Origin of the sequence: Micromonospora costi (assembly GCF_003626655.1) — a bacterium.
GTDB classification, from domain to species: Bacteria; Actinomycetota; Actinomycetes; order Mycobacteriales; family Micromonosporaceae; genus Micromonospora; species Micromonospora costi.
Genome location: NZ_RBAN01000003.1, coordinates 283483 through 397257, shown reverse-complemented (window position 1 = coordinate 397257; position 113775 = coordinate 283483). Strand labels below are relative to the sequence as shown.

Annotated in this window: 105 protein-coding genes, 2 tRNA genes and 2 pseudogenes (2 of these 109 cut by a window edge); 64 read left to right on the top strand and 45 right to left on the bottom strand. The window is 74.0% G+C overall.

Annotated elements, in window-relative coordinates; translation table 11 throughout:
- The 3 genes in view from D7193_RS18350 to D7193_RS18340 are tightly spaced (at most 39 nt apart) and all read left to right on the top strand, a layout consistent with a single transcriptional unit that may run on beyond the window.
- Nucleotides 1-597: the 3' portion of a prephenate dehydrogenase gene (locus D7193_RS18350; protein ID WP_120780746.1), read on the top strand. The gene continues 429 nt to the left of window position 1, outside the view; only the last 597 of its 1026 coding nucleotides appear in the window; its start codon lies off the left edge, out of view; its stop codon occupies nt 595-597.
- Between the two features lie 39 nt (nt 598-636).
- A complete protein-coding gene (locus D7193_RS18345; RefSeq protein WP_120780745.1) occupies nt 637-1275 on the top strand; it encodes an SIMPL domain-containing protein in 639 nt (212 codons plus the stop codon).
- Nucleotides 1275-1922: a nucleoside/nucleotide kinase family protein gene (locus D7193_RS18340; protein ID WP_120780744.1), complete on the top strand. Its 648-nt coding sequence runs from the start codon at nt 1275-1277 to the stop codon at nt 1920-1922. Before D7193_RS18345 ends, D7193_RS18340 begins: the two co-directional genes overlap by 1 nt.
- Here D7193_RS18340 and D7193_RS18335 read toward each other — a convergent pair.
- The 3 genes from D7193_RS18335 to dapD form a co-directional block, all read right to left on the bottom strand.
- Nucleotides 1899-4517 (bottom strand): hypothetical protein, encoded by a 2619-nt coding sequence (locus tag D7193_RS18335; RefSeq protein WP_241563178.1) that lies wholly within the window; start codon nt 4515-4517, stop codon nt 1899-1901. The genes D7193_RS18340 and D7193_RS18335 overlap by 24 nt on opposite strands.
- A 114-nt stretch (nt 4518-4631) precedes the next feature.
- Nucleotides 4632-5189, bottom strand: coding sequence for a sugar O-acetyltransferase (locus D7193_RS18330; RefSeq protein WP_120780742.1), 558 nt, complete (start codon nt 5187-5189; stop codon nt 4632-4634).
- Between the two features lie 105 nt (nt 5190-5294).
- Nucleotides 5295-6254: a 2,3,4,5-tetrahydropyridine-2,6-dicarboxylate N-succinyltransferase gene (gene dapD, locus D7193_RS18325; RefSeq protein WP_120780741.1), complete on the bottom strand. Its 960-nt coding sequence runs from the start codon at nt 6252-6254 to the stop codon at nt 5295-5297.
- 80 nt (nt 6255-6334) lie between these two features.
- Between dapD and dapE the strand changes: the two genes are divergently transcribed.
- Complete coding sequence (gene dapE / locus D7193_RS18320) at nt 6335-7408, top strand: succinyl-diaminopimelate desuccinylase (protein WP_120780740.1); 1074 nt, start codon at nt 6335-6337, stop codon at nt 7406-7408.
- Nucleotides 7409-7504: 96 nt separating this feature from the next.
- Here the strand turns inward: dapE and D7193_RS33730 are convergent, their stop codons facing one another.
- A complete protein-coding gene (locus D7193_RS33730; RefSeq protein ID WP_174242663.1) occupies nt 7505-7669 on the bottom strand; it encodes a hypothetical protein in 165 nt (54 codons plus the stop codon).
- 155 nt (nt 7670-7824) lie between these two features.
- Between D7193_RS33730 and D7193_RS18315 the strand changes: the two are divergent.
- The 7 genes and pseudogenes from D7193_RS18315 to D7193_RS18285 all read left to right on the top strand — a co-directional run.
- Nucleotides 7825-8655, top strand: a pseudogene (locus D7193_RS18315) (LOG family protein); the annotation flags it as partial.
- 135 nt (nt 8656-8790) lie between these two features.
- The gene (locus D7193_RS18310) at nt 8791-9336 is read left to right on the top strand and encodes an LOG family protein (protein ID WP_120780739.1); all 546 of its coding nucleotides are present in this window, start codon (nt 8791-8793) and stop codon (nt 9334-9336) included.
- A gap of 150 nt (nt 9337-9486) precedes the next feature.
- Nucleotides 9487-13128: an ATP-dependent helicase gene (locus D7193_RS18305; RefSeq protein WP_120780738.1), complete on the top strand. Its 3642-nt coding sequence runs from the start codon at nt 9487-9489 to the stop codon at nt 13126-13128.
- 59 nt (nt 13129-13187) lie between these two features.
- Nucleotides 13188-16589, top strand: coding sequence for an ATP-dependent helicase (locus tag D7193_RS18300; protein ID WP_120780737.1), 3402 nt, complete (start codon nt 13188-13190; stop codon nt 16587-16589).
- Nucleotides 16590-16794: 205 nt separating this feature from the next.
- The gene (gene cspE, locus D7193_RS18295) at nt 16795-16998 is read left to right on the top strand and encodes a transcription antiterminator/RNA stability regulator CspE (RefSeq protein WP_076466503.1); all 204 of its coding nucleotides are present in this window, start codon (nt 16795-16797) and stop codon (nt 16996-16998) included.
- Nucleotides 16999-17189: 191 nt separating this feature from the next.
- A complete protein-coding gene (locus D7193_RS18290; RefSeq protein WP_120780736.1) occupies nt 17190-18524 on the top strand; it encodes a DEAD/DEAH box helicase in 1335 nt (444 codons plus the stop codon).
- A gap of 130 nt (nt 18525-18654) precedes the next feature.
- Entirely contained in the window at nt 18655-18858 is a 204-nt protein-coding gene (locus D7193_RS18285) for a hypothetical protein (protein ID WP_120781358.1), read from the top strand.
- Nucleotides 18859-18980: 122 nt separating this feature from the next.
- Here the strand turns inward: D7193_RS18285 and D7193_RS18280 are convergent, their stop codons facing one another.
- Genes D7193_RS18280 through D7193_RS18270 form a run of 3 tightly spaced genes read right to left on the bottom strand, consistent with a single transcriptional unit; the run spans nt 18981 to nt 21689 of the window.
- Nucleotides 18981-19865, bottom strand: a complete 885-nt coding sequence (locus D7193_RS18280; RefSeq protein ID WP_120780735.1) for an ABC transporter permease — start codon at nt 19863-19865, stop codon at nt 18981-18983.
- Nucleotides 19855-20634, bottom strand: a complete 780-nt coding sequence (locus D7193_RS18275; RefSeq protein WP_120780734.1) for an ABC transporter ATP-binding protein — start codon at nt 20632-20634, stop codon at nt 19855-19857. Before D7193_RS18275 ends, D7193_RS18280 begins: the two co-directional genes overlap by 11 nt.
- A complete protein-coding gene (locus tag D7193_RS18270) occupies nt 20631-21689 on the bottom strand; it encodes an ABC transporter substrate-binding protein (RefSeq protein ID WP_120780733.1) in 1059 nt (352 codons plus the stop codon). Before D7193_RS18270 ends, D7193_RS18275 begins: the two co-directional genes overlap by 4 nt.
- 266 nt (nt 21690-21955) lie before the next feature.
- Between D7193_RS18270 and D7193_RS18260 the strand changes: the two genes are divergently transcribed.
- From D7193_RS18260 to nudC, 3 genes are all read left to right on the top strand, one after another.
- Entirely contained in the window at nt 21956-23266 is a 1311-nt protein-coding gene (locus tag D7193_RS18260) for a M16 family metallopeptidase (RefSeq protein WP_120780732.1), read from the top strand.
- Nucleotides 23263-24594: a M16 family metallopeptidase gene (locus D7193_RS18255; protein ID WP_120780731.1), complete on the top strand. Its 1332-nt coding sequence runs from the start codon at nt 23263-23265 to the stop codon at nt 24592-24594. Before D7193_RS18260 ends, D7193_RS18255 begins: the two co-directional genes overlap by 4 nt.
- A gap of 76 nt (nt 24595-24670) precedes the next feature.
- Complete coding sequence (nudC, locus tag D7193_RS18250; RefSeq protein ID WP_120780730.1) at nt 24671-25630, top strand: NAD(+) diphosphatase; 960 nt, start codon at nt 24671-24673, stop codon at nt 25628-25630.
- 124 nt (nt 25631-25754) lie between these two features.
- On the opposite strand, the gene D7193_RS18245 is transcribed toward nudC, so the two are convergent.
- From D7193_RS18245 to D7193_RS18235, 3 genes are all read right to left on the bottom strand, one after another.
- Entirely contained in the window at nt 25755-26024 is a 270-nt protein-coding gene (locus D7193_RS18245) for a hypothetical protein (protein WP_120780729.1), read from the bottom strand.
- Nucleotides 26025-26237: 213 nt separating this feature from the next.
- Nucleotides 26238-26477: a DUF397 domain-containing protein gene (locus D7193_RS18240; protein ID WP_120780728.1), complete on the bottom strand. Its 240-nt coding sequence runs from the start codon at nt 26475-26477 to the stop codon at nt 26238-26240.
- Nucleotides 26478-26550: 73 nt separating this feature from the next.
- Nucleotides 26551-27531, bottom strand: a complete 981-nt coding sequence (locus D7193_RS18235; protein WP_120780727.1) for a helix-turn-helix domain-containing protein — start codon at nt 27529-27531, stop codon at nt 26551-26553.
- A 226-nt stretch (nt 27532-27757) separates the two neighbouring features.
- Between D7193_RS18235 and D7193_RS18230 the strand changes: the two genes are divergently transcribed.
- Nucleotides 27758-29029: an MFS transporter gene (locus D7193_RS18230; protein ID WP_120780726.1), complete on the top strand. Its 1272-nt coding sequence runs from the start codon at nt 27758-27760 to the stop codon at nt 29027-29029.
- 79 nt (nt 29030-29108) lie between these two features.
- Here D7193_RS18230 and D7193_RS18225 read toward each other — a convergent pair whose 3' ends face one another.
- Complete coding sequence (locus D7193_RS18225; RefSeq protein WP_120780725.1) at nt 29109-29354, bottom strand: mycoredoxin; 246 nt, start codon at nt 29352-29354, stop codon at nt 29109-29111.
- 92 nt (nt 29355-29446) lie between these two features.
- Here D7193_RS18225 and D7193_RS18220 point away from each other — a divergent pair, with 92 nt between their 5' ends.
- The 3 genes from D7193_RS18220 to D7193_RS18210 all read left to right on the top strand — a co-directional run bounded on the left by D7193_RS18220 (nt 29447) and on the right by D7193_RS18210 (nt 32485).
- Complete coding sequence (locus D7193_RS18220) at nt 29447-31609, top strand: ATP-dependent DNA helicase UvrD2 (RefSeq protein WP_120780724.1); 2163 nt, start codon at nt 29447-29449, stop codon at nt 31607-31609.
- A 123-nt stretch (nt 31610-31732) separates the two neighbouring features.
- Nucleotides 31733-31987, top strand: coding sequence for a hypothetical protein (locus tag D7193_RS18215; RefSeq protein WP_120780723.1), 255 nt, complete (start codon nt 31733-31735; stop codon nt 31985-31987).
- A 132-nt stretch (nt 31988-32119) separates the two neighbouring features.
- Nucleotides 32120-32485: a WhiB family transcriptional regulator gene (locus D7193_RS18210; RefSeq protein WP_120780722.1), complete on the top strand. Its 366-nt coding sequence runs from the start codon at nt 32120-32122 to the stop codon at nt 32483-32485.
- Between the two features lie 355 nt (nt 32486-32840).
- Here D7193_RS18210 and D7193_RS18200 read toward each other — a convergent pair whose 3' ends face one another.
- From D7193_RS18200 to D7193_RS33725, 3 genes are all read right to left on the bottom strand, one after another.
- On the bottom strand, nt 32841-34187 hold the full coding sequence (locus D7193_RS18200) for an ABC1 kinase family protein (protein WP_120780721.1): 1347 nt from the start codon (nt 34185-34187) through the stop codon (nt 32841-32843).
- A gap of 479 nt (nt 34188-34666) precedes the next feature.
- Nucleotides 34667-35719, bottom strand: coding sequence for a ThiF family adenylyltransferase (locus D7193_RS18195; protein ID WP_120780720.1), 1053 nt, complete (start codon nt 35717-35719; stop codon nt 34667-34669).
- Nucleotides 35720-35922: 203 nt separating this feature from the next.
- Nucleotides 35923-36090 (bottom strand): DUF5679 domain-containing protein, encoded by a 168-nt coding sequence (locus tag D7193_RS33725; protein ID WP_007072829.1) that lies wholly within the window; start codon nt 36088-36090, stop codon nt 35923-35925.
- Nucleotides 36091-36613: 523 nt separating this feature from the next.
- On the opposite strand from D7193_RS33725, the gene D7193_RS18190 reads away from it, so the two are divergent.
- Together D7193_RS18190 and D7193_RS18185 are read left to right on the top strand one after the other, a co-directional pair.
- Nucleotides 36614-37147, top strand: a complete 534-nt coding sequence (locus D7193_RS18190) for a M48 metallopeptidase family protein (protein ID WP_120780719.1) — start codon at nt 36614-36616, stop codon at nt 37145-37147.
- A 209-nt stretch (nt 37148-37356) separates the two neighbouring features.
- Nucleotides 37357-37962, top strand: a complete 606-nt coding sequence (locus D7193_RS18185) for a hypothetical protein (RefSeq protein ID WP_120780718.1) — start codon at nt 37357-37359, stop codon at nt 37960-37962.
- A 356-nt stretch (nt 37963-38318) separates the two neighbouring features.
- Here the strand turns inward: D7193_RS18185 and D7193_RS18180 are convergent, their stop codons facing one another.
- Nucleotides 38319-39617, bottom strand: coding sequence for a zinc-dependent metalloprotease (locus tag D7193_RS18180; RefSeq protein WP_174242662.1), 1299 nt, complete (start codon nt 39615-39617; stop codon nt 38319-38321).
- Between the two features lie 112 nt (nt 39618-39729).
- Between D7193_RS18180 and D7193_RS18175 the strand changes: the two genes are divergently transcribed.
- The 11 genes from D7193_RS18175 (at nt 39730) to D7193_RS18125 (ending at nt 53344) form a co-directional block, all read left to right on the top strand.
- The gene (locus D7193_RS18175; RefSeq protein WP_120780716.1) at nt 39730-40743 is read left to right on the top strand and encodes a YlbL family protein; all 1014 of its coding nucleotides are present in this window, start codon (nt 39730-39732) and stop codon (nt 40741-40743) included.
- A gap of 156 nt (nt 40744-40899) precedes the next feature.
- Nucleotides 40900-43938, top strand: a complete 3039-nt coding sequence (locus D7193_RS18170) for a UPF0182 family membrane protein (protein WP_120781356.1) — start codon at nt 40900-40902, stop codon at nt 43936-43938.
- A 141-nt stretch (nt 43939-44079) separates the two neighbouring features.
- Nucleotides 44080-44589, top strand: a complete 510-nt coding sequence (locus D7193_RS18165; RefSeq protein ID WP_120780715.1) for a SigE family RNA polymerase sigma factor — start codon at nt 44080-44082, stop codon at nt 44587-44589.
- Nucleotides 44579-45490, top strand: a complete 912-nt coding sequence (locus D7193_RS18160) for a hypothetical protein (protein ID WP_120780714.1) — start codon at nt 44579-44581, stop codon at nt 45488-45490. The genes D7193_RS18165 and D7193_RS18160 overlap by 11 nt, the downstream gene beginning before the upstream one ends.
- 141 nt (nt 45491-45631) lie before the next feature.
- A tRNA-Met gene (locus D7193_RS18155) sits at nt 45632-45705 on the top strand.
- Nucleotides 45706-45874: 169 nt separating this feature from the next.
- Entirely contained in the window at nt 45875-47038 is a 1164-nt protein-coding gene (locus tag D7193_RS18150; protein WP_120780713.1) for an ROK family transcriptional regulator, read from the top strand.
- A 65-nt stretch (nt 47039-47103) separates the two neighbouring features.
- Complete coding sequence (locus D7193_RS18145) at nt 47104-48972, top strand: alpha-galactosidase D (protein ID WP_206611927.1); 1869 nt, start codon at nt 47104-47106, stop codon at nt 48970-48972.
- A 74-nt stretch (nt 48973-49046) separates the two neighbouring features.
- Nucleotides 49047-51461: a glycosyl hydrolase family 95 catalytic domain-containing protein gene (locus D7193_RS18140; protein WP_120780712.1), complete on the top strand. Its 2415-nt coding sequence runs from the start codon at nt 49047-49049 to the stop codon at nt 51459-51461.
- The gene (locus tag D7193_RS18135) at nt 51461-52768 is read left to right on the top strand and encodes an SGNH/GDSL hydrolase family protein (RefSeq protein ID WP_120780711.1); all 1308 of its coding nucleotides are present in this window, start codon (nt 51461-51463) and stop codon (nt 52766-52768) included. The genes D7193_RS18140 and D7193_RS18135 overlap by 1 nt, the downstream gene beginning before the upstream one ends.
- A gap of 130 nt (nt 52769-52898) precedes the next feature.
- Nucleotides 52899-52972: transfer RNA gene (locus D7193_RS18130), tRNA-Met, on the top strand.
- Nucleotides 52973-53089: 117 nt separating this feature from the next.
- On the top strand, nt 53090-53344 hold the full coding sequence (locus D7193_RS18125; RefSeq protein WP_120780710.1) for a hypothetical protein: 255 nt from the start codon (nt 53090-53092) through the stop codon (nt 53342-53344).
- Between the two features lie 47 nt (nt 53345-53391).
- Here the strand turns inward: D7193_RS18125 and D7193_RS18120 are convergent, their stop codons facing one another.
- A complete protein-coding gene (locus D7193_RS18120; RefSeq protein ID WP_241563176.1) occupies nt 53392-54720 on the bottom strand; it encodes an ABC transporter substrate-binding protein in 1329 nt (442 codons plus the stop codon).
- 203 nt (nt 54721-54923) lie between these two features.
- Between D7193_RS18120 and D7193_RS18115 the strand changes: the two genes are divergently transcribed.
- Nucleotides 54924-55757 (top strand): phosphoribosylaminoimidazolesuccinocarboxamide synthase, encoded by an 834-nt coding sequence (locus D7193_RS18115; protein WP_120780708.1) that lies wholly within the window; start codon nt 54924-54926, stop codon nt 55755-55757.
- A gap of 36 nt (nt 55758-55793) precedes the next feature.
- Here the strand turns inward: D7193_RS18115 and D7193_RS18110 are convergent, their stop codons facing one another.
- On the bottom strand, nt 55794-56516 hold the full coding sequence (locus D7193_RS18110; RefSeq protein WP_120780707.1) for an acetate uptake transporter family protein: 723 nt from the start codon (nt 56514-56516) through the stop codon (nt 55794-55796).
- Nucleotides 56517-56635: 119 nt separating this feature from the next.
- Nucleotides 56636-58120 carry a glycerol kinase GlpK gene (gene glpK, locus D7193_RS18105; protein ID WP_120780706.1) on the bottom strand — a complete coding sequence of 495 codons (1485 nt, stop codon included), beginning with the start codon at nt 58118-58120 and terminating at the stop codon, nt 56636-56638.
- Between the two features lie 108 nt (nt 58121-58228).
- Here glpK and D7193_RS18100 point away from each other — a divergent pair, with 108 nt between their 5' ends.
- The gene (locus D7193_RS18100; protein ID WP_120780705.1) at nt 58229-59167 is read left to right on the top strand and encodes a ribose-phosphate diphosphokinase; all 939 of its coding nucleotides are present in this window, start codon (nt 58229-58231) and stop codon (nt 59165-59167) included.
- Between the two features lie 57 nt (nt 59168-59224).
- On the opposite strand, the gene D7193_RS18095 is transcribed toward D7193_RS18100, so the two are convergent.
- Nucleotides 59225-59686: an ATP-binding protein gene (locus D7193_RS18095; protein WP_120780704.1), complete on the bottom strand. Its 462-nt coding sequence runs from the start codon at nt 59684-59686 to the stop codon at nt 59225-59227.
- A 118-nt stretch (nt 59687-59804) separates the two neighbouring features.
- On the opposite strand from D7193_RS18095, the gene macS reads away from it, so the two are divergent.
- Together macS and D7193_RS18085 are read left to right on the top strand one after the other, a co-directional pair.
- Nucleotides 59805-60932 (top strand): MacS family sensor histidine kinase, encoded by a 1128-nt coding sequence (gene macS, locus D7193_RS18090; RefSeq protein WP_120780703.1) that lies wholly within the window; start codon nt 59805-59807, stop codon nt 60930-60932.
- 50 nt (nt 60933-60982) lie between these two features.
- Nucleotides 60983-61738, top strand: a complete 756-nt coding sequence (locus tag D7193_RS18085; protein ID WP_120781354.1) for a response regulator — start codon at nt 60983-60985, stop codon at nt 61736-61738.
- Nucleotides 61739-61799: 61 nt separating this feature from the next.
- On the opposite strand, the gene D7193_RS18080 is transcribed toward D7193_RS18085, so the two are convergent.
- The 3 genes from D7193_RS18080 to D7193_RS18070 form a co-directional block, all read right to left on the bottom strand.
- A complete protein-coding gene (locus tag D7193_RS18080) occupies nt 61800-62372 on the bottom strand; it encodes a DUF5709 domain-containing protein (protein WP_120780702.1) in 573 nt (190 codons plus the stop codon).
- A gap of 132 nt (nt 62373-62504) precedes the next feature.
- Complete coding sequence (locus D7193_RS18075) at nt 62505-63248, bottom strand: ATP-binding protein (RefSeq protein WP_241563174.1); 744 nt, start codon at nt 63246-63248, stop codon at nt 62505-62507.
- A gap of 56 nt (nt 63249-63304) precedes the next feature.
- On the bottom strand, nt 63305-64306 hold the full coding sequence (locus D7193_RS18070) for an SDR family oxidoreductase (RefSeq protein WP_120780700.1): 1002 nt from the start codon (nt 64304-64306) through the stop codon (nt 63305-63307).
- A gap of 229 nt (nt 64307-64535) precedes the next feature.
- On the opposite strand from D7193_RS18070, the gene D7193_RS18065 reads away from it, so the two are divergent.
- Nucleotides 64536-65735, top strand: a complete 1200-nt coding sequence (locus D7193_RS18065; RefSeq protein ID WP_120780699.1) for a glycosyltransferase — start codon at nt 64536-64538, stop codon at nt 65733-65735.
- Here D7193_RS18065 and D7193_RS18060 read toward each other — a convergent pair.
- The 4 genes and pseudogenes from D7193_RS18060 to aroA form a co-directional block, all read right to left on the bottom strand.
- A pseudogene (locus D7193_RS18060) lies at nt 65693-66668 on the bottom strand (hypothetical protein). The gene D7193_RS18065 and the pseudogene D7193_RS18060 sit on opposite strands and share 43 nt — an antisense overlap.
- A gap of 60 nt (nt 66669-66728) precedes the next feature.
- A complete protein-coding gene (gene hisN / locus D7193_RS18055; RefSeq protein ID WP_120780697.1) occupies nt 66729-67547 on the bottom strand; it encodes a histidinol-phosphatase in 819 nt (272 codons plus the stop codon).
- A 28-nt stretch (nt 67548-67575) separates the two neighbouring features.
- On the bottom strand, nt 67576-68541 hold the full coding sequence (rsgA, locus tag D7193_RS18050) for a ribosome small subunit-dependent GTPase A (RefSeq protein WP_241563172.1): 966 nt from the start codon (nt 68539-68541) through the stop codon (nt 67576-67578).
- Between the two features lie 141 nt (nt 68542-68682).
- Entirely contained in the window at nt 68683-69984 is a 1302-nt protein-coding gene (aroA, locus tag D7193_RS18045) for a 3-phosphoshikimate 1-carboxyvinyltransferase (protein ID WP_120780695.1), read from the bottom strand.
- Between the two features lie 102 nt (nt 69985-70086).
- Between aroA and D7193_RS18040 the strand changes: the two genes are divergently transcribed.
- The 5 genes from D7193_RS18040 to rsrA all read left to right on the top strand — a co-directional run bounded on the left by D7193_RS18040 (nt 70087) and on the right by rsrA (nt 73448).
- Nucleotides 70087-70794: an SOS response-associated peptidase gene (locus D7193_RS18040; RefSeq protein ID WP_120780694.1), complete on the top strand. Its 708-nt coding sequence runs from the start codon at nt 70087-70089 to the stop codon at nt 70792-70794.
- Between the two features lie 198 nt (nt 70795-70992).
- Complete coding sequence (locus D7193_RS18035; RefSeq protein ID WP_120780693.1) at nt 70993-71385, top strand: WhiB family transcriptional regulator; 393 nt, start codon at nt 70993-70995, stop codon at nt 71383-71385.
- Between the two features lie 51 nt (nt 71386-71436).
- Entirely contained in the window at nt 71437-72051 is a 615-nt protein-coding gene (locus D7193_RS18030) for an alpha/beta hydrolase family protein (protein ID WP_120780692.1), read from the top strand.
- A 295-nt stretch (nt 72052-72346) separates the two neighbouring features.
- Nucleotides 72347-73159, top strand: coding sequence for a sigma-70 family RNA polymerase sigma factor (locus D7193_RS18025; RefSeq protein WP_120780691.1), 813 nt, complete (start codon nt 72347-72349; stop codon nt 73157-73159).
- Nucleotide 73160: 1 nt separating this feature from the next.
- Nucleotides 73161-73448, top strand: coding sequence for a mycothiol system anti-sigma-R factor (gene rsrA / locus D7193_RS18020; protein WP_120780690.1), 288 nt, complete (start codon nt 73161-73163; stop codon nt 73446-73448).
- Between the two features lie 124 nt (nt 73449-73572).
- On the opposite strand, the gene D7193_RS34885 is transcribed toward rsrA, so the two are convergent.
- A complete protein-coding gene (locus tag D7193_RS34885; protein ID WP_369814844.1) occupies nt 73573-73647 on the bottom strand; it encodes a 50S ribosomal protein bL37 in 75 nt (24 codons plus the stop codon).
- 275 nt (nt 73648-73922) lie between these two features.
- Between D7193_RS34885 and D7193_RS18010 the strand changes: the two genes are divergently transcribed.
- Nucleotides 73923-74138, top strand: a complete 216-nt coding sequence (locus tag D7193_RS18010) for a biotin/lipoyl-binding carrier protein (protein ID WP_091447276.1) — start codon at nt 73923-73925, stop codon at nt 74136-74138.
- On the top strand, nt 74135-74644 hold the full coding sequence (locus D7193_RS18005) for a GNAT family N-acetyltransferase (RefSeq protein WP_120780688.1): 510 nt from the start codon (nt 74135-74137) through the stop codon (nt 74642-74644). The genes D7193_RS18010 and D7193_RS18005 overlap by 4 nt, the downstream gene beginning before the upstream one ends.
- Nucleotides 74645-74747: 103 nt before the next feature.
- Here the strand turns inward: D7193_RS18005 and D7193_RS18000 are convergent, their stop codons facing one another.
- The gene (locus D7193_RS18000) at nt 74748-75335 is read right to left on the bottom strand and encodes a TetR/AcrR family transcriptional regulator (RefSeq protein WP_120781353.1); all 588 of its coding nucleotides are present in this window, start codon (nt 75333-75335) and stop codon (nt 74748-74750) included.
- A 114-nt stretch (nt 75336-75449) separates the two neighbouring features.
- Here D7193_RS18000 and D7193_RS17995 point away from each other — a divergent pair, with 114 nt between their 5' ends.
- A complete protein-coding gene (locus tag D7193_RS17995) occupies nt 75450-77039 on the top strand; it encodes an MDR family MFS transporter (RefSeq protein ID WP_120780687.1) in 1590 nt (529 codons plus the stop codon).
- Nucleotides 77040-77206: 167 nt separating this feature from the next.
- Here D7193_RS17995 and D7193_RS17990 read toward each other — a convergent pair whose 3' ends face one another.
- Nucleotides 77207-79015, bottom strand: a complete 1809-nt coding sequence (locus D7193_RS17990; protein ID WP_120780686.1) for a tetratricopeptide repeat protein — start codon at nt 79013-79015, stop codon at nt 77207-77209.
- Nucleotides 79016-79207: 192 nt separating this feature from the next.
- Here D7193_RS17990 and D7193_RS17985 point away from each other — a divergent pair, with 192 nt between their 5' ends.
- Both D7193_RS17985 and D7193_RS17980 read left to right on the top strand, forming a co-directional pair.
- The gene (locus D7193_RS17985) at nt 79208-80239 is read left to right on the top strand and encodes an SIS domain-containing protein (RefSeq protein WP_120780685.1); all 1032 of its coding nucleotides are present in this window, start codon (nt 79208-79210) and stop codon (nt 80237-80239) included.
- Between the two features lie 25 nt (nt 80240-80264).
- Nucleotides 80265-81842 carry a sensor histidine kinase gene (locus tag D7193_RS17980; RefSeq protein WP_120780684.1) on the top strand — a complete coding sequence of 526 codons (1578 nt, stop codon included), beginning with the start codon at nt 80265-80267 and terminating at the stop codon, nt 81840-81842.
- Between the two features lie 54 nt (nt 81843-81896).
- Here D7193_RS17980 and D7193_RS17975 read toward each other — a convergent pair whose 3' ends face one another.
- Nucleotides 81897-83315 (bottom strand): glycosyltransferase family 39 protein, encoded by a 1419-nt coding sequence (locus D7193_RS17975; protein ID WP_377455971.1) that lies wholly within the window; start codon nt 83313-83315, stop codon nt 81897-81899.
- Nucleotides 83316-83628: 313 nt separating this feature from the next.
- Between D7193_RS17975 and D7193_RS17970 the strand changes: the two genes are divergently transcribed.
- Genes D7193_RS17970 through D7193_RS17960 form a run of 4 tightly spaced genes read left to right on the top strand, consistent with a single transcriptional unit; the run spans nt 83629 to nt 87126 of the window.
- Complete coding sequence (locus tag D7193_RS17970; protein WP_120780682.1) at nt 83629-85341, top strand: nitrite/sulfite reductase; 1713 nt, start codon at nt 83629-83631, stop codon at nt 85339-85341.
- Nucleotides 85338-85499: a hypothetical protein gene (locus tag D7193_RS33720; RefSeq protein WP_174242660.1), complete on the top strand. Its 162-nt coding sequence runs from the start codon at nt 85338-85340 to the stop codon at nt 85497-85499. The genes D7193_RS17970 and D7193_RS33720 overlap by 4 nt, the downstream gene beginning before the upstream one ends.
- A complete protein-coding gene (locus D7193_RS17965) occupies nt 85496-86290 on the top strand; it encodes a phosphoadenylyl-sulfate reductase (RefSeq protein WP_120780681.1) in 795 nt (264 codons plus the stop codon). Before D7193_RS33720 ends, D7193_RS17965 begins: the two co-directional genes overlap by 4 nt.
- Nucleotides 86272-87126: a sirohydrochlorin chelatase gene (locus D7193_RS17960; protein WP_377455968.1), complete on the top strand. Its 855-nt coding sequence runs from the start codon at nt 86272-86274 to the stop codon at nt 87124-87126. The genes D7193_RS17965 and D7193_RS17960 overlap by 19 nt, the downstream gene beginning before the upstream one ends.
- A 155-nt stretch (nt 87127-87281) precedes the next feature.
- On the opposite strand, the gene D7193_RS17955 is transcribed toward D7193_RS17960, so the two are convergent.
- Together D7193_RS17955 and D7193_RS17950 are read right to left on the bottom strand one after the other, a co-directional pair.
- Nucleotides 87282-87539: a WhiB family transcriptional regulator gene (locus D7193_RS17955; RefSeq protein WP_076472094.1), complete on the bottom strand. Its 258-nt coding sequence runs from the start codon at nt 87537-87539 to the stop codon at nt 87282-87284.
- 443 nt (nt 87540-87982) lie between these two features.
- Nucleotides 87983-88933, bottom strand: a complete 951-nt coding sequence (locus D7193_RS17950) for a diacylglycerol/lipid kinase family protein (protein ID WP_120780680.1) — start codon at nt 88931-88933, stop codon at nt 87983-87985.
- A gap of 43 nt (nt 88934-88976) precedes the next feature.
- Here D7193_RS17950 and D7193_RS17945 point away from each other — a divergent pair, with 43 nt between their 5' ends.
- On the top strand, nt 88977-89369 hold the full coding sequence (locus D7193_RS17945) for a hypothetical protein (protein ID WP_120780679.1): 393 nt from the start codon (nt 88977-88979) through the stop codon (nt 89367-89369).
- Between the two features lie 62 nt (nt 89370-89431).
- Here the strand turns inward: D7193_RS17945 and D7193_RS17940 are convergent, their stop codons facing one another.
- The 3 genes from D7193_RS17940 to sodN form a co-directional block, all read right to left on the bottom strand.
- Complete coding sequence (locus D7193_RS17940) at nt 89432-89839, bottom strand: ATP-binding protein (RefSeq protein WP_120780678.1); 408 nt, start codon at nt 89837-89839, stop codon at nt 89432-89434.
- 32 nt (nt 89840-89871) lie between these two features.
- Complete coding sequence (locus tag D7193_RS17935) at nt 89872-90324, bottom strand: GNAT family N-acetyltransferase (RefSeq protein WP_120781351.1); 453 nt, start codon at nt 90322-90324, stop codon at nt 89872-89874.
- Between the two features lie 65 nt (nt 90325-90389).
- Nucleotides 90390-90794, bottom strand: a complete 405-nt coding sequence (sodN, locus tag D7193_RS17930; RefSeq protein WP_120780677.1) for a superoxide dismutase, Ni — start codon at nt 90792-90794, stop codon at nt 90390-90392.
- Nucleotides 90795-90876: 82 nt separating this feature from the next.
- Between sodN and D7193_RS17925 the strand changes: the two genes are divergently transcribed.
- The 3 genes from D7193_RS17925 to D7193_RS17915 all read left to right on the top strand — a co-directional run bounded on the left by D7193_RS17925 (nt 90877) and on the right by D7193_RS17915 (nt 93582).
- Nucleotides 90877-91227, top strand: a complete 351-nt coding sequence (locus tag D7193_RS17925) for a S24/S26 family peptidase (RefSeq protein ID WP_120780676.1) — start codon at nt 90877-90879, stop codon at nt 91225-91227.
- A 143-nt stretch (nt 91228-91370) separates the two neighbouring features.
- Nucleotides 91371-92549, top strand: coding sequence for an NAD(P)-dependent malic enzyme (locus D7193_RS17920; RefSeq protein ID WP_120780675.1), 1179 nt, complete (start codon nt 91371-91373; stop codon nt 92547-92549).
- Between the two features lie 70 nt (nt 92550-92619).
- Nucleotides 92620-93582: a zinc-binding dehydrogenase gene (locus tag D7193_RS17915; RefSeq protein WP_174242659.1), complete on the top strand. Its 963-nt coding sequence runs from the start codon at nt 92620-92622 to the stop codon at nt 93580-93582.
- Nucleotides 93583-93609: 27 nt separating this feature from the next.
- Here D7193_RS17915 and D7193_RS17910 read toward each other — a convergent pair whose 3' ends face one another.
- The 3 genes from D7193_RS17910 to D7193_RS17895 form a co-directional block, all read right to left on the bottom strand.
- Nucleotides 93610-94578, bottom strand: coding sequence for an alpha/beta hydrolase family protein (locus D7193_RS17910; protein WP_120780673.1), 969 nt, complete (start codon nt 94576-94578; stop codon nt 93610-93612).
- Between the two features lie 179 nt (nt 94579-94757).
- Nucleotides 94758-95390 (bottom strand): nucleotidyltransferase domain-containing protein, encoded by a 633-nt coding sequence (locus D7193_RS17905; RefSeq protein ID WP_241563168.1) that lies wholly within the window; start codon nt 95388-95390, stop codon nt 94758-94760.
- A gap of 212 nt (nt 95391-95602) precedes the next feature.
- Nucleotides 95603-96484: an alpha/beta hydrolase family protein gene (locus D7193_RS17895; protein WP_174242658.1), complete on the bottom strand. Its 882-nt coding sequence runs from the start codon at nt 96482-96484 to the stop codon at nt 95603-95605.
- 157 nt (nt 96485-96641) lie between these two features.
- Between D7193_RS17895 and D7193_RS33715 the strand changes: the two genes are divergently transcribed.
- Together D7193_RS33715 and D7193_RS17885 are read left to right on the top strand one after the other, a co-directional pair.
- On the top strand, nt 96642-96815 hold the full coding sequence (locus tag D7193_RS33715) for a hypothetical protein (RefSeq protein ID WP_174242657.1): 174 nt from the start codon (nt 96642-96644) through the stop codon (nt 96813-96815).
- On the top strand, nt 96808-97404 hold the full coding sequence (locus tag D7193_RS17885) for a hypothetical protein (protein WP_120780670.1): 597 nt from the start codon (nt 96808-96810) through the stop codon (nt 97402-97404). The genes D7193_RS33715 and D7193_RS17885 overlap by 8 nt, the downstream gene beginning before the upstream one ends.
- Nucleotides 97405-97503: 99 nt before the next feature.
- Here D7193_RS17885 and D7193_RS17880 read toward each other — a convergent pair whose 3' ends face one another.
- The 4 genes from D7193_RS17880 to D7193_RS17865 all read right to left on the bottom strand — a co-directional run bounded on the left by D7193_RS17880 (nt 97504) and on the right by D7193_RS17865 (nt 104903).
- Entirely contained in the window at nt 97504-98622 is a 1119-nt protein-coding gene (locus D7193_RS17880) for an acetate/propionate family kinase (RefSeq protein WP_120780669.1), read from the bottom strand.
- On the bottom strand, nt 98619-100697 hold the full coding sequence (gene pta / locus D7193_RS17875) for a phosphate acetyltransferase (RefSeq protein WP_120780668.1): 2079 nt from the start codon (nt 100695-100697) through the stop codon (nt 98619-98621). Before pta ends, D7193_RS17880 begins: the two co-directional genes overlap by 4 nt.
- Before the next feature lie 171 nt (nt 100698-100868).
- Nucleotides 100869-101048 carry a DUF6104 family protein gene (locus D7193_RS17870; protein WP_120780667.1) on the bottom strand — a complete coding sequence of 60 codons (180 nt, stop codon included), beginning with the start codon at nt 101046-101048 and terminating at the stop codon, nt 100869-100871.
- Nucleotides 101049-101162: 114 nt separating this feature from the next.
- The gene (locus D7193_RS17865) at nt 101163-104903 is read right to left on the bottom strand and encodes a multifunctional oxoglutarate decarboxylase/oxoglutarate dehydrogenase thiamine pyrophosphate-binding subunit/dihydrolipoyllysine-residue succinyltransferase subunit (protein ID WP_120780666.1); all 3741 of its coding nucleotides are present in this window, start codon (nt 104901-104903) and stop codon (nt 101163-101165) included.
- A gap of 255 nt (nt 104904-105158) precedes the next feature.
- Between D7193_RS17865 and D7193_RS17860 the strand changes: the two genes are divergently transcribed.
- Together D7193_RS17860 and D7193_RS17855 are read left to right on the top strand one after the other, a co-directional pair.
- Nucleotides 105159-105509 carry a hypothetical protein gene (locus D7193_RS17860; RefSeq protein WP_147434419.1) on the top strand — a complete coding sequence of 117 codons (351 nt, stop codon included), beginning with the start codon at nt 105159-105161 and terminating at the stop codon, nt 105507-105509.
- Nucleotides 105506-105913 (top strand): hypothetical protein, encoded by a 408-nt coding sequence (locus tag D7193_RS17855; RefSeq protein ID WP_120780664.1) that lies wholly within the window; start codon nt 105506-105508, stop codon nt 105911-105913. Before D7193_RS17860 ends, D7193_RS17855 begins: the two co-directional genes overlap by 4 nt.
- 167 nt (nt 105914-106080) lie before the next feature.
- On the opposite strand, the gene D7193_RS17850 is transcribed toward D7193_RS17855, so the two are convergent.
- From D7193_RS17850 to D7193_RS17840, 3 genes are all read right to left on the bottom strand, one after another.
- Nucleotides 106081-106905, bottom strand: a complete 825-nt coding sequence (locus tag D7193_RS17850) for an ABC transporter permease subunit (RefSeq protein ID WP_120780663.1) — start codon at nt 106903-106905, stop codon at nt 106081-106083.
- Nucleotides 106902-107837: an ABC transporter ATP-binding protein gene (locus D7193_RS17845; protein ID WP_120780662.1), complete on the bottom strand. Its 936-nt coding sequence runs from the start codon at nt 107835-107837 to the stop codon at nt 106902-106904. The genes D7193_RS17850 and D7193_RS17845 overlap by 4 nt, the downstream gene beginning before the upstream one ends.
- 182 nt (nt 107838-108019) lie before the next feature.
- Complete coding sequence (locus tag D7193_RS17840; protein ID WP_120780661.1) at nt 108020-108691, bottom strand: hypothetical protein; 672 nt, start codon at nt 108689-108691, stop codon at nt 108020-108022.
- A gap of 162 nt (nt 108692-108853) precedes the next feature.
- On the opposite strand from D7193_RS17840, the gene D7193_RS17835 reads away from it, so the two are divergent.
- The 6 genes from D7193_RS17835 to D7193_RS17810 all read left to right on the top strand — a co-directional run.
- Entirely contained in the window at nt 108854-109624 is a 771-nt protein-coding gene (locus D7193_RS17835) for a GNAT family N-acetyltransferase (RefSeq protein WP_120780660.1), read from the top strand.
- Nucleotides 109621-110601: a lysophospholipid acyltransferase family protein gene (locus D7193_RS17830; RefSeq protein ID WP_120780659.1), complete on the top strand. Its 981-nt coding sequence runs from the start codon at nt 109621-109623 to the stop codon at nt 110599-110601. Before D7193_RS17835 ends, D7193_RS17830 begins: the two co-directional genes overlap by 4 nt.
- A 92-nt stretch (nt 110602-110693) precedes the next feature.
- Nucleotides 110694-111509 (top strand): DUF4097 family beta strand repeat-containing protein, encoded by an 816-nt coding sequence (locus D7193_RS17825; RefSeq protein ID WP_120780658.1) that lies wholly within the window; start codon nt 110694-110696, stop codon nt 111507-111509.
- Nucleotides 111506-112138: a PadR family transcriptional regulator gene (locus D7193_RS17820; RefSeq protein ID WP_120780657.1), complete on the top strand. Its 633-nt coding sequence runs from the start codon at nt 111506-111508 to the stop codon at nt 112136-112138. The genes D7193_RS17825 and D7193_RS17820 overlap by 4 nt, the downstream gene beginning before the upstream one ends.
- A 113-nt stretch (nt 112139-112251) precedes the next feature.
- Complete coding sequence (locus D7193_RS17815; protein WP_120780656.1) at nt 112252-112953, top strand: response regulator transcription factor; 702 nt, start codon at nt 112252-112254, stop codon at nt 112951-112953.
- On the top strand, nt 112950-113775 hold the 5' portion of the coding sequence (locus D7193_RS17810; RefSeq protein ID WP_120780655.1) for a sensor histidine kinase. 731 nt of this gene lie beyond the right edge of the window; the window shows 826 of its 1557 coding nt (coding positions 1-826); the start codon lies at nt 112950-112952; its stop codon lies off the right edge, out of view. The genes D7193_RS17815 and D7193_RS17810 overlap by 4 nt, the downstream gene beginning before the upstream one ends.

The following is a 113775-nucleotide window of genomic DNA, read 5'->3' as shown; positions in this document are numbered from 1 at the left end:
TGGGTGCTCTGCCCGGCTCCCGAGGGGATCGGGCCCTTCCGTACGCTGGCCGGCCTCGTGGTGGACGTCTTCTCGGCCCGGGTGGTGCCCATGTCCCCGGCCGTGCACGACTCGGTGGTGGCCCTGTCGTCCCACATCCCGCACCTGCTGGCGGGCAGCCTCGCCGGCGCGGTGGCCGGGACGGAGATCCGCGACGCCGTGCTCGGCCTGGCCGCCGGCAGCTTCCGGGACGGCACGCGGGTGGCCGGCACACCGGCGAAGCGGACCGCCGACATGCTCTTCGACAACCGGGACCAGGTGGTCCGGCAGTTGGGCCGGGTCAGCGCGTTCCTCGACGGGTTGGCCGACGCGCTGCGCCGGGACGACCTGCCCGCCCTGGTCGAGCGCTACCGGCAGGCGCAGGGGCTGCGCGACTCCCTGCTGGCCCGGGAGCTGGAGGCGTGCCGGAAGGAGTTCCCGGTCGGCGGCGACCACGCCGCCGAGGTGGCGTACCTGCTGGAGCTGGGGGCGGCCGGCGGGTTCCTGACCGGGTGCCGGACCGAGGGCGACGTGGTGACGTACACCGGGCACCGGCCGATCGGCACCGGGGCGGGATGAGCGCGGGCGCGGGTGACCGGCCGCGACTAGGGTGAGGGCATGGCGGACGGGCCGGTCGTGACGGTACGCGGCGAGGCGTACCGGGAGGTGCCTCCCGAGTTGGCCCGGTTCACGGTCACCGTGACGGCCCGCGACCGGGATCGCGAGACCACCCTCACGAAGCTGGCCGAACGCGCGGCCGCGGTCCGAGTCCTGCTCGACGGCACCGGGTCGGCCGTCGACCGGCGGGAGACCGGCGACCTTCGGGTACGGCCCGAGACCCGGCGCGCCACCGAGCGGGTGGTGGCCTGGCACGGCGCCGTCACGACGACGGTCACCGTCAGCGATTTCACGGCCCTCGGCGAGCTGATGCTGCGGTTGGCCGACCAGGACCAGGTCGAGGTGGCGGGGCCCTGGTGGTCACTGCGGCCGGACAGCCCCGCGTACCGGGAGGCACGGCACGCGGCGATCACCGACGCGCTCGACCGTGCCCGGGAGTACGCCGAGGCGCTGGGCGCCCGCGTGACCGCGCTGCTGGAACTCGCCGACACCGGCAGCGAGCGGCCCATGATGGCGCGGATGGCGTACGCGGGCGGCCCGGAGGGCGGCACGCCGGAGCTGGACCTCGACCCGCAGCCGCAGCCGGTGCACGCGGCCGTGCAGGCGCGGTTCGCGATCAGCGAGCCGGTCCTCGGCTGATGGGCGCGGCACGGGTGCTCTCCGTCGAGGAGCTGGTGGAACGGGCCCGGGCGTTGGCCGCGGCCGGGCCGCGCCAGCTGCTCGGCATCGCCGGCGCCCCGGGTGCGGGGAAGTCGACGCTCGCCGAGCGGATCGTCGCCGAGGTCGGGCCGGCCGCCCGGCTGGTGCCGATGGACGGTTTCCACCTCGCCCAGGCCGAGCTGCACCGGCTGGGGCGCGCCGAACGCAAGGGCGCGGCCGACACGTTCGACGCCAACGGCTTCGTCTCCCTGCTGCGCCGCCTCCACCGGCTGGAGCCGACGTCCGTCTACGCTCCGCTGTTCCGTCGGGACCTGGAGGAGCCGATCGCCGGCGCCATCGAGGTCCCGCCGGAGGTGAGCCTGGTGGTGACCGAGGGCAACTACCTGCTGCTGCCGTTGACCCCGTGGGACGAGGTGCGGTCGCTGCTGCACGAGGCGTGGTTCCTCGACCTGGACGCCGAGCTGCGGCTGCGCCGGCTCACCGAGCGGCACGTGGCGTACGGCCGCTCGCCGGCGGAGGCGCGGGCCTGGGCGACGGGCACCGACGAGCGCAACGCGGCGCTCGTGGCCGACACCGCCGGCCGGGCCGACCTGGTGGTACGGCTAACCGACCCCCTGCCGGGGTGACGGCACCCCGCGCCGCAGCAGCCGCGCGACGCGCGCCCGTTCCCGCTGGAACTCCGCCGCGTCCGGATAGCCGCTGTGGTTGCGGATCGGCGGGTCCGCCACCTCGCCGCCGCTGGGGTGCAGCGCCTCCGGATCCTGGACGGCCAGGTCGCGCTCGCCCGCGTTGACCGGCCAGCCGAGCGGGTCGGTGTCCCGCCAGAAGTTGGTCCACCCGGTCCAGCCCGGCGGGGTGGTGAGCGCCTCGGCCAGCGCGGGCAGCCGGTCCGGCCCGAAGTACGCCGGGAAGACCCGCCCGTAGAGCCGGGTGAGCTGGCAGCCGTACGAGAAGTACCAGATCCGCCACCGCCACCGGGCCGGCAGCTGGAGGATGACCGCCGCGCAGATCACCGTGCCCTGGCTGTGTCCGGACAGGATAATGCCGTCCATCCGGCGGGAGTCGTGCTCGGTGAGGGCGAGCAGCCCGGCGATGCGGGTCTGCAGCTCGGGCACCGCCCGCTCGGCGTAGCTGGGCGGGGCGAGCGGGTGGGCGGCGCGCGGCCAGAACGTCCCCACGTCCCAGATCACCCCGACGGTGCGCCGCACCGTGTCGTTGCGGTAGACCAGCGCGCCGATCGCGGCCACCAGCGCCGGCAGCCAGCCGAGCATCGAGTCCCCGACGTCGGTGACGACCTTCACGACCGCGGCGGCGTCGGTGGGATCCACGGGGTGTGGCCGGGTGTGCGAGAGCGCGGCGGCGCAGCCGACGGCGACCAGCACGGTGCCGACGACCGCGTAGCCGCCGACCAGCCGGATCGCGTACTCGCCGACGAGCCGGTGCAGGGCCTGGAAGACGCTCACGTCGCGGCAGCGGCGCAGGTCGTGCAGGGACAGGTCGTGCTCGGGCGGCACCAGGTCGGCGTACGCCTCCCGGCGCAGCCGCTGGAAGAGCACGCCGGCCCAGGCGAGGACGACGGCGAGCGCGAGGAGCGCCACCGCGAAGGCGAGACCCGTCCACAGCACCGGGATCGGGGGGATGACGGTGGAGCGCCCGCTCGGCGTGGCTCCGTTGTTGAGGCGGTCGGACACCCAGTAGAGCAGGCCGGCGCTGTTCGCGATGCAGAGCACCCAGCCGGCGCCGGCGATGACGGCGGGGCCGCGGCCACCCCAGGCCACGTCGGTGTGCGGTGGCAGTGGCTGGACGTCGGCGGCGGTGGGCGTCCGGGGCAGTGCCAGCCCCACGGCGGCGACGGCGACGGCCGGTACCGCGAGCATCCACAGCTCCAGCGGCTCGGGCGCGTCCGGCAGCGGCGGCAGCCAACCGTCGACCCAGCAGACGCCGACCACCAGCAGCAACGCGGCGGCCGCCGGCGCGACGAGCGCCCGGCGACCGGACCGGGCCACCGCCCCGATGGCGATCAGCAAGAGCAGCTGGCCCAGGCCCAGCCAGGCGACGATCCAGTCGTACCCGGGCAGCGACCGGTCGGCGAGGCAGCCGGGCACGCCGGGCTCGTGGGTGCAGCCGACCGGCGGGCGCAGCTGCGCGAGCGGGACCCCGGCGGGCCCGTCGGGCAGCAGCAGGACGACGACGGTGCCCGCCACGGCGGCCGTGGCGAGCGCCGCGACCGTCGCGCTCCACCGGCCGAGCGGTGCGGGGCCGACCCGCCGGGTCAGGTACGGCCGGCTCAGCGCCACCACGGCGATCAGCAGCACCGCCCCGCACGCGGCGACGGTGGGCCAGGCGACCACGGCCCGTACGCCCCGGGGTGGGTCCATGGCCAGGACCGTGCCGAGCGGCACGGCCGCGGCGACGACCGCGCCGGTGCCCAGGTGCAGGACGGCGGACCGGCGCAGCTGCCCCTCGCCGCACCAGAACGTGGGGTCCTGCAGCGGGTTCGTCGGGTCCGGGGGCGGTGGCTCGGGTTCCGGAGGCGCCAGCGGGGGTTGGTGGACCGGGGGCGTCGGGGCGGGAGCCGCGGGGGCACGCCGGCGGGGGAAGAGCGCGGTGCCCGGGCCGGTGGGGATCTCGGCCTCGTACTGGTAGGTGCGCCACGTGACCAGGCCGAGCACCGCGAGCAGGCCCAGCGGGGCGAGCAGGCCCACGGCGAGGGCGCGTGCCCCCTCGCTCCACCAGCCGTGGCTCAGGAACTCCCACGGGCCGGGGATCCGGCCGAGGCAGGCGTCGTCGACGCACTGCCAGCCCACCAGGTCCACGCCGACTCCGGTCACGGTGACGACCATGGTGCAGGTGAGGCTCAGGCAGAACAGCCGGATCAGCCAGGCGGTGACACCGGACCGGCTGGCCCACCGCTCCCGGTCGGGGTCCGCCGGTATCCCGGGCCGGGCGTGCAGGGCGACGTTGGCGAGGGTGAACGGCAGCAGCAGCGTCCACAGGGCGCGTTCCACGTCCCGCGCGGTCCGCGCGCCGGACGTCAGCTGCCCCCAGCTGTACGCCTCGACGACGAGCGGGTCGTCCGCGCCGCTCCCCGGGGCGCGGTAGAAGCCGGTGACCGTCCCCCCGGCGACCCGTCGCGGCTGCGGCGGTTCGCCGTCGGGAGGCATTCCGAGGGTCTGCGCCGGGGGTGTGTTCGACACCCCGTGCACGCGAAGCTCGAGCACGCGACCGCTCATACCGCCTCCCGGTGAAGCTGTCACTACCCACAGTGCCGGGTGATGGACCGCTCCGCCATCGGTCGAAAGAGCCGTTCGTGCAGGTGAGAGGCTTGATCGCGTTTACTGCACGGGGCGTACCGGCCGGGCCGGGTTGCCGAGAGCGACGACGCCGGGCGGTAGGTCGCGGGTCACCACGGCGCCCGCGCCGACGACCGTGTCCGCTCCGACGGTCACCCCCGCCAGGACGATGGCGCCGCCGCCCAGCCAGACGTTGTCGCCGATGGTGATCGGCTTGGCCGCCTCCCACTTGGCGCGGCGGGGCTCAGGCTCCACGGGATGGGTGGGGGTGAGCAACTGGACGTTCGGCCCGACCTGGACGTCGGCACCCAGGGTGATCGGCGCGACGTCCAGGAAGACCGCGTTGAAGTTCACGAAGGACCGTGGCCCGATCCGGATCCGCGACCCGTAGTCGCAGTAGAACGGTGGGCGGACCCAGGTCTCCTCGCCCACCTCGCCGAGCAGGTCGCGCAGCGCCGCGAGACGGGCCTGCGGGTCGCCCGCCGGGCTGGTGTTGAAGCGTTCCATGAGGCGGACGGCCCGGTCCAGCTCGGCGACGATCTCCGGGTCGTCGGCCTGGTACAGATCGCCGGCGAGCAGGCGTTCCTTCATGGAGGTCACCGGCCGATCATCCCGAGCCCCGGCACGACCCGCCACCGACTCGGGTCTTCAACACGCGAACGGGACTCCGGGCCCGCGGTCGGCCGCGGACCCGGAGGGGACGGATCAGTCGTTGGCGTGCAGCGCGGCGTTCAGCTCGATGCCCCGGCCGGTGCGCGGCTTCGCCTCCAGCGCGCCGGTCACCGAGTTGCGCCAGAAGAGCAGGCCGTCCACGCCGGAGAGCTCCCGCGCCTTGACGACACGGCCGTCCGGAAGTGTGATCTTCGACGCCGCGGTGATGTAGCAGCCGGCCTCGACCACGCAGTCGTCGCCTAGCGAGATGCCGACGCCGGCGTTCGCCCCGACCAGGCTCCGCTCGCCGATGCGGATCTTCTCGGTGCCGCCGCCGGAGAGCGTCCCCATGATCGAGGCGCCGCCGCCGATGTCGGACCCGTCGCCGACCAGCACACCCTGCACGATCCGTCCCTCGACCATCGAGGTGCCGAGCGTGCCGGCGTTGAAGTTCACGAAGCCCTCGTGCATCACGGTGGTGCCGGAGGCCAGGTGGGCGCCGAGGCGCACCCGGTCGGCGTCGGCGATGCGTACGCCCGAGGGCACCACGTAGTCGGTCATCCGGGGGAACTTGTCGACCCCGTACACGGAGAGGTGCCGGCCGGCCGCGCGCTCGATGACCCGCAGCTCGTCCACCCGCTCCGGCGGGCACGGTCCCGCCGAGGTCCAGGCCACGTTCGCCAGCTTGCCGAAGATGCCGTCGAGGTTCAGCTCGCCCGGCCGCACCAGGCGGTGGGAGAGCAGGTGCAGCCGGAGGTACGCGTCCGGAGCGTCCTTGATCGGGTCGTCCAGCGAGCCGATCACGGTGACCACCTCGACGCTCCGCACGCCGGGCAACGCCCTCTCGCCGACCGCCGCGGGCGGCAGGTCGAGCACGTCCGCCTTCTCCTCGCCGGGCACCAGCGGGAGCTCGCCGAGCCCCAGCTTCCCGGTCGGGTACCAGGTGTCGAGCACCTGGTCGTCGCCGGTGACGGTGGCCAGGCCGATGCCCCAGGCCGATCGTGCGGACGTCACTGCTTCACCTCTCGTTCGCCGGTCGGGAGGGCGGAAGCTCGCTCCGCGCCCCCACCGGGTCTGACGGTACCGTGCGAACCATGGAGAACCCGTTGACCCCCGAGGTCCTCGCCGATCCGGTGGCGCTGACCCGCGCCCTCGTCGACATAGAGTCCGTCTCCCTGAACGAGAAGGCGATCGCCGACTGCGTGGAGGAGGTGCTGCGGGGTGTGCCGCACCTGGCGACGTTCCGCCACGGCAACACCGTGATGGCGCGTACCGACCTCGGCCGGGCGCAGCGGGTGGTGCTCGCCGGGCACCTGGACACCGTGCCGCTGAACAACAACTTCCCGTCCACGCTGCGGGGCGACCTGATGTACGGCTGCGGCACGTCGGACATGAAGTCGGGTGTCGCGTACGCGCTGCACCTCGCGGTGACGCTGCCCGACCCCCGCTACGACGTCACGTACTTCTTCTACGAGGCGGAGGAGATCGAGTCGAAGTACAACGGGCTGCGGCTGGTCGGCGAGGCGCACCCGGAGTGGCTGGAGGCGGACTTCGCGGTGCTGCTGGAGCCGACGTACGGCATCGTCGAGGCCGGTTGCCAGGGGACGATGCGCGCGATCGTCACCACGCACGGCGAGCGGGCCCACGCGGCCCGGTCCTGGCACGGGGTGAACGCCATCCACGGTGCCGGGGAGGTGCTGCGCCGGCTGGGCGCGTACGAGGCGCGCCGGGTGACCATCGACGGCTGCGACTACCGGGAGGGCCTGAACGCCGTCCGGATCACCGGTGGCGTCGCCGGCAACGTCATCCCTGACCGCTGCGAGATCGAGGTCAACTACCGGTACGCCCCGGACCGCGACCCGGCGGCGGCCGAGGAGCACCTGCGTGAGGTCTTCGCCGGCTTCGACCTGGCGGTGACCGACGCGGCGGCCGGTGCGGCGCCCGGCCTTGACAACCCGCCGGCGCAGGAGTTCCTGGCCGCGGTCGGCGCCGCGCCGATCGGCAAGCTGGGCTGGACGGACGTGGCCCGGTTCGCGGCCATGGGGATCCCGGCTCTGAACTTCGGCCCGGGTGACCCGAACCTGGCCCACCACAAGGACGAGCACGTCGAGATCAGCAAGATCCGTGACGGGGCCGCGACCCTGCACCGGTGGCTCGCGCCGGCCTGAGGCGGAGACGCGAGCAAGAGGTATGCGTCGGCCGGGACGGGCCCGGTGACGCACACCTCTTGATCGGCGCTCGCTGCTCGATGCGCGGCCGGCGGGTCAGACCGCGGCGGTGTCGGCGGCCGGCCGGACGTCGGCGGGATCGCCGGTCGGCTCGCCGCCGGCCGGCTCCAGCTGACGGGCGCGGCGGCGCTCGGCCACCACGTCACGGATCCGTCGCTGCATCTGGCGACGGATCCGGATCATCTCGCTGTTGGTGATCACGCTGGCTCCTCCCCCGAAGGCGCGCGCCGGGGCATACCCGGTATGTGAATAGTAAGACGTACGGGCGACCGATTTCGTTGCCCAAGATCTCGAACTATTTCTCCGCGTTCTCGCCGCCCGCACCCGACCGGTGCGGCTCCACTACGGTTGCTTGCATGAGCCAGAGCAACGGGCGGGAGACCAGCCGGTCGCCGCGGCAGGAGCGGCACCGGGGCGCGGTCACCCTGCGACGGGACGCGATCCCGAACACCACCGCCGACCAACGGCTGCTGGACTCGCGTGGCCGTGGCGACTGGAAGACGAAGGACGCCTGGCGGGCGCTGCGGATCCTCTCCGAGTTCGTCGAGGGCTTCGACACGCTCGCCGACCTCCCGCCCGCCGTCAGCGTCTTCGGTTCCGCCCGCAGCGGCCCCGACAGCCCGGAGTGCCGGATGGCCGAGGACCTGGGCGGCGCCCTGGCCCGCGCCGGCTACGCCGTCATCACCGGTGGCGGGCCCGGCGTCATGGAGGCCGCCAACCGGGGCGCCAGCGAGGCCGGCGGTCTCTCCGTGGGGCTCGGCATCGAACTCCCCTTCGAGCAGGGCATCAACGACTGGGTCGACCTGGCCATCGACTTCCGCTACTTCTTCGCCCGAAAGACGATGTTCGTCAAGTACGCCCAGGCGTTCGTGGTGCTGCCGGGCGGGTTCGGCACCATGGACGAGCTCTTCGAGGCGCTCACCCTGGTGCAGACCGGCAAGGTCACCCGTTTCCCCGTGGTGCTCATGGGTGTCGACTACTGGCGTGGGCTGCTCGACTGGCTGCGCGACACCATGGCGGCCGGCGGGAAGATCGGGCCGGTCGACCTGGAGCTGATCTGCCTCACCGACGACGTCGACGCCGCCGTCCGGCACATCATCGAGGCCGAGGCGGCGCTCTCCGCCGAGCAGGACGCCGTCCGCGAGGAGGCGGTGGCGCGTACGGCCGCCGACCAGCGGGACGCCGCCGCGCAGCACGCGGCGGCCGAGGGGCGGGGCCCCGCACCGGGGGATCGCGCCGGGGCGGCCGCCGTCCCGAACGGAGTCGCCCCGGCCGACGTGGCCGAGCGGATCGACGCCGGCGAGGGCGGGGAGGGCTGAACGATGGCCGCCATCTGCGTCTTCTGCGCCTCCTCCCGTACGCTCGACCGCCGCTGGCTGTCCCTCGCGGCCGACACCGGCGCGGAGATCGCCCGGCGCGGGCACACCCTGGTGAGCGGCGGCGGCTGCGTGGGGATGATGGGCGCGCTCGCCGACGGCGCCCGGGCGGCCGGCGGGCCGACGGTCGGGGTGATCCCGCAGGCGCTGGTCGACCTGGAGGTCGCCGACCTGAAGTCGGACGAGCTGCTCATCACCGACTCCATGGCCAGCCGCAAGACGCTCATGATCGAGAAGTCCGACGCGTTCCTCACCCTGCCGGGCGGGCTGGGCACGCTCGACGAGCTGTTCGAGGTCTGGACGACCGCCACCCTCGCCCTGCACGGCAAGCCGATGGTGCTCGTGGACGCCGACGGGTTCTACCGCCCGCTGCTCGACTGGCTGGCCGCGCTCACCGACCAGCAGTTCCTCAAGCCGGCCGGTCTCGGCCTGCTCACCGTCGTCGACTCCGTACCCGCCGCCCTGAACGTCCTGGAGTCCCACCTGGCTTGACCCCCACCGGCCCCCCCGTTCGCGGTTGATCATGAAGTTATTGCCCTCGGCATCGGCGTGTCGCGGCAACAACTTCATGATCAACGGAGTAGAGGCGAGTAGAGGCGAGGGGTGGGGCGGGGTGTCGGAGGGGCGTGGTGGGATGAGGTGATGCAGGCGTACCGGTTGGTGCGTCGGCCCGCGGGGCCGACCCAGGGGCTCGGTCGGCCCGCGGGGCCGACCCAGGAGCTCGGTCGGCCCGCGGGGCCGACCCAGGAGCTCGGTCGGCCCGCGGGGCCGACCCAGGAGCTCGGTCGGCCCGACGGGGCGACCGAGGGGGACGCGCTGCCCGCGGGAGCAACCCAGGGGGACGCTCGGGCCTCCGGGGGGTGGCGGGCCGATCCGGTGCAGGCCGAGGTTATCGGGCACACCGACGGGCCGATGCTGGTCGTCGGCGGGCCCGGCACCGGCAAGACCAGCACCCTGGTCGAGGCGGTCGCCGCGCGGGTGGCCGAGGGCGTCGACCCGGAACGCATCCTGGTGCTCACGTTCGGCCGCCGGGGCGCCACCACGCTGCGTCACCGGATCGAGGCCCGGGTGGCCCGCGACGGCCACCGGGTGCTCCGCGAGCCGCTGGTGCGCACCTTCCCGGCGTACGCGTTCGGGCTGCTCCGCCGGGCCGCCGCCGAGCGGGGCGAGCCGTCTCCCCGGCTGCTCACCGGGCCCGAGCAGGATCTGATCATCCGTGAGCTGCTCGACGTGGTCGGCGAGGAGCCGGAGGACGACCCGGTCGGCTGGCCGGACGACCTGCGCCCCGCGCTGCGCACCCGGGCCTTCGCCGCCCAGCTGCGCGACCTGCTCATGCGCGCCGCCGAGCGGGGGGTGGGGCCCGTCGAGCTGGCGCGGCTCGGCGAGAGGCTCGGCCGCGCCGACTGGCCGGCCGCCGCGCGCTTCCTGCGGGAGTACGTGGCGGTGCTCGCGCTGCGGGACGTGAGCAACCGGGGCTCGATCGCGTACGACCCGGCCGAGCTGGTGCGTGCCGCCACCGGGCTGCTCCGCGACGACGACGAGCTGCTCGCCGCCGAGCGGCGCCGGCTGGCCCACGTCTACGTCGACGAGCTGGCCGACACCGACCCGGCCCAGCTCGACCTGCTCGACGTGGTGGCCGGCGGGGGCAAACCGTTGGTGGCGTTCGCCGATCCGGATTCGTCCACGTACGCGTTCCGCGGCGCAGACCCGGCCGCCGTCACGACGTTCCCGCACCGGTTCCGCACGGCCTCCGGCGCCCCGGCCGCCCAGGTGCTGCTCACCACCTCCTACCGGGCCGGCCCGCATCTGCTGGCCGCGACGGGGCGGCTGGCCGCGCGGCTGCGGGGCCCGGCGGCGCACCGCCGGCTGCGCCCGCTGCCCGACGCGCCGGCCGGCACGGCGGAGGTGCACACCTTCCGGTCGGCGACCAGCGAGGCGGCCTGGCTCGCGCACACGCTGCGGGCCGCGCACCTGCTGGACGGGGTGCCCTGGTCGCGGATGGCGGTGCTGCTCCGGTCGACCGCCTTGCACCTGCCGCCCCTGCAACGGGCGCTGCACGCGGCCGGGGTGCCCACCGTCGTGCACGGCGAGGACCTGCCGCTGCACCTGCAACCGGCGGTCGCGCCGCTGCTCCTGCTGCTGCGCTGCGCCCTCGATCCGGTGCGGCTCGACGAGGAGGCGGCCGTCGCGCTGCTGCACTCGCCGCTGGGCGGCGCCGACCCGCTGGCCGAGCGGCGGCTGCGGCAGGGCCTGCGGGCGCTCGCGCTGGCCGGCGGCGACCGCCGCCCGTCGGGCGAACTGCTCGTGGAGGCGTTGGGCGATCCGGCCGAGCTGGCCGGCATCGACCGGCGCTGGGCCGAGCCGGCGCAGACCGTGGCGGGGCTGCTGGCCACCGTGCGGGAGGCGGCGGCCCGCCCGGGTGCCACGGCGGAGGACGTGCTCTGGGCGGTGTGGCAGGCCAGCGGGCTGGCCGAGCGGTGGGCAGGCGCGATCAGCCGGGGCCGGCCGGCAGCCGGCGAGGGGGACCTGGCCCGGCGGCGCCGGGCGGAGGCCGCCGATCGCGATCTGGACGCGGTGATGGTGCTCTTCGACGCGGCGGCCCGGTTCACCGACCGGCTGCCCGGTGCCCGCACCGAGGTCTTCCTCGACCACGTTCTCGGGCAGGACCTGCCGGCCGACACGCTCGCACCGACCGCCGACCGCGGTGAGGCGGTCCGGCTGCTCACCGCGCACGCCGCGAAGGGCCTGGAGTGGGACCTGGTGGCGGTGGCCGGGGTGCAGGAGGGCGTCTGGCCGGACCTGCGGCTGCGGGGCAGCCTGCTCGGCTCCGAACGGCTCGTCGACGTGCTCGCCGGGCGTGCCGTCGGCGCGGGCGGTGTGGCCACCGTCGTCGGCCAGACCTCGGCCCTGCTCGACGAGGAGCGGCGGCTGTTCTACGTGGCCGTGACCCGGGCGCGCCGCCGGCTGCTGGTCAGCGCGGTCGCCTCGGCGGCGGTCGGCGGCGACGACCACGAGGAGCAGCCCAGCCGCTTCCTGCACGAGCTGGGTCCCACCGACCCGCCGGCCCCGCCCGGCGGCGCGGCGCCACCGGGCCCGCGCCCCACCCCCGACGGCGGCCCCGCCGGCGGCGGCGCAACCGATCCCGACGTGGCCGGCGCCGCGGGCGGCCCCGAGGCGAGCACCGACGGGGACCGGTCCGACACGGACGGTGCCGCGGACCGGCCCGCGGCGCGCACCGACGCGGGCGCGCCCGAGCCGCGCGACGCGCTGCCGGTCACCCGGCCGCCCCGCGCGCTCACCCTGCCGGCGCTCGTCGCCGAACTGCGTACCGCCGTGGTCGACCCGGCGGCGTCGTACGCCCGGCGGCGCGCCGCGGCCGCCGAGCTGGCCCGGCTGGCCGCCGCCGGAGTGCCCGGGGCGCATCCCGACGACTGGTGGGGGCTTCGCGGGCTCTCCGACGACCGGCCCCTCGTCGACGAGGGCGAGCCGGTCCGGGTGACCCCGTCGGCCATGGAGAGCGCGTTGCGGTGCAGCCTGCGCTGGCTGCTGGAACGGCACGGCGGCAGCGCGCCGGCCAGCACTGCCCAGGGGGTGGGCAACCTGGTGCACGCCGCCGCGATGCTCGCCGAGGACGCGAGCGCCGACCGGGGGGCCCTGCTCGACTACGTGGCCGCCCGGTTCGACGCGATCGAGCTGGCGGCCCGGTGGATGGTGGGCCCGGAGCGGGACCGCGCCGAGGCGATGGTCGACAAGCTGCTGCGCTGGCTCGCCAGCAACCCGCGCCGACTGCTCGCCATCGAGCACGAGTTCGCCGTCCGCCTGGACGACCCGCGCCGGCCCGTCGAGCTGACCGGCCGGGTGGACCGGCTGGAGGTCGACGCCGAGGGGCGGCTCGTGGTGGTCGACCTGAAGACCGGCAAGTCGACGGCGGTGACGGGCAGCGACCTGGCCGAGCATCCGCAGCTGGGCGCGTACCAGGCGGCGGTGGAGGCGGGCGCGTTCGCCGACTTCGGCGAGGAGTCCGGCGGGGCGGCCCTGGTGCAGCTCGGCACCACGGCCAAGGACGCGAAGGAGCAGAGCCAGCCGCCGGCCGGGGAGGGGCCGGAGGCCGGTTGGGCGACCGCGCTGGTGCGGCGTACCGCCGATACGATGGCCGCCGCCACCTTCGCGGCCGTCGCCAACTCGAAGTGCCGGGTCTGCCCGGTGCGTACGAGCTGCCCGGTCTCCGGTCAGGGCCGTCAGGTGGTCGAGCCGCCGGCCGCCCGCCGCCCCGAGCAGGCGTAGCCGGCGACGGTGCGAGGAGTGAGCGTGCCAGTCCCGCAGTCGCGTACGAGGACGAGACCGTGACCCAACCCGCCCTGTTCGACGCCGCGACGCCGGCGCCCCGGGTGGCCGACGCCGGGCCCCGGTACACGCCGGTCGAGCTGGCCCGGTTGCTGCGGCTCCCGGCACCCACCCGGGAGCAGGCCGCCATCATCGCGGCGCCGGTGGAGCCGCTGCTGGTGGTCGCCGGCGCCGGGTCCGGCAAGACCGAGACCATGGCCGCGCGGGTGGTCTGGTTGGTGGCCAACTCGTACGTCCGCCCCGAGCAGGTGCTCGGGCTCACGTTCACCCGCAAGGCGGCCGGTGAGCTGGCGCACCGGGTCCGTACGCGCCTGGACCAGCTGATCCGCCGGCTGGGCCGCCGGGGGCGTGACCCGCTGGACGACCCGCTCGCCGGTGAGCCCACCATCGCCACCTACCACTCGTACGCGGGCCGGATCGTCACCGAGCACGGCCTGCGGGCCGGCTACGAGCCGTCCACCCGGCTGCTCACCGAGGCGTCCCGCTGGCAGCTCGTCGACCTGCTGGTGCGCAACTACGACGGCGACATGTCCGAGGTGGACCGGATGCCGAGCACCATCACCGACGCGGTGCTGGCGCTCGCCGGCGAGCTGGACGAGCACCTCGTCGAGCCGGACGACCTGGCGGCCTGGACCGGCCGGTTCTTCGCCGAGGTGCAGACGCACCCGGGTCGCGTCTACGCGGACGTGCGGAAGGCGCTCCAGCTCCAGCGGGCGCGGTTGAAGCTGCTGCCGCTGGTACGGGCGTACGCCCGGCGCAAGGAGGACTTCGAAGCGATGGACTTCGCCGACCAGCTCGCCCGGGCGGCCCGGGTGGCCCGGGACCACCCGGGGGTCGGCGCGATCGAGCGGGACCGGTTCCGCGTGGTGCTGCTCGACGAGTACCAGGACACGAGCCACGCCCAGGTGGTGCTGCTCACGGCGCTCTTCGGCAACGGGCACCCGGTGACCGCGGTCGGCGACCCGTGCCAGTCGATCTACGGGTGGCGGGGCGCCTCGGCGGGCACGCTGGACCGGTTTCCCGCCGAGTTCACCGGCCCCGGCGGCGCGCCGGCCCCCGCGCTGGGCCTGACCACCAGCTGGCGCAACCGCCCGGAGATCCTCGCGGTGGCGAACGCGCTGGCCACGCCGCTGCGGGCGGCGGGCGCGCGGGTGCCGGAGCTGCGTGCCGCGCTGAGCGTGCGCGACCCGATCCCGCACTGCAGCCCCCGTGGGGCGGCCGCCGGCACCGTCCACTGCGCCCTGCTCGAGACGTACGCCGACGAGGCGGCCTGGATCGCCGACAGCGTGCTGAACGCGTGGCGCGGCGCCGCCCGGATGCCCGACGCCCTACCCGAGCACATCCCGGTGGCGCAGCGGCCGACGACGGCCGTGCTGGTGCGGGTACGCAGCCAGATCCCCGCGATCGAGTCGGCCCTGCGCGAGCGGGGGCTCCCGGTCGAGGTGGTCGGCCTGGGCGGTCTGCTGGACACCCCGGAGGTGCGGGACGTCGTCTGCACGCTGCGGGTGCTGGCCGACCCGACCGACGGCGCGGCGCTGCTGCGGCTGCTCACCGGTGCCCGCTGGCGGATCGGGCCGCGCGACCTGGTGGCGTTGCACCGCCGGGCCCGGGCCATCGCCGCCGGCCGTCGGCAGCTCGCCGGGGACGGCACACCGGAGATCGTCCCCGACCAGCTGGACGAGGCGACGCTCGTCGAGGCGCTCGCCGACCTCGGGCCGGCGCAGGCGTACTCGGCCGAGGGGTACGCGCGGCTGCGCGCGTACGGCCGGGAGCTGGCACTGCTGCGCTACCGGCTGGACCAGTCGCTTCCCGACCTGATCGCGGACATCGAGCGGACCATCGGCCTGGACGTGGAGGTGGCGGTCCGGGCCGGCCGGGACGGCGCCGGTGACGCGGGCCTCGCCCGTGGCCACCTGGACGCGCTCGGCGACGTCGCGGCCCGCTTCACCGGGGAGACTCCCGGTGCGACGCTCTCGGCGTTCCTGGCCTTCCTCGCCGCCGCGGAGGATGAGGAGCGCGGCCTCACCCCTGGCGAGGTCGAGGTGGTCGAGGGCGCTGTGCAGGTGCTCACGGCGCACGCGGCGAAGGGTCTGGAGTGGGACGTGGTGGCGGTCGCCGGCCTGAGCCGCGGCGTCTGGCCCGGCCCGGTGCGCAACTCCGACCACTGGCTGGGCGGCCTGGGCGTGCTGCCGTTCCCGCTGCGGGGCGACGCCGACGGGCTGCCGCGGCTCGACCTCGACGAGGTGACCGACCAGCGCGGGGTGGCGCGGGCGCTGGCCGACTTCACCGACGCCTGGCGGGCGCACGACGAGCGGGAGGAGCGGCGGCTCGCGTACGTGGCGGTGACCCGTCCGCGCCGGCTGCTGCTGTGTTCCGGGTACTGGTGGGGGGAGGGGACCAAGCGTCCCCGCGGGCCGTCGGTGTTCCTCCGGGAGGTGCAGGACGCCTGCCTGGACGGCGGGCCGGGGCACCTGGTCGACGCCTGGGCGGCGGAGCCGGCGCCCGACGCGGTCAACCCGACCACCGAGGTGGTCGTCCGGGCGGAGTGGCCGGCCGATCCGCTGGGCGCGCGCCGGCCGGCGCTGGCCGAGGCCGCCGCGCTGGTGCGGCGGTTCCTGTCCGACGGCCCCGACCCGGCGCTGCCGGACGCGGACGCGGTGGGGCGGGACCCGGTCGCGGACGACCCCGAGGTGGCACGCTGGCGGCAGGAGGCCGACCTGCTGCTGGCCGAGCGGGCCGAGCTGACCCGGGCCGCCGGCGCGGTGGAGGTGGCGCTGCCCGATCACCTCACGGTCACCCAGTTGGTGGCGCTGCGCCGCGACCCGGCCGCGCTGGCCCGGACGCTGCGACGCCCGATGCCCACCGAACCCAACCCGTACGCCCGGCGGGGCACCGCCTTCCACACCTGGCTGGAACAGCGGTTCGGCGCCGACCGGCTGCTCGACCTGGACGAGCTGCCGGGCGCCGCGGACGCCGACGCCGCTCCGGACGAGGCCCTCGTCGAACTCCAGGAACGCTTCCTGTCCAGCGAGTGGGCGACCCGGGTGCCGGTCGAGGTGGAGGTGCCGTTCGCCACGATGATCGGCGGGGTGGTGGTCCGGGGCCGCATGGACGCGGTCTTCGCCCGCCCCGGTGGGCGGTTCGACGTGGTGGACTGGAAGACCGGCGGGCAGCCCGCCGGGGCCGCGGCCGAGGCGGCTGCCGTGCAGCTGGCCGTCTACCGGTTGGCCTGGGCCGAGCTGGCCGGCGTGCCGGTCGACCGGGTCGGCGCGGCGTTCCACTACGTCCGCGACGGCGTCACCGTCCGGCCGGTGGACCTGCTCGACGTGGCCGGGTTGACCGCGTTGATCGCCGCGATCCCCGAAAACTCGGAACAGCGCGCCGATCCGGCCGAGTCGTGATAGGTTTGTCGGCGTTGCAGTTTTGGTTCCCAGAGACTTCGTGTGCGCCTGGCGGATTGTGGCCCCAGGCGCTCTTTGTTGTGTCCGGAGTTCTCCGGGCGGGGCGACCAGAAGCGACAGGCGAGCCATGCAGTTCCGCGTGGAGCGCTCCTCTATCGGGCCCGCAACAGGTGCGGGTCCGACGTTCCGTCAAGGAGACGAACAGATGGCAATTGGCACCGTCAAGTGGTTCAACGCTGACAAGGGCTTCGGCTTCATCACCCCCGACGACGGCGGCGCCGACGTCTTCGCCCACTTCTCGGCCATCCAGAGCTCCGGCTACCGGAGCCTGGACGAGAACCAGCGCGTCGAGTTCGAGGTGACCCAGGGCCAGAAGGGCCCGCAGGCCGCCAACATCCGCCCGCTCTGATCTTCGGGCGACACCGCATCACCCACCGCGCCCTTCCGGGCCGGTGACGGGGGCCGGCCGGCCGCGCCATGCGCCGGTCCGGCCCCCGTACCCCATTCGGTCCGTGCTTGTGACCACCGGCGGCCCCGCCGCACCGGTGACGCGCCTCCGGCGCCTTCCTCGACACGTGCCGCCTCGAGGAAGGCTCGTCCTTGACCACCGTGGTTCCGTCCTTCGCCGATTCCGGCCTGTCTCCCCGCCTGCTCGCCGCGCTGTCGGCGCAGGGCATCACCGAACCGTTCCCCATCCAGTCCGTGACCCTGCCGGACTCGCTCGCCGGGCGGGACGTGCTCGGCCGGGGCCGCACCGGCTCCGGCAAGACACTCGCCTTCGGGCTTCCACTGCTGCACCGCACCGCCGGTCACCGCGCCCGTCCGGGCCGTCCGCTGGCGCTCGTACTGGTGCCGACCCGCGAACTGGCCCAGCAGGTCACCGCCGCGCTCGCCCCGTACGCCCAGGCGGTCGGGCTGCGGTGCGCCACCGTGGTCGGCGGCCTGTCCTTGCAACGTCAGGCGGACACCCTGCGCGCCGGCGCCGAGGTGCTGGTGGCCACCCCGGGCCGTCTCCAGGACCTGGTGAACCGTGGTGACGCCCGCCTCGACCAGGTCCGGACGACCGTCCTCGACGAGGCGGACCAGATGGCCGACATGGGCTTCCTGCCCCAGGTCACCAGGCTGCTGGAGCAGGTCGCGCCGGACGGGCAGCGGCTGCTCTTCTCCGCCACCCTGGACGGCGGCGTGGACCGGCTCGTCCGCCGCTTCCTGACCGACCCGGTGACCCACTCGGTCGACCCGGGCACGGCCACGGTCACCGCGATGACGCACCACGTGCTGCTCGTCGACGCGGCGGCGAAGCCGGGCGCGGTGACCAGGATCGCCGCCCGTGAGGGCCGCACCATCCTGTTCCTGGGCACCAAGCACCGGGCCGACCGCCTGGCCCGCCAACTGCTCGCCAGCGGCGTACGGGCGGCCGCGCTGCACGGGGGCCGGTCGCAGCCCCAGCGCACCCGGATCCTGGAGCAGTTCCGCACCGGGCAGGTGACCGCGCTGGTCGCCACGAACGTCGCGGCTCGGGGCATCCACGTCGACGGGCTGGACCTGGTGGTCAACGTGGACCCGCCCACCGAGGCCAAGGACTACCTGCACCGCGGCGGTCGTACGGCCCGGGCCGGGGAGGCCGGCAAGGTCGTCACCCTGGTCCTGCCGGAGCAGCGCCGGGACGTGAACCGGCTGATGGCCACGGCCGGCATCCGGCCCGAGTCGGTCGAGGTACGCGCCGACGACGTGGCGCTCGTACGGGTGACGGGCGCGCGGAAGCCATCCGGCGTGCCGGTCACCATCGCACCACAGCCGGCGGCCGTGGCGGGACGCCCCAGCCCCGCTCGGGGTGCGGTCGGCACGTCCGACGGGAGCGGGCGGGAGGGGAACCGGGGTGCGCACCGCACGTCGGGCCGGTCGCGCCGCCCGCGCCGGCCGCGCCACGCCTGACGGCGGTACGCCCTGAGTCGGTAATCAGCGGCGCGTGCGTCGGCTGGCCGACTGCGCCGGGCCGCCGCCCTGGTCGAAGCTCCCCTCGGGGACGGTGCCGGGCGGAGGGCCCGGCCCGGAAGGGGTGACCATGGTGGGCGACGCGGGTTCGGGCACCGCGACGCGTGAGCTGCTCCTGGTGCTCGCGGTCGCGGTCGCCGGGCTGCTGCTCGCCGGGGTCGCGGCCTTCACGCCCTGGCACGCCACCGCCGCCGGAGTCGCTCCGGCCGGTGTGGTGGACCTGCGCGTCCCGGGTGGTCCGGGTTCCGCTCCGGGCGTCCTGCCGGCCGGCTGACCGGTCGCCGGGCCGCCGACGCCGGTGTCCATGAGGGGTGGACCCGGCCCGGGGCGGCGCGCGGTGTGATCGGGCCGGCGGGGCACCGACCCGATCACGCCACGCATGTGCTGCCGAGCCGCTCACTGACCGCCCTGGTCCAGCACGCCCCACCGGCGTCGGATCGCCCTGTCGGCGGCCCCGAACGCGGCGTCGACCAGGAGACCGACCACCAGGATCACGATCATGATGGCCATCAGCCGTTCCGCGTCGGAGAAGTCGCGGGCGTACGTGAGCTGCGCGCCGATCGACGTACGCGCCGCGATGACGACGAGCAGCTCGCCGGCCATCAGGCTCCGCCAGGCGAAGGCCCAGCCCTGCTTGAGGCCGGCGACGATGGCCGGCAGCGCGGCCGGGGCGATGACGTACCGGTAGAGGTTCACTCCCCGCGCGCCGAGGTTGCGGCCCGCCCTCAGCAGCAGCGGCGGTACGTAGTCCACCCCGTGGATGACCCCGTTCGCGATGGACGGCGCGGCGCCGAGCACCACCACGAAGAAGATCGCCTGCTCGCTGAGCTGGAACAGCAGGATCGCGAGGGGGAACCAGGCGATCGAAGGCATGGTCTGCAGGGCGGTGATCATCGAACCGATCGCGGCGCGCAGCACCCGCGACCGGGCCACCGCGAGGCCGAGCAGCAGCCCGACCGCGACGGCCGCGGCGAAGCCGACGACCGCGCGGCGCGCGGTCGTCGCGAGGCCGTCCCAGAGGGCGGCGCTGGTGACGTACCGGCCGAGGTCGGCGAGGACCGGGCCCGGCCCGGGGAGCGCCCAGGGGTCCTTCCACCCGGTCCAGACCACGACCTGCCAGAGGGCCAGGGCGAGGGCGAGCGCGGCGAGCTTCGGCCACGTGCCGGCCCACAGTCGCGCGCCCCGCGAGGCCTCCTTCTCCCGCCCGGCGATCTCCAGCGCGTCCAGCCCGGAGATCTCCGCGTCGGTCCGCGTGGCCGGTGCGAGCGTGTCACTGGCCATGGCGGCCCACCTCCGTACGGAGCCGGTCGGTGACCTCGGCGGCGACCGCGGCCACCTCGGGGGCGTCGAGCCGGCGGGGTCGGGGCACGTCGACCCGGGTCGAGTAGATGATGCGGCCGGGTCGGCTGGAGAGCAGGACGATCCGGTCGGCGAGCCGGGCCGCCTCCCGGACGTTGTGCGTCACGAAGAGGACGGTGAGTTTCCGTTCCGTCCAGATCCGTTCCAGCTCGTCGTGCAGGATGTCGCGGGTCATGGCGTCGAGCGCGCCGAACGGCTCGTCCATGAGCAGCACGGGGGTGTCGAGGGCGAGGGTGCGGGCGAGCGCCACCCGCTGCCGCATCCCGCCGGACAGCTCGTGCGGGCGCTTGCGGCCGAAGTCGGCGAGGTGCACCGTACGCAGCAGCTCGGCGACCCGCTCCCGGCGCTGCGCCCGCGGCAGCCCGCGCAGCTTGAGCGGCGTCTCGACGTTGGCCTCGACGGTCAGCCACGGGAAGAGCGCGGGTTCCTGGAACATCAGCCCGGGCGAGGCGTCCCCGGCCAGGGTGATCCGCCCACCACTGGGCCGGTCCAGGCCGGCGACCAGGTTGAGCAGGGTGCTCTTGCCGCAGCCGGACGCACCGACCAGGCAGACGAACTCGCCCGGCGCCACGTCGAGGGAGACCCCGTCCAGGGCGAGGACGGCGTTCGTCCCGCGCCCGTACACCTTGGTCACGCCGGCCAGCGCGACCGCCTTGGTCGCGCTGGCCGGCGTCGTCGTGGTCGACGTCATGGCTGGACGACCTCGGGCTTGCCCTGCGCCCGGAGCGCCTCGTTGAGGTACGACAGGTCGTACAGGCCGTCGAGGTCCACCGGGTCGGTCAGCCCGACCTCGACGGCGTGGTCGAGCCCCGCCTTGAGCGAGGTGGGGATCGGGTCGTTGGTGAACTCCAGGGTGGGCCACGCCTGCTTGATCAGCTTGAGGTCCAGGGGCTTGCCGGTGATCTTGCCGATCGCGTCGGCGATGGCCTGCTGCGACTCGTCGGGCCGGCTGTTGACGAAGTCGTTCGCGGCGACCTGGCCCTCGACGAGCCTGCGCACCACGTCCGGATGCGCCTTGAGGAACTTCGTGCTGACCAGCAGGTTGGTGATGACGAACTTCCCGCCCGGCCAGAGGTCCCGCTCGTCGACCAGCACCCTGCCGCCGCCGTTGACCAGCCGGGAGACGAACGGCTCGGGCACCCACGCGCCGTCGATCGCGCCGCTGGCGAACGTCTCGACGGTCTGCGCGTTCTCCTGCGGGACGATCGTGACGTCGCCGCCGCCCTCCTTCGTGGTGGTCAGTCCCTGCTGCTTGAGCCAGTACCGCACCGCGACGTCCTGGGTGTTGCCCAGTTGCGGGGTGGCGATCTTCTTGCCGCGCAGGTCCGGCGCGCCGGTGATGCCCGGCTTGACCACCAGCGCCACGCCGCCGGAGGCCGCGCCGGAGACCACCCGGACGGCCTCGCCGTGGCTCTTGGAGAACGCGTTCACCGTCGGGTTGGGACCGATGTACGTGGCGTCCAGCGCACCGGAGAAGACGGCCTCGATGGCAGCCGGGCCGGCGTTGAAGGTCTTCGGTTCGAGCGTCACGTCGCTGCCGAGCTTCTCGGCGAAGATGCCCTTCTCGACACCGACCACGGCGGGCGCGTGCGTGATGTTGGGGAAGTAGCCGAGGCGCAGGGTCACCGGCCCGGATCCGCCGCCGGCGTCGCCGCCGTCGCCGCAGGCGGCGGTGCCCAGCGTCGCCGCGCCGAGCACGGCGAGGGTGACCAGGGTTGTCGACCGGCGCAGGGAGAGGCGTCTCATCGCTCGTCCAATCCACAGTTTTCCTACTTAGTTGGTAGGAACACTGGGTCAATGGCCGGGTGGGCGTCAAGGCCCATCCATATGCCGGGACGAGGGGTTCCAGATCTCGCTGCTCTTCCTGCCACCGTTCGCGCTGTCCGGCTGGCGGCACCGGGAGGAGGCCGAGCGGGTCGGCGCCGAGGTGCTGACCCGGGTGCGGGTCCCGGCCGCGGTGGCTCCGCGGAGGTCGCCGGTGACGGAAAGGACGACGCGCTAGGGTCGATCACGTGGCGGCGCGGAGATCGAGAATTCCAGCGACGAAATATCCAGTCGAGCGGTTCACCCTCGACAACGGTCTGCGGGTGGTCCTCACCCCCGACCGCAGTGCCCCCGTCATCGGGGTCGCCGTGGTCTACGACGTGGGCATCCGCTCCGAACCGGAGGGGCGCACCGGCTTCGCCCACCTCTTCGAGCACCTGATGTTCCAGGGCTCCGAGAACCTGGAGAAGCTGGCCCACTTCCGGCACGTGCAGGGCGCCGGTGGCACCTTCAACGGGTCGACCCACCTCGACTACACCGACTACTTCGAGACCCTGCCCAGCAACGCGCTGGAGCGCGCGCTCTTCCTCGAGGCCGACCGGATGCGCGGTCCCCGTCTCACCGAGGAGAACCTGCGCAACCAGGTCGACGTGGTCAAGGAGGAGATCCGGGTCAACGTGCTCAACCGGCCGTACGGCGGGTTCCCCTGGCTCACCCTGCCGCCGGTCATGTTCGACACGTTCCCGAACGCGCACGACGGCTACGGCTCCTTCGACGACCTGGAGTCGGCCACCGTCGCCGACGCGGCCGACTTCTTCCGGCGCTACTACGCGAGCGGCAACGCGGTGCTGGCGGTGAGCGGCGACATCGACGTGGCCGAGGCGACGACGCTCATCGAGCGGCACTTCGGGGACGTGCCGGCGCGTCCCGCGCCGCAGCGCCCCGACTTCACCGAGCCCGACCTGACCGCCGAGCGGCGCACCTCGTACACCGACAAGCTCGCCCCGCTCCCGGCGGTCGCCGGCGCGTGGCGCGTACCGGACCCGATCACCGACTTCATCGGCTATCTGCCGTACGTCGTGCTCGCCGAGGTGCTGACCGACGGCGACGCCTCCCGGCTCGTGGAGCGGCTCGTGCAGCGCGACCGGACGGTCACCAGCCTGGGCGGTTACCTCGGCTTCATGGGCGACCCGTTCGACGTGCGGGACCCGACGGCGCTGCTGCTCCAGGCCCACCTGCCCCCGGGCGGGGACGTCGACAAGGTGCTGCGCACCATCGACGAGGAACTGGACCGGCTGGCGACCGACGGGCTGACCGAGGGCGAGCTCGCGCGTACGCAGGCCAGGATGGCCACCCACCTGCTGCGCGACACCGACGCGGTGCTCGGCCGGGCGCTGCGGATGGCGGTGCTGGAGCAGCAGCGGGGCGAGCCGGGCCTGCTCAACGACCTGCCGCGGCTCGTCGGCGAGGTCACGGAGGAACAGGTACGGGCCGCCGCCGCGACGATACGGCCGGAGCGCCGCGCGTCGATCGAGGTCATCGCCGGAGGTGCGAAGTGACGGCCACTGTCCCGCCCGGGCCCCGGACCCTCCCGCCGCTCGGGCCGAACCGCCGGCTCAAGCTGCCGCAGCAGGCCGAACGCACCCTGGGCAACGGGCTCACCGTGATCGCGGTACGCCGTCCGGCCGTGCCCCTGGTCGAGCTGCGGCTCTGGGTGCCGTTCGGCCGGGTCCACCTGGCCCGGGGCGCGATGCTCTCGCAGACGCTGCTCTCCGGCACGCCGACGATGACCAGCGTGCAGATCGCCGCCGAGTTGCAGAAGGTCGGCGGCGGGCTGGCGGCCGGGCTCGACCCGGACCGGCTCATGCTCACCGGCACCAGCCTGGTCACCGGGCTCGACCGGATGCTGGAGATCCTCGCCGAGGTGCTGACCGGGGCGACCTACCCGAAGGAGGAGGTCGCCACCGAACGGGACCGCCTCGTCGACCGGATCCAGGTGGCGCAGAGCCAGCCCGCGCACCTGGCCCGGGTCGCGCTGCTCAAGCGCATCTTCGGCCGCCACCCGTACGCCGTCCAGACCCCGGAGACCGACGAGGTCCGGGCGGTCCGCCCCGGTGTGCTGCGCCGCCTGCACACCGAGCGGGTGCACCCGGCCGATTCGGTGCTCGTGCTGGTCGGCGACGTGCAGCCGGAGCGGGCGCTGGACGCCACCGAGAAGGCGCTGGGCGGCTGGGCCGGCGCCGGCCGGACGGTCGACCTGCCACCCGCGCCGCCGCTGGAGCCGGGCCCGCTGCTGCTGGTCGACCGGCCCGGGTCGGTGCAGTCGTCGCTGCGGGTCGCGATGCCCGCGGTGCCCCGCACCCATTCCGACCATGCGGCCCTGCAACTCGCCAACCTCATCTTCGGCGGCTACTTCTCGTCCCGGTGGGTGGAGAACATCCGCGAGGACAAGGGCTACACGTACGGGCCGCACTCGCTGATCGAGCACGCGGTGGCCGGGTCGGTGCTCGTGGCCGCCGCCGAGGTGGCCACCGAGGTGACCGGTCCGGCGCTGCTGGAGACGACGTACGAGCTGGGCCGGCTCGCCTCGCTGCCGCCGAAGGAGGACGAGCTGGAGCAGGCCCGCCAGTACGCCCTCGGCACGCTCCAGCTCGGCATGTCCACCCAGGCCGGCCTGGCCGCGCTGGTCAGCGCGTACGCGGGCAACGGCCTGCGGCTGGACTTCCTGGCCGAGCACGCGGCCCGGCTGGCGAAGGCCACCGTGGCGGACGTGGCCGAGGCGGCGGCCCGCTACCTCGCCCCGGCGAAGGCCGTCACCGTGGTGCTGGGCGATGCCGAGCGGATCGCCCCGTCCCTGGCGGCACTGACAGCGGTAGAGACGGCATGAGCGAGCGCAGCGAGCGAATCGTCAGGCGCGGTGCGGTGGCGCCTCAGGCCGGCGTCGACCGGAGGGAGGCGGCGGCATGAGTGGGGAGGCCGCTCCACCGCTGGCGCGTTCGACCCTCGACCGGGCGGCGCACCGCCGCACCGATCCGGCCTGGCTGGCCGAGGCGTGGTTGCGGGGCCGGGTGCTCGTGCTGGACTCCACGGCGGACGGCCGGACGCTCGTCCGTACCGACGTGAGCCCGCCGGCGCTGGTGCTGCTCGGGGCCGGTGACCTGCCGGCGGGCAGCGAGGCGGCTGCCATGTTCCTGGGGGTGGAGCCGGACGAGGTGCCGGTCTTCGCGGTCGACGTCGTGCTTCCGGAGCTGCCCGGCACCCGGGCGGTGGGCCTGCGGGACGTGGGTCACCTGCTCAGTGACCGGGACGCCGGGCTCTTCACCACGGCGCTGGCGCTGCTCAACTGGCACCTGCGCCACGCTTACACGTCGGCCACGGGCGCGCCGACGGAGATGGACGAGGCCGGCTGGTCCCGGATCGACCGTAACGGCGAGCGGATCTGGCCGCGTACCGATCCCGCGATGATCGTGCTGGTGCACGACGGCGTCGACGGGCTGGAGGGGCGGTGCCTGCTGGGCAACAACGCGGCCTGGCCGAGCACGCCGGGGCAGCGGCGCTTCTCCTGCCTGGCCGGTTACGTGGAGCCGGGGGAGTCGGCCGAGGCGGCCGTGCTCCGCGAGGTCCGCGAGGAGGTCGGCGTCGGGGTCGAGAGGATCGCGTACGTGGGGAGCCAGGCGTGGCCGTTCCCCGGCTCGCTGATGCTGGGCTTCCTCGCCACCGCCGACCCGGAGGACCCGGTCCGGCTCGACCCCACCGAGATCGCGTACGCCCGGTGGTTCACCCGCGCGGAGATCGGCGCGGCGCTCGCGGGGCGGACCGTGGACGTGGGCGGTGGCGCCCGGCTGGTGCTGCCGCCGCCGGCATCGATCGCGCTGTTCCTGATCCACAAGTGGCTGGACGGCTGGGTGGACGCCGGGCGGTGAGCCGCATGCGGTCCCGGCCCGTGACCGTCGTTGCCGCGGCGGTCACGAGCCGGGAACACGGGCCGTCGTGGTCGGTGGGCGAGGAACACGGCGGGGGAGCCGGTCCGGCCACGACGGACATTCCTCAGGTGACGCCGGGCCGGTATGCCCGGAGGGCGCCGGCGTCGCTCAGCGGCAGTACCTTGACCCGTTGCCGGCCGGCGCGTACGGCGCCCACGGTGGACAGCGCCCGGGCCAGCAGCAGGGCGGCGTCCCGGTCCTCGGCGTGCACGATCTGCCGGCGCGGCTCCGGCGCGGTCGTCTCGTCCCGCAGTCGGTGACCGCCGGCCCAGGCGGCGGCGATGTCGCCGTCGGCGACGGCGCGGATGTCGGTGCGAACGATCAGGAACCGCATGGGCGTCTCCGGATGGAAAGCGACTCGCGAACCGGATGGAAGTTCCACGTCACTCAGTCGTCACTCTACGCCCCGTATGCATCTCAGCAAGTGAAACGCAACTATCGGATTCGAGCCTCGTCCGATCAGCGGATGCCTGGTCAGCGGCGGGTTGGTCGGATATGCGACGGGGCCGCCGGCATCGCGCCGACGGCCCCGCCCCGCTCGACCGGGTCAGTCCAGATCGAACTGTCCCTCCTTCGCGCCGGCGATGAAGCCCAGCCAGCCGGCCCGGTTGAACAGCAGCACCGGGCCGCCCCGGTCCTTGCTGTCGCGCAGCGCGACAGCGGCGGGACCGCCGCCCAGCGGGGCGACCTCCACGCAGTTGGAGGTCTGGCTGCGCGTGCTCTTGCGCCACGGGGCGTCCGCCAACTGCTGGGTCGTGACGGACCGGGTGTTGCGGATCTCGTTCATGGTTCTGCTCCATTCGAACCGCTCCGATGGGACGAGTGGTGCCGCACGTCCCCGACGGAGGGTCCCCCGTGGATCACCGTTCCGTCAGCCGCCCCGGATGCCGGCGGCGTTGGGTCGGCGCCGTTGCCGGTCCGTACGCCACCGTGGACGGGTTCGCCGTCCCGGTCAGCCGTCCCGTCGCCTCGATCAGCCAGGAGAGCGTGTCCGAGGCGGGAAGTGCCGCCGTGCATAGCCACTCGAACACCACTTTATAGCGATTTAGGGTTTTTGCCTCGGTCGACATGACGTCGGTGAAGCCCCCTTCGATGGCGACCGTCTCCGGATCGAGGGGGTCGGCGAACCGGTAGACCGAGAACGCGGTCGGCGGCAGGTACCAGTCGCCGATCGCGGTGTCGCGGAGCAGCACGTGCAGGGTGACGTTCGGAAGAAGGGCCAGCTCGCAGAGCTGCACGAGCTGCTCGTGGAGCACCTCCGGCGGACCGGCCCGGTGGCCCAGCGCGGCCTCCTCGATCACGGCGGTGTAGCGGGGCGCGTCCGGTTCCCGGGTCAGCAGCTCCTGCCGCGCCAGCCGAGCCTTCACCTCGGTCTCCGGCTCCTCGGCGGGTTCCGGGTCGCCCGCGCGCTCCCCGACCTCGCGGGCCGAGACGATCCGCACCCGGGCGTAGCCGGGAGTCTGCAACAGGCCCGGCACCAGCACCGGGTTGTACTCCGAGATCGCGGCGCAGCCTGCCTCCAGCTCGGCCCAGCTGCGCTGCTGCTGGGTCATCACCGGGAAGTTCTTCAGCCAGCCGCGCATGTCGCCCGCCTCCTCGGTGATGCCGAGGAGTTCGGTGCGCAGTGCCTCGTCGGCGCCGTAGAGGTCGAGCAGGCCGCGCACGTCGTCCGGGTCCGGACGGCTGCGGCCGTTCTCCAGCCGGGACAGCTTGGACGCGGAGGCCCACCCGATCCGCTCGATGACCTGGTCCCCGGTGAGACCCGCGGCCTCGCGCAGCCGGCGCAGCTCGGTGCCCAGCCTGCGACGGCGCAGGATCGGGCTGGGTGCGGCAGGAGGCAAGGTGTCCTCTTTCCCATCGACCGTCGTGAAACGCGACGGTAACTGTATGAAGTTCGCCCCCCACCGTCAGTATGGACGGCGCGACCGGTGTCGGAGGTTCCGGCGGGGGCGTGTCTTGCAGAAAAGGGGACCGTGGACCGTGCGACCGCCGGACGCCACGTCCGGAACGGACGCTCCACGGACGACCGTGCCCGCCCGGGGCGCGCCACCGCGAGTCGGAGGACCCATGCGCACCGTCCTGCGCCGACCCGAGTTCCGCCTGCTCTTCTGCGGGCTGCTGGCCAGCATGAGCGCGGAGTCGATCCTGCTGCTCGCGCTGGCCATCTGGGTCAAGGACCTGACCGGGTCCGACGGTCTGGCCGGCGCCACGATCTTCGCGGTCATCGCGCCGATGGCGCTCGCGCCGCTCGTCGGGTGGGTCGTCGACCGCTACCCGCGCCGGCCGTTCTTCGTCACCGCCAACCTGGTGACCGCGCTGCTCATCAGCCCGCTCTTCCTGGTGCGTACCCGGGCCGACGTGTGGATCGTCTACGCGGTGGCCGCCCTCTACGGGCTCTCCTACCTGGCCCTCAGCGCCGCGCTCAGCGGGCTGATCCGGCAGCTCGTGCCGGTGGAACTGCTGGCCGAGGCGAACGGCGCCCTCCAGACCGTACGCCAGGGGCTGCGGCTGGTCGGCCCCCTCGCGGGCGCCGGCCTCTACGCCGCGATCGGCGGGGCGGCGCTGGCCGCGGTCGGCGTGCTCGGCTTCCTGACCGCGGCCGGCGTGGTGGGCCTGCTGCGCACGGCGGAGACGGCGCCGCCCGGTGCCGGACCGGCCTGGCCCCTCGACCTCGGCGCCGGGCTGCGGCACCTGTCCGGGGAGCCGGCGCTGCGCCGGGCACTCCTCGGCTACGCGCTCGGCTCGCTGGTGATGGGCTTCACCGAGTCACTGATCTTCGCGTACGTCGACCAGGGCCTGCACCGGGACGCCGCGTTCGTCGGCGTGCTGGTCACCGTGCAGGGCGTCGGCGGACTGGTGGGCGGCCTCTGCTCGCCCGGTGCCGTACGCCGTCTCGGCGAGGTGGGCACACTGGCCGCCGGGGTGGCCTTCTTCGGGCCGGCCGCGCTGGCGCTCGCGTACCCCGACCTGCGGGTCGGCGTCGTGGCGGTGCTGCTGGCGGGGTTCTCGCTGCCGCTGACCATGGTGGGGCTCAACACGCTCATCCAGCGCCGTACCCCGCCGCGCCTGCTCGGCCGGGTAGCGGCCGCCGCGGAGGCCGTGGTCAGCGGGCCGCAGGCGCTCTCGATCGGCGCCGGCGCGCTCCTGGTCGGCGCGCTCGACTACCGGCTGCTCTTCCTCCTCACCGGGACGGTCACGCTGCTCGCGGGCGCGTACCTCTGGCGGGCCCGGCACCTGACCCGACCGCCCGGTACCTCCACCCGCCCGCGCGTCCCGTCGCCCCGCCGCCCGGACGACCACGACGTGATCGCCGCGACACGCCGCCAGCGCGGGCGATGACGTCCGCGGCCACCGGAGCCGGAAACGGAAGAAGGCGGCCGTCCGGTGGGACGGCCGCCTTCTTCGGCGGTACGAGGGCTCAGACGGCGGTGATGGCCTCGAGGTGCTGCTTGACCTCGGTGATGGACGGGTTGGTGAGCGCGCTGCCGTCCGCGAAGCGCAGGGTCGGGACGGTCTGGTTGCCGCCGTTGACGCTCATCACGAACTCCGCGGCCTGCGGGTCCCGCTCGATGTCGACCACCTCGTACCCGATGCCCGCCCGGTCGAGCTGCGACTTGAGCCGGTGGCAGTAGCCGCACCACGAGGTGGAATACATCGTCAGCATGGTGTGATCCTCCCACGGTCCGCCCGGCGGCTTGCCGATCAAGCCGAGGCTATCCGCTGCAACGTCCGGGGCGGCTGCCAGAATTCCTGGCTGTGGTGGTTCACTCAACGGCCGACCGGGTGCTCGCCGGGCTGGATCCCGAGCAGCGCAGCGCGGTGACCGCGCCGGCCGGTCCGGTCTGCGTCCTCGCGGGCGCCGGCACCGGCAAGACCCGGGCCATCACCTCGCGGATCGCCCACCGCGCGCTCACCGGGGAGATCTCCGCCCGGCACGTGCTGGCGGTCACGTTCACCGCCCGGGCCGCCGCCGAGATGCGACACCGGCTCACCCAGCTCGGGGTGAACGGCGTCCAGGCACGCACCTTTCACGCGGCGGCCCTGCGCCAGGTGCGCTACTTCGCGCCCCGCCTGCTCGACGGGCGGGCCATGCCCGAGCTGCTGGACAGTAAGGTGCGGCTCGTGACGCTCGCCGCGGCGCGGGTCGGGCTACGCACCGACCGGGCCGCCGCTCGGGACCTGGCCGGCGAGATCGAGTGGGCCAAGTCGTCGCTGGTCGAGCCGGGCGAGTACGTGGTGGCCGCCGCCAAGGCGCTGCGCGAGACCCCGCACGAGCCGGCGAAGGTGGCCGAGGTCTTCGCGGCGTACGAAAAGATCAAGCGCGGCAACGGGGTGATCGACTTCGAGGACATGCTGCGCGCCGCGGTGTGGGGGATCGAGGAGCACGCCGACGTCGCCGAGCAGGTGCGGGCGCAGTACCGGCACTTCGTGGTCGACGAGTACCAGGACGTCAACCCGCTGCAGCAGCGGCTGCTGGAGGCGTGGCTCGGCGGGCGGGACGACCTGACCGTGGTCGGCGACGCCAGCCAGACGATCTACTCCTTCACCGGGGCGACCTCGTCGTACCTGGTCGACTTCCCGCGCCGGCACCGCAACGCCGTGGTGGTGCGGCTGGTGCGCGACTACCGTTCCACCCCGCAGGTCGTCGGGCTCGCCAACGCGGTGATCTCGCAGGCCCGCGGCACCGAGGCCCGGCTGCGCCTCGAACTGCGGGGGCAGCGCCCGCCCGGCCCCGAACCGGAGCTGCGGATCTTCACCGACGAGCCGGCCGAGGCGAACGCCGTAGCGGCCCGGGCGCGCGCGCTCGTCGACGCCGGCACCCCCGCCCGCGAGATCGCCGTGCTGTTCCGCACCAACGCGCAGTCCGAGGCGTACGAGAAGGCGCTCACCGAGGCCGAGGTGCCGTACGTGGTGCAGGGCGCGGAGCGGTTCTTCGAACGCGCCGAGGTGCGGCAGGCGATGGTCGCGCTGCGCGCCGCCACCCGCTCCATCCCCGGGGAGACCCCGCTCCCGGCCGCCGTGGTGGAGGCGCTCGCCGCGGTCGGTTGGGCGCCGGACGCGCCGCCGGCCGGTGGCGCCGCCCGCGAGCGCTGGGAGGCCCTCGCCGCGCTGGTGCAGCTCGCCGAGGAGTACGCGGCCACGCCGACCGTGCTCCCGATCGGTGAGGCCGCCGCCGTCGAGCGCCCCGTGACGCTGGCCGATTTCACCGACGAGCTGCACCGCCGGGCCGCCCAGCAGCACGCCCCGACGGTGGAGGGCGTGACCCTCGCCTCGCTGCACTCGGCGAAGGGGCTGGAGTGGGACGCCGTGTTCCTGGTCGGGCTCTCCGAGGGCACCCTGCCCACCACGTACGCGAAGACCGTGGAGCAGGTGGAGGAGGAACGCCGGCTGCTCTACGTGGGCGTCACCCGGGCCCGGGAGTGGCTGTGGCTGTCGTACGCCGTGGCGCGTTCCCCGGGTGGGCGGGCCCGGCGGCCCTCGCGGTTCCTGCCCCAGCTCGACCGCTCCGGCGGCGGTGAACGCGCGCGCGGCACCGGCCCGGCGGCACGGCCGGAGCGGCGCCGCACGCAGATCGTCTCCTGCCGGATCTGCGGTGCGACCCTGCTCGCCGGCCCGGAGCGGAAACTGGGCCGCTGCGCGACCTGCCCTTCCGACATCGACGAGGCCCTCCACGAGCGGCTGCGCGAGTGGCGCCGCCGGGTGGCCGGGGCACAGAAGGTGCCCGCGTACGTGGTCTTCACCGACGCCACGCTGACCGCGCTGGCCGAACGGCGGCCGGGCCGCGCCGAGGATCTGATCGCGATCGCCGGGATAGGTCCCCGCAAACTGGGCCTCTACGGCGAGTCCGTACTGGCGTTGGTGAAGGGCGCGGCGGTCGACGACGTCTGCCCGGAGAAAACTTTCGAAATCGAGCCGTAAATTCGTTTGCCCTCCCCCCGCGGGGAGGCATAGCCTCAGGACACACCTCGCGAGCGGCGCCATTCGGCCTGCTCACGAGGGGTAGGTCCAGTCGATTCGAGGAACGTGAGGGAGGTGGCACCAATGGAGATCTTCACCTATGAGCGTCCGGCGGCGCTGCCTGCTGCCATCGCTCCGCTGTCGGCTGTCCGGGTGGCCCTTACCGCCGCACGACCGTCGGTTCCGCAGGTGCACCAGGTCCAGGTTCAGGCCGAGCTGAACCTCACCGTCGCGCCGATCGGAGTCGAGGGGACCAGTGGCTTCACGGGCAAGGGCGTCGATGTCGCCAAGAAGCGCATGGACGTCCGCGGTGTTCCACCTCGAGGTAGACCGGTCTGATCACCAGACCACCGGCTCACCTCGAGGCCGCGGAACCCGCACACCGGGATCCGCGGCCTCAGTTTTTTGTCCCGCCGAAGTAGTCGGAAGTAGCGATCCACGAGATCGAAGTGAGAGAGAGGTGACCGGGTGATGAGTCTGGCGTTGGCCTCGCTCGACGTGAGCGTCGAGCTGGAGGCGAACCTGCCCTGCCGGAAGTTCGACCCCGACCTGTGGTTCTCCGACTCGCCCACCGAGCTCGAGCTGGCCAAGTCGCTCTGCGGGGACTGCCCGCTGCGCGTCGAGTGCCTCGCCGGTGCCGTGGAGCGGGCCGAGCCCTGGGGCGTCTGGGGTGGCGAGATCTTCGAGCGTGGCGCGGTCGTTCCGCGCAAGCGGCCCCGTGGCCGTCCGCGCAAGGAGGACGTCGCCCGCGACGCCGCTCTCCGGGTCGAGGCCGAGGCGCGTCTCGCGGCCAGTGGTCTGGCCCAGGGGCGTAACGCGGTCCGGCTGGCGGCCTGACATGAACCCGACCCGTCCCAACTATGCCGGTGTCACGCCGGTGATGAGTGAGAACACCATGCTGCACGTCCCGAACGGAGCCATCGAGATGCAACTACTCCACGAAGCGTTGTCCCGGGCTCGAATGCGCCGGCCTCAGGCCGGTCGCACCACGAGCACTGAGGCAACCCGATCCGCCCGCACCGTCGCCATGAACAGCCGCAAGCAGTCGGCGTACGAACTGGGCACTCTCTGACATCACCCACCTGGGGCGGGTGGCCGGTCTCCGGCCGCCCGCCCCGCGGCGTTCCGGCGGACGGCACCGTGCCCGGGGCCGGGGCCCGGGCACCCGCAGCGCGCGACGGCCCGGGGGCCGTCAGGCGACCGGCGCGAAGCCGGGCAGCCAGCGCTCCAGGATGCTCCGGTACGGCGCCCTGGCCTCGAGCTGGCAGAGCACCCCGATCGAGCCGAGCGTGACCCGGTGGATGAGCAGGTACGACGGGGGCAGGTTGAGCTGCCGGCCCAGCTGGTACGCGGGGGAGCGGGGGCTCGCGAGCCGGGCCGCCTCGCCCCGCAGCCAGGCCCGCGTGAACCGGAACTCGTCGGCGGCCACCGGCTCCAGCATGGGCCGGATGTAGTCCAGCACCGCCTGCGCGTCGATGGGGCCGTCCTGGTTGAGGAAGCCCTCCTCGCGCAGGCCGTTCACGACCCCGTCGGCGTCGCCGCGCAGCGCCAGGCCGGCCAGCCGGCCGATCGGCTCGGGCGTGCCCTCGGGCATCCGGGCCACCGCGCCGAAGTCGACGACGCCGAGCCGGCCGTCGGCCAGCAACCGGAAGTTGCCCGGGTGCGGGTCGGCGTGCAGCAGCCCGGCCCGCATCGGTGCGGAGAGGTGCAGGGTGGCCATGAGCCGGCCCGCCTCGTCCCGCTGCTCCTCGCTGCCCTCCCGGATGATGTCGGCCAGCGGGGTGCCCTCGACCCACTCGGTGACCAGCACGCGGGGCGCGGACGAGACCACGGCCGGGATGTAGATCTCCGGGTCGTCGGCGTACGCGGCCGCGAACGCCCGCTGCGACTCGGCCTCCAGCTCGTAGTCGAGTTCCTCGGTGATCCGTTCCCGCAGCTCGACGAGGAGCGGCTTGACGTCCAGCCCGGGCTGGATCGCCCGGAGCATCCCGCCGAGCCGGGAGAGCTGCTTGAGGTCGGTGAGCAGGGCGTCCCCGGCGCCCGGGTACTGGATCTTGACGGCCACGTCGCGGTGGCGGGGGGAACCGGACGGCCCGTACCCGGGGTCGCGCCAGACCGCCTTGTGCACCTGCCCGATGCTGGCCGCCGCGGCCGGGCTGTCGTCGAACTCGACGAACCGGTCCCGCCAGTCGGGGCCGAGCTGCTCGGTCAGCACCTTGTGCACGCTGGCGACGGGCAGCGGCGGCGCCGCCTCCTGGAGCTTGGTGAGCGCCTGCCGGTACGGTGCGGCGATCTCCTCCGGCAACGCCGCCTCGAACACCGACAGCGCCTGACCGAACTTCATGGCGCCGCCCTTGAGCTGGCCCAGGACGCTGAAGAGCTGTTCCGCGGTGCGCTGCTGGATCTCCGCGGAGATCACGTCGGAGGCGAGCCCGGTGACGCGCTTTCCCATGCCGAGAACGGTCCGGCCGGCGAAGCCGAGCGGCAGTGCGGCGAGCTTGGCGGTCCGGGACACGGCCCGGCGCGGGATGTCGGTCACTTGGTCATTGTTACCGACTCTGCCGGCCCGCGGCTGCTGAGCGCCCCGGCACCCGTCGTTCGGTCCGGACGCCCGGTCGGAGATCGGGCGTCAGCGGACAGGCGACGGCCCGGGGGGCTCCGGAAATCGGGCGTCGGCGGGCAGGCGGCGGCCCGGGATGTGCCTCGGAGATCGGGGCGTCGGCGGGCAGGCGGCGGCCCGAGAGCCCCGACTGGCACCTCCCGGATCCGACCAGGCCCGCCGTCGGCCGGGCCGCCCGCACATGATCCACACCAGATCGCCGATGTGGCGGCATCCGTCCCACCTCGATCCCGCGATATCGCCGGAACGGAGTGGATCACCCTCGATCGGCAGCGCCTCGGATCCGACCAGGCCCGACCGGCCGACCCAGCGGGTGTCGGCGGGCAGGCGGCGGGTCGGGGCCCGCCTCCGCCGCGGCATAGGGCGGCCCAGCGGCCGGGCCGCGATCACCGCCCAGATCACCGGCGACCGCCACGGGAGCAGCCGCAGCCGGGGTGCGGCGGCCAGCCACGGCGGCGCAGCCGGCGGGGGCCGTGGATCTCCATCGACCCGCCCAGGGTCTCCGGAGTGCCGCCGTCGAGCTGCGCCAGGGCCTCCGTCACGGCGAACCCGGTCGCGGCGAGCAGGGTGGCGGTGGCGACCGCCGGGTTCGGCTCCTCGGCGGCGAGTTGGGCGGCCAGCCGGGGCCAGGCCGGGTCGCGGTCGACGCGGTGCAGGTCGACGCAGTTGAGGCACGGGCCCACGGGCGGCCGGACCATCGGCCCGACGACCGCCACGCCCTCTCGGACCGTGATCAGCAGGTGCGGCTGGCGCCGCTGGGCGTGACCGGCCGCGACCAGGGCCGCGGGGCGGTCGGCGCCGAGCTGCACCACCAGGTCGACCCGGCCGCGCCGCTGGGCGGTCGTGGCGCCGGGAGCCGCCCGGGCCATCGCCTCCCGGGTGGCGGTGGCGAGCGGACGTCCGAGATCCGCCGCCGGGATGCCGGTGCCGACGAGGTCGGCGGGGCGTACCGGACCGGCGAGATCCACCGTCAGCTGCCCGACGCCGGCCTGGGCGAGGGCCACGGCCACCGCCGCGCCGAGCCGGCCGGGGCCGGTCACCAGCACCGCGGCGGCGCGCCGCCGCCGCAGAACCTGCGCCGGGCTGGCGGGCAGGGTGGCCGCGGAGAGAGCGAGGGCGCCGGCCTCCGCGGCGAGCCGCGCCCGGGCCGGGCCGGCCAGGTCGCGCGGCAGCAGGGAGTGCCCGGGAACGAGCAGCCCCGCGGCGCGGAGGGCGTCGAGGAGCGTGCGGGCCTGGTCGGCGCCCACGTCGGCGGCGACCGGGTGCGTCAGCACGCCACGTTCGCTGCGCGTGCCGTCGAGCAGGTCCAGCAGGCGGGCGGCGCGCGGGTCGGCGACCTCGAGCAGGACGGCGTGCCCCGGCCCGAGGCCGAGCTGGAGCGTGTGCCGGTCACGCCACAGCCGGGTGAGGCCCGGCAGGAGCGTGGGACGGGGGAGTACGGCGCGGGTCATGACAACGAATCGTGACCGCGTCCGTGCGCTGCGTCGATCGTTGTCCACAGGTGGGGAGGGCTCTGTCCTGGGCTGTCCACAGAACTTCGCGAGTTATCCACAGCCCCCGTACGGCCCTGTCCGGGAGCCGACAGGGCGCGCACCGTGACGACGACGGGGAGGGGTGACCCGGCCGGGCCGCCCCTCCCCGTCGTCGCGATCGCTCAGACCTTGGCCTTGCCCAGGATGCGGTTCACTGTTGTGCCGCACACCGGACACTTGCCCTTGGCCATGTTCATCCCGGTCTTCGAGACCTCGATGTGTCCCTCGAAGTCCCGCTTCTCCTTGCACTTGACGCAGTAACCGTTGTAGGTCTGGGCCTGGTCGGCCACGGTGCCCTCCTCGTCTCGTCCGCCGGTCGATGCCGTCCCGGCGGGGTTCCCGGCGGCGGGCCACGCGGCCCCGGCGCCGGGTCTTACTCCTACGGCCACCCACGTGACCGCTGGTCCGCGGACCCTACCCAGGTGTGGGCGGTTCCATGTCAGCTGTGCGTCGACACTGTGAGGAAGCCGACCACGAGAGTGTGCACGGGGAATAACGTCGGATAAGTCAGTTTGGCGCGGACACGCCGACCAAACCGCCTCAGACGGCCCGCAGGGCACCCCCGGTCGGTGCCCCAGCCGGATGATCACCTACCGTGGACAACGCGTCGAGCCGTCCCAGGTGGCGGGCCTGAGGACCGCCACGAAGCGTGACGGTGACGCTGCGCGGTCTCCTGGCAAGAAAATTTTCAGGACTCCTGGCGACCAATCACCATCTTCCGGGCGCGTGTCGGAGGGTTGACCCTTGCGTACCCCTGGTCACTAGGCAGTAGCTTTCCCTCGTGGCAGCAAACCGAGGCTGCGCGGGTCTGTGATGGCAGGGGCGCGCAAGCCGGTCGTCGAGGTGCGGCGCAGCCAGCGCCGGCGACGGACGGTGTCCGCGTACCGCGACGGTGAGCGGGTCGTCGTCCTGATTCCCGACCAGTTCTCCCGCGCCGAGGAGAGCGAGTGGGTCGACCGCATGCTGGCCCGGCTCGCCGCGCGCGAGGGGCGGCTCGCCCGGTCCGACGCCGAGCTGTTCGCCCGGGCCACCCGGCTGCTCACCACCTACCTCGCCGAGTACGGCTCCCAGGCCGTTCCAGCCAGCGTGCGCTGGGTGACCAACCAGAACGGCCGCTGGGGCTCCTGCACCCCCGCCGACCGGACCATCCGCATCTCGCACCGCGTCCAGGACATGCCGGACTGGGTGATCGACTACGTGCTCCTGCACGAGCTGGCGCACCTCATCGTGCCGAGCCACAACGCCGAGTTCTGGGCGCTGGTGGCCCGCTACCCGAAGTCGGAGCGCGCCCGCGGCTACCTGGAGGGCGTGGCCGCGGCCGCGGCCGTCCCCGCCCTCGCGGAGTGACTGGCCCTCGCCGGGCTTCGGACCAGCGGACCAATCCGGTCCCGTCTCTGGCCACCTCCGCACGCCAAGATCGCGCAACATCTCGGAAGTAGTGGCCTCCGCCGGCCGTTGAGGCCACTACTTTGTCGACGTTGCGCGATCTTGAACCCGGGTGCCCCCATGGCGCGGCACGGGTGGGCACCGTCGGGGTGCGGAGTTAGGGTCGGGGAATGGTACGGCGGGTGGTGGTGGCCCTGCTCGGGCCCGTGACGTGGGCGCCGCCGGGCGTCGACCCGGTGCGGTGGCGCACGGCGCTCGCCGAGGACACCGTCGACCTGCTCGCCATGCTGACCGAGGTGGACACCGCCGTGGCGGTCACCCCGGCCGACCGGGCGGTCGCCGACGCCGTGACCTGGCCGGACATGGCGGTGTACGAGGTACCGGAGCCCACGCCGAGCGCGGTGTTCGCGGCGCTGTCCGGGTACGACCAGGCGGCCGTGATCGCCGCCGACGCCCCCGACCTGCCCGGGCTGACCATCGGAAAGCTGCTGCGCCCGCTGACCAGCCGCCCGGTGGCGGTCGCGCCCGCCGAGGGTGGCCCGGGTCTGCTCGGGGTCGCCGCGCGGCTGCCCGTACCCCCGTGGCTGCCGCCGGTGGACCTGGACGAGACGCTGCCGGCGGCCGTGCGCGCCGCCGCGCCCCGGCCCGGCGACCTCGCGGTGACACCGGCCTGGCGCCGGCTGCGCGGGCCCGCCGACCTGGCCGCCCTCGACCCGGCCGTCGAGGGCTGGGAAGCCACCCGCGCCCTGCTCTCCGGCGCCGCGCACGCCGGCTAACCACCGCGCCCGGCCCACCCCGCCCACCCGGCCCACCCACCCGACCGCCCGGCCCACCGGGCCGCAGGCGGACGGGTGATCAAGAGCTTTGCGTCATCCGGAGGCGCTCCGGTGACGCAAAACTCTTGATCACGCGGGTGGTCTCTCCCGGGTCACCGTGGGTGGTCTCTCACGGGGGCGGCCGGGACCTGGATGAGCGTGACGCCTCAGAGGCATATTTATGCCTCTGAGGCATCACGCTCGCGTGGTGACAGGGGCGCCGGCGATGGCCGCACGCCGGTCGTCGCCGCCGGCGACGGCCTCACGCCCCGCCGGCGGTCGACGTCGCTCGCGTCGGCTGCTGGCTGACGGGACGGTCAGGAGCGGCCGTCGTCCTCGTCGCCCTCGGGCCGCTGCTCCTTCTCGCCGGGCGACTGCTCCTCGGGCCCGCCGGGAGCGGTGAAGTCGAACTTCTCCAGCTCGTCCATGATGTCGACGTCGGCCATCGCGAAGGCCACCGGGTCGGCGAAGTCGTCCTCGGAGGGGAGCAGGTCCGGGTGGCCCCAGAGCGCGTCCCGTCCGGCGATGCCGCGGTGCTCGGTGAGCGCCGCCCAGAGTGCGGCGGCCTCGCGCAGCCGGCGCGGTCGCAGCTCCAGGCCGACGAGCGCCGCGAACGTCTGCTCGGCCGGGCCGCCGGCCGCACGCCGGCGCCGGAACGCCTCGGCGAGGCGCACCACGTCCGGCAGCCGGCCCTGGGCCGCGCTGTCCACTACGTGGCAGACCCAGCCCTCGACCAGCGCAAACGCGGTCTCCAACCGGGCCAGCGACGCCTTCTGGGCGGGGCTGTCCTCCGGAGTGAAGATGCCCTCCAGCGCGATGGCCTGCATCGACTCCGGGTCGGTCGGGTCGACCCGGCCCATCGCCTCCTCGATCGCCTCCCGGTTGACCCGGATGCCCGAGGCGTACATCTCGACCGCGCTGAGCACGTGGCCGCGCAGCCACGGAACGTGCTGGAAGAGCCGCTGGTGGGCGGCCTCGCGCAGCGCCACGTAGAGGCGGACCTCGTCCTCCGGCAGCTCCAGGCCCTCGCCGTACGCCTTGATGTTGGCGGGGATGAGCGCGGCCGTGCCGGCCGGGCCGAGCGGCAGCCCGATGTCGCCGGCGGAGAGCACCTCGGCGGCGAGCGAGCCCAGTGCCTGGCCGAGCTGACCGCCGAAGAGGGCGCCGCCGAGGGTGGCCACCATCGACTGCATCGGGCCGAGCTGTGCGCGCGCCTCCGGCGGCACGAGGTCGCCCATGGCGCCCACCATCCGGCTCGCCACCGGGTCGCAGAGCTTCCGCCAGACGTCCAGCGTCTTGTAGATCCACTCGTTGCGGTTCCAGGCCACGGAGGTCTGGATGCCGGACGGCCACGCCGAGGCCGGCTCGAGCCACAGGTCGGCGAGGCGCAGCGCCTCCTCGACGGCGTTGCGCTCGTACGGCGACACCGCCGGGTCGCCCGCGGCGGCGAGCTGGCTCGCGGCCACCTGGCGGGCCAGGTCCCAGTTCACCGGCCCGCTGCCCGACGAGGAGAGCAGGTGCTGCAACTGCGACATGAACTGCTGCATCTGCGCGGGGTCGTTGGGGTCTGGTGGTTGCCCACCCGGGAGTGCGAAACCGAACGGAATATCAGGCACGAGGTCTACGGTACGCGCGCCACGCCCCAGGTCGTGCCGCTGGCGTTGCGCTGAGGGCGAAGTCGCCCGCGCACCGCCGGAGCGGCCGGGCCCGGTCGGTACGCTCTGCCGCATGAGACGTCGCGGCCTGACCGTCCTGCTCGGTGCCCTGCTCACCGCCCTGCTCAGCCTCGGGGTGCTCGGCGCGCCGATCCCGTACGTGGTGCTCGGCCCCGGGCCGACCGTCAACACGCTGGGCACGGAGAACGGCAAGGAGGTCATCCAGGTCTCCGGCCGCGCGACGTCCACCTCGGCCGGGCAGCTGCGGCTCACGACCGTCGGCGTCCAACCCACGGTCAAGCTCCGGTCGGCCATCACCGGCTGGTTGTCGAAGGACGAGGCCGTGGTGCCCCGCGAGCTGATCTACCCGCCGGGGGAGTCGCAGGAGCAGGTCGAGAAGCGCAACGCCGAGGACTTCGCCGCGTCGCAGACCAGCGCCGAGACCGCCGCGCTGCGGGAGCTGGGTTTCCCGGTGCAGGTCGTGGTGAAGTCGGTGACCGCGGGCGGGCCGTCGGTCGGGTTGCTGCGGACCGGCGACGTGCTCACCTCCGTCGACGGGCAGCCCGTGCCGGTCGCCACCCGGCTCACCGACCTGATCCGGGCCAAGCCGGCCGGCAGCGTGCTGACCATCGGCTACACCCGCGACGGGGCGCCGGCCACCGCGCAGGTCACCAGCCGGGAGCAGGACGGCCACCCGCGCATCGGCGTGGAGATCGAGCAGCAGCAGCCGCACCCGTTCAACCTGAGCATCGACCTGGAGGACATCGGCGGGCCGAGCGCCGGGCTGATGTTCGCGCTCGGCATCGTCGACAAGCTGACCCCCGCCGACCTGACCGGCGGCATGGTGATCGCCGGCACCGGCACCATCGACGACGAGGGGAAGGTCGGCCCGATCGGCGGGATCGCACAGAAGCTGGTCGGGGCGAAGCACGCCGGGGCGAAGGTCTTCCTCGTACCGGCCGACAACTGCGCCGAGGCGGTCCGCAACCCGCAGCCCGACCTGCCGCTGATCAGGATCGGCTCGCTGGACGAGGCGCTGGGCGCGCTCCAGACGCTGCGCGCCGGGGGCCAGCCGACCCGCTGCTGACCACCTCGGCGACGCCCCGACGGCCCGCGCGTGGCCGGCTCCGGCCACCGCCGGACCGCCACGGCGTGACCACGGGCGGCCACGTTCAGAAACACCCCGTACTCTGGGTGCCTGGTCGGAGCCGATCACATCGAGCGTGCGGAGCCAACAGTGGTCATGCGGAGCAGCAGTCCCCTGCCGAGGATGAGTCGACGCGGCCGCGTCACGATCGCCGTCCTGGTCGGGGTGTTCGCACTGTTCACCCTGCTCGGTTGGGGCGTGCAGGCGTGGACGGACTGGTTGTGGTTCGACGAGGTCAACTACACGGAGGTCTTCACCGGGGTGCTCGTCACCCGGCTGCTGCTCTTCCTCGTGATCGGCCTCGCCATGGCGGTCGTCGTGGGCGGCAACCTCTGGCTGGCCTACCGGCTGCGGCCGCGGCTGCGCCCGCACTCCGTCGAGCAGGCCACGCTGGAGCGGTACCGCATGGCGCTCACGCCGCGGCTGGGCACCTGGATCGCGGTCGTCGCCGTGATCGTCGGCCTCTTCGCGGGCCTGTCCGCGCAGAGTCGGTGGAACCAGTGGCTGCTCTTCCGTAACGGCGGCGACTTCGGGGTGAAGGATCCGGAGTTCGGCATCGACGTCGGGTTCTACGTCTTCCAGCTGCCGTTCTGGCGCTACCTGCTGGGTGTCGGCTTCACCGCCGTGGTGCTGGCCGTGGTCGGCGCGCTCGCCGTGCACTACATCTTCGGCGGCGTCCGGCTGCAGGGCGTCGGGGACCGCATGACCAACGCGGCCCGCGCCCACCTGAGCACCCTGGTCGCGGTGTTCGTGGCGCTCAAGGCGATCGCGTACGTGCTGGACCGGCGCGCCATGCTGCTGGAGTACAACGAGGGCGCCAAGCTCTTCGGCGCCGGCTACGCCGACGTCAACGCGCTGCTGCCGGCCAAGGAGATCCTCGCGTACATCTCGATCGTCGTCGCGGTCGCGATCATCATCTTCTCGAACGCCTGGATGCGGAACCTGGTGTGGCCGGGCATCTCGCTGGCCCTGCTGGGCGTCTCGGCGGTGGCCATCGGCGGCATCTACCCCTGGGCGGTGCAGACCTTCGAGGTGAAGCCGAGCGCCAAGGAGAAGGAGGCGCCGTACATCCAGCGCAGCATCGACGCGACCCGGACGGCGTACGGCCTGGCGACCACCAAGACCACGCCGTACGCGGCGAACAACCTCACCCCGCCCGCGAGCCTCGCCACGGACACCTCGGTGGTGCCCAACGTGCGGCTGCTCGACCCGCAACTGGTGAGTGAGACCTACACCCAGTTGCAGCAGGTCCGTGGCTTCTACGACTTCGGCCCGAAGCTGGACATCGACCGGTACGGGGTGAACGGCAAGACCTCCGACTACGTGGTCGGCGTCCGGGAGATCAACTACGGCGAGCTGACCGACCAGCAGAACACCTGGATCAACCGGCACACCGTGTACACGCACGGTTACGGCGTGGTGGCGGCGCCGGCCAACCAGGTGGTCTGCGGTGGCCAGCCGTTCTTCGTCTCCGGCTTCCTCGGGGAGCGGACGCAGGAGGCGTGCTCGTCGCAGACCGAGCAGATCCCGGCCACCCAGCCGCGGATCTACTACGGGGAGCGGATGGGCGACGACGACTACGCGATCGTCGGCCAGACCGACCCGAACAACAAGGCCGAGTTCGACCGCCCGGTCGGCGAGGGCGGCGGCGAGTCGTACACCTACACCGGCACCGGTGGTGTGGAGATCGGCTCGTTCACCCGCCGGCTGCTCTACGCAATCAAGGAGCAGGAGTCGAACTTCCTGCTCTCCGGCGCGGTCAACGACAACTCGAAGCTGCTCTACGTGCGTAACCCGCGCGACCGGGTGGAGAAGGTCGCGCCGTTCCTCACGCTGGACGGCGACCCGTACCCGGCGGTGGTCGACGGCCGCGTCCAGTGGATCGTGGACGGCTACACGACCGCCGCGACCTACCCGTACGCCGAGCGGGTCAACCTGCGCGAGGAGACCACGGACGAGTTGACCGGCCGCGGCACCTTCCAGCTGGCCCGCGAGAACGTCAACTACATCCGCAACTCGGTCAAGGCCACCGTCGACGCGTACGACGGCACGGTCCGGCTCTACGAGTTCGACGAGAACGACCCGGTGCTGAAGGCCTGGAACAAGGCGTTCGGCGGGGACCTGGTGCTGCCGAAGGAGGACATCCCGACCGAGCTGGCGGAGCACTTCCGCTACCCGGCCGACCTGTTCAAGGTGCAGCGCAACCTGCTCACCAAGTTCCACGTGACCAACCCGGGCGACTTCTACTCGGCACAGGACTTCTGGCAGGTGCCGAACGTGCCGGACGCGCCGGACAGCGGGCAGAAGCAGCCGCCGTACTACCTGTTCACCCAGTTCCCCGGCCAGGAGGGGCCGCGTTTCCAGCTCACCTCCGCGGTCACCCCGAACGGCCGACAGAACCTGGCCGCGCTGATCTCCGGCTCGTACGTGGACGGGGAACCGCGGCTGGAGGTGCTGGAGCTGCCCGACCAGACCCGGATCTCCGGTCCGGTGCAGGTGCACCAGCAGATGACCAACAACGGCGACATCCGGGAGCGCCTGAACGTGCTCTCGGTGGGTGGCCAGGCCCAGGTGCAGTACGGCAACCTGCTCTCGCTGCCGTTCGCCGACGGGATGCTCTACGTCGAGCCGGTCTACGTGAAGAGCAACAACCAGGACGCGTACCCGCTGCTGCAACGGGTGCTGGTCTCGTACGGTGACGGTGGTTCGTTCGTGGCGCTGGCCAACAACCTGGACGAGGGCATCAAGCAGCTCGTCGAGCAGGGCAAGCGGGCCGGGCAGGGCGCGCCGCCGCCGCAGACGGGCGGCACCAACCCACCGCCGCAGACGGGTGGCACGCCGCCGCCCACGGGTGACAACAATCCTCCGCTGAGCGGGGAGCTGGCGGCCGCGGCGGAGCGGGTGCAGACCGCCATCGGCGAGGTCCGGGCCGCGCAGGCGTCCGGTGACTTCGAGCGGTACGGGCGGGCGCTCAAGGCGCTGGACGAGGCGATGGTCGCCTTCCAGCAGGCACAGGGGAAGGTCACTCCGGCGGCCGGCACGCCGACGGGCTCCCCGACGCCGGGCGGTAGCCCGGCACCCGGTGGCAGCAGTCCGCCCCCGTCCCCGAGCACGAGCCCACCCGCGGGCGGCTGATCCGACGCGACGCAGGCCCCCGGCCCTGGACCCACCGGTCCCGGTGCCCGGGGGCTCTGTCGTCTCTCCGACCGCAACCGGCAGCCCCGTTCGTCCGTCCTGCCTGAAAAGGACGCGATGGCAGGGAAGCGTGGTGACGACATGAGGGACGCGGGCAGCTTCGACGAGTTCTACCGCAGCACGTCCCGACGCATGCTCCGGTACGGCTACGCGGTCGCCGGGAACTACACCGAGGCGCAGGACCTCGTGCAGGAGGCGTACGCCCGGGCCTGGCGGCAGTGGGGGCGGATGACGGCGCACCCTGCGCCGGAGGCGTGGCTGCGGCTGGTCGTCGCCCGGCTGGCCACCGACCGCCGGCGTCGCCTGCGCGGCTGGCACGCGGCGCTCACGCGCAGCGGGCCGCCGGAGGTCGTGCCGCCGCCCAGCGAGGACGGCGTGCTGCTGCTCGACGCGCTCCGCCGGCTGCCGGCCGCCCAGCGGCAGGCGCTCGCCCTGCACTACCTCTTCGACATGTCGGTGGAGGAGATCGCCCGGGAGACGGAGGTGCCGACCGGCACCGTGAAGTCCTGGCTGTCCCGGGGCCGCGCGCGTCTGGCCGCGCTGCTGCCCGGCGTCTCCGACGCGGAACTGGAGGCCAACGATGTCTCGTGATCTGTCCGACTTCTACCGCTCCCTCACCGGTGACGCCGATGCCCGGGCCGTGGTCGCTCCGGAGGCGCTGCGGGAGCGGGCCGACCGGCGGGCCCGCGTACGGGCGACCGGCATCGTTCTCGCGGCGGCGCTGCTGGTCGCCGGTGTGGGGACCGGCACCGGTCTGGTCCTGACCGGCCAGCGCGAGGCGGTCACGCCGCCGGCCGGCACTCCCACGCCGGTGGTGACGGCGCCGTCGCCGAGCCCGTCGGCGACGCCGGGCACCCCCTCACCCGCCCGGACCACGCCGAGCCGGTCGCCGGCGGCTCCTCCGAGCAGCGCTCCGCCGCCGGCGCGTACGCCCACGTCGATCCCGGACCGGGCGTTCTTCACCCAGCCGTTGGCGACCACCGCCTGGCCGCCGGTCGCCAACGACGACGGGAGGGCGTTGCCGGACCTCTGCGGCGCGGATCTCGACGACCGGGTGGTGCAGCGCCGCGGCCGGGCGCTCTTCTACCACCTGACCCCGAACACGCCGGAGGGGACGGTGCCGTACGGCGCCTACCGTCACACCATCACCATCCACCGCCCCGGCCGGGCCGACGACTGGATGGCCGACCTGCGCCGGGCGGTGCGGGACTGCCCGGAGCAGGAGGTCGCCGACGGGCGGACGTCCCGGCAGCGGCTGCTGGCCGGCGGCGACTTCGGCGACGAGGCCGTGCTGGTCGAGATGCGCGAACCGGCGTGGGCCGGGGGTGAACCGGTGGAGGGCGAGACGATCCGGCTGATCCGGGCGATCCGGGTCGGTGACGTGGTGACGGTGCTGTGGGAGATGGGCTGGGAGGGCACGTCGAGCGACCGGCGTCAGGTCGACGACTACAGCCGACGCGCGGTCCGGGCCGTCTCGGACTGGTTGGACTGAGGTGCGGCCGGGCCGGCGCGGCGTCGCCGGCCCGGCCAGCGCGAATGCGGCCCCGCCGGCCCGCCCGGTCGCGTGCGTCGCCGCCGGGCGGGGGGCCGTTTTGCGGGTTACGGGGGGAGTGCGTTACGGTTGACGGACCGACGCGGGGTGGAGCAGCTCGGTAGCTCGCTGGGCTCATAACCCAGAGGTCGCAGGTTCAAATCCTGTCCCCGCTACGACGAGAAACACCAGGCGAGAGCCCGTTCCCGGGAGACCGGGGGCGGGCTTTCGTCGTGTCCGGGGTCGGTGGGTGCCGGGTGTGGGGGCGGGTGCGCCCGACTGTAGGACGGCCCTCGAAGCAAATCAATACTTGAAGAAGTTAAATATTTGCCTAGGCTTTCGGGCATGTTTCCTGCCAGCGACACGGTGCTCGTCGCGGCGCCGGCCGCCACGGCCGTGTTCACGGCGGTCCTGACCGGAGGGCCGGTGAGCCGGGTGCGTCTCGCGCGCCGGCTCGGGCTCTCCTCCGCCGCCGTCACCAAGGCCGCGCGTCCGCTCATCGAGCGGGGCTACCTGCACGAACTCGCCGCGACCGATCGGACCGGCCCCGGCGCGGGCCGCCCGGCCAGCCCCCTGGCGGTGCGGGCGGACCGCGAGTTCTTCGTGGGCGTGAAGATCACCGCCGACGAGTTGATCGGTGTGGTCTGCGACCTGCGCGCCGAGGTACGCGCCACCGCGCGCCGCCCACTGGCCGACCCCGCGGTCGACGGTGTGCTCACCGACGTCGGCCGGCTCGTGGACGACCTGCTCGACGCCGTACCCGAGCACCGGGCCCGGGTCCGCCGGCTCGGGCTCTCCCTCTCCGGCGACGTGGACCGCACCACCGGCCTGGTCCGCTACTCGCCGTTCCTGCACTGGCGCGACGTGCCGCTGGGCCACCGTGCGGCCGAGGCCACCGGGCTCACCGTGACGGTGGAGAACGACGTGAAGGCGCTCACCGCCGCCGAACACTGGTTCGGCGAGGGGGTGGGGGCGGAGTCGTTCGCCCTCGTGACCGTGGGAACGGGCATCGGCTGCGGCCTGGTCGTCAACGGCCGGCTCGTCTCCGGGTCGTACGGCGTGGCCGGAGAGATCGGCCACATCGCCGTGGACGCCGCCGGCCCCGACTGCCACTGCGGTGGCCGTGGCTGCGTCGAGGCCATCGCGGGCACCGACGCGCTCGTGGCGCAGGCCCGGGAGCGTACGGGCCGGCCCGATCTCGGCTTCGACGAGGCCGTGGCGCTCGCGCGGGGCGGGCACGAGGCCGTCCGCGCCGTCTTCACCCGCGCCGGCGGTGCGATCGGCTGCGGCATCGCCGCCGTCGCGAACCTCGTGGGGCCCACCCGGATCGTCGTGTCCGGCGAGGGCCTTGCCGCGTACGACCTGTTCGACACCCCCATCCGGACGAGCTTCGAGCGGCAGGCCTTCGGCGCCGCCGCCCGGTGCCCGCTGTCCATCCGTCCGCTGCCCTTCGAGGAGTGGGCCCGCGGCGCCGCGGCCGTGAGCATCCAGTCACTCGTCCTTCCCTGACCCCCGCCGGACCGGCGGAGGCCGGCCGTGCGACCGGCACCACCCGCCCGCAGGAGGTTGATGGAATGAGAACCCGCAGACGCGTCCGGCGCCGGACCGGACTCCCCGTGGTGGCCACGGCGCTGGTCGTGGCACTCGGCGGGCCGGCCGTTCCGGCGCGGGCCGCCGCGCCCGACGCCGCCACGCCCCACGCCGCCGCGCCCGACGTCACGGCGGCGCCGGTCACCGCTCCGTCCACCGTGGACATGGCGGCCACGGGCCTCGCGGAACGCCCCTATCTGGGGTGGAGCAGTTGGAGCATGCAGTCGTCCAAGTACCCCGGCCTGAACCCGGACGGTGACTACAGCTACCTCACCGAGGCGAACGTCCTCAAGCAGGCGGACGCGCTCGCCACCCGACTCAAGCCGTACGGCTACGAGTACGTCAACATCGACGCCGGCTGGTGGCGTGACAACGACTGGACGCCGAGGTTCGACGAGTACGCCCGGCAGACGCCCGACCCGGTCCGGTTCCCGCGCGGGATGAAGGCGGTCGCCGACCACATCCACGCCAAGGGGTTGAAGGCGGGCATCTACCTGCCCGTCGGCCTGGAGAAGGAGGCGTACGCGGGCGGTGCCGCGCCCATCTGGAACGCGCCCGGGTGCACCACGGCCGACATCGTGTACCCGGACCTGCGCACCACGAACGGCTGGGACAGCGCCTACAAGATCGACTTCGACGACCCCTGCGCCCAGCGGTACATCGACTCCCAGGCCCGGATGTTCGCCGACTGGGGGTACGACTTCCTCAAGCTCGACGGTGTCGGGCCGGGCTCGTTCAAGTCCGGCGACAACTACGACAACGTCGCCGACGTGGCCGCGTGGCAGAAGGCGATCGCCGCCACCGGCCGGCCGATCCACCTCGAACTGTCCTGGTCGCTCGACATCGGCCACGCCGCGGACTGGAAGCGGTACTCCAACGGCTGGCGGATAGACACCGACGTCGAGTGCTACTGCAACACGCTGGTCACCTGGGAGAACTCGGTCGACGACCGGTTCGACGACGCGCCCGCCTGGAGCCGCAAGGCCGGCCCCGGCGGCTGGAACGACCTCGACACCCTCAACGTGGGCAACGGCGCGATGGACGGCCTCACCCAGGCCGAACGCCAGACCTACATGACCCTGTGGGCCATCTCGAAGTCGCCCCTCTACACCGGCGACGACCTCACCCGGCTCGACGACTACGGCCTGTCCCTGCTCACCAACAGCGAGGTCATCGCGGTCGACCAGGACGGGGCACCGCCGGCCCGGCCGGTCACCCCCGCCGGCGACCAGCCGGTCTGGGCCGCGAAGAACCCTGACGGCAGCTGGACGGTGGCCCTGTTCAACCTCGCCGACGCGCCGGCCTCCGTCACCGCCCACTGGGCGTCGCTCGGGTTCACCGGCAAGGCCACCGTGCGGGACCTCTGGAACCGGAAGACCCTCGGCACGTACAAGGACAGCATCGGGGCGGCGCTACCCGCGCACGGATCACGGCTGTTCACCGTCCGGCCGGGCGGGCCCGCTTTGGTCACGACGCGGTACGAGGCCGAGGCCGCCACCAACACGCTGAGCGGCAACGCCTCCGTGGCCGGGTGCGACGCCTGCTCCGGCGGCCAGAAGGTCGGCAACCTCTACCTCGGCGGCAAGCTCCGGTTCAACGACGTGACGGTACGCAGGGACGGCATCTACACCGTCGCCATCTCCTACGTCAGCGGCGACATCCGCTCGGCGACCGTCTCCGCCAACGGCGGCAACGGCACGAGCCTGCGGTTCCCCTCCACGGGCGACTGGGGCACGGCCGAGACCGTCAGCGTCCAGCTCGCCCTGAAGGCCGGCGCCAACACCATCACGGTCGACAGCGCCGACTGGTACGCGCCCGACATCGACCGGATCGACGTACCGCAGACGCCCTGACCCGCCCCGTGGGGCCCTGCCTGGCGGCGGGGTCCCACCCGGTGGAACCCGTTCGCCCAGGTTGGAGCACGGACATGGACATCCGGAACACCGAACCGCACGACATCCGTCCGAGCCGGCGGGGTCTCCTGGCCCTCGCCGCCGCCTCCGGGCTGGTCACCGCTCTGGGCGGCCTGCCCACCTTCGCGGCGTCGGCCGCGCCCCGACGCCCCACCACGTCGCCCCTGCTCGATCCCGAGGACGCCGCGCGGAACCAGCTCTGGTGGAAGGCGCCCGGCGCCGCAGGCTCCCTCATCGAGCAGGGACTGCCGGTCGGCAATGGCCGCCTCGGGGCGCTCGCGGGCAACGATCCCGCCAACGAACTGCTCGCGATCACCGACGCCACCCTCTGGACGGGAGGGCTCAACGACACCCTCCAGAGCGACGGCCAGTTCCCGTACGGCCGGGACGACTTCGGCTCGCTGACCCAGCTGGCCACCCTCACCGTCGACATCCCCGGGCACGACCTCGGCGTCGTCGACGCCTACCGCCGCACCCTCGACCTCGCCCAGGGCCTCGTCGGCGCCACGTACGACGTCGGTGGCGTGACCTACCGGCGGCAGATCTTCGCGAGCCGGCCGGACGACGTGATCGTCCTGCACTTCACGCAGGAGGGGCGGGGCGCGTACACCGGGACGGTCTCCCTGGCCGGCACCCACGGCGAGGCCACCACCGTCGACGCGGCGCGCCGCTGCGCCTCGTTCGGGGCGTCGTTCGCCAACGGGCTGCGGTACGGCGCTGCCGTCACCGTGCACAGCGCCAGCGGGACGGTCACGGTCACCGGCACCTCGATCGCCTTCGCCGACTGCCGGGACCTCACGGTCGTGGTGAGCGGGGGCACGAACTACGCGCCCGACCAGGCCGCCGGGTTCCGCGACCCGTCCGTGGACCCCGAGCGCCTGGCCCGTACGAAGGTGCTCGCCGCGGCCCGCGAGCCCGTGCGGGACCTGCTGCACACCCACGTGGCCGACGTACGCCCGCTCTTCGAGCGGTTCGCCGTCGACCTCGGCCCCTCGCCCGCCTGGCTGCGCGAGCTGGACACGTGGGAGCGGGTGCAGGCCCGGTGGCGCGACGACGTCCCCGACCCGGAGCTGGAAGCCGCGTACCTGCAGTTCGGCCGTTATCTGATGATCTCCGGATCCCGGGGGAGTCTGCCCCTCGGCCTCCAGGGCCCGTGGCTGGAGGGCAACGACCCGGACTGGATGGGCGACTACCACACCGACGTCAACATCCAGATGAACTACTGGCTGGCCGACCGCGCGGCACTGGGTTCCTGTTTCGACGCGCTCGCCGACTACTGCCTCGCGCAACTGCCGTCCTGGACGGACGTCACCCGGCGCCTGTTCAACAGCCCCACCAACCGGTTCCGCAACTCCACCGGCCGGGTCGCCGGCTGGGCGGTGGCCTTCTCCACCAACCCGTACGGCGGAAGCGGCTGGTGGTGGCACCCGGCCGGCAACGCCTGGCTCTGCCAGAACCTCTTCGAGCACTTCGAGTACACCCAGGACCGCGCCTACCTGGCGAAGGTCTACCCGCTGCTCAAGGGCGCCGTGGAGTTCTGGGCGGCCCGCCTCGTCACCAGCACCGTCACCGACGCCTCCGGCGTCTCGCGGGAGGTTCTGGTCGACGACGCCGACTGGTCGCCGGAGCACGGGCCGCAGGACGCCAGGGGCATCACCTACGCCCAGGAACTGGTGTGGCAGCTCTTCGGGAACTACCTCACCGCCACGCAGGTGCTCGGCCGGGACAGCGGCTACGCCGAGACCGTCGCCGGGCTCCGCGAGCGCCTGTACCTTCCCGAGGTCAGCCCCACGACGGGCTGGCTCCAGGAGTGGATGTCACCCGACAATCTCGGTGAGACCACCCACCGGCACCTCTCCCCGCTGATCGGCCTCTTTCCCGGCGACCGGATCCGCCCGGACGGATCCACGCCGGCGGAGCTGGTGGCCGGCGCGACGGCCCTGCTCACGGCGCGGGGCATGAACAGCTTCGGCTGGGCCAACGCGTGGCGGAGCCTGTGCTGGGCCCGCCTCAAGGACGCGGAGACCGCGTACCGGTTGCTGGCCACCAACCTGAAGCCGTCCGTGAACGGCGGCAACGGCACCGCCATGAACCTCTTCGACATCTACGAGACCAACCCGGGCCGCGGCATCTTCCAGATCGACGCGAACCTCGGCACCCCCGCCGCGATCATCGAGATGCTCGTGTACTCCCGGCCCGGCCACGTCGAGCTGCTGCCCGCCCTGCCCGCCGCCTGGGCGGCCGCCGGTTCGGTGTCCGGCGTGGGCGTCCGGGGTGGCTTCGTCGTGGACGTGAGCTGGGCGAACGGCCGGGTCACCCGGGCGCGACTCACGAGCACCGGTGGCCGGAGCACGACCGTGGTGGCCGGTGGCAGGGCACGCCGCGTCGACCTCGTACCGGGCCGGTCCGTCACGTTGGGGGACTTCTGATGGCCGCCGCGACCGCGGTCGCCACGGCGCCGAGCCGTTCGCGTGGCCTGCGGGTGCTCGCCGCCGTCCTGGTCACGGCGGCCTGCGTACCGCTGCTCCCCGCGGCGGCGCAGGCCCGACCGTCCGGGTCGGTCGCGCCGCAGACCCGGCCCGCGGGGGTGGCGCACACCGGGCCGGTGGCGGCATCGGCCCGTCGGGACCGCCACCCGGTCGCCACCTGGGGCGCCAGCGCCGACCGGCAGGGCGCCGGGCCCGCCGACCGCAGCTACCGGCTCGTCGTACGCACCAGCGTCGGCGGGACGGACCTGCGGATCCGCCTGAGCAACGCCTTCGGCGAACACCCGGTGACGTTCACGAGCGCCTGGACGGGACTCCAGCGGCAGGGCGCGGAACTGGTCCAGGGCAGCAACCGGCGGTTGACGTTCGGCGGGCGGCCGTCGGTCACCGTCCCGGCGGGGGAGACAGTCGACAGCGATCCCCTGCCGGGGACGCTCGCGGCCCAGAGCAACCTGGTCGTCAGCCTGTACGTGACCGGCGCGGAGGGGCCGACGACCGGTCACGGCATGGCCATGCAGACCTCGTACGCCGCCGCGGGCGACCACGCCGCGGAGGAGGCGGCGACGAACTGGACCGACCGGATCGGCTCGTGGTACTGGCTGGACGCCGTCACCGTCGAGACGCCCACGGACGTCGGGGCGGTGGCGGTGCTCGGTGACTCCATCACCGACGGCTGGGCGTCCACGCCGGACGAGAACCGGCGCTGGCCCGACTACCTCTCCCGGCGGCTCCAGGCGGCGACCGGTGGCACGGTGAAGGGCGTGGTCAACGCGGGCATCTCGGGAAACAAGGTGCTGGCCGACGGCGCCGGGCAGGCGGCGCTGCGCCGGCTGGACCGCGATGTCCTCTCCCACCCGGGAGTCGAGACGGTGCTGGTGCTCGAGGGCGTCAACGACATCAAGGCCCACACCGGCGTCACCGTGGACGACCTGGTCACCGGCTACCGGGAGGTCGTCGACCGGGCGCACGCGGCGGGGAAGTGCGTCGTCGGGGCGACCGTCATGCCGTACAAGGGCTGGTCCGAGTACGACGCCGACGGTGAGGCGGTGCGCCAGGGCGTCAACGACTGGATCAGGCACGGCGGCGCCTTCGACGCCGTGGTGGACGTCGACCGGATCACCCGCAGCCCGTACGACCCGCAGGCACTCCTGCCGTTCTTCGACAGCGGGGACCACCTCCACCCGAACGACAAGGGCATGCAGGCGATGGCCGACGCCGTCGACCTGTCCGCGCTGCGCTGCGAGCGCTGAGCGAAGGGGCGTTCCACGGGTGGCGGCCCGTCCGTCCTGGCGGGCCACCACCCTTCCCGGCCAGGGCGGACGGGAATCGGCGGGCCCGCGGAAACCACTGGAAACGATGGGGTAGAGTGGTGTTCACCGACGCGGGGTGGAGCAGCTCGGTAGCTCGCTGGGCTCATAACCCAGAGGTCGCAGGTTCAAATCCTGTCCCCGCTACGACAATGACCCGGGTCCCTCGCACACGAGGGGCCCGGGTTTCTTGTTGCGGCCGATGGCGCGCCGGTTCCCGGTCGACCGCGTGCCCCGGTTGCGCTCCTCGGCGAGGATGAGGACATGTCTTCCTTCGGCAAGTGGTGGGGCCGGCTCGGCGCGGTCCTCGGTTCGGTCGTGCTCGCGGTGTTCGTACCCGTGGCGGCCTGGGCGTCCACCGGCACCGGTGAACTGGTGGTGGAGGCCGCCCGGCGCCGGTCCCGCGGCGGTGGTTTCGGTTTCCTGGGGCTGCTCTGCTGCCTCGTCGTGGTCGTGGTGATCGTCCTCCTGCTGCTGCGACTCATGCGCGGTCGCCGGGGCGGCCCGCCGCGCCGCTGAGCCCGACCGGGGCGGCCGCCCGTCGGTCCCGGTTCGCCTCCCGGCGGTCAGCCCGCCAGGGCGGCGGCGGCCTGGGCGAGGAAACGGGTGGCCGCCGCCCGCTCGGCGGTCCGGCCGGCGCGGACGCTCTCGGCGGCTTCGACGAGCAGGGTGCGCACCCGGGGATGGCCGGTCGGGGGTGGGGCCGGTGCCGGCCCCGTCCCCGCGCTCATGGTGCCGGCGAGCGCGGCGACCCGCTGCTCGGCCGGGTCGGTGACGCTCGCCGCCACGGCTCCCCGCACGGCCCGGCTCGGGGTGAGCCCCCGCTCGTGACCGAGGACGGCGCCCGCCGCCACGTCGGTCGTCAGGAAATTGATCACGTCGATCACCGCGTCCGGGTTACGGCTGCCCCGGAACACTGCCCAGTACATCGACGCCCGGGGCCACTGGGCGGCGGGGGAGCCGGGGAAGGGGGCCACGCCCAGCTCCGCCCGGGTGAGCCCTTGCAGCTCCGGCAGCTGGTGCGACCAGGCGAAGGAGGCGGCGGTCAACCCCGACACGACCAGTTGCCGGGCCGGCTCGCCGGTGTCGGCCTGCTCGACGAGGGCCACGCCCGGCGTGGCCCGCGCCGCCCGGGCCCGCCGCCACAGGGCGAACCAGCCGACCAGCTCGTCGACGCCGAAGCCCAGCTGGCGGCCCTGGTAGAACTCCCGGCCCTGGCCGCGCAGCCAGAGCCACAGCGCCCGGTCGTCACCGGACGGGTCCATCGTGCCGGCGACCCGGCCCCGGCTGGCGCGCGTGACCTGAGCGGCCCAGTCCACGTACTCGTCCCACGACATCCCGGTCCGCGGCTCGGGCACGCGCAGCGTACGCAGCAGCTCCCGGTTGAAGACCAGCGTCGCCGCGGTCTGGCCGGCGGCGACGGCCATCGTGCGGCCGTCCACCTGGCCGTAGCGGGCCAGCCCCTCGGGCAGGTCGCGCAGGTCGAGCCGGTTGTCCGAGACGTGGTCGGTCAGGTCGAGGAGGATCCCGCGCCGGGCGTACTCGGTGAGGACCCCGTCGTCGAGCTGGATGAGGTCGGGCACGTTGCCGCCCAGGGCCTGGGTGGCCAGCCGGGAGTAGTAGCCGTCGAGCCCCTGCCAGGTGACGCGGAAACCCACCCGCGGGTGGCGCTCGGTGTAGAGGCGCAGGGCCCGTTCGGTGAGATCGGCGCGTCTGGCCCCGCCCCACCAGAAGACCGACAGCTCCACCGGGCCCTCCCGGGCGGGGGAGGGCGACGACCCGGCGCGGCATCCGGTGAGGCCGCCGGCGGCCAGGACGGGGGAGCCCAGGAGCGCGGCGAGGACCCGGCGCCGGCCGGGATCCGCCCCGGCGGACAGCGGTCGGGAAACGGGCACGCGGGACTCCTGCGGACACGGCGAACGGGACGGCCGGCCCATTCACGCAGGGACCGCCCGAGGGTGTCAACGGCCGTCCGGGCACAGCACGCGCCGCCACCGGTCAGACGCGTCGGGTCGGGGCCGGCGGGGCGGCCAGGGCGGCGGGGTCGCCCGCGGGCACCCTCACCGGCCCACGCGCCGCACGTGGTGTACTAGGCCGCGTGGAACTTCTGCACTCGGGCAAGGTCCGGGACGTCTACGCCGACGGCGGCGACCTGATCCTGGTCGCCTCGGACCGGATCTCGATCTACGACGTGGCGCTGCCGACGCCGATCCCGGACAAGGGAAAGCTGCTCACCGCGCTCTCGCTGTGGTGGTTCGAACAGCTGGCGGACGTGGTGCCGAACCACGTCGTCTCGGCCACCGACGTGCCGGCCGAGTTCGCCGGCCGGGCGATCCGCTGCCGCCGGCTGGAGATGGTGCCGGTCGAGTGCGTGGCCCGCGGCTACCTCACCGGTGGCGGGCTCCGGGAGTACGAGCGCACCGGCGCGGTGTCCGGCGTGCCGCTGCCCCGGGGTCTGGTCGAGGCCTCGATCCTGCCCGAGCCGATCTTCACCCCGTCGACGAAGGCGCCGATCGGCGAGCACGACGAGCCGATCACGTACGAGGACGTGGTGGCCAAGGTCGGCGAGGCGACCGCCGAGCGGCTGCGCCAGATCACCCTCGACATCTACCGGCGGGGCGCCGAGATCGCCGCGGACCGGGGCATCCTCGTCGCCGACACCAAGATCGAGCTGGGCTGGGCGCCCGACGGCACCCTGGTCCTCGCCGACGAGCTGCTGACCTCCGACTCCTCCCGGTTCTGGCCGGCCCAGTCGTACCAGCCGGGCCGGGTCCAGTTCTCCTACGACAAGCAGTACGTGCGGGACTGGGCCACCAGCAGCGGCTGGAACAAGCAGGCCCCGGCGCCGGAAATGCCGGCCGACGTGGTCGAGGCGACCCGGGCCCGCTACGTCGACGTCTACGAGACGCTCACCGGCAACCGCTGGGCGTGAGGGGGCGGGCGCCCTGCGCGGCGCCCGCCCGTACCGTCACTGGCCGACCTTGATGCCCGGCTCGCCGGACACGAACTGGATGGTCTGCCGGGGTTCCTGGCCCGGCCGGTCCGGCGCGCCGCGCTTGCCCATCGGCAGGATCACCCGCCGGTACGCGGCCTCCAGCATCATGGCTGTGGCCGTGTACCAGCCGGCGATCGCCGAGATGATGAAGAGGTACGCGCCGGCTGTCCGCCAGCCCGAGATGTCGGCGAGCTGACCGATCGCCTGGCAGGTGGCGCCCGCGGCGAGGGTCCCGAGCACGGCGACGAGGCTGAGGTTCACCGCGAAGGCGGCCAGCGTTCCGGACCAGGTGATCGCGGCGAGCGCGAGGAACCAGTAGCCGAGCGCCACGAAGGGGGTCGGCACGGTCAGCACGCCGACCGCGACGAGCAGGAAGAGCACGCCGTAGGAGAGCCAGAACGCTCCCCAGATGCCGTGCATGGCGGTGGCGATGCCGTCGCGGGCCCGGTAGGCCCACATCCCGGCGAGGAACTGGGCGAGCCCTCCGGTGAACGCGGCGAACGGGAACAGGAAGTTCGGCGCGTTGCTGTCGCCCCACCAGCCCGCGAGGTTCGTCGCCACGACGAACGTGGCGGCGGCGAAGCCGAACAGGCCGAGGATCGATGGCGCGGCGACCGGTTGCAGCGAGATCTGTGCGTGGTTTCGCCAGAATTCGAACTCGCCGTCGTGGGACGGCGCATGGCCCATGCGGGACATAGGGTCTCCTCCTTCCCACGGCGGCTCCGCCGGAAGGGCGAAGCAGTGGGAGGCGTCTACCCGGTGCGCGCGGTCCCACACGCGGGCCGTCGGGGCGTCTAGCCCTCCCCGGCGGGCGCTCAGTCCAGCCAGTCGAGCGTCCGCTGCACGGCCTTGCGCCAGTTGCGCAGCTCCCGGTCGCGGTGCGCCGGGTCCATCCCCGGCGTCCACTGGGCGTCCGAGCGCCACCGCTCCCGCAGAGTGGCCAGGTCGGGCCAGTAGCCGACCGCCAGGCCGGCCGCGTACGCGGCGCCGAGGCAGGTGGTCTCGGTGATCCGGGAGCGGACCACCGGGACGTCGACGACGTCGGCGAGGAACTGCATGAGCAGCTGGTTGGCCGTCATCCCGCCGTCCACCCGCAGCCGGCGCAGCGCGACGTCCGAGTCGGCGTTCATCGCGTCGACCACCTCGCGGGTCTGCCAGGCGGACGCCTCCAGCGCCGCCCGGGCCAGGTGCCCCTTGGTGATGTAGCCGGTGAGCCCGGCGATCACCCCGCGGGCGTCGCTGCGCCAGTGCGGGGCGAACAGGCCGGAGAACGCGGGCACCACGTAGCAGCCGCCGTTGTCCTCGACCGTGCGGGCCAGATCCTCCACCTCGGGGGCGGTGGCGATCAGGCCCAGGTTGTCCCGCAGCCACTGGACCAGCGCCCCGGTCACCGCGATGGCGCCCTCCAGCGCGTACGCGGCCGGCTGGCCGTCGATCCGGTACGCGACCGTGGTGAGCAGGCCGTGCGACGACGTCACGGGGCTGGCCCCGGTGTTGAGCAGGAGGAAGCTGCCCGTGCCGTACGTGCACTTGGCCTCGCCGGGCTGGAAGCAGGTCTGGCCGAACAGCGCGGCCTGCTGGTCGCCGAGCGCGCTGGCCACCGGCACCCCCGCGAGCACGCCGGTGGCCGTCCCGTAGACCTCGGCGGAGCTGCGGATCTCGGGCAGCATGGCGGCCGGCACGCCCATGGCGTCGAGCAGTTCGGCGTCCCAGTCCAGCGTGGACAGGTCCATGAGCATCGTGCGGCTGGCGTTGGTCACGTCGGTGACGTGCCGGCCGGTCAGCTTCCAGACGAGCCAACTGTCCATCGTGCCGAAGAGCACCTCGCCCGCCTCGGCGCGGGCGCGCAGCCCGTCGACGTTCTCCAGCAGCCAGCGCAGCTTCGGGCCGGCGAAGTAGGTGGCCAGCGGCAGGCCGGTGCGGGTGCGAAACCGCTCCTCGCCGTACGTCTCGGCGAGTTCGCGCAGCAGCGGCTCGGTCCGGGTGTCCTGCCAGACGATCGCGTTGGCCACCGGGCGGCCGGTGGCCCGGTCCCAGACGAGGGTGGTCTCCCGCTGGTTGGTGATGCCGACCGCGGCCAGCCCCGCCGTGTCGGTGCCGGCCGACGCCAACGCCTCCCGGACCACCTGCTCGACGTTCGCCCAGATCTCCTCGGCGTCGTGCTCGACCCACCCGGGCCGGGGGAAGATCTGCCGGTGTTCCCGTTGCGCCACGGAGACGATGTCCCCGGCCCGGTCGAAGAGGATGCAGCGCGAGGAGGTGGTGCCCTGGTCGATGGCGGCGACGTACTCTCCGGTCACGGCAGCACCGTACCCGCCGCGGCGGTGACGCGCCGACCGCCGCGGTCGCCGTCCGCGCCGCCGCCCGGCGCCCGCCACCCCCGACCACCAGCCGTACGATGTGCAGACGTGCGTGACATCGCCGTGTTCAGCGGAACCGCCCATCCCGACCTCGCCGCCGAGATCTGCGCCCACCTCGGCGTGCCACTGCACCCGGTGCGGGTCTCCCGGTTCGCCAACGACTGCCTCGAGGTGCAGCTCCAGGCCAACTGCCGGGAGCGGGACGTCTTCCTGATCCAGCCCCTGGTGCCCCCGGTGCAGGAGCACCTCGTCGAGCTGCTGCTGATGATCGACGCGGCCCGTGGCGCCTCCGCGGGCCGGATCACCGTGGTGCTGCCGCACTACGCGTACGCCCGGTCTGACAAGAAGGACGCGCCGCGGATCTCGATCGGCGCCCGGCTCGTGGCCGACCTGCTCACCTCGGCCGGCGCGGACCGGGTGCTGGCGATGACACTGCACTCGCCGCAGGTGCACGGGTTCTTCAGCGTGCCGGTCGACCACCTGCACGCGCTGCGCGAGCTGGCCGGGCACTTCAAGCGTTACGACCTGAGCAACACCGTGGTCGTCTCGCCGGACCTGGGCAACGCGAAGGAGGCGGCCGCGTTCGCGCGCCGGCTCGGCACCCCGGTCGCCGCCGGCGCGAAGCAGCGCTTCAGCGACGACAAGGTCACCATCAGCGCGGTGATCGGCGACGTGGCGGACCGCGACGTGATCGTGTTGGACGACGAGATCGCCAAGGGCAGCACGGTGATCGAGCTGATGGACCACCTGCGCGACCGGAACGTGCGCTCGATCCGGCTGGCCTGCACGCACGGCCTCTTCTCCAGCGGCGCGCTGGCCCGGCTCAGCGACCAGCCGGGCGTCCTGGAGATCGTCTGCACCAACACGGTGCCGATCCCCGCGGAGAAGCGGGTGCCGAAGCTGAGGGTGCTGTCCGTGGCGCCGGCGCTGTCGGAGGCGATGCGGCGGATCCACAACGGCGAGTCGGTGAGCGCCCTCTTCGGCTGACGGTCGCCGCCTCCTTCCGGGTGCCGTGCGGCTCGGTCGGCCGGGGCGCCGCGGGGCTCAGTCGGGCAGGTCGGCGGCGGCCGGGGCGGCGATCTCGGTGGTGATCCGGACGACCGTGCCGGTCGCGCCGCTCATCACCTCCATGGTGTCGCTGAGCTGTCGGGCCAGCCAGAGGCCCCAGCCGCCCGCGGTCTCCGGCGCCGGCCGGGTCCGATCGTCCAGCCGTTGCGCGCTGATGCCGAGGCCCTCGTCGGCGACCTCGCAGACGAGCCGCCCGTCGTTCCGCCATAGCCGCAGCGCGCCCTGCCCTCCGCCGTGCCGCACGGCGTTGGTGATCAGCTCGTTGACCGCGAGCACGAAGTCGTCCAGGCGCTGGCCGTGCAGGCCCGCGGCCTGCGCGCAGGCGGTGACCGAGTGACGCAGCTCGGTCACCTGAGCCCGGTCGAAGGTCTCGGCGATGAGAAGGGCAGGTTCGATGGGCACAACCGTACGCGGTGAGCGATGGTCGGCGTTCGTCATGGCCCGTCCCGACAGCGGATCTCGGAGTTATTCGCGGCATTTCCACCGTACGTCAGGGTTTCCCGGCCCGCAGCGGGCGGACCCCGGATGGCGGAACCCGTTGTGGCATCGTGACGCCATGCCGTCGTCGCCGGGTGGTTTTGAGGTGCCGCTGTGGCGGGCGATCGCGGTGTTCCGGGTGGCCTCTCTCGCGTACGTCTGCCTGTTGGCCGTGCGCGACGGCGGCCGGTACGCCCACCCGCTCGCGGCCGGCGGGCTGGTCCTGGCCATGGCCGCCTGGACCGCCGTGACGGCGTGGGGCTACGCCCGGCCGGCCTGGCGGCGCTGGCCCCTGCTCCTGGCCGACCTCGGTGTGGTGCTGGCGATCATGATCGCCACGCCGTGGGTGATAGGGCGGGCGGCGCTGCACGACGGGGTGCCCACCCTCGCGGTGGCCTGGCTCGCCGGGCCGGTCCTGGCCTGGGCCGTCTCGGGAGGCCGGCGGCGCGGGACGATCGCCGCCCTCCTGGTGGGCGGCACCGACCTCGCCACCCGGGACCGGATCAGCCCGTCCTCGTTCACCGGGGCCATCCTGCTCCTGCTCGCCGGCGTGGTGGTCGGGCACGTGGCGAGGCTGGCGGTCACCGCCGAGGAGCGGTTGCAACGGGCCGTGGAGCTGGAAGCGGCCACGCGCGAGCGCGAGCGGCTGGCCCGGGACATCCACGACTCGGTGCTCCAGGTGCTCGCCCTCGTGCAGCGGCGCGGCGCGCACCTGCCAGGGGAGGCCGGGGAACTGGCCCGGCTCGCCGGGGAGCAGGAGGTCGCCCTGCGGGCGCTGGTCGCCGGGTCCGTGCCGCCGCCCCGGGCGCCCGTCGACGGTCCCACCGACCTGCGCGTCCTGCTCCAGCGGCACGCCGGGACGGCGGTCTCCGTGTCGGCTCCGGCCACCCCGGTGCCGCTGCCCGCCGCGGTGGCGACGGAGCTGGCCGCCGCGGCCGGGGCCGCGCTGGACAACGTGGGACGGCACGCCGGCGGGCGGGCCTGGGTGCTGATCGAGGACGAGGGGGAGACCGTGACGGTGTCCGTACGCGACGAGGGGCCGGGCATCCCGGACGGCCGGCTGGACGAGGCGGCGGCGCAGGGGCGGCTCGGTGTGGCGCAGTCGATCCGTGGCCGGATCGCGGCGCTGGGCGGCACGGTACGCATCGTGTCGACGCCCGGCGCCGGCACGGAGGTCGAGCTGACCGTGCCGAGGAGTGACCGGTGACCGGGGCCGGGCCGGTGGCTGGCGGGCCGGGCGGCGGGCCTGTGCGCGTGATGGTCGTCGACGACCACCCCATGTGGCGGGAGGGGGTGGCGCGGGACCTCACCGAGGCCGGTCACCTCGTGGTGGCCGCCACGGGCGAGGGGCGGCAGGCGATCCGGGTGGCGCCCGCGGCCCGGCCCGACCTGGTGGTGCTGGACCTGCAGCTGCCGGACATCTCCGGTGTGGCCGTCATCCAGGGGCTGCGGGCGGCGCTGCCGCAGGTGCGCGTGCTGATGCTCTCCGCCAGCGGCGAGCAGCAGAGCGTCCTGGACGCGGTGAAGGCGGGCGCCACCGGCTACCTCGTGAAATCGGCCGCGCCGGACGAGTTCCTGGACGCGGTGCGCCGGACCGCGGCGGGGGAGCCGGTGTTCACACCCGGCCTGGCCGGCCTCGTCCTGGGTGAGTACCGGCGGCTGGCGGCCGCTCCGGAGGGACGGGACGCGGGGCCGGCCGCCGGGGCGGCGGGGGAGCCGGTGTTCACACCCGGCCTGGCCGGCCTCGTCCTGGGTGAGTACCGGCGGCTGGCGGCCGCTCCGGAGGGACGGGACGCGGGGCCGGCCGCCGGGGCGGCGCCCCGGCTGACCGAACGGGAGACCGAGGTGCTGCGGCTGGTGGCGAAGGGACTGTCGTACAAGCAGATCGCCACGCGGCTCGGGCTCTCGCACCGTACGGTGCAGAACCACGTGCAGAACACGCTGGGCAAGCTCCAGCTGCACAACCGGGTGGAGCTGACCCGGTACGCGATCGAGCGGGGCCTGGACGACTGATCCGGCACCGCCACGGGGGCGGCGCCGGATCGGTGGTGGTGCGGGTCGCGCGACGGCGCGGTCAGACCGCGGGCGGCGGATTGGTCTCGTGTACGGCCAGTTCCTCCGCGGTGGCGCCGCCGCCGGCCGAGCCCGCGTCGTACGCCACGTTGTCGGTCTCCTGGTCGGTGTGGGACCCCTCGTCCGGTTCCACGATCCGGCCCACCTGCGCGTCGGCCACCGTGCCGAGCTGGCCGTGGTCGTAGAGCGAGACCGGCGAGTTCGGGTCGGACGTCGGGCCGTCGTCGATCACGTCGGCGTCGAGTTGGGCCTGCGCCGCGGCTTCCTCGCTGTCCGCCTCCGCCGCGATACCCGGGTCCACCGGGCCGGCCAGTGGATCGTCGGCGGGGCGCTCGTAGACCTCGCGCTGGAGCTTGTAGTCCAGCGACTCGCCGTCGAGCTGCTCGTCGGCCGTGGTCCCGTAGCGGTCCACGGCGACCGGCGTCCGGTCGGCGGGCAACTGCGCCGGGTCGGGGCCGTCCGCCTCGCGACCGGTCAGCACGTCGTCGTTCGCGGTCGAGTCGTCGTCGGCGGTCTGCGGCAGGCCGTTGGCCTCCGGGTCGGACACGGGGGTCGGGTACTCGTCGTCGCGCATGACGGATCTCTACCCACTCGACCCGTCGATCATGCAGTTGTGGTGCCCCTCAAAAGCCGCTAACCGCCCCATAACCCCCACCATGACTGCATGATCGACCGCGGGGGTGGGTGGGTGGGGCCGGGTGGTGGGCTAGGGCTTGGGTTGGTCTTCTGGGTCTAGGACGCACCAGACGACCTTGCCGTCCGGGACCGGGCTGCTGCCCCAGCGCCGGGCGACCATGTCGATGAGCAGCAGACCCCGGCCGCCGGGCGAGTTCACCGGAGCCGGCCCGGCGAACGCGGGCTGCCGTGCCGAGTGGTCCCGGACGGCCAGGTGCAGCGTCTCGCCCACCGGAGCGAGCCGCACGGTCATCGGCGTACCCGCGTGGGCCACCACGTTGTTGACCATCTCGGTGATCGCGATACCGCCGGCCTCGGCGAGCGCCGGCACCCCCCAGCGCCGGCAGCCGTCGGCGACCATCTCCCGGGCCTCCCGCGCGGCACCCAGCACCGGAGGAAGGTCGGCGGTGAGCACGGCCGCCATCGGGGACTCCGCGAGCGCCGCCAGCGCCGCGTCCAGACTGGGCAGGACCGCCACCCCGGCCAGCGCCGGGTCGGACCGGGGGGCCGCGCCGACGACGGGGTCGCAGACCAGCAGCGCCGCGGCCGGCCAGTCCGCCACCTCGCGCTGCACGTCGGCGAAGACAGCGCGGACGGCCGGCTCGCTGACCCGAAGGCCGGTCAGGTCCACCACCACGGGGCCGGGACGCGCCCAGATCCGGGCGAGCAGCGCGTCGCGCACGGCGGCCGTGTCGGACGGCTCCAGCACTCCGGTGATCCGGACCACGGCGGAGGACTCGTCCACCTCCACCAGGCAGCGCACGTCCGTTGGCATGATCGCTTCATTCTGCCCGCCGCTGGCCGTCCGCGCATCCGGCCGGTCGGTCCGGTTCATGACCGTTCCGTTCGGGCCCGACGCGTCCGCGCGGCCATCGTCCCGACCGCGGTCCCGGCGGCGGCAAGGCCGAACGCGGCCGTCATCCGTACGAGCTGCCGACGCCGGCCGTGCCAGCCGCCCTCGCGCCGGGCCTCCGCACCGCCCCGGAACACGTTCCCGGAACTGTCCGCGCGGGAACCCGGCCCGAACTGCGTGCGGTGCGCGTACCAGCCGAGGAGGCGCTCGCCGAGCGCCGGCGCCAACCGCCACTGGAGGCCCATCAGCCGCGCCGCGCCACCCGCGTACGCCTCGCGGCGCGGCCGGCGCAGCAGCCGGACGATGGTCGCCGCCACCGTCTCCGGCGGGTAGACCGGTGGTGGTGGCAGCACCTCGCGCCCGCTGTGGTTCGCCTCCTTCCGGAAGAAGGGGGTGTCGATGGTGGCGGGCAGCACGGTGCAGATGGAGATGTTGCCCCGGCCCGTCACCCGCAGTTCCTGGCGGACCGTGTCGGCCAGGCCCCGCAGGCCGTGCTTGGCGGCGTTGTACGGCGACTGGTACGGCATCGCCACCTCGGCCAGCACGGAGGCGTTGTTGACCACGACGCCGCCCCCGGCGGCGCTGAGATGGGGCAGCGCGGCCCGCAGGCCGTGCACCGCGCCGAGCAGGCTGACCTCCAGCACCCGGCGGAACTCGGCCACCGGGATCTCGTCGAAGAGCCCCACGGCGCCCACGGCGGCGTTGTTGATCCAGCCGTCCACGTGGCCGAACTCGGCCGCCGCCCGGTCGGCCAGCCGCTGCACCGAGTCCGCGTCGGTGACGTCGGTGGGCACGACCAGCGCCCGGCCGCCCAGTGCGCGGCAGCGTTGGGCCACCTGGGTCAGCGCCGGCTCGCTCCGCGCCGCGAGCACGATCGCGGCTCCCCGGCGGGCCAGCGCGTACGCGGTGGCGGCGCCGATGCCGCTTGAGGCGCCGGTGATCACCACGGTGGCGTCATCGAGGCTGCGGGTGAGAGGCATTCCTCGCCCGTACCCCCGGCCGGGGTGGGTCATGCCGCCGAACCCGCCAGATCACCACGGACCGTGATCATCGGAGGATGTTTCCGGTACGCCTGATGCTTGTCGTGGCGGAAGTGTCCGGGGCACTCGCGTGGCTCTTCCCGATCTGCCAGGTTTCGGCTTCTGGGCCCGTGGTTAATGGGACCCTCTGACCGGGAGGACCACCAAGGAAACCGCATGGAGGTGACCCATGCGCGTCGGCCTCGTCTGCGCGCACGCCGGCCCGTCCAGGACGACCGACGGCCCGACCGTCGGCACGCACCAGCACATCGCACGGGTCGCTGCCGAACTGGCCGGACGAGGCCATGACGTCCGGGTCTACGAGCGCCGGGACGGCGCCGGGCTGCCGGAGACGTTCGAGGTCGACGGCTACCGGGTGGAACGCGTACCCGTGGGACCGGCCGCGCCGCTGCCCACCGCCGAGCTGATCCCGCACGTGGCGGAGTTCGGCGGCTGGCTCACCGACCGCTGGGCCGGCGACTGGCGCCCGGAGGTGGTGCACGGGCACTACTGGGTCGGTGGGCTCGCCGCGGCGCACGCCGTCCGGGAGACCGACATCCCCGTCGTGCAGACCTTCCACTCGCTCGGCATCGAGCAGCTGCGCCACCTCGGCCGGGCGTACGACGGCCCGGGGGAGCGCATCCCGCTGGAGCGGGCGCTGACCCGCGCGGTGGACATCGCGGTGGCGCAGTGCAACGACGAGGTCGACGAACTCACCCGGATGGGACTGCAACGCAGTTCGGTGGCGATGGTGCCCACCGGGGTCGACGTCGAGCAGTTCCACCCCGACGGCGAGGCGGCGCCGCGCGACCAGCGGCCCCGGATCCTCTCCGTGGGCGGCCTGTCGCCGGGGCACGGCCAGGAGGACCTCATCCAGGCCATGCGGCTGGTGGGCGACGCCGAGCTGGTGATCGCGGGCGGCCCGCCCGTCGAGCAGCTCGACACCCACGCCGAGGCGCGGCGGCTGCGCGAGCTGGCCGAGCGCAGCGGGGTCGGCGAGCAGGTGCGCCTCGTGGGCGCCGTGCCGCACGACCAGATGGCCACCTGGTACCGGTCGGCCGACGTGGTCGCCTGCACCCCGCACTACTCGTCGGCGGGGCGGGTGTCGCTGGAGGCGATGGCCTGCGGCGTGCCGGTGGTCGGCTACGCCATGGGCGGGATCGCCGACGCCGTGGTGGACGAGGTCACCGGGCGGCTGGTGCCGCCGGGCGACGTGCGCACCCTCGGCGTGACACTGCGCCGGCTGCTCGCCGACAACGCGGGGCGGTTCGCGTACGGCCATGCGGCGGTGGACCGGGTGCGGTGCAGCTACACGTGGGAACGGACCGCCGGCGCGCTGGAGCGCCTCTACGAGCGGGTCGTCCGCCGACGCCGGCCGGTCGAGGCCTGAGCAGCGCCGGCCGGTCGGGCCCTGAATGCGGGCCGGTCAGGGCCCTCGGCGTCGCCGGGGGGCGGTCGCGCGCCGTCAGCCCGGCCTCGCGGCGCCGACCATCGCGCGGTCGCGGCGTCCCCGGGGTGTCGTCTGCTGGTGCTGCGGCTGGGCGTACCGGGTCAGGCCGATCACGGCGGCCAGCGTGATCAGGAAACCGGCGCCCGCCAGCCACTCCCGGCCGGGCCAGATCTTGTCGTTGAGCAGCAGCAGCCCCACGATCGCCGCGGGCACGGCGCCGGCGGCGTCCATCGCCGCGACCGCCGCCGTGGTCGACCCGCGCTGCATGGCGAGGCCGAGCAGCAGCTGCCCGACGATCGAGTGCGCGACCAGGAGGTAGAGCAGCGGGTTGCGGGCGAACGCCTCCGCCGACGGCGTGGAGGCGAGCGGGCGGGCGGCCACGGCGGCGGCGGAGAACGCCAGCCCGGCCAGCGAGCCGAGCGCGACCGAGCCGGGCGCCCCGTGCAGGCGGACGGCGAAGACGCCGAGCACCGCGATGAGCGCGAGCACCAGCAGCAGGGCGATGAGGCCACCCGGGCCGAGCTGCTTCGACGGCGCCGGCCGGGCGGCCAGCACCAGCGCGCTGATGCCGGCGAAGAGCAGCGCCAGCAGCGCCACCTCGGCGACCGGCAGCCGCCACTTCAGCACGACCACGCCGAGAATGGCGGTCACCCCGAGCCCGGCCGCCACGCTCGACTGCACGAGGAACAGTGGTAGGTCCCGCCGCGCGAGGAAGGCCAGCAGGAAACCGCCGAGCTGGCAGACCACCCCCACCAGGTAGGTGCGGTGGCCGGCGAGCCGCAGCAGCAGCCCGGGGTCGAACGAGTGGTGCACCGTGGTGCGGGCGGCGGCCACCGACTGGAGCAGGTTGGCCACGCCGTACGCGACGATCATGGCCGCGAGGAAGCACCAGCCGGAGGAGACCACCTGGCGAGGATAGAGGCTCGGTGAGGGTCAGCGCTCGGCTGGCCGAGCGAGCCGGGCCAGGATGTCGGCGTGCAGCGGGCCGTTGGTCGCGACCGCGCTGTGCTCGGTGCCGGGGCCGCCCGCGGGGGAGTTTGCGCCGGTCAGGTCCGTGATCGTGCCGCCCGCCTCGGTCACGATCGGCACCAGGGCGGCGACGTCCCAGAGCGACAGCTCCGGTTCCACCATCACGTCCAGTGCTCCCTCGGCCAGCAGCATGTAGCCGTAGAAATCGCCGTACGCCCGGCTGCGCCAGCAGTCCCGCATGAGGCCGAGCATCGCGTCGAGGCGTCCGCCGTCCTCCCATCCGCCGAGCGACGAGTAGCAGAAGCTGGCGTCGGCGAGCCGGTGCACCGCCGAGACGTGGATCGGCTCGCCGGCCGTACGGTCCGGCCCCGCCCACGCGCCCGCGCCCTCCGCCGCCCACCAGCGGCGGCCCAGCGCCGGTGCGGAGACCACGCCGAGCACCGGCCGGTCCCCCTCGAGCAGGGCGATCAGGGTGGCCCAGACGGGCACGCCACGGACGAAGTTCTTGGTGCCGTCGATCGGGTCGATCACCCAGCGCCGGCCGCCCGGACCGGTCGCCGGCTGGGCGCCGTACTCCTCGCCGAGCAGCCCGTCGGCCGGGCGGTGCTCGGCCAGCAGCGCGCGGATCTCCCGCTCGACCGCCGTGTCCGCGTCGGAGACCGGGGTGAGGTCCGGCTTCGACTCGACCCGGAGGTCGAGCGCCCGGAACCGGGCCGTCGACACGGCGTCCGCGGCGTCCGCGAGGGTGTGGGCGAGGGCGAGGTCGTCGGCGTACCCGGTCATGCCGGCAACCTAGCCGACCCGGGCCGGCTCACCCGACGACGGGCGGCTCGCCGCGCTGGTCCGGCTCGCCGCGGGGGTCGGTCTCGCCGGCCCGGGAGGCCAGCAGCCGGCGGTACGACGCGAGCCGGCGCGGGTCGGCCTTGCCGGCCGCGACCCAGGCGTCCAGCCCGCAGTCCGCCTCGTCGGCCGTGTGCGGGCAGTTCGCGGGGCAGTCGACCGTCCCCTCCACCAGGTCGGGGAAGCCGTGCAGCAGGCTGTCGGCCGAGACGTGCGCCAGCCCGAAGCTGCGGACGCCGGGCGTGTCGATGATCCAGCCCTCGGCGGCCGGGTCGGCCCCGCCCGACGCGGGTGGCAGCCGCAGCGCCACCGCGCTGGTCGAGGTGTGCCGCCCGCGGCCGATCGCGCTGACGGTGCCGACCGCCCGAGCGGCCTCCGGGACCAGGCGGTTCACCAGGGTCGACTTGCCCACGCCGGAGTGCCCCACGAGCACCGAGATCCGCCCGGCGAGCAACGCCCGCAGCGCGTCCAGCTCCGAATTCGGACGGATGAGCACGTACGGCAGTTCCAGCTCGGCGTAGTAGTCGAGCACCGCCTCCGGCCCCGCGAGGTCGGCCTTGGTGAGGCAGAGCAGCGGCTCGACGTCGGCGTCGTACGCGGCCACCAGGCAGCGGTCGATGAACCCGGTGCGCGGCGGCGGGTCGGCCAGCGCGCTGACGATCACCAGCTGGTCGGCGTTGGCCACCACGACGCGCTCCAGCCGCCCCTCGGCGGTCGTGGCGTCGTCCTCGGCCGTGCGGCGCAGCACCGAACGCCGTTCCGCGATCCGGACGATCCGGGCCAGCGCGCCCGGCGCGCCCGACGTGTCGCCCACAAGGCCCACCCGGTCGCCCACGACCACCGACTTGCGCCCCAGTTCCCGGGCGCGCATGGCCGTGACGGCGGGGACCTCGGGCCCGGAGTCGGGCAGCACGCAGGTGTAGCGGCCCCGGTCCACGGCGACGACGAAGCCCTCGACCGCGTCGGCGTGCCGGGGACGGGTGCGGGTACGTGGACGCGAGGACTTCCCGGGCCGGACCCGTACGTCGTCCTCGTCGTACTCCCGCCGTCTGGTCGCCAGGACCGTCCCTCCGTCGCCTCAGCTCTTGCCGGTCACCATCGCCGACCATAGTGCCGGAAACTCGGGCATGGTCTTCGAGGTGCAGGTGACGTCGTCGACCTCGATGCCCGGCACGGCCAGCCCGGCCACCGCCGCGGCGTGCGCCATCCGGTGGTCGGCGTACGTCCGGAACTCCCCGCCCCGCAGCGGGCGCGGCCGGATCTCCAGCCCGTCGCGGCTCTCGGTGAGGTCGGCGCCCAGCGCCGTGAACTCGCGCGCGAGGGCCGCGATGCGGTCGGTCTCGTGACCGCGGATGTGCGCCACCCCGGTGAACCGGGACGGCGAGTCGGCCAGCATGGCCAGCGCCGTGAGCGCCGGGGTTAGCTCGCTGACGTCGGACAGGTCGGCGTCCAGCCCGTGCACCACGCCGGTGCCCCGGACGGTCAACCCGGCGGTGGAGAGGGTCACCTCGCCACCCATCCGCTGGAGCAGCTCGCGGAGCCGGTCGACGGGCTGGGCGCTGCTGCGCGGCCAGCCCTGGAGGGTGACCTCCCCGCCGGTGACCAGGGCCGCCGCGAAGAACGGCACCGCGCCGGAGAGGTCCGGCTCGATCTCCCAGCCGCGCCCGGCGAGCGGGCCGGGCTCGACGGCCCACAGGTCCGCGACGGTGTCGTCGACGGCCGCGCCCGCGGCCCGCAGCATCTGCACGGTCATCCGCAGGTGCGGCGCGGAGGGGACCGGCGGGCCGACGTGCCGGACCACGACCCCCCGGTCGAAGCGCGGCGCGGCCAGCAGCAGGCCGGAGACAAGCTGGCTGGAGGCGGAGGCGTCGATCACGACGTCACCGCCGGTGACCCGGCCGGCGCCCTGGACGGTCAGCGGCAGGCTGCCGTCGCCGGCGACGTCGATGCGGACGCCGAGCGAGCGCAACGCCCCGATGAGCGGACCGAGCGGGCGCGTCCGGGCGTGCGGGTCGCCGTCGAAGGTGATCCGCCCGTCGGCCAGGCCGGCCACCGGCGGTACGAAGCGCATCACCGTGCCGGCCAGGCCGACGTCGACGTGCGCGGGCCCGACCAGCCGGTGCGGGCGGACGAGCCAGCGCTCGTCGTCGCTGGTCGACATGTGCGCACCCATGCCGCGCAGGCCGGCGGCCATCAGCTCGGTGTCCCGCGCGCGCAGCGGCCCGGACAGCGTCGACGGCCCGTTGGCCAGCGCGCTGAGCACCAGCGCGCGGGCGGTCATCGACTTCGACCCCGGCAGGCGCAACGTGACCGACACCGGGTCGGACGCGGTCGGTGCGGTCCACGGCTCCAGCGGCCGGGTCGCGGTCAGATTCCCCACGGTTACATTCTGCCGTGCCGGCCGGGCGACGACGCCGCCCGCCTCCCGGACTCCCGGTTTCCGGGACAGCCGGCGGGCCCGCGGCGCGTTAGCGTGTGCACCATGTGCGGGAGGTACGCGACGACCCGGAGTGCGGGCGAGCTGAGCGCGCTGTTCGAGTCGTACGACGAGACCGACGGCCGCCTCGCCCCCGACCACAACGTGGCGCCCACCGACCCGGTCCCGCTGGTCCGCCTCGGCGCGGAGGGGCACCGCGTCCTGTCGGCGGCCCGCTGGGGGTTCCTGCCGCACTGGGCGCGCAGCGCCGCCGGCGCCGCCCGGATGATCAACGCCCGCGCCGAGACCATCGCCACCAGCCGGGCGTACGCCGGCGCCTTCGCGCGCCGCCGCTGCCTGGTGCCGGCCGACGGCTGGTACGAGTGGGTCCGCACGCCCACCGGCCGGCAGGCCTACTACATGACCCCGGTGGACGGCTCGGTGCTCGCCTTCGCGGGCATCTGGTCGGCCTGGGGCTCGGGGGCGGACGCCCGGCTCACCTTCAGCGTGCTCACCACGGCCGCCGTCGGCGAGCTGGCCGAGGTGCACGACCGGATGCCGCTGCTCCTGCCGCACGGGCGGTGGGCGTCCTGGCTCGCGCCGGCCGACGATCCGGCGGCGCTGCTCGCCCCGCCTCCGCCGGACTGGTTGGCCGGGCTGGAGGTGCGCCCGGTCGGCCCGGCGGTCGGCGACGTCCGCAACGACGGGCCGCACCTGACCGCGCGGGTGCCGCTCGCCCGGCCGTCGATCGCGGAGGAAGTGACCCTTTTCTGATCATGATCGGCACATTGTCATGTGCCGATTTGCCTGAGTTGCGGCCGAAACGTCTCCTGGCCGTTCAGCCATCTTCGCGGTTGCCCCTTGTGACCCCGTCTGGAAGTGCGATAGAACACAGCGCCGGTGGTGAGTGTCGATTCGCAGGGGGCGGACGACACCCATCGATCTTGCCGGTCCCACGGGGGAGGTGGGTGGATGACCCGGGCGCGTATGCCCCGTCCGCACGAGGTGGCCGCCGCGCGGCGAGATCCTCGACTGCTCCGCGCACTGCGTGAGCGCCGCCAGGACGAGGCCTGGCGTACCAGAGGCACCTGTCAGAGCGTCGATCCGGAGACCTTCTTCCCGGCGCCCAACGAGCCCGCCGACGCGGCGGTCGCGCTCTGCCGCAGCTGCGACGTGCAGGGCTCGTGCCTGGCCTGGGCGCTGGAGGTTGGCGACTGTCACGGCGTGTGGGGCGGCACCACGCCCCGCGAGCGCCGGGCCATGCTGGTCGCCTGGCGCAGCGAGGTCCAACCGGATCCGGAGGCCGCGGGCGAGGCGGGCCCGCCGGTACGCGACCGGCTGCTCACTCTCGTCCCCTTGAGCTGACCGTCGGCGGGGCCGGGGCGCCGACGCGCCGGCAGGGCCGAGAATGGCCCGGTGACACAGGACGAGGTGCCCACCCCACGCGGTCCGGCCCGGCTCGACACCGACCTGCCCGCCGGGTCGCCGGCCGCGCTGCTCGTGCTCGGGCACGGCGCGGGCGGCGGGGTGGACGCGCCGGACCTGCTCGCCGTCCGCGACGTGGCGGTGGCCGCGGGCGTGGCCGTGGTCCGGGTGACCCAGCCGTATCGGGTGGCCGGGCGCCGCGCGCCGGCGCCTGCGGGGCACCTGGACGAGGCGTGGACGGCGGTGGTCGCCGTGCTGCGCGAGCGGCACCGGGACGTACCGACGCTGGTCGTCGGTGGGCGGTCCAGCGGGGCCCGGGTGGCCTGTCGGACGGCCCGGGCGGTGGGCGCGGCCGCGATCCTGGCGCTCGCGTTCCCGCTGCACCCGCCGGGCCGTCCGGAACGCTCCCGGGCGCCGGAGCTGCTGACCGGCCTCCCGACCCTCGTCGTGAACGGCGACCGGGATCCGTTCGGGGTGCCGGAGCCGAGCCCCGGTGTGACCGTGGTGACCCGCCCCGGCGCGGGCCACGACCTGCGCAGGGACGTGGCCGGCACGGCGGCCGTGGTCGGGGACTGGCTGCGCGGGCAGGGCTGGGCGAACGGCTGAACGGGGTCGACCGGAGGGTGCCGCGACGGGCGTCCGGTGGCCCCGTACGGCCGTGCGGCGACGCCGCCGTGTCCGGAAGGAGCCGTTTCCGGCGGCGGAGGAGGGTCGTTGCATCGGATGGTGCCGGACGCCCGGTTCGGGCGGCGGAACCATCCTCCCAGGCCCTTCCTGGTCCCAGCGCCGGTTCCGCCGACGCCGGGGCCAGGAAAGGGGGCCGATGCCGCGCCCGGAATGCGCCACCGCGCGTCCGTGTTACTACCTCCGGAACGACGTATCTTCGCGGAGGGGGGACGGGGTGCCGACCGAGACACGAAGCCGGGAGCGGGACGAGCGGCAGCTGCGTCAACTGCTCGCCGGGCCGGAGTGGCCCGTCACGGGGGAACCGGCGGGAACGGCCGCGGTGAGCACGAGCACACCGGCCGGAAGTGAATCTGGGGGCAGGTCGGTACGCGTATCCTCGGCGGGAAAGCATCCGACGCGAGGGGATGTGCGGTTGACCACCGAGAAGACGGACGAGCGGCGGGCCCGTTTCGAGCGGGACGCGATGCCCTTCGTCGATCAGCTCTACGCTGCCGGGCTGCGGATGACGCGTAACCCGGCGGATGCCGAGGATCTGGTCCAGGAGACGTACCTGAAGGCGTACGCCGCCTTCCACCAGTTCGAGCAGGGCACCAACCTGAAGGCCTGGCTCTACCGGATCCTGACCAACACCTACATCAACTCGTACCGGCGGCGGCAGCGCCAGCCCGTGCAGGCGCCCACCGACGAGATCACCGACTGGCAGCTCGCCGAGGCCGAGTCGCACACGTCCAGCGGGCTGCGTTCGGCCGAGACCGAGGCGCTGGACCGGCTGCCGGACAGCGACGTCAAGGAGGCCCTCCAGCAGTTGCCGGAGGAGTTCCGCCTCGCGGTCTACCTGACCGACGTCGAGGGCTTCTCCTACAAGGAGGTGGCCGACATCATGGGCACGCCGATCGGCACGGTGATGTCGCGCCTCCACCGCGGGCGGCGTAATCTGCGCAAGCTGCTGGAGCAGTACGCCAAGGAGCGGGGCTTCTCCGCCTCCTCCGCCAAGGGCTCGACCGCTTCCGCCGGCCGGGAGGTGTGACGTGAGCTGTGGAGAGCCGCACGAGACGGACTGCCGCGAGGTGCTCGCGGAGGTCTACCTCTACCTCGATCTGGAGTGCGCGGAGGAGCGGCGCACACTGATCCGGCACCACCTCGACGAGTGCGGGCCCTGCCTGCGGGAGTACGGCCTCGAGCAGGAGGTCAAGGCGCTCGTGGCGCGGTGCTGCGGCAACGAGACCGCGCCGGAGGAGCTGCGCGAACGGCTCCGCATCAAGCTGACCGAGCTGGTGGTCTTCGAGAGCAGCGAGTCGCGCGAGCTGGCCGACTGAGCCGCTCGCCACGCCGATACACACACCGGTGGCCCGGGTCGATCCGTCGACCCGGGCCACCGGCGTCCCGGCGACCTGCCGGTAAGGCTGACTGATCGTCGGCGGGGGACTCCCCGCCGCGAGGTCAGGAGTTGGGGCGCTTGCCGTGGTTGGCGGCGCTCTTCTTGCGGGCCTTCTTCTTGCGGGACTTCTTGGCCATGGTGACCTCCTCGGAGATGGTCGGATCCGGCTGACGACCTCGGCGCCGGTGCACCCACCGGCCGCCCGGCACCGGGTCCGACCCGCTGATGCTAGTGCCGACGGCCGCGCCCGGCGGCTCCACCCCGGCGATGTGCCCGTCCGGCGCCACTCCGGCCATGTGCCCGCCGGCGGCCTCACCCCGGGTCGCGTCGCGTCCCGAACGCTCCGCGACCGCGCCCGGCCGCCGCATGATTGGATACGTCGGCAGGTAACCGCGAGAGGAAGGGCCGGGAGATGGCCGAGGAGATCCGCGCCGAGATGGTGGCGAACGTCTGGAAGGTCGTCGCGTCCACCGGGGACACCGTGTCCGAGGGGGACACGCTGGTGATCCTCGAGTCGATGAAGATGGAGATCCCGGTCGTCGCCGAGTCCGACGGCGTCGTCCAGCAGCTCGCGGTGAACGAGGGCGACGTGGTGCAGGACGGCGACCTGATCGCGGTGATCGGTTGACCAGCCTGCGGGTACGCCCCGCCACATCGGCCGACTTCCCGGCCATCGCCCGGCTGACCGTGGCCGCGTACGAGGCGGACGGGCAGTTGAAGGGCGAGCACGGCTACGGCGCGGTGCTCGCCGACGTGGCGGCGCGTGCCGACGACGGTGAGGTTCTGGTCGTCGAGGACGCGGCTGGCGCGGTGCTCGGCTCGGTCACGTTCGTGCTGCCCGGCACCCGGTACGCCGAACTCTCCGGCCCCGGCGAGGCGGAGTTCCGGATGCTGGCCGTGGACCCGGCGGCCCAGGGGCGCGGCGCGGGTGCGGCGCTGGCCCGGGCGTGCATCGACCGCGCCCGTGACCTCGGCTGTTCGGCCGTGGTGATCTGTGTCCGCAGCGGGATGGCCGAGACGGCTCAGCGGCTCTACCAGCGGCTCGGCTTCGTCCGTATGCCGGAGAAGGACTGGTCGCCGGTGCCCGGGGTCAACCTGCTGGCGCTGCGCCTGGAGCTGGCCCCGGCGGCCTGACCGCCGCCGGCTTCTCGCGGGCCCGGGCGGCTTGACCGCCGCCGGCGTCCCGCCGGCCCGGGGGGGATGCCGCGGCCCGCTCGCGCGCCCGGGGCCTCGCGGGCTACGCCGGCTTCCCGGAGCCGTTCGGCTGGCCGATCGCCGCGAGCAGCTCGTCGGCCACTTCCAGGGCGATCGTCCGGCGCTCCGCGTCCGTGATGTGTGGCGTCCGTACGGCGAACCAGCTGCTGTGCACGGCGAAGAGCGAGAGCGCGGCGCGCAGCTGGGCGGCCGGGGAGTCGTCGCCCCGGCACAGGGCGCTGGCCAGTTTCATCATCCGGCCGCGCATCTGCTGCCCGGCCGTCAGGCTCTTGAGCACCGTCTGGTTCTGCTCGAAGAAGCGCATCACCGAGGGGTGGTCGTCGGTGAACATGGCGTCGGCGTAGCGCGCGATCAGCTCCCGCCGGGTCTCCCGGGTGGCCGGCTGCTCCTCCGCCCACGTGACGAGCTCGTCGATCCGCTCCAGCCGGTCGTCGACGAAGCTGCTGACGATCTCGTCCTTGCTCTTGAAGTGGTAGTACAGCGCCGCCTTCGTGACGTTCAGCCGCTCGGCGATCTCCCGGAGCGAGGTCTTCTCGTACCCCTGCTCGGTGAAGAGTTCCAGCGCCACGGCCTTGATCCGTTCCCGCGTGCCGCCGGTGCTCTCCCTCACCCGTACCACCCAATTCACTTGACCCTCGTCCGTCCGCCAGCTTACCGTGCGGCTAGTAAGAAAACTAGCCGGTCGGCAAGTAAGTAAGCCAGCGCTTCCGGGGGGAGCTTACCCATGAGTCAACCAAGCGAGGCCGCCGTGCGACCCAACGTACGGGTCGTGCTCTTCGGCCTGATGATCGCGATGATGCTCGCGATGCTCGACAACATGATCGTCAGCACCGCGCTGCCGCGGATCGTCGGCGAGTTCGGCGGCCTCGACCACTTCACGTGGGTGGTCACCGCCTACGTACTGGGCACCACGGTCTCCACCCCCATCTGGGGCAAGCTCGGCGACCTCTACGGGCGCAAGTCCGTGTTCCTCACCTCGGTCGCCATCTTCCTGGTCGGCTCGGCGCTCTGCGGCATGGCCGGCTCCGGCTTCCTGGGCGGACCCGGTGACGGCATGGTCCAGCTCATCGCCTTCCGGGCGGTGCAGGGCCTCGGCGCGGGCGGCCTGATGGTCGGCGTCATGGCGATCATCGGCGACCTCGTCCCGCCGCGTGAGCGGGGGCGCTACCAGGGCATGATCGCCGGCATCATGGCCATCGCCATGGTGGCCGGCCCGCTGGTCGGCGGCTTCATCACCGACCACCTCTCCTGGCGCTGGGCGTTCTACGTGAACCTGCCCCTCGGCGGCGTCGCCCTGGCCCTGCTCATCACGACCATGCACCTGCCGAAGTACCGCACCGAGCACCGGATCGACTGGCTCGGCGCCGCGCTGCTCTCGGTCGGCATCACCGCGATCGTGCTGATCACCACCTGGGGCGGCAACGAGTACGACTGGGGCTCCGCGCCGATCCTCGGCCTGGTCGCGCTCGCCGTGGTGGCGCTGGTCGCCTTCGGCTTCGTCGAGCGGCGGGCTCCCGAGCCGATCCTCCCGCTGGCACTCTTCGCGAACCGCAACTTCGCGCTGATCTCGGTGATCGGCTTCCTGCTCGGCTTCGCGATGTTCGGGGCCATGAACTTCCTGCCGCTGTACCAGCAGACCGTGCAGGGCGCCTCGGCCACGAACAGCGGCCTGCTGCTGCTCCCGCTGATGTTCGGCATGCTGGTCGTCTCGCTGCTCATCGGCCGGGCGATCACCCGGACCGGCCGCTACCGCGCGTACCCGATCGTCGGCGGCGTGGTGATGACCGCGGGCATGGGCCTGCTCACCATGCTGGACGTGGGCACCAGCAAGCTGGAGTCGTCGCTGTTCATGATCGTGCTCGGCGTCGGCATGGGCTTCCTCATGCAGACCTCGATGCTCATCGCGCAGAACAGCGTGGCCCAGAAGGACCTCGGTGCGGCCAGCGGCGCGGCCACGTTCTTCCGGTCGATCGGCGGCTCGTTCGGCATCTCGCTGTTCGGGGCGATCTTCGCCAACCGGCTCGCCGGTTCGGGCGCGGGCGGCGCCTTCGGCGGCGGCGGCGAGAGCGGCGGCCGAATGGACCTGGAGCAGCTCAAGGAGCTGCCGGCGCAGGCCCGGGAGATGGTGCTCGCCGGTCTCGCCGACGCCATCTCGCACGTCTTCTGGTGGGCGGTGCTCTTCACCGTCGCCGTGCCGGTGCTCGCCTGGTTCATCAAGGAGATCCCGCTGCGCACCGCCAACGAGACGCCGGCGGCACCCGCCACCCCGGAGGAGGAAGCCGAAATCGCCCTGGGCAAAACCCCCGTGTCCTAACCCCCAACCCGCCGGCCCCCCGGCCCCCCGCCCCCCGCCCCCCGCGCTCCCTTCGTGCGGTGATCATGAAGTTGTTGTCGCTCGCGTCGGCGTGTCGCGGCAATAACTTCATGATCACCGGGGAGGCCTGGGAACCAGCGGGCTGGGAGGGGCGGGGCGGCGGGGGGTCAGGGGTGGGGGCGGGGGGTCGTTAGGCGGCGCCAGAGGCGGACCAGGGGATTGCGCGGGCGCGGCAGCGCCGGGCTGGCCAGCAGGCCGGTGGCGAGCGCGCGGGTGTCCGCGTCCAGGGCCGGGGTGGCCAGCGCCAGGTGGGCCAGCGACGCGGCGATCGGCACCGGGCGGGTCCGGGCCACGGCCGCCGCGTCGCCGAGCCGCTCGGCGACGACACGGGCCACGTCGGTGCGTACGGCAGGGTCCACCCACGCGGCGGTGACCAGGGCGAACAGGGCCGCCTCGGTGGTCCAGTCCTCCACACCCCAGGCCAGGTCCAGCAGTACGCGACGCCGGGTCGAGCCTTCCCAGGGCTCGTCGGTGCGGTGGTGCAGCAGCCCGAGGCAGGCCCAGACCTGCACGCACCGCACCCACAGCGACGGGTCCTGGCCGGCCAGCACCTGCCCGATCGCGCTGGCCGGCGGCTCGGGCGGGTGCGCCAGCAGCCCGAGCAGGTCCGGCAGCTCCAGCGTGGCGAGGCCGACCGCGGCGTCGTAGGCGGCCGGCGGGTGCGGCCAGGCGGGGTGTGCGAGCTGGCGCAGCCGCTCGGCGGCCGTCGCCGAGGGCGCCGGGACGGCGGGCACCGGTCCGGCGTCTCCGTACCGCCAGAGCGGGTGGTTGCCGGCCCGCCGGGGCTCCCGCGCGTCCGGTTCGCCGGCGCCCGCCACCTCGATGCGGATCCCGGGCGCCGCCGCCGTGGCCGTACGCAGCGCGCTCGGCGGGGGCGGGGTCGCGAGGCGTACGGCGACGCCGGCCACGTTCCGGCGCAGCGCGTCGGCGAGCGGACCGCCGGCTGGCGTGACCTGCCCGAGCCACGGCCGGCCGCGGCAGCACTCGGCCAGGTCGCCGTGCTCGTGCGTGTCGTCCGGGTGTTCCCGGGCGAAGTCGGCGAGCGCCACCAGGTGCGCCACGTCGCCGTCGTGCAGGTAGCGCAGCCGGTGCGCGGTGTGCACCGCGCAGTCGAACGTCGGGTCGCGGGCCAGCGCCCGCTCGATCCAGGCCAGCGCCTCGTCGAGCCGTCCGGCGTCGGCCAGGGTGCCCGCCAGGTCGGCGTAGACGGCGAGGTCGTCGGGGTCGTGCGCGACGGCGCGGCCGAGCGCGGCCAGCGCCTCGCGGGTCCGGCCGGCGCTGCGGTACGCGTACCCGAGCCAGACCTCGCCGATCTTCGACGGCTCGGCGCGTACGCCCCGGGCGGCCCACCGGATCGCCTGCGTGACCTCGCCGAGCCGCCGGGCCAGCGCGGAGGCCGCCCCCAGCAGGAGGGCGTGGTCGGGGTGGACGGTGACCGCGTTGCGGGCGAGGGTGAGGTACGCGGCCAGCGCCGGCCGGCCGGCGCGCGGCACCGGGTCGGGGACGGCCGCGCAGACCTGCATGAGCACCCGCGCGACCTGCTCGGGCGGGACCCGTTCGGCCAGTTCGGGTGCGGTCACCCAGGGCACGCCGGCCCAGTCGGTCAGGGGCGCGTACCCGGTGGCCGCCGCGAGCAGGTCCAGCCCGTCGCCCGGTCGTCCGGCGGCCGCCAGCAGGTGGGCGCGGGCCACGGCGGCACCGACGAACGTGTGCTGGTCGAGGGGGAAGAGGTCGACGCCGCCGTCACCGAGCGCGCCGAGCCGGGCCAGCGTCTCGTGCACCTCGGGCAGCGTCGGCGCCTGCGCGATCGCGCCCGCGACGTGTGCCGCGGCGTGCGTCAGGTCGCCCTCGTCGAGCGCCAGCCGGGCCAGTGCGAGCTCCTCCGCGGCCGAGAGCGCGGGGTCGTCCTGGGGCACGTCGTCCTCTCGTCGTCCGGTGGCGCGGGTCGGGCCGCGCGCCAGCCTAGGTGATGTTGGGCCGGCATGGTGATCAACTGCGCACTACTGCTCGTTCGATTGCTCTGATCTGATGAAAGGTGCAAGACTGAGCAGAAAACGCGCGGGAACCGCGCACAGGGAGGAGATTCCGTGACGCGTGCAGGGGCGGGCATGGCCGCCGACATCGACGAGCAGCCGGCCGGTTACGACCGACTGCTCTCCGCCGAGCACGCCGGGGCGATCGCCCGGGTGGCCGCCGTCATCGCCGAACGCCGGCCGCGGCACGTGGTCTTCACCGCGCGGGGCACCTCGGACCACGCGGCGCTCTATGGGGCGTACCTCACCGAGATCCGGCTCGGCCTGCCCGCGGGGCTCGCCTCGCCCAGCGTCGTCACCGTCTACGGCGCCCGGCCGGACCTCTCCGACGCGCTCGTCGTCGGCGTGAGCCAGAGCGGCGGCTCGCCCGACCTCACCGAGGTCCTGCGGACGGCCCGGGCCTCCGGCGCGCTCACCCTCGCGGTCACCAACGCGCCCGACTCGCCGTTGGCCGGCGTCGCCGAGCTGAGCGTCGACATCGCGGCCGGGCACGAACGCGCGGTGGCGGCCACCAAGACGTACACGGCCGAACTGCTCGCCCTGCTCATGCTCGTCGAGGGGATCCGGGCCGGCAACGGCGCGCTGCCGGCCGAGGAGCGGGACGCGCTCGCGGCGCTGCCCGAGCTGGCCGCCCGTACGCTCACCGACACCACCCCGGCCCAGCTCGCGCCACGCTACCGGTTCGCGGGCCAGCTGGTCACCACCGGCCGCGGGTACGCCTACCCGACCGCCCGGGAAGCGGCGCTCAAGCTCATGGAGACGTCGTACCTGCCGGCGCTCGCCTTCTCCGGCGCCGACCTGCTGCACGGCCCGCTCGCCATGACCGACCCGGACGTGCCGGTGCTCGCCGTGGTGGGCTCCGGCCCCGGCGGGCGGTCGATGGGCGAGGTGCTGCCCCGGCTCGGGGAACGCCGCGCCGACGTGGTGGTGGTCGGGTCCGCCGACGTCGAGGGCGCGACCCGGATCGCCGTCCCCGAGGTCGACGAGCGGTACGCCCCACTGCTGGACATCCTGCCGCTGCAACGGCTCGCGCTGGCGCTCGCCCTGGCCCGCGGCGAGGACCCGGACGCGCCGCGCGGCCTCAAGAAGGTCACCGCGACGATGTGAGGCCGCGCGTGGCACGCTGGTCAGCGTGTCCACGCTGCGCGACCTCGCCGAGGAGCACACCCAGCTCCGCCCGGCGGACATCGACCACCTGCACCGGATCGCCGGAGACTGGCAGTTGCTCTCCGACATGTCCTTCGCCGACCTGCTGCTGTGGGTGCCGGTGGACGCCGAGGGCACGTTCCTGTGCGTGGCCCAGGTCCGCCCGACGACCGCGCCCACCGCGTACCAGGACGACCAGGTGGGCCGGATCGTCGGCGGGCCGGAGGTCGCGCACCTGGAGGTCGCCTACCGCCAGGGACGAATCTGGCGGGAGGGCGACCCCGTCTGGTACGGGGACGTGCCGGCCCGACACGAGGCGATCCCGGTCCGGCTGCGCACCGCCGACGGCGAGGCCGGTGAGGTGGTGGCGGTTGTCGGCCGGGACACCAACCTCTCCACCGCGCGTACGCCGAGCCAGCTGGAGCTGAACTACCTCACCACGGCCGACGACCTGGCCCAGATGATCGCGGACGGCACGTTCCCGCCGCCCCGGCACCGGGGCGAGACCACGTCGGCCCCGCGGGTCGGCGACGGCCTGGTCCGGCTGGACGCGAACGGCAAGGTCACGTACGCGAGCCCCAACGCCCAGTCCGCGTACCGCCGGCTCGGCTACGCCTCGCACCTGGTGGGGGAGGACCTCGCGGTGCTGCACCGCCGTCTGGCACAGGACCCGCTGGAGGGGACCGACGCGGCGAACGCGATCCTGGCCGCGCTGCGCGGCGACGCGCCACCCCGCCGGGAGATCGACGCGCGCGGCGCCACCGTCCTCACCCGGGCGCTGCCGCTGATGCCCGCCGGGGTGCCGATCGGCGCGTTGGTCCTGGTCCGCGACATCACCGAGGTACGCCGTCGCGACCGCGCCCTCATCACGAAGGACGCCACCATCCGGGAGATCCATCACCGGGTGAAGAACAATCTCCAGACGGTCGCGGCGCTGCTGCGCCTCCAGGCCCGGCGGGTCGCCATGCCGGAGGCCCGGGTGGCTTTGGAGGACTCGGTACGCCGGGTCGCCTCGATCGCGCTGGTGCACGAGACGCTCTCCATGTCCAGCGACGAGGCGGTCGAGTTCGACACCATCGTCGACCGCGTGGCCAGCGCGGCGACCGAGCTGGCGACCGAGGCACCCGTGGGCATGCGGCGCACGGGCAGCTTCGGCGTGCTGCCCGCGGAGATCGCCACGTCGCTGGTCATGGTGCTCAACGAGCTGCTGCTCAACGCCGTCGAGCACGGCTTCCCGCCGATCGACACGGGCGAGGAGGCCGACGCGGTGGCGGGCACGGAGACCGGCGCGGTGACGTCCGCCGACGGCGGCAAGCCCGAGGTGGTGGTCTCGGCGCACCGGTTCCGCAAGCAGCTGCACGTCACGGTGACCGACAACGGGCGGGGCCTGCCCGCCGGGTTCGACGCCGAGCGCGGCGGCAACCTCGGGCTCCAGATCGTCCGCGCCCTCGTCACCGGCGAACTGCGCGGCAGCATCGAGCTGCGGGACGCGGCCGGCGGCGGCACCGAGGCGGTGCTGGTCGTACCCCTGGCACGGGGCGGCGCGGACGGGCGGTCCGCCTGACCGCCGCGGCCGTGGCGTGTGCGGCGGCGGGCCGGAACGTCGCGCCCGGCGGGATCAGCGGGTCAGCAGGGCGACGGTGAGGCCCGGACGCTGCCAGACCTGCGTCACCGTGAAGGCGTCCCGCAGGGCGTCGCCCTTCGCGCCGGCCACCGCTGTCAGCGGGTCGGCGTGCCGGCCGGAGACCACGAGCCACACCCGGGGCGCGCCGGCCAGGCACTCGGCCGGCCGCGCGCACTCGACGGCCCACAGGTCGCCGCGCCGGGCCGGCCCCTCGACCAGGAGCGCGTCGCGGGGACGGTCGCGGCGCAGGTGGTACTCCAGACCCAGGTCGAGGAAGAGCCAGCTGTGCCGGGGGGAGTAGACCACGGCGTCGCCGGGACGCTGTCCGGCAGCGACGATCCGCGCCACACCCTGGTAGTCGATGGGCGCGCTGCGCGGCCACTCGTGCGTACGCCGCAGCGCCGCCTGGTCGGGTAGCCCGAGCAGGCCGGCCGCCACCAGCACGGCCAGCCCGCCGGGCAACGGCACGGCCGCGAGCGCCGCGCCGGCCAGCAGGCAGCCGAACGGTACGACGAAGATCAGGTAGCGGGGCACCCACAGGGGTACGACCAGCCCGGCGACGAAGAGCAGGAGCACCGGCAGCAGCACGGCGGCCCCGGGCAGAAGGGCGCGGCGGCCCAGCCGGGCGGCGCCCAGCGCGGCGAGCCCGACGAGCAGCCCACCCACCACGGTGCTCTGCGCGAGCCCGCCGGGCAGTGTGGTGAGGTCGGCGGGCCGGACGAGGTCCACCCACTGCAACTGGCGTCCCCGCTGGCCTCGGGCCACGTACGCGAGGGGCGCCACCAGCAGCAGCGCCGGCAGTACGGCCACCACCCACCGCCACCGTCGCCGATCCCCTCGGGCGGTGAGGACGGCGACGGCGTGCGCGGCGAGCAGGGTGAGGGCGATGAGGTGGGTCAGTCCGAGCGCGGCGAGCGCCGCGGCGTACGCGGCCCAGCGCCCCCAGCCCGGCCGGTGCAGCGCGTCGACCAGGAGCACCGTGGCGAGCACGGCGAGGAGGGTGGCCAGCGCGTACGGCCGGGCCTCCTGGGCGTACCGGGACGTGCCGGGGAGCACCGCGAACAGCAGGCCGGCGAGCAGGCCGGCCCGGGTGCCGGCGAGCCGCCGGCCGAGCAGCCCGGTGAGCGCCGCCGCTCCCGTCATGGCGAGCACCGACGGCAGTCGCAGGGCGACGACCGAGTCACCGGCCAGCGCCACCCAGCCGTGCATGAACAGGTAGTACGGCCCGGTCGCCGCGTCGATGGTGCCGGCCAGCCGGACCAGGTCGTCGACGGACCGGGTGGCCGCGCTCCAGGTCGCCAACTCGTCGCGCCAGAGCTGAGCCCCGTCCAGCCCGGTGACGGTGACCCCCAGGGTCAGCAGCGCCGGTGCCAGCCAGACCGCCCGATGCCATCTATCGGACAATTCGGCCACCGTTCGAGCGTCGCACACCTCGGCCCGTCATGTGGGATCTGGCACGTGCTCATTGGCCGGCCCCTGTCGACTGTGGCAGCATGACGGCTATGACCGCCGCCATCGTGCGCCGCTTCGTGGCCCGCCGCCACGTCGACTACGGCCGCGTGCGCAGCGCCATCTGTCCGGCCCACTGACGTCGCCCGACCCATCTGTCTCGGGCGCGCTCCGCGCCGGCTTCCCCGACACCGTCGTCCCTGGCCCCCCGAGCGGGCCGGCCGCCGCGTACGCGCGCTCCCTCTCCGGCGCAAGCCAGACAACGGAGGACGCCGCGATGGCGGTCAGCAGCATCTCCACCCGGCCCGACGACCCGACGGCGCGCCCCGCCCGGGCGCCCCGCCGCCCCCGCGGCGAGGGGCAGTGGGCGCTCGGGCACCGCGAGCCGCTCAACCCGAACGAGCGGATCAAGAAGGACGACGATCCGCTGAACGTCCGGGCGCGGATCGAGACCATCTACGCGCACCGCGGGTTCGCGGCCATCGACCCGGCCGACCTGCGCGGCCGCTTCCGCTGGTGGGGGCTCTACACCCAGCGCAAGCCGGGCATCGACGGCGGGCGCACCGCCGTGCTCGAACCGCACGAGCTCGAGGACGAGTACTTCATGCTCCGGGTCCGCATCGACGGCGGCCAGCTCTCCCTGGCCCAGCTGCGGACCATCGCCGGCATCTCCCAGGAGTTCGCGCGGGACACGGCCGACATCACCGACCGGCAGAACGTCCAGTTCCACTGGATCCGCATCGAGGACGTGCCGGAGATCTGGCGGCGGCTGGAGTCGGTCGGCCTCCAGACCACCGAGGCGTGCGGCGACTGCCCCCGGATCGTGCTGGGCAGCCCCGTGGCCGGGGTGGCCGAGGCCGAGGTGGTCGACCCGACGCCGGCGATCGACGAGATCGTGCGCCGTTACGTGGGCAACCCGGAGTTCTCGAACCTGCCCCGCAAGTTCAAGACGTCGATCTCCTGGCTCGTGGACACCCCGTACGAGGCGAACGACGTCGCGTTCCTCGGGGTGGAGCACCCCGAGCACGGCCCCGGCTTCGACCTCTGGGTCGGCGGCGGCCTGTCCACCAACCCGATGCTGGCCCAGCGGCTGGGCGTCTGGGTGCCGCTGGCCGAGGTGCCGGACGTCTGGGCCGGGGTGGTCGGCATCTTCCGCGACTACGGCTACCGGCGGCTGCGCAACCGGGCCCGGCTGAAGTTCCTCGTGGCCGACTGGGGTGTCGAGCGGTTCCGGGAGGTGCTGGAGAAGGAGTACCTGGGCCGGGCGCTGCTCGACGGCCCCGCCCCGGCCCTGCCCACCAAGCCGATCGACCACATCGGCGTGCACCCGCAGAGCGACGGGCGCCGGTACGTTGGCGCCGCGCCGGTGGTGGGCCGGGTCTCCGGCGGGCAGCTCGCGCGGCTCGCGGACGTGGCCGAGGCGCACGGCAGCGGGCGGGTGCGCCTCACCCCGTACCAGAAGCTGCTGGTGCTGGACGTGGCGCCGGAGCGTACGGAGTCGCTGGTCGCCGCGCTCCGCGACATCGGCCTGGAGGCACGCCCGTCGGCCTGGCGGCGCGGCACGATGGCCTGCACGGGCATCGAGTTCTGCAAGCTCGCCATCGTCGAGACCAAGGCCCGCGGCGAGGAGCTGGTGACCCGGCTCGAACAGCGGCTGCGTGACTTCGACGCGGACATCTCGATCCACCTCAACGGCTGCCCGAACGCGTGCGCCCGCACGCAGGTCGCCGACATCGGGCTCAAGGGCCAGTTGGTGGTCGGCCCGGACGGCCGCCAGGTGGAGGGCTTCCAGGTGCACCTGGGCGGCGGTCTCGGCATGGCCGCCGGGCAGACCGCGGGTTTCGGCCGCAAGCTGCGCGGCCTCAAGACGACCGCGGAGGAGCTTCCGGCGTACGTGGAACGGCTGGCCCGCCGCTACCTGGCCGGCCGGCACGAGGGCGAGGCGTTCGCCCAGTGGGTGATCAGAGTCGACGAGGAGGACCTGCGGTGAGCAGTGAGAACCGAGCGGCACCCCTGTACTGCCCGTACTGCGGCGAGGAGGACCTGCGCCCGAACGAGGCGGGTCACGGCGCGTGGGAGTGCCACGCCTGCGCCCGGGTCTTCACCGTGAAGTTCACCGGTCTGCTCGCCCGGGCGGTCGCCCGATGAGCGCGGCACGCGTACCCGGGCCGGCGGCGACCGGCCTGGTGTCGGCCGCCAACCTCAACCTCGTGGGCGTCGCCGGTCCGGTGCCGGCCGACCCGGCCCGGCGCGACCCGGAGGAGCTGCGGGCGCTGGCCGAGGAGGCCGGCCGGGAGCTGGAGGGCGCCCCGGCCCTGGAAATCGCGCGGTGGGCCGCCGAGACCTTTGGCGACCGGTTCTGCGTCACCAGCTCGATGGCCGACGCCGTACTCGCGCACCTGGTGTCCCGGGCGGCGCCCGGTGTGGACGTCGTCTTCCTCGACACCGGCCTGCACTTCCCGGAGACCCTCCGGGTCCGCGACGAGGTGGCGCGGACGCTGCCGGTGAACGTCCGCTCGATCCGGCCCCGGCTCACCGTGGGGCAGCAGGACGGCCAGTACGGTCCGCGGCTGTTCCACCGGTCCCCGGACGACTGCTGCCAGCTGCGCAAGGTCGAGCCGCTGGAACGGGCCCTCGCCGGGTACGACGCCTGGGCCGCCGGGCTGCGCCGGGACGAGTCGCCGACCCGGGCGAACACGCCGGTGGTGGCGTTCGACGCGCGTCGCGGCAAGGTCAAGGTCAATCCGATCGCGACCTGGACACAGGCGGACGTGGACGGCTACATCGCGCGCTGGAACGTGCCGGTCAACGAGCTGTTCAAGCAGGGCTACGGCTCGATCGGGTGCTGGCCGTGCACCCGCCGGACGAAGGCCGGGGAGGACCCGCGGGCCGGCCGGTGGGCGATGTTCGAGAAGACCGAGTGCGGCCTGCACGCCTGACCCGGCCGGACGACCGGACGGCGGGTGGGCCCTCGGGAAGGCCGGCCGCCACGGATCCCGTCGTCCTCGTCGCGCACGGCAGCCGCGACCCGCGCGCCGCCGCGGCGACCCGGGCGCTGGCCCGGGCGGTGTCGGCCGCCCGGCCGGGCGTCGCCGTCTCGGCGAGCTGGCTCGACCACACCGAACCGGGGCCGGCCGAGGCGTTGCGGGCGCTGGCCTCGGCCGGGCATCCGCGCGCGGTGCTGGTCCCGCTGCTGCTGACCGCCGCGTACCACCGCCGGGTGGACGTCCCGGCCGCGGTCGCCGAGATCCGGGCTGCGGCCCCGGGACTGTCGGTACGGGTGACCGACGTGCTCGGGCCGGCCGGCGCCGTGGTGGACGCGGGACTGCTGGACGGGCTGCGGCGGCGGCTGGCCGAGGCCGAGCCGGGGCCGTTCGACGCTGTGGTGCTGGCCGCGGCGGGCACCCGTGACGCGCGGGCCCGCGCCTCGGTGGGGCGGGTCGCCGCCGCGCTCGGCGAGCGCCTGGGCGTACCGGTCCGGGTGTCGTACGCCTCGGCGGCGCCTCCCGGGGTGGGGGCGGCCGTGGCCCGGCTGCACGCGGACGGCGCCCGGCGGGTGGCGGTGTCGGCGTACTTCCTGGCACCGGGGCTGTTCCACGACGCGGTGACCGAGGCGGCGCGGGCCGCGGGAGCAGTGGCCGTCTCGGCCCCCCTCACCGACGCTCCCGATCTGGTGGACCTGGTGCTGCGCCGCGTCGACGCCGTGCGGCCCGGGCGGGCAGAGGCGAGCCCGGTTCCGCGCGTCCGCAGCCGGCCGAGGACTCACGCTGCGTGACCACTCGGGCCGTCACGCTCCGACAGGTTCCCGGGGGGCCGGGCGGCCGTCACCGTCACGCTCCGACAGCGCCTCGCCTCCGACTCGCGGCGTCCGGGCCCGGACAGCAGAACGCCCCGCGGGTCGACCCGCGGGGCGTGCAGCTGTGTCGGTGGTCAGGCGGAGTGAGCGCGCAGCACCCGGAGGCCGCCGCGGCGCTTGAGCGCCCGCCGCTCCTCCTCGCTCATCCCGCCCCAGACGCCGGCGTCCTGACCCGACTCGAGCGCCCACTGCAGGCACTGGTCGGTCACGGAGCAGCGCCGGCAGACGGCCTTGGCCTGCTCGACCTGCAGGAGAGCCGGACCGGACGTCCCGATCGGGAAGAACAGCTCCGGGTCCTCGTCGCGGCAGACAGCATGGTGACGCCAGTCCATGGCGGCAACATTCCTCATTCTGGATGGGTGGCAGATCGTGCTTTGGTGCTTTTCCTATATGCGTCCGCAGCGCCGGTCGTAACGGTTCGCGTCCGACTATTCGGCGGTGCGTGAGCAGGCTGTTGGCCCCGTGGACCTGCTGGAAAAGCTCAACCTGCCGAGCTTATCCAGGCGATGTCCCGGTAACTCAAGTTCGCTTGTGAATACTTTCACGAACTCACACAATGTCAAGGGTGACGCTCAGAAAAACTCCGTGCGGTGAGCAAGCCCACAACCCATTTGTCCGGATTCCAGAGGTCCCTGGTTACCCGGCGTACCACAGTCGAGGATCAATATAGTACAGTCCGCGTGACATTGCTGACATTTCCGGCACCTGCCCCTCGGTGTGGCGGCCGACGCGTCCGGTGCTGTCGGCCGGGTCGACCTACGGCAGTACCCGAGACCTAGCAGATTACTCTCAGTGCGGCGGGAATGGATGTGAATCTGACTTTCTCCCGCTCGCCCAGGTAGTCGCCGTCCAGCTGGAACGCCTGTGGCCGGCTGGAGAGCAGCGTGAACTCGGCGACGTCGTGCAGCCGCAGCACCTGCCGGCCCCGGGGATCGGGGCGCGGGGAGATGAACTGGGTCACGGTCCGTGTCGTACTGGGCACCCGGAGCTGTCGGAACGCGAGCACGTCCAGGCCGAGGTCGAACGACGCCTCCGGGTTCGGGTTGACCTCGCGGTCGCCCAGGTACGTCCACGGCGCCGTGTTCTGGATGATCGCCGTGGCCAACTCGCCCTCCACCGGCTCGCCGGGTCGCTCCAGGCTGATGGCCGGGTGCCGCCGGTCGGAGGCGAAGAAGTACTGGCTCAGGATGGCGCGCAGGTAGAGCCCCGGGCTGGACACCCGGCCCCGCCGTCGGGCCCGCTCGACGCGGTGGATCACGGCGGCGTCGAGGCCGAACCCGGCGCAGAAGGTGAAGTAGCGGTCGTCGGCCCGGCCCAGCCCGATCGTCCGGTAGCGGCCCAGCCGCAGTCCTTCCAGGATCATGCTGGTGCCCTCCGGCCACTCCCGGGGCAGGCCCAGCGCCCGCGCGAAGACGTTCGTGGAGCCGCCCGGGACGGTCGCGAGCGCGGGCAGCCGTTCGGCCGGCGGGAGTGCGCCGGGCACGGTCGGCGGCTCCGCCGTCATGAGGCCGTTGACCACCTCGTTCACCGTGCCGTCGCCACCCAGGGTGACGACGACGTCGACCCCTTCCTCGGCCGCCTCCCGGGCCAGCGCGGTCGCGTGGCCGCGCCGCCGGGTGTAGCGCACGGACAGGTCGACTTCGCTGCGCAGCGCCCGGACCAGCACGTCCCGGCTGCGCTCGCTGGTGGTGGTGGCCTTGGGATTGACCACCAGGACGGCCCGCATGGGCGGCACTGTACCCCCCGGTAGCCCGAGTATCGTGGCGCGCGTGACCATCGACTCCGACCCGATTCCCGTCACGCTCCGGTGGGCGGTCCGGCTGCTGCGCGGCGAGGCCGTCGCCGTGGGGCTGATCGCCCTCTGGCTGATCTGGGCCGACCTGACCGCCGAGACCACCGTCGGGCTGACGTCGGCGTTGCTGGTGACGGCGTTCGCGGTGGTGGGCGCCGTCGCGCTCTGGGCGCTCGGCGGGGCGCTGGCCCGATGCCGCGCCGGCGCGCGCGCACCGGCGATCGTGCTCCAGCTGATGCTGCTGCCGATCGGCTGGTACATGATCCAGGGCGGGTTGGGCTGGCTCGGCGTACCGCTCATGGCGCTCGGGCTCGGCGTCAGCGCGCTGCTCGTGACCCCGGCCACCAACCGGGCCCTGGGCTTCTCCTGACGGCCGACCGGACGCGGGCCCGGCACTCGGGCCTGTGCCGCCGCGCCGTGTGCGGCGACCGCTCAGTAGCCGGAGGAGCGGCGGGTGAGCAGGGAGATGGTGGCCCGCCCGTCGGCGGCGGTGGCCGCCGCCGCGGTGGTCAGCGCGGTGAGCACCTTCCAGGCGAACGACGACTCGGCGGGAAGCTTCGCGCCGCGGACGGTCGGCACGGTCACCTCGACGGTCAGCGCGTCCTCCGTCACCGCGAACCGGCACTCCAACTCGGCGTCGGGCGTGGCGATGGCCAGCAGCATGGCGCAGGCCTCGTCGACGGCGATCCGCAGGTCCTCGATCTCGTCGAGGGCGAACTGCAACCGGGCCGCGAGACCGGCGGTGGCCGTGCGGAGCACGCCCAGGTAGCCCCCGTCGGCGGGCACGGTGAGGTGCACCACGTCGTCGTCGGTGGCCGACTGGCCGGTCAGTTGAGTCACCACTCATCCCCCCGGTCGGGGACTCTACCCGCTCAGGCGGCCGGGTGGGTGGGGGCGTGCGCCCGGCGGGCGAGCTGGCGCAGCGCGTCGCCGCTCAGCCGGTAGGGGATCCATTCGCCCAGCTGCTCGGCGCCGATCGCCGCGTAGAAGCCGGCCGCCGGATTCCAGTCGATCATCGACCATTCGAGCCGCCGGTAGCCGCGCTCGACGCAGATCGCCGCGAGGGTGGCCAGCAGCAGTCGGCCGGCTCCCGTACCCCGCGCCTTCGGCCGGACGTAGAGGTCCTCCAGATGGATGCCGTGCACGCCGGCCCAGGTGGAGAAGTTGAGGAACCAGAGGGCGAACCCGACCGGCTCGTCGCGGTCGTCCACCGCGACGTGGCCGTACAGCGCGGGCGCCGGACCGAACAGGGCGGCGGTCAACTGGTCGGCGGTGAGGTGGCACTCGTCGGGAGCGCGCTCGTACGCGGCGAGTTCGTGCACCATCGCGACGACGGCCGGCACGTCCTCGGGACGTACCGGCCGGATCGTCGGTGCCGTGGGGCCGAGGCTCACGCCTTCTTGGTCTCCCAGAAGATCTTGGCGATCTCGTCGATCTTCTGGAGCAGCTGGTCGGCGGTGGCCGGGTCGAGGCTGCCCTTGACGCCGCCGGAGCCGGCGAGCTTGGTGGCCTCGTTGAACAGCTGGTGCAGCTGCGGGTACTTCTCGAAGTGGGTGGCCTTGAAGTAGTCGGTCCAGAGCACCCAGAGGTGGTGCTTGACCAGCTCGGCGCGCTGCTCCTTGATGATGATCGCGCGGGTGCGGAACTCCGGGTCGGTGTTCGCCTGGTACTTCTCGCAGATCATTTTGACCGACTCGGCCTCGATCCGCGCCTGCGCGGGGTCGTAGACGCCGCAGGGCAGGTCGCAGTGGGCGCTGGCGGTGACCCGCGGCGTAAGGATGCGTGGAAGTCGCATCGGGATCCTCCATGGGAAGTTTGCGATGATCCAAGACGACATTACTCCTGGACGGGCTCCCCGACCGGGTGGAGGTGAAACCATGCCGCCCCATCACCCGGCGGTGCCGCCCCGGCTGCGCCGGCCCCTGACCGCCGTCCTGGTCACGGGCCCGTCCATGGCGCCCACGCTGCGCCACGGCGACGCGGTGCTGGTGCGCCGAGGCGGCCGGCCCGTCCGCCCCGGCGACGTGGTGGTGGCGGTCTTCCGAAGCCGCCCCGAGTTGCTGGTCGTGAAGCGCGCGGTCCGCGCGCAGGACGGCGGCTGGTGGCTGCGCGGGGACAACGACCTGGTCACCGACGACTCCCGGGCGTACGGGGTGGCCGACGTCCACGGTCGGGTGCTGTTCCGGTACTGGCCGCGGCCCGGCCGGGTACGTCCTCGGCCGTTATGACCCTGCTCACATCCGAGGGGCACCTCCGACACTATGCTCGGAAAGTGCCCGGGTGACCCCCCGCACCGCGTGCCACCGCTCGCCGCCCACCTCGCGCCCCGAGCCGGCCGCCCCGTCTGCTCGACAGATTCCTGGAGTCACCGATGCCTTCGTCCACCGTGGACCCTGCTGATCCCGTCTTCCGGCTGCACCGGGGCGGCAAGATGGCCGTCGCCTCGACGGTCCCGCTCACCAGCCGGGAGGACCTCTCCCTCGCGTACACACCCGGGGTGGCCCGGGTCTGCGAGGCGATCGCCGCCGAGCCGGCCCTGGCCGCCGACTACACCTGGGTGTCGCACACCGTCGCGGTGGTCACCGACGGGTCGGCGGTGCTCGGGCTCGGCAACATCGGCCCGCGCGCCGCGATGCCGGTGATGGAGGGCAAGGCGGTGCTGTTCAAGCAGTTCGCGGGCGTCGACGCGGTGCCGGTCTGCCTGGACACACAGGACGTGGACGAGATCGTGGCCACCGTACGCGCGCTCGCGCCCTCGTTCGGCGGCATCAACCTGGAGGACATCAGCGCCCCGCGCTGCTTCGAGGTGGAGCGCCGGCTCGACGAGGCGCTGGACATCCCGGTGTTCCACGACGACCAGCACGGCACCGCGATCGTGGTGCTTGCCGCGCTGCGCAACGCCGCGACGCTGCTCAACCGCAAGCTCGGCGACCTGCGGGTGGCGGTCAGCGGCGCCGGCGCGGCCGGTGTCGCGGTGACGAAGATGCTGATGGCCGGGGGCGTGAACCCCGATCAGGTGGTGGTCTGCGACTCCAAGGGGATCATCGGCCGGCACCGCACCGACCTGACCGGCACGAAGGCCGAGCTGGCGGCGACCACCAACGCCGAGGGCCGGTCCGGTGACGTCACGGAGGCGTTGCGCGGCGCGGACGTGCTGATCGGGGTCTCCGGCGGGCAGATCCCCGAGGCGGCGGTGGCCGGCATGGCCCCGGGCGGCATCGTGTTCGCGCTGGCCAACCCGACGCCGGAGGTGCACCCCGAGGTGGCGGCCCGGCACGTGGCGGTGGTGGCCACCGGGCGCAGCGACTACCCGAACCAGATCAACAACGTGCTCGCGTTCCCGGGCGTGTTCCGGGGCGCGCTGGACGCCCGGGCCACCCGGATCACCGACACGATGAAGGTGGCCGCCGCCGACGCCATCGCCGGCGTGGTGGCCGAGACGCTCACCGCCGAGGCGATCGTGCCCTCGCCGCTGGACCCGCGGGTCGCGCCCGCGGTGGCCGAGGCGGTGGCGGAGGCGGCCCGCCGCGACGGCGTCGCCCGCGCCTGACCCAGGGGCCCCTTCCTGTCGCGTTCCGCACAGGAAGGGGCCCTTCTTAACGGACGCTCAGCTTGTTACGGTGCCGACCATGCGTGCCGCCTTCGCCACCCGCTTCGACGACGCCAACCCGCTCGCCGCGCTCACCGTGGGGGAGCGGCCCGAGCCCACCCACCCCGCCGACGACTGGGTGACCGTGCAGGTGCGGGCCAGCTCGCTCAACCACCACGACCTCTGGTCGCTGCGCGGGGTCGGGCTGGGCGAGGCGCAGCTGCCGATGATCCTCGGGTGCGACGCCGCGGGTGTCGACCCGGAGGGCAACGAGGTGGTGGTCTACCCCGTCGTCCCGACGCCGGGCGACCCGCGCGGGGTCTCCATCCTCTCCGAGTTCTTCCCCGGCACGCTCGCCGAGCGGGTGGCCGTACCGCGGGCGAACCTGGTGCCGCTCCCCGACGGGCTGTCGCTGACCGACGCGGCGTGCCTGCCCACCGCCTGGCTGACGGCCTGGCGGATGCTGACCACGAAGGGCCGGGTGGACGACGCCGACGCCGTCCTCGTGCAGGGCGCCGGCGGCGGCGTGGCGACGGCCGCCGTGGCGCTCGCCGTGGCCATGGGCAAGCGCGTGTACGCGACCAGTCGGGACGCCGGCAAGCGCGAGCGGATCGCGGCGCTGGGCGCGACGGCGGTCGAGCCGGGCGCCCGGCTGCCGGAGCGGGTGGGCGTCGTCATCGAGACCGTCGGCGCGGCCACGTTCGACCACTCGCTGAAGTCAGCGGCGCCGATGGCCCGCATCGTGGTCTCCGGCGCCACCGCCGGCCACGAGCCGACCGTCAACCTCCGTCGCGTCTTCGCCATGCAGCTGGAGATCCTCGGCACCTCGATGGGCACCCCCGGCGAGCTGTACGACCTGTTGGCGTTCTGCGCCGACCGGCAGGTGCGCCCGGTGGTGGACAGCGTGGTGCCGTTCAGCAAGGTCGAGGAGGCGTTCGCCCGCCTGCACAGCGGGGAGGCCTTCGGCAAGGTCGTCCTCGACCACACCGCCTGAGCGACCCGGGACCGCGTCCGGCGCGGCTCAGAGGTGGTTGTCGAGCGTCGCCAGCCCGTCCCGCGCGGCGTCGGCGGGGATGCGCCGCTTGGCCGCCGCGTCGCCGTACAGCGACCAGCGGAGGAACTCGACAGTGGTGTCGGAGACCACCCGCAGCGCGGCGCCGTCGGTGAGCAGCGCCCGCCCGTGGTCGCCCTTGCTGAGGCTGAGCATCGCCTTCGGCCAGGGCACCGCGTCGTACACGGCCCGGCCCGCCGCGTAGTCGACCACCTCGTCCCGCTCGCCGTGCACGAACAGCTGCGGTGCGGCCGCGCCGGCGAACGCCGTGCCCACACCGAGGGACGTGCCGGCGAAGACCACGCCGGCGTCGAGGCGGTCGTCGCGGCCCGCCGTGAACAGCCCGACCGTGGTCACGCCGCCGGCCGAGTGCCCCGCCGCCGCCACGCGGTCGGTGGCGAGCCGGCCCCGCAGCGGGTCGCCGTCCTCGCCGTCGAGCGCGAGCACCCGCGTCAACGCGTACGACACGTCCGCCGGCTGGTTGAGCACGTCCAGCACGTTGCCGTCGGCGCCCCGCGAGGTGTGCGGGAAGGTGGGTGCGGCCACCACGAAGCCGGCCGCCGCCCAGCGGGTGAGCAGCACGGCGTAGTCGTCCGGCCGGCCGCCCAGGCCGTGGCTGAACATGACCACCGGGAACCGCCCGTCCGCCGCGGGCGCGGAGCGCTCCGCCTCACCGCCGGCCGGCCCGGCCGCCGGGTACCAGACGGTCACCGGCAGGGGGCGGTCGCCGTCGCGGTTCAGCTTCAGCTGTCGTACGCCGACCGCGAAGCTCCTCGCCGGCGCGGTGCCGGCGGGTACCCGCGGAGCGGGCGTGGCGCTCGTGGCCGGGGCCGCCGGGACGTCCGGCCGGTCGGCGGCCGGCGCCTGCCCCGAGCAGCCTGCCAGGCCCGCTGTGAGCAGGGTGGTGGCGAGCAGCGCGGCGGTACGGCGACGGGACATGAATCCGATTGTGCCGCGCGGATCGGATGCGGGGCGGGGATCCGAGGCGGCCGGACCGAGGGTGCACGCGGCGCGCGCCGGACGCGGCCGCGGCGAGCCTTACCGCGACCCGGTCCGGGAGCCTGTTCCCTCCGAGCGGTACGCCTCTGCGTCATCACCATGCCGCAGAGTCATCACGCTCACCGCGACCCTTCCGCTCCGGCGGCGACCCGCCGCGCGCCGCCCGGTGATCGCCGCGTGGGCCGTCCCGCCTCCCGTCGTGCGGGGTCAGGCCGGCCCGCCGGCGCTCTCGGCCGTCGGGAGGGCGGCCCGCAGGCGGGACAGGTCGTCGGCGTCCTTGGGGCGGCGGGGCGCTCCGGCATCCAGACCGGGTACATCTCCTTGAACTCGATCTGGGCGGTCAGCGAGATGACCGGCGCGCTCCGCCGGTCGATCCGGCCCGGCGGGGCGTCGAGCATCCCGGCCGGCAGCGGCGTACCGGCCCACGGGCCCGCGCCCACCGTGACCCGCCGGGCCGTGTCGCGGGCGAGGTAGGCGAAGCTCACCTCGACCTCGCCCCGGAACAGGTCGAGCTGCACCTCGGCGGGCATCCGGGGATCGGGTCGCCAGCCCCGCGCGGTCAGGAGCGCGGCCAGCCGGGGCGCGTCGGCCCGCCAGCAGTACCAGTCGACGTCCACGTGGGGACGCGTCACGCGGCCGAGGTGGAAGTCCATCGCCCAGCCACCCCGCAGCCAGACCTCGACCCCGGCGCCGCCGGCCACCTCGACAACCTCGTCGATGCTCTCCAACTGCCGTTCCACAAGCCCCCGCACGCGCCGACCCTAACGACCCGACCCCACCCCACCCCACCCCTGCGCTCCGCCCGCCCCGCCCCCCGCCCGCCCCGCCCCCCCGCCCGCCCCCCGCCCGCCCCCGTCGATCATGCAGTTGTGGTGCCCCGCAAAAGTGGCGAGACAGGGCGGATCGGGCACCACATGTGCATGATCGACGAGATGAGGGGCGGGGCGAGGGTGGCGGGAGGGAGCTACGGGGTGGGGTTGGACTCGTAGTGGGTCAGGGTGGGGGAAATGGCGTCGGTGGGGAGGCGGTGGGCGGCCTCCTGGTCGCCGTAGAGCGTCCAGCGGAGGAAGTCGGTGGTGGTGGCGAGGACCTGGGCGAAGCCCGGCCGGCCCGGGGTCAGGTACTCGCCGTGGCCCTGCCCGAGCATGCTGAGGAACGCCTTCGGGCCGGGTGCCCGCTGGTACGCCGCCCGTCCCACCGACAGCGGCACCACCGGGTCGGCCGTGCCGTGGACGAACAGCAGCGGGGCGGGCGGGCCCGCGAAGCTGCCGGCGAGGCCACCGCCGGCGATCACCACACCGGCCCGCAACCGGGGCGAGTGTCCCGAGGTGAACATGCCGGCGGTGGTGAACCCGCCCGCCGAGTGGCCCGCCGCCGCGAACCGGGCCACGTCGAGGTGCCCGGCGAGCGGGTCGCCCCGGCGCCCGTCGAGGCGGACCAGGTGCCGGATGAGCCGCCAACCGTCGGCCGGCTGGTGGCGTACGTCGGCTCGGCTGAAGCGGGCCGCGCCGCGCCGGGTGTGCGGGAAGGCCGGCGCGGCCACCACGAAGCCCGCGGCGGCCCAGCGGACGGTGAGCCCGGCGTGCAGGTCGGGCAGGCTGTCCAGCCCGTGGCTGTAGACGACCACCGGGAACCGTCCGACGGCCACCGCACCACCCTGCGCCGGGTACCAGACGGTCACCGGCAGGGGCCGCGCCGACCCGGGGTCGAGGGTGAACGTACGCACGCCGACGGCGTACGGCCCCTCGGGTGCCTGGCGGGCCGGCGCCCCGGTCACGGCGGTGGCCGGCGCGCAGCCCGCGAGCAGCGCCGTCACCAGCACGGCCACGAGCCGCCTCACCCCCACGGCTCCACGGTAGGTGCCCGCCGGCGCCGATCGGCCCACCATCCGGTTCCCACCGGATCCACCCTGCGGCCGGAACCGTCCCCGGAGCACGCCGGGTTCGGCCGGCGACGGCGTCGCGGGACGGCCCGCGTGGACAGGCTTCGCTAGGGTCACCGGCATGCCTGAGAACTACACCGACCCCAGCGGCAACACCGAGGCTTTCCGCGCCTTCGCCGCCAGCCCCGAGCCGCAGGCGGCGGCCGTCACCGGCAGCCGGCTGCCGATGATCGTCGGTGCGGCCGTGGTCGCCGCCGTCCTGCTCACGCTGGCGGTCTGGCTCGCGGTTGGCTGAGGCCGCTGACGGCGGCAGCCGCCTCCGGGCGGCTCTCCGCCGGCGGCCCGCCCGACCGGCGTCGGCCCTGCTCGGCCTGGTGGTGCTGCTCGCCGGGCTGTCGTACGCGACAGGCATCGCCGGATACAAGTGGCACCTGCACACCAAGGCGGAGCGGTTGCGGGCGGAGGGGGTGCCCGTCCAGGCCGTCGTGGGCCGGCGGCGGGACACCGTGGGGCGCGGCGGCGGCACCGACACGGTCCGGGTGTGGTACGACCACGCCGGCGTGGCGTACTCGAAGCGGATCCTGTGCGGCTCGGCCGGCGGGTGCACGGAGGAGCCACCCCGCACGATGACCCTGTGGGTGGACCCGGACCGGCCGGACGAGTTCGTGACGGAGAACGGCACCACCGACGACTCGGTCTTCGTCCTCAACGCCTGGGGCGGCCTGCCGTTCGGTCTCGTGGTGGCCGGCGTGGGCGGGGTCCTTCTCGCCTCGGCGTACCTGCCGGACGGCCCGTCGGCGCGGTGCCTGCCGCCACGTGGGCCGGGCCGCGACCGGCCCCGCCGCAGCGTCCGCGCCCGGCGGCTGCGCGCCCGGCGTCGCTGACCGGAAGCCCCCGGCCGGGCAGACCGCTGAAGCGGCCGCACCGTTGGATCGGGCGCACCGCTCCGCGCCTCGCGGCCGCCGGCTGCGGGGGCGTGCCGGTCAGCTCGTGCGGGCAACCACCTGCCGGGCCGCGCGGGCGATCTCGCGTTCCTCGTCGGTGGCGATCACGCAGACCGCGACCTCGGCCCCGTCCGGTGAGATGACCCGGTCGCCCTTCCCGGCGTTGCGCTCCGGGTCCACGGCGATGCCGAGCCGGTTCAGCCCGGCCAGGGCGGCGGCGCGGACCGGGGCCGCGTGCTCGCCCACACCAGCGGTGAAGGTGACCGCGTCGACCCGGCCGAGCAGCGCGTAGTACGCCCCCACGTAGCCGGTGATCCGCCGGCAGTAGACGTCGAAGGCGAGCGCGGCCGCCGGGTCCCCGGCGTCACGGCGGTCGAGCACCTCCCGCATGTCGTTGGCGCCGGTGAGCCCGAGCAGCCCGCTGCGGTGGTTGAGCAGGTCGTCGATGTCGTCCACGGAGAGGCCGCCCTCGCGGCGCAGGTGGAAGATGACGGTCGGGTCGATGTCGCCGCTGCGCGTGCCCATGACGAGGCCCTCCAGCGGCGACATGCCCATGGAGGTGGCCACGCTCCGGCCGCCGGCGACCGCGCAGGCGCTCGCCCCGTTGCCCAGGTGCAGCGTGATGGTGTTCGTCTCGTCGTACGGCCGGTCCAGCAGTTCCGCGGTGCGCCGCGAGACGTACGCGTGCGACGTGCCGTGGAAGCCGTAGCGACGGATGCCGTACCGCTCGGCGGTGTCCCGGTCGATCGCGTACGTGGCGGCGGCCTCCGGCAGCGTCCGGTGGAACGCCGTGTCGAACACCGCCACCTGGGGCACGTCCGGCAGCGCGTGGCGGGCCACCTCGATCCCCGCGAGGTTCGGCGGGTTGTGCAGGGGCGCCAACGGCACCAGGTCGCGGATCGCGGCGAGCACGCCGTCGTCGATCCGCACCGGTTCGCCGAACCGCTTCCCGCCGTGCACCACCCGGTGCCCCACCGCGGTCAGGCCCGTGAGGTCCAGGTCGGCCAGGATCTGTCGTACGGCGGTCTCGTGGTCGGCCGGGCCGCCGCCCGGCTCGCCGACGCGCTCGACCGTGCCCTTCGCGCGCACGTCGTCGCCGTCGTAGAGCCGGTACTTCACCGACGACGACCCGCAGTTGAGCACCAGCACCCGGCTCATGTGGCCTCCTCGGCCGTCTCGGCGGCCGCCTGGATCGCGGTGATCGCCACCGTGTTGACGATGTCGGGAACGGTGGCGCCCCGGGACAGGTCGTTGACCGGGCGGCGGAGCCCCTGCATGACGGGTCCCACCGCCACCGCGCCGGCCGAGCGCTGCACCGCCTTGTACGTGTTGTTGCCGGTGTTGAGGTCCGGGAAGATGAACACGGTCGCCCGGCCGGCGACCGGGCTGCCCGGCAGCTTCGTGGCGGCGACCGCCGGGTCGATCGCGGCGTCGTACTGGATGGGGCCCTCGACCAGCAGGTCGGGCCGGCGTTCCCGCACCAGGGCGGTGGCCGCCGCGACCTTCTCCACGTCCGCGCCCGCGCCGGAGCTGCCGGTCGAGTACGACAGCATCGCCACCCGCGGCTCGATGCCGAACCGGGCCGCGGTGCCCGCCGACGAGATCGCGATGTCGGCGAGCTGGGTGGCGTCGGGGTCGCGGTTCACCGCGCAGTCGCCGTACACCAGCACCCGGTCGGCCAGCAGCATGAAGAACACGCTCGACGCGACGGTGACGTCGGGCCGGGTACGGATGATCTCGAAGGCCGGCCGGATGGTGGCGGCGGTGGTGTGCGTCGCTCCGGACACCATGCCGTCGGCGTACCCGGCCCGCACCATCAGCGTCCCGAAGTAGTTGGGTTGCGCCACGATGTCGTGCGCCAGCTCCTCGGTGATGCCCCGGTGCGCGCGCAGGCGGGCGTACTCGGCGGCGAACCCGTCCCGCCACTCGCTGGTGACCGGGTCGACGACCCGTGCGTCACCGAGGTCGACGCCCAGCTCCCGGGCGCGCCGCGCGATCTCGTCCGGCCGGCCGAGCAGGGTCAGGTCGGCGGCGCCCCGACGCAGCAGGATCTCCGCCGCCCGCAGGATGCGCTCCTCACCGCCCTCCGGCAGCACCACGTGGCGCCGCGCGGTGCGGGCCCGGTCGATCAGCTCGTTCTCGAACATCAGCGGCGTGACCCGCGTGGAACGGCTGACCCGCAGGCGGCCGGCCAGGTCGGCGGTGTCCACGTGCGCCTCGAACGCGCCGAGGGCCGCCTCGACCTTGCGCGGGTTGCCGGCGCTCGGCCGGCCCTCGATTCGGCTGGACGCGGCGACCGTGTCGTAGCTGTCGGTGCGTACGGAGAGCACGGCGAGGCCGGTGTTGAGCTTCTCCACGAGCCGCATGACGCGCGGGTCCGGCTGCTCGCCGAGGGTGAGTACGAGCCCCGCCAGCGACACCTGACCGGCCACGTGCGCGGCGCTCGCCGCGACGAGCAGGTCGGCGCGGTCGCCCGGGGTGATCATCAAAGCGCCCGGGGTCAGGTGGTCGAGCAGGATCGGCACCTGCGCCGCGCCGACCACGTAGTCGAGCACGTCCCGGCCGAGCGCCGCGTCGTCGCCGGCCAGCAGGGTGGCGTCGAGCGCCGCGGCCACCTCGGCCACCGTCGGCGCGGAGACGCTCGGGACCTCCGGGATGGCGTACGCGGGAACCGGCAGGTCCGGCAGCGTCATCGGCCCGGGGACCCGGTTGGCGATCACCGCCAGCACGGTGGCGCCGAGGTCCGCGAGGTCGTGGTACGCGCCACGGGCGGCCGCCGCGATGGCCGCCGGCTCCTGCCCGAAGCCGTCCACGACGGGCACCACCACGCTGCCGAACTCGGTGGCCAGCCGGGCGTTGAACGCGAGTTCGCGAGGGCGGGCCGGGTCGCCGGTGTCGTCGAAGTCGCTTCCCACCACGACGACCGCCGGGCAGTGCCGTTCGACCGCCCGGTACCGCTCGACGATGCGGGAGATCAGCTCTTCCCGGCGGCCGTCGGCGACCAGGGTGGTGGCCTCGGCGTAGGTCGCGCCGGCCAGGTCGTCCAGCGGCAGGTCGAGCCGGTAGCGCTCGCTGAGCAGGGCGAGTATCGGGTCGGGGCCGGTGCCGGCGATCAGCGGCCGGAACACGCCGATCCGCCCGACCTGGCGGGAGAGCAGCTCGGCCAGCCCGAGTGCGATGGTGGACTTGCCCCCGCCCGACCCCACGCTGGTGACATACACGCTCCGCGCCACGATCCCACCCTAGAAGATCGCGTGACCGACTGCCCGAGACCTTCGTCGCACCGACCCGGGCCGTCCGACCCCAGCCCCAGTCCCAGTGATCATGAAGTTATTGCCCTCGACGCCGGCGTGTCGCGGCAATAACTTCATGATCACCGGGGCGGGGTGGGGTGGGGCCGGGGGTTACTCGTCGTCTTCGTCGTCCAGGCGGGCCAGCCAGGTGGCGAAGCGCTCCACGGGGGTCTCGAACTCCGGGTTCAGGTCGACGAAGTCGCGCAGGCGCTCGGCCAGCCACTCGATGCTGATCTGCTCGTCGCCCCGGCGCTCGACCAGCTCCTCGATGCCGCGGTCGGTGAAGTACATCGGTACGTCCTCGTGTCGGGGCCCGGCGTGACGCCGGGCGGGTCTGTCCACCGACGCGGCCGGGGCAGGGCCGTCCTCGACGGCCCTGCCCCGGCGTACGACGGTGCGGTCAGGTCACGGGCGGGGGAGAGCCGCCTCGATCAGCGCGTTCTGCTCGACCTCGTGCATCTTGGCCGAGCCGACCGACGGGGCGGCCGCAGCCGGGCGGGAGATCCGCCGCAGCCGCACGTCCGCGAGGTGCTCCAGCAGGTTCAGCGCGACGAACGACCAGGCGCCCTGGTTGGCCGGCTCCTCCTGCACCCAGGCGAAGTCCTCGGCGTTCGGGTACTGCGCCAGCGCGGCCCGGATCTCCTCGACCGGCATCGGGTAGAGCTGCTCGATGCGGATGATCGCGGTGTCGGTGATGCCGCGCTCCTGGCGGGCCTGGAACAGGTCGTAGTAGAGCTTGCCCGAGCAGAGCAATACCCGCTTCACCGACTCCGGCGCCGGGGCGGCCGAGTCGGCCAGCACCGGCTGGAACGTGCCGGTGGTGAAGTCCTCGACCGAGGAGACGCAGAGCCGGTGCCGCAGCAGCGACTTCGGCGTGAACACCACCAGCGGCTTGCGCTTCGGCGACAGCGCCTGGCGACGCAGCAGGTGGAAGTAGTTCGCCGGCGTCGTCGGGATGGCGACGCGCATGTTGTCTTCGGCGCAGAGCTGGAGGAACCGCTCCGGGCGGCCGGACGTGTGGTCCGGGCCCTGGCCCTCGTGCCCGTGCGGCAGCAGCAGGGTCACGGCGGAGCGCTGGCCCCACTTGACCTCGCCGGAGGACACGAACTCGTCGATCACCGACTGGGCGCCGTTGACGAAGTCGCCGAACTGGGCCTCCCAGCAGACCAGCGCGTTGACGTTCTCGACCGAGTAGCCGTACTCGAAGCCCATCGCCGCGTACTCGCTGAGCAGCGAGTCGTGCACGAAGAACCGGGAACGCTCGCCGTCGCCGGTCAGGGACTGGAGAGGCAGGTAGTCCTCGCCGGTCCGCGCGTCCACGATCGAGGCGTGCCGCTGCACGAACGTGCCGCGGCGCGAGTCCTGACCGGCGAGCCGGACGGTGACCCCGTCGTTGAGCAGCGAGCCGAACGCGATGATCTCGCCGAAGCCCCAGTCGATGTTGCCCTCGACGGACATCTTGGCGCGCCGGTCGAGCAGCTGCTGGATCCGCTTGTGCGGGGTGAAACCCTCGGGCAGGTTGACGTGCGCGTCACCGACCGCCCGGACGAGGGACGCGTCGATGGCGGTGTCGACCTGCGGCTCCGGCTCCTCCTCGCGGCGTGGCCGGCTGAGCTGCCGCGGCGTGGTGGCGGCGTCGCGGGTGGCCTTGAAGACCCGCTCCAGCTGCGCCTGGTAGTCGCGCAGCAGCTCCTCCGCGTCCTCGACGGTGATGTCACCGCGACCGATCAGCTCCTCGGTGTAGAGCTTCCGCACCGAGCGCTTCGAGTCGATGATCTTGTACATCTCCGGGTTGGTCATCGACGGGTCGTCGCCCTCGTTGTGCCCGCGCCGGCGGTAGCAGACCATGTCGATCACGACGTCCTTGTTGAACGCCTGCCGGTACTCGAACGCCAGCCGGGCGACCCGGACCACGGCCTCGGGGTCGTCGCCGTTGACGTGGAAGATCGGCGCCTGGATCATCCGGGCCACGTCGGTGCTGTAGAGGCTCGACCGGGAGTACTTCGGCGCGGTGGTGAAGCCGACCTGGTTGTTGACGACCACGTGCACGGTGCCGCCGGTGCGGTAGCCGCGCAGCTGGGAGAGGTTGAGCGTCTCGGCCACCACGCCCTGGCCCGCGAAGGCCGCGTCACCGTGCACCGCGAGCGGCAGCACGGTGTAGCCCTCGAGCTTGAGGTCGATCCGGTCCTGCTTGGCCCGGACGATGCCCTCCAGCACCGGGTCGACGGCCTCCAGGTGGGACGGGTTCGCGACCACCGAGACCTTGACCGCGTGGGCGCCGTCAGGCGTCGTGAACTTGCCGTTCTGGCCCAGGTGGTACTTCACGTCGCCCGAGCCCTGCGTCGAGCGCGGGTCGAGGTGCCCCTCGAACTCCGAGAAGATCTTCTCGTACGGCTTGCCGACGATGTTGGCCAGCACGTTGAGCCGGCCGCGGTGCGCCATGCCGATGACGACCTCGTCGAGGCCGCTCTCGGCGGACGCCTCCAGCACCTCGCCGAGCAGCGGGATGAGCGACTCGCCGCCCTCCAGCGAGAAGCGCTTCTGGCCGACGTACTTGGTCTGGAGGAAGGTCTCGAACGCCTCGGCGGCGTTCAGCCGGTTGAGCACGTGCTTCTGCTCGTCCGCGGACGGCTTCTCGTACTTGCGCTCCACCCGCTCCTGGATCCAGCGCCGCTCCTCCGGGTCCTGGATGTGCATGTACTCGATGCCGACCCGCCGGCAGTACGAGTCGCGCAGCACGCCGAGGATCTCGCGCAGCTTCATCCGCTGCTTGCCCGCGAAACCGTTGACCGGGAAGGTGCGGTCCAGGTCCCACAGGGTCAGCCCGTGCTGGAGCACGTCCAGGTCGGGGTGCTTGCGGATCTTGAACTCGAGCGGGTCGGTGTCGGCCATGAGGTGGCCCCGGACCCGGTACGCGTGGATCAGCTCGTGCACGCGGGCCGTCTTGTTGATCTGGCCCTCGCTGTCGACCGCGACGTCGCGCACCCAGCGCACCGGCTCGTACGGGATCCGCAGCGAGGTGAAGATCCCGTCGTAGAAGCCGTGCTCGCCGAGGATCAGCTCGTGCATGACCTTGAGGAACTCGCCGGACTGCGCGCCCTGGATGACCCGGTGGTCGTACGTGCTGGTCAGCGTGATGACCTTGCTGACCGCCAGCTCGGCGAGGGTGGCCTCGGACATGCCCTGGTACGGCGCCGGGTACTCCATCGCGCCGACGCCGATGATGGCGCTCTGCCCCTGCATGAGCCGCGGCATGGAGTGCACCGTGCCGATGCCGCCCGGGTTGGTGAGCGAAATCGTGGTGCCCGCGTAGTCGTCCATGGTCAGCTCGTTGCGACGGGCGCGCCGGACCACGTCCTCGTACGCCTGCCAGAACTGCCGGAAGTCCATCTTCTCGCAGCCCTTGATGGACGGGACCACCAGGTTGCGGCTGCCGTCGGGCCGGACCAGGTCGATGGCGATGCCGAGGTTGACGTGCTCCGGGCGGACCAGCGCCGGCTTGCCGTCGACCTCGGCGTAGGAGTTGTTCATCTCCGGGTGCTGGACCAGCGCCCGGACCATCGCGTAGCCGATGAGGTGCGTGAAGCTGACCTTGCCGCCGCGCCCCCGGGCGAGGTGGTTGTTGATCACGATGCGGTTGTCGACCAGCAGCTTGGCCGGGACGGCCCGCACGCTGGTGGCGGTCGGCACGCTCAGCGAGGCGTCCATGTTCTGGACGATCTTGGCGGCGACGCCACGCAGCGGGGTGGTCTGCGGGCCGGTGGCCTTCGCCGCGGTCGCGGCGGGCTTGGCCGCCGGCTTGGCGGGAGCGGCCGGCTTCGCCGGCGCGGCCGGGGCGGCGGCCTTGGCGGGCTCGGGGCGGGCCGGGGCCGGCTTCGTCTCGGCCGGCTTGGCGGCGGGCTGGGTCACCGTGGCCACGGCCTCCTGCTGCTCGGCGGGCTCCGGCGCGGCGGCGGGCGCCGGCTTCGCGTCGGGGCGTGCCGTGGCGGCGCCCGGGGCCGGGCGGTAGTCGGCGAAGAAGTCGTGCCAGGCCGAGTCGACGCTCTTCGGATCCGCGAGGTACCGCTGGTACATCTCTTCGACGATCCACTCGTTCGGGCCGAAACCCGCCAGTGGGTTCTCCTGCGAAGTCTGCTGGGTCGACACGGCCGGTAATCGCCTCTTTCACGCGGGTGTGGTGTGGCACGCGGTGCCCGGCGGGCCCGTTATCACGAGCCCGTGCGGGACCTCCAAGGCTACGCCGTACGGATCCCTCAGGCATTTCCGCCTCCGCCGGGTGGTCCGTTTCACAGAAGATGCCAGAAGTTCGGAATGCGCTGCGTGCACGGTTCCCACCTGCTACGGCAGGACTGAGTACGGGTACCGATGCGCGGTGGGCCGGCCGTCGGCAGGATCGGCGCCATGGATCGGACGGGGTCGGGCGGGCGGTACGGGCGCAGCCTGGCCGTCGCGTCGGGGTGGTACGCGACGGCGATCGCGGCGGTGGTCGTGGGCACGATGAGCGTGCCCGACCCGCCGCCGCGGGACTGCTCGGCGCTGTTCAGCTGCCTCACCCCGGCCGAGTCGCTGGCCCTCGCGGGGCTGGTCTGGGGTGCGCCGGTGCTCGCCGGGATGCTGGTCGTCACCGCGGTGGTGAACGCCGTGGTCGTCCGCCGGGTCGCGTCGGCCGTCCTGGCCGGCACCCTGTCCGTGGCGGTCACCGTCGCGGTCGCCGCCACGGCGGCCGGCGTCTACCTGGGCGGCCGGTCGTGAAGCGGCTCGGCCTCGGCGGGCTCTTCTTCGCCTGGCTCTACGGCGTGCCGTTCCTGCTGGCGGTCGGGCTGATGCGGCGGGCGGCCACGCCGTACACGCCGACGCGCGAGGCCGCGCGGGCGTTCGGCGCGACCACCGACGCCCTGCTGACCGCCGGGCTCCTGCTGGGCGCCGCGTTGCCGCTGGTCGGGCTGCTGGTGGCCCGGCTCGCCGAGGAGCGCCTCTGGTGGCGGCACTTCGCCTGGGCGCTCGGTGGGACGGCGCTGCTCTACCTCGCGGTCGCGCTGGCCGGCAGCACGGCGACCGGTCCCCTGATCGGTCACACCCCGGCTCACCAGGAGCCGGTCCCGCCGGTCGGCCACTGCGTCCCGGTGAGCGGCGGCCGGGGCTGCCCCGGCGGCTGATCCGCGCCGACGCCCGCCCGCCCCCCGCCACGGCGGAGCGACGCCGCCGGCAAAGAGCGGCGTCCGCGGCGCGAGCCGTGGCCCACACCGGGCGTCATGCCCACACCGGGAGCGACCCCCGCAGCGGGGGCGACGCCCGGGGCGGCGGTGCCGCCCCGGGCGTGCCGTCAGGAGATGTCCCGCCGGCGCAGGATGAGGGTGCCGGCCACCCCGGTCACCACCGCGTACCCGATGAGCACGGCGGCGCCGGCCCACCGGGGCGGGTTGCCCGGGATCTCGGTGCCGGCGACCATCAGCGACGACGCCAGCGACGGCACCAGCAGCTGGAGGTCGTTGATCCAGTCGCCGAACCGGGCGGCCAGGACGCTGATGGCGATCGCCGCGCCGATGGTGCCGCCCAGGTAGAGCAGGATGCCGGTCACCGTGGCGCCGATCTGGCTGCGGATCAGCACGCCCAGCCCCACGCCGAGGATCCCCCAGAGGAGGTAGGCGAGCCCGTTCAGCCCGATCGCCTCCCAGGCGGCCACGTTACCGAGCTGGTTGCCGACACCGATGCTCTCCAGGACCGCCGCTCCGGCGACCAGGTTGAGCCCGGTGGTGACCACCCAGAACAGCACCGCGAGCAGCGCGGCGGCGGCCAGCTTCGCGATCATCACGGCGCTGCGGTGCGGCGCGGTGAGGAACGTGGTGGTCACCGTCTGGTGGAAGAACTCGCTGGTCACCACGATGATGCCGAGCAGCATCACGATGAGCAGGCCGAAGAACTGGCCGGTGGTGAACAGGTTCGCCGACAGCGCGTCCGGGTGGGCCGCGGCCGCCAGCTGTGCGGCCTGCTCGGGCGGCATCTCCCCGAGGTCGCCGCTGGTCAGCGCGTCGGACTGGAGCCAGTTGACGAGCAGGGTGAGCGCCCACAGCGGCAGCGAGATGAGCGCGAACACCCACCAGGTGTTGGTCGTACGGATCTTGAGCAGTTCGGCTCGGACGAGGTTCATCGAATGCCCGCCTTTCCGGCCGTCAGCTCCAGGAAGACCCCTTCGAGGTCGGGTCGCTCCGTGGTGAGTTCGTGCAGCTCGACACCGGCGGCCAGGGCGGTCCGCCCGACCGTGGCGGCGTCCACCCCGCTGACGAGCAGCGCGCCCTGCCCGTCGGCGTCGACGGTGGCGGACTGGCCCTTCAGGGCGGTCGTGAGCGCCTCGGCCTGCGGGGTGCGGACCCGTACGCGGACGCCCTGCGTCATCGAACCGATCACCTGGTCGACCGGTCCCTGCCGGACCAGCTGGCCGGCCGCGATGATCACCACGTCGTCGGCGAGGAGCTGCATCTCCGAGAGCAGGTGGCTGGAGACCAGCACGGTGCGACCCTCGTGGGCCAGGCCCTTGAGGAATCCGCGCATCCACCGGATGCCCTCCGGGTCCAACCCGTTGGCCGGCTCGTCGAGGATCAGCACCCGCGGGTCGCCGAGCATGGCGGCGGCGATGCCGAGCCGCTGCTTCATGCCGAGCGAGTAGCCCTTGAACTTGCGCTTGGCGGCCGGCGTCAGCCCGACCAGGGCGAGCGCCTCGTCGGCCCGCTGCCGCGGCAGGCCGGCCGCCGCGCAGATCACCCGCAGGTGGTTGACGCCGGTCCGGCCCTTATGCGCGCTGGACGCCTCCAGCACGGCGCCCACGTGCCGCAGCGGCTCGCTGAGGTCGGCGTACCGGTGGCCGCTGATGGTCGCCGTGCCGCTGGTCGGCGTGACCAGGTTCAGCAGCATGCGCAGGGTCGTGGTCTTCCCGGCGCCGTTCGGGCCGAGGAAGCCGGTCACCCGGCCCGGCTGGATCGTGAAGGACAGGTTGTTGACCGCCCGGACGTTCTTGTACTGCTTCGTCAGGCCGGACACCACGATCTGACCGTCACTGGTGGGGCTTCGCTGCCCGTCAGACATCGTTCTCCTCCCGTGCGGGTGGCGTCGAGGTACGCCGTTGCACAGCGTGACGGTCGCGCGCAACAAGGTCAATCAGGCTCGGTCCGTAGGCGCGCGTCCGTCTCCGGCAGGATCCGGCTCATCCTCAGGGTGGACGGATTGCGCCTGGGCACCGCACGCCGGGCCGATCACGTCGGGTGTTTTCACGCCGTGCTCGGCCCCGGCAGCGCGATCCACGTGGCCCGGGCGTTGGCGAGCAGCGTTCCGTCCGGGCCGTACAGGCTGGTGCGCACGCGGGCCTTGCGCCCGTCGACGCCGACCGTCACGCCGGTCACCACGCACTCGTCGCCCGGCTCGGGCAGCGCGTCGACCTGCGCGGCGATCCGGCCCAGGACGTACGGCCGGCCGGGCGCGATCACGGCCCATCCGCCGGGGCAGTCCAGCGCCGCCCAGACCGTCGCCCCGCTCACGGCGGCCGGGACGCGGAACGGCGCGGCGGTGCGGCCGTCCGGCAGCCGGCCCGGGAAGATCCGCAGCCCGTCGGGCCGTCGCGGCCCGCAGACGTAGCAGCCGGGGAAGGGGTGGTCGACCAGCCCGGGGTACGCGGCCGACGCGGCGACCGCGGTGGGCAGGTCCACGGGCGGCACCACGGCGTCGACGGCGGCCGTCGGGCGTACCTCGGCGACCACGAGCCCGGCCGGGTCCCGGACCTCGCCGTCGACCAGCGCCAGCGGGGTGTCCAACGGTGGCGGCCGGCGCAGCGTCACCTCGACGGGCCCGTCGCCGTCGCCGTCGACGGCGGCGGCGAAGGTCCCGGCGCTCCACCCTCCGTTACCGGAACCGGGTGGCCCGTTGTAACGGGATTCGATGCGCATCGCCTGACCTCCGGGAGTACGGCCCGGCCACGCCGCCGGGCTCCGCGGGGCAGCCTCGCACGTGGCCGCGCGGGCCGTACACACGCCGTGGCCGGCCGTCGTTCACCGGATCGACACTCCTCGCCACCCGGGCCGGCAACCCGCGGCCCTTACACAGTTCCCATGGCCGTTCTGCACGCCGCTGGTGCACCCCTGACGACCAGCGGTTACACCCTGCTGATCGCCGACGACCCGACCCAGGTCGCGGCCGCGCAACGCCTGCGCCACGAGGTGTTCGCCACCGAACTCGGCGCCACCCTCCTGCCCGGCGACGCCGGGCTGGACGTGGACCCGTTCGACCCGTACTGCGACCACCTGATCGTCCGGCAGGAGAGCACCGGGGCGGTGGTCGGCACGTACCGGCTGCTGCCCCCCGGCCGGACCGACCGGCGGTACTCCGAGGACGAGTTCGACATGGCGTCGCTCGGCGCGCTGCGCGACGACCTGGTCGAGGCGGGGCGGTCCTGCGTGCACCCGGACCACCGCACCGGCGCGGTGATCAACCTGATGTGGGCCGGCATCGCCCGCTACCTGCACCTGCGCGGATCACGCTGGCTGGGCGGCTGCGCCTCGGTGCCGGTGGACGACGGGGGGCGGGCGGCGGCGTACGTGTGGGAGCAGGCCCAGGCCCGGCACCTCGCGCCGCCGCCGTTGCGCGTGAGCCCGCGGCGCCCGTGGTTCGCCGAGGCGCCGGCCGACCCGGTGCCGGGCGAGGGCGACGTCCGCGCGCTGGTGCCGCCGCTGCTGCGGGGCTACCTGCGGCTGGGCGCCTGGATCTGCGGCGAGCCGGCGTACGACCCGGACTTCGGGGTCGCCGACTTCTACGTCCTGCTCTCCCTCGACCGGATGAACCCCCGCTACCTGCGGCACTTCCTCGGCGAGGTGGCGCAGTGACCGCCGCGCCCCACGACCTCTGGCGACCCTCGTCCGGCTGCGGCGACCAGTGCCTGCCGGCGCCGGGCGAGGTGCCGGCCGTCCCGGCGGCCCGCCGGGTGGGCCGGCTGCTCGCCGGGGTCGGGATGCTGCTGCTCGGGGCGGGGCTGGCCGCGCTGCTGCCGGTGCTGCCCGCACGGGACGGGCAGGCCGCGGTGCGTGCCTGGGCCCGGGGGACCGCACGCGCGTTCGGGGTGCGCCTGATTGTCCGTGGCCGGCTGCCTCGCCGCCGGGCGCTGCTGGTCGCCAACCACGTGTCCTGGTTGGACATCCTGGTCGTGCTCGCCGTGTCGCCGTCGCGGATGGTGGCGAAGCGGGAGGTCCGGTCCTGGCCGCTGGTCGGGCTGCTGGCCACGGCCGCGGGCACGGTCTTCGTGGACCGGACCCGGCCGCGGGACCTGCCGGCGACCGTGGGCCGCGTCGCCGACGCGCTGCGCGGGGGCCAGGCCGTGGCGGTCTTCCCGGAGGGTACGACCTGGTGCGCCGGGGACGGCGCGGTCGACTGCCGCCCCGGCGGGGGGTTCCGGCCGGCCATGTTCCAGGCGGCGGTCGACGCGGGCGCCCCGATCGTGCCGCTGCGGATCGCCTACCGCTGCACGGCCACCGGGAACGCCACGACGGCCACAGCCTTCCTCGGCGAGGAGACCCTGCTGAGTTCGGTACGCCGGGTGGTCGCGGCCCGGGGGCTGGAGGTTACGGTGACGGTCGCCGCGGCCCTGCACCCGAGCGCAGACGCCGACCGGCGGGTGCTGGCCCGGGCCGCCGAGTCGGCCGTGCACCTGGTGCCCGCCGGGGCCACCGCGCCGCGGCCGACCGCCAGCCCGCTCGCGCCCGCGCTCACCGGCACGCCCGTGGCGGCCGCCGCGGCGCTTCCCGGGACCCCGCTGGCGGACGCCACCGAGCACACCGGCCCGCGGGAGCTCGACCTGGCGGCGTGAGGGGCGTCGCGACAGTCTTGTGATGTCGCGATGTATCGCGTTACCGTCCTCTCGTCGGACGCGCCGTCGCGCGTCCCCGAGGGGAGGACGCCATGGCCGGTTGGACGGTCGACAGCCCGCAGCGGCTGATCCTGGACGGGTCGGTCACCCGGCTCCACGTACGCCTGTTCAGTGGCCGGCTGAACGTGGTGGCCACCGACGGGCCGGCCCGGATCGACATCACCCGGGTGGGCCGCCGGCCCGTCCTGGTCGAGCACCACGAGGGCCGGCTCTCGGTACGGCAGGAGCGGAACTGGCGCTGGTTCTGGCCGTTCGGCTTCTGGCCCCGCGTCGACGTCTCGATCGCCGTCCCCGCGCACGCGTCGGCCGACCTGCGCCTGGTCGACGGCTCGCTGGTCGCCTCGGGCCTGCGCGAGCACACCCGGGCCGACGTGACCTCCGGCCAGATCACCCTCATGGGCCTGCGCGGCACCACCTCCGCGAAGATCGTCTCCGGGCCGGTAGAGGCGCTCGGTGTGGCCGGCGACCTGCACCTGGAGACCGTGTCCGGCGAGGTGATCCTCGCCGACAGCGCCGCCGGGCAGGTCCGGGCGCAGACCGTCTCCGGTGCCATCACGTGCGACCTCGACAACCCCCGGCGCAGCGAGATCCGGCTGCACACGATCTCCGGCAGCATCACGGTCCGGGTCCGGCAGGACAGCGACCTCACCGTCCAGCTGCACACCACGTCCGGCCGCATCACCAGCGGATTCCCGCAGGTGCGCACGGCGTCGACCATCGGCTCGGTGTCCAACAGCGAGGGAGTGCTCGGCGCGGGCGAGGGTAAGCTCTGGGCGTCCGCCACGTCCGGCAGCATCGCGCTGCTCGCCCGCCCGGTGGACGACGACGAGGAGGAGGAGCTGCCGTGACGGGCGTGTTCAGTCACGGGCGGCTGCGTCTCTACCTGCTGAAGCTCCTCGACGACGGTCCGAAGCACGGCTACGAGCTGATCCGGCTGCTGGAGGACCGCTTCCTCGGCCTGTACGCGCCCAGCGCCGGCACCATCTACCCCCGCCTCCAGCGGCTGGAGGCGGAGGGTCTGGTCACCCACACGGCGGCCGGCGGCCGGAAGACGTACGAGATCACCGCGGCCGGCCGTGCCGAGCTGCGCCAGCGGGCCGACGAGCTGGCCACCCTCGAATCGGACATCGCGGCCTCCGTGGAGGATCTGTCCGCCCTCGCGGGCGAGATCCGCAGCGAGGTACGCGGCTCGGTCCGCGACCTCAAGCGGGAGCTGCGCGAGGCCACCCGGCAGACCCGGCAGAGCCGGCAGAACCGCTGGGAACCGACGTTCGCGTCCGCGCCGCCGTTCCCGCCTCCACCCGCGGAACCCGGGCCGCATCCCGACCTGCTGGCCGAGTTCGACCAGCGGCTCGCCGCCTTCGCGGGCGAGGTGGGCCGGCTGGCCCGGTCCCGCCGGTTCAGCGACACCCAGCTGCGGACGGCGATCCGGCTGCTCGACGGCGCCCTGGACGGGCTGCGCCGGCTGCTGCGCTGACGGCGGCCGGCCGCACCGGGCCCGGTGCGTGGCCTCGGGCCCTCCGGGCGGCTCACAGGCTTTTTGCAGGATGCGTCCAGCGCCGGCCCAGCCGGGTCACCGATGATGGGGCCATGCCCGCTACCCAGACCGAGGCGCGACTGCTCGTCGTCGAGGACGACCCCAACATCCTCGAACTGCTCTCCGCGAGCCTGCGCTTCGCGGGCTTCGACGTGGCCACCGCGACGAGCGGCAGTTCCGCGCTCACCGCCGCCAAGGACCACCGCCCGGACCTCGTGGTGCTCGACGTGATGCTGCCCGACCTGGACGGCTTCGAGGTCATCCGGATGCTGCGCGAGGGCGGCACGCGTACACCGGTGGTCTTCCTGACCGCCCGGGACGCCACGGACGACAAGATCCGCGGTCTGACCCTCGGTGGCGACGACTACGTCACCAAGCCGTTCAGCCTGGAGGAGCTGACCGCCCGGATCCGGGCCGTGCTGCGCCGCACCAGCAGCGGCGAGCAGGCGCCGTCCCGGCTCACCTTCGCCGACCTGGAGCTGGACGAGGAGACCCACGAGGTCTACCGGGCCGGCCAGCGGGTGCAGCTGTCGCCCACGGAGTTCAAGCTGCTGCGCTACCTGATGCTGAACGCCAACCGGGTGCTCTCCAAGGCGCAAATCCTCGACCACGTCTGGAACTACGACTTCCGCGGTGACGACAACATCGTCGAGTCGTACATCTCCTACCTGCGCCGCAAGGTGGACACCACCCAGCCCCGACTGATCCACACCCTCCGGGGCGTCGGGTACGTGCTCCGCAAGCCGGCGGCGTGAACGCGGTCCAACAGGCGAAGGGACGGCTGCGGAGCGTACCGCTGCGGGTGAAGCTGGTCACCGCGGTCCTCACGCTGGTGGCCCTCGCCCTCATCGTGATCAGCTCGCTGACCACGTTCTTCCTCCGCAGCTACCTGGTGGGGCAGGTGGACGGGCAACTGCGCGGCGCGAGCCAGACGCTCGGCGCGCTCATCCCGGCCCTGAAGACCCGGCAGGTCACCGCCACGCTGCCCAGCGACTACGTGGTGGTGCTGGCCGGCCCCGGCGGGGTCACCCAGCCGAACTACGACCCGATCTCGCTGGACCCGCAGCAGCTGCCCCGCTTCCCGACCGACGTGGCGGGGTTCGCCCACCTCGAGGGGGAGCCCTTCACCGTCCGCTCCGAGGACGGCCGGATCCGGTGGCGGGTGTACTACGCGGCGCAGGAGGGGGACCAGGTCCTGGCCGTGGGGCAGCCGCTCACCGACGTCGACCGCGCGGTGCAACGGCTGGTCTGGATCGACCTGCTGGTGGGCGGCGCGGTGCTGGTCATGCTGGCCTCGGTCGGCGCCGCCATCGTCCGGACGAGTCTCAAACCACTCGTCGAGATCGAGCGGACGGCGGCCGCCATCGCCGGCGGCGACCTGACGCGCCGGGTGCCCGACCCCGAGGAGGGCCAGGAGTTCCCCACCTCGGAGCTGGGCCGGCTCTCCCGCGCCCTGAACGCGATGCTCACCCAGATCGAGGCCGCGTTCACCGCGCGGGCCGCCTCGGAGACCGCGGCGCGTTCCGCCGAGTTCGCGGCCCGCGACGCGGCCGTCGCCGCGCAGGCGTCCGAGGCGC

Coding starts and splice junctions, on each gene's coding strand:
- D7193_RS18345 (WP_120780745.1), top strand. CDS start 637: ATGGCGGACGGGCCGGTCGTGACGGTACGCGGCGAGGCGTACCGGGAG.
- D7193_RS18340 (WP_120780744.1), top strand. CDS start 1,275: ATGGGCGCGGCACGGGTGCTCTCCGTCGAGGAGCTGGTGGAACGGGCC.
- dapE (WP_120780740.1), top strand. CDS start 6,335: ATGGAGAACCCGTTGACCCCCGAGGTCCTCGCCGATCCGGTGGCGCTG.
- D7193_RS18310 (WP_120780739.1), top strand. CDS start 8,791: ATGGCCGCCATCTGCGTCTTCTGCGCCTCCTCCCGTACGCTCGACCGC.
- D7193_RS18305 (WP_120780738.1), top strand. CDS start 9,487: ATGCAGGCGTACCGGTTGGTGCGTCGGCCCGCGGGGCCGACCCAGGGG.
- cspE (WP_076466503.1), top strand. CDS start 16,795: ATGGCAATTGGCACCGTCAAGTGGTTCAACGCTGACAAGGGCTTCGGC.
- D7193_RS18285 (WP_120781358.1), top strand. CDS start 18,655: ATGGTGGGCGACGCGGGTTCGGGCACCGCGACGCGTGAGCTGCTCCTG.
- D7193_RS18280 (WP_120780735.1), bottom strand. CDS start 19,865: ATGGCCAGTGACACGCTCGCACCGGCCACGCGGACCGACGCGGAGATC.
- D7193_RS18275 (WP_120780734.1), bottom strand. CDS start 20,634: ATGACGTCGACCACGACGACGCCGGCCAGCGCGACCAAGGCGGTCGCG.
- D7193_RS18270 (WP_120780733.1), bottom strand. CDS start 21,689: ATGAGACGCCTCTCCCTGCGCCGGTCGACAACCCTGGTCACCCTCGCC.
- nudC (WP_120780730.1), top strand. CDS start 24,671: ATGAGTGGGGAGGCCGCTCCACCGCTGGCGCGTTCGACCCTCGACCGG.
- D7193_RS18245 (WP_120780729.1), bottom strand. CDS start 26,024: ATGCGGTTCCTGATCGTTCGCACCGACATCCGCGCCGTCGCCGACGGC.
- D7193_RS18240 (WP_120780728.1), bottom strand. CDS start 26,477: ATGAACGAGATCCGCAACACCCGGTCCGTCACGACCCAGCAGTTGGCG.
- D7193_RS18230 (WP_120780726.1), top strand. CDS start 27,758: ATGCGCACCGTCCTGCGCCGACCCGAGTTCCGCCTGCTCTTCTGCGGG.
- D7193_RS18225 (WP_120780725.1), bottom strand. CDS start 29,354: ATGCTGACGATGTATTCCACCTCGTGGTGCGGCTACTGCCACCGGCTC.
- D7193_RS18215 (WP_120780723.1), top strand. CDS start 31,733: ATGGAGATCTTCACCTATGAGCGTCCGGCGGCGCTGCCTGCTGCCATC.
- D7193_RS18210 (WP_120780722.1), top strand. CDS start 32,120: ATGAGTCTGGCGTTGGCCTCGCTCGACGTGAGCGTCGAGCTGGAGGCG.
- D7193_RS18195 (WP_120780720.1), bottom strand. CDS start 35,719: ATGACCCGCGCCGTACTCCCCCGTCCCACGCTCCTGCCGGGCCTCACC.
- D7193_RS18190 (WP_120780719.1), top strand. CDS start 36,614: ATGGCAGGGGCGCGCAAGCCGGTCGTCGAGGTGCGGCGCAGCCAGCGC.
- D7193_RS18185 (WP_120780718.1), top strand. CDS start 37,357: ATGGTACGGCGGGTGGTGGTGGCCCTGCTCGGGCCCGTGACGTGGGCG.
- D7193_RS18175 (WP_120780716.1), top strand. CDS start 39,730: ATGAGACGTCGCGGCCTGACCGTCCTGCTCGGTGCCCTGCTCACCGCC.
- D7193_RS18170 (WP_120781356.1), top strand. CDS start 40,900: ATGCGGAGCAGCAGTCCCCTGCCGAGGATGAGTCGACGCGGCCGCGTC.
- D7193_RS18165 (WP_120780715.1), top strand. CDS start 44,080: ATGAGGGACGCGGGCAGCTTCGACGAGTTCTACCGCAGCACGTCCCGA.
- D7193_RS18160 (WP_120780714.1), top strand. CDS start 44,579: ATGTCTCGTGATCTGTCCGACTTCTACCGCTCCCTCACCGGTGACGCC.
- D7193_RS18150 (WP_120780713.1), top strand. CDS start 45,875: ATGTTTCCTGCCAGCGACACGGTGCTCGTCGCGGCGCCGGCCGCCACG.
- D7193_RS18145 (WP_206611927.1), top strand. CDS start 47,104: ATGAGAACCCGCAGACGCGTCCGGCGCCGGACCGGACTCCCCGTGGTG.
- D7193_RS18140 (WP_120780712.1), top strand. CDS start 49,047: ATGGACATCCGGAACACCGAACCGCACGACATCCGTCCGAGCCGGCGG.
- D7193_RS18135 (WP_120780711.1), top strand. CDS start 51,461: ATGGCCGCCGCGACCGCGGTCGCCACGGCGCCGAGCCGTTCGCGTGGC.
- D7193_RS18125 (WP_120780710.1), top strand. CDS start 53,090: ATGTCTTCCTTCGGCAAGTGGTGGGGCCGGCTCGGCGCGGTCCTCGGT.
- D7193_RS18110 (WP_120780707.1), bottom strand. CDS start 56,516: ATGTCCCGCATGGGCCATGCGCCGTCCCACGACGGCGAGTTCGAATTC.
- D7193_RS18095 (WP_120780704.1), bottom strand. CDS start 59,686: ATGACGAACGCCGACCATCGCTCACCGCGTACGGTTGTGCCCATCGAA.
- macS (WP_120780703.1), top strand. CDS start 59,805: ATGCCGTCGTCGCCGGGTGGTTTTGAGGTGCCGCTGTGGCGGGCGATC.
- D7193_RS18085 (WP_120781354.1), top strand. CDS start 60,983: ATGGTCGTCGACGACCACCCCATGTGGCGGGAGGGGGTGGCGCGGGAC.
- D7193_RS18080 (WP_120780702.1), bottom strand. CDS start 62,372: ATGCGCGACGACGAGTACCCGACCCCCGTGTCCGACCCGGAGGCCAAC.
- D7193_RS18075 (WP_241563174.1), bottom strand. CDS start 63,248: ATGCCAACGGACGTGCGCTGCCTGGTGGAGGTGGACGAGTCCTCCGCC.
- D7193_RS18070 (WP_120780700.1), bottom strand. CDS start 64,306: ATGCCTCTCACCCGCAGCCTCGATGACGCCACCGTGGTGATCACCGGC.
- D7193_RS18065 (WP_120780699.1), top strand. CDS start 64,536: ATGCGCGTCGGCCTCGTCTGCGCGCACGCCGGCCCGTCCAGGACGACC.
- hisN (WP_120780697.1), bottom strand. CDS start 67,547: ATGACCGGGTACGCCGACGACCTCGCCCTCGCCCACACCCTCGCGGAC.
- D7193_RS18040 (WP_120780694.1), top strand. CDS start 70,087: ATGTGCGGGAGGTACGCGACGACCCGGAGTGCGGGCGAGCTGAGCGCG.
- D7193_RS18035 (WP_120780693.1), top strand. CDS start 70,993: ATGACCCGGGCGCGTATGCCCCGTCCGCACGAGGTGGCCGCCGCGCGG.
- D7193_RS18010 (WP_091447276.1), top strand. CDS start 73,923: ATGGCCGAGGAGATCCGCGCCGAGATGGTGGCGAACGTCTGGAAGGTC.
- D7193_RS17995 (WP_120780687.1), top strand. CDS start 75,450: ATGAGTCAACCAAGCGAGGCCGCCGTGCGACCCAACGTACGGGTCGTG.
- D7193_RS17985 (WP_120780685.1), top strand. CDS start 79,208: ATGGCCGCCGACATCGACGAGCAGCCGGCCGGTTACGACCGACTGCTC.
- D7193_RS17970 (WP_120780682.1), top strand. CDS start 83,629: ATGGCGGTCAGCAGCATCTCCACCCGGCCCGACGACCCGACGGCGCGC.
- D7193_RS17965 (WP_120780681.1), top strand. CDS start 85,496: ATGAGCGCGGCACGCGTACCCGGGCCGGCGGCGACCGGCCTGGTGTCG.
- D7193_RS17955 (WP_076472094.1), bottom strand. CDS start 87,539: ATGGACTGGCGTCACCATGCTGTCTGCCGCGACGAGGACCCGGAGCTG.
- D7193_RS17950 (WP_120780680.1), bottom strand. CDS start 88,933: ATGCGGGCCGTCCTGGTGGTCAATCCCAAGGCCACCACCACCAGCGAG.
- D7193_RS17935 (WP_120781351.1), bottom strand. CDS start 90,324: ATGGTGCACGAACTCGCCGCGTACGAGCGCGCTCCCGACGAGTGCCAC.
- sodN (WP_120780677.1), bottom strand. CDS start 90,794: ATGCGACTTCCACGCATCCTTACGCCGCGGGTCACCGCCAGCGCCCAC.
- D7193_RS17925 (WP_120780676.1), top strand. CDS start 90,877: ATGCCGCCCCATCACCCGGCGGTGCCGCCCCGGCTGCGCCGGCCCCTG.
- D7193_RS17920 (WP_120780675.1), top strand. CDS start 91,371: ATGCCTTCGTCCACCGTGGACCCTGCTGATCCCGTCTTCCGGCTGCAC.
- D7193_RS17910 (WP_120780673.1), bottom strand. CDS start 94,578: ATGTCCCGTCGCCGTACCGCCGCGCTGCTCGCCACCACCCTGCTCACA.
- D7193_RS33715 (WP_174242657.1), top strand. CDS start 96,642: ATGCCTGAGAACTACACCGACCCCAGCGGCAACACCGAGGCTTTCCGC.
- D7193_RS17880 (WP_120780669.1), bottom strand. CDS start 98,622: ATGAGCCGGGTGCTGGTGCTCAACTGCGGGTCGTCGTCGGTGAAGTAC.
- D7193_RS17870 (WP_120780667.1), bottom strand. CDS start 101,048: ATGTACTTCACCGACCGCGGCATCGAGGAGCTGGTCGAGCGCCGGGGC.
- D7193_RS17860 (WP_147434419.1), top strand. CDS start 105,159: ATGGATCGGACGGGGTCGGGCGGGCGGTACGGGCGCAGCCTGGCCGTC.
- D7193_RS17850 (WP_120780663.1), bottom strand. CDS start 106,905: ATGAACCTCGTCCGAGCCGAACTGCTCAAGATCCGTACGACCAACACC.
- D7193_RS17845 (WP_120780662.1), bottom strand. CDS start 107,837: ATGTCTGACGGGCAGCGAAGCCCCACCAGTGACGGTCAGATCGTGGTG.
- D7193_RS17840 (WP_120780661.1), bottom strand. CDS start 108,691: ATGCGCATCGAATCCCGTTACAACGGGCCACCCGGTTCCGGTAACGGA.
- D7193_RS17835 (WP_120780660.1), top strand. CDS start 108,854: ATGGCCGTTCTGCACGCCGCTGGTGCACCCCTGACGACCAGCGGTTAC.
- D7193_RS17825 (WP_120780658.1), top strand. CDS start 110,694: ATGGCCGGTTGGACGGTCGACAGCCCGCAGCGGCTGATCCTGGACGGG.
- D7193_RS17815 (WP_120780656.1), top strand. CDS start 112,252: ATGCCCGCTACCCAGACCGAGGCGCGACTGCTCGTCGTCGAGGACGAC.